84 protein-coding genes, 1 tRNA gene and 1 pseudogene are annotated in these 93,827 nt (G+C 57.0%); 40 read left to right on the top strand and 46 right to left on the bottom strand.

Annotated elements, in window-relative coordinates; genetic code table 11:
- On the top strand, positions 1 to 188 hold a 188-nt coding region (locus tag NB063_RS10115; protein ID WP_250928604.1), incomplete at its 5' end, for a hypothetical protein.
- Between the two features lie 273 nt (positions 189 to 461).
- On the opposite strand, the gene NB063_RS10110 is transcribed toward NB063_RS10115, so the two are convergent.
- Positions 462 to 767 (bottom strand): hypothetical protein, encoded by a 306-nt coding sequence (locus NB063_RS10110; RefSeq protein WP_250928603.1) that lies wholly within the window; start codon positions 765 to 767, stop codon positions 462 to 464.
- A 251-nt stretch (positions 768 to 1,018) separates the two neighbouring features.
- On the opposite strand from NB063_RS10110, the gene NB063_RS10105 reads away from it, so the two are divergent.
- The 9 genes and pseudogenes from NB063_RS10105 (at position 1,019) to NB063_RS10070 (ending at position 7,755) form a co-directional block, all read left to right on the top strand.
- Positions 1,019 to 1,438, top strand: coding sequence for a TadE family protein (locus NB063_RS10105; RefSeq protein ID WP_250928602.1), 420 nt, complete (start codon positions 1,019 to 1,021; stop codon positions 1,436 to 1,438).
- Positions 1,439 to 1,442: 4 nt separating this feature from the next.
- Positions 1,443 to 1,634 (top strand): annotated as a pseudogene (locus NB063_RS32575) (Tad domain-containing protein); the annotation flags it as partial.
- 24 nt (positions 1,635 to 1,658) lie between these two features.
- Complete coding sequence (locus NB063_RS10100) at positions 1,659 to 2,597, top strand: vWA domain-containing protein (RefSeq protein ID WP_250928601.1); 939 nt, start codon at positions 1,659 to 1,661, stop codon at positions 2,595 to 2,597.
- Between the two features lie 69 nt (positions 2,598 to 2,666).
- Entirely contained in the window at positions 2,667 to 3,110 is a 444-nt protein-coding gene (locus NB063_RS10095; protein ID WP_250928600.1) for a TadE/TadG family type IV pilus assembly protein, read from the top strand.
- A gap of 1,018 nt (positions 3,111 to 4,128) precedes the next feature.
- Positions 4,129 to 5,328: a DUF1559 domain-containing protein gene (locus tag NB063_RS10090; RefSeq protein ID WP_250928599.1), complete on the top strand. Its 1,200-nt coding sequence runs from the start codon at positions 4,129 to 4,131 to the stop codon at positions 5,326 to 5,328.
- Between the two features lie 121 nt (positions 5,329 to 5,449).
- Complete coding sequence (locus NB063_RS10085) at positions 5,450 to 5,641, top strand: hypothetical protein (RefSeq protein ID WP_250928598.1); 192 nt, start codon at positions 5,450 to 5,452, stop codon at positions 5,639 to 5,641.
- Between the two features lie 863 nt (positions 5,642 to 6,504).
- Positions 6,505 to 6,990: a hypothetical protein gene (locus tag NB063_RS10080; protein ID WP_250928597.1), complete on the top strand. Its 486-nt coding sequence runs from the start codon at positions 6,505 to 6,507 to the stop codon at positions 6,988 to 6,990.
- Between the two features lie 173 nt (positions 6,991 to 7,163).
- Complete coding sequence (locus NB063_RS10075) at positions 7,164 to 7,385, top strand: prominin family protein (protein ID WP_250928596.1); 222 nt, start codon at positions 7,164 to 7,166, stop codon at positions 7,383 to 7,385.
- Positions 7,386 to 7,413: 28 nt separating this feature from the next.
- Positions 7,414 to 7,755, top strand: a complete 342-nt coding sequence (locus NB063_RS10070) for a YajG family lipoprotein (protein ID WP_250928595.1) — start codon at positions 7,414 to 7,416, stop codon at positions 7,753 to 7,755.
- 423 nt (positions 7,756 to 8,178) lie between these two features.
- Here NB063_RS10070 and NB063_RS10065 read toward each other — a convergent pair whose 3' ends face one another.
- The 9 genes from NB063_RS10065 to NB063_RS10025 form a co-directional block, all read right to left on the bottom strand.
- Positions 8,179 to 10,251 carry a terminase gpA endonuclease subunit gene (locus tag NB063_RS10065; RefSeq protein ID WP_250928594.1) on the bottom strand — a complete coding sequence of 691 codons (2,073 nt, stop codon included), beginning with the start codon at positions 10,249 to 10,251 and terminating at the stop codon, positions 8,179 to 8,181.
- Positions 10,248 to 10,673, bottom strand: coding sequence for a hypothetical protein (locus NB063_RS10060; protein WP_250928593.1), 426 nt, complete (start codon positions 10,671 to 10,673; stop codon positions 10,248 to 10,250). Before NB063_RS10060 ends, NB063_RS10065 begins: the two co-directional genes overlap by 4 nt.
- A gap of 125 nt (positions 10,674 to 10,798) precedes the next feature.
- Complete coding sequence (locus NB063_RS10055; RefSeq protein WP_250928592.1) at positions 10,799 to 11,608, bottom strand: hypothetical protein; 810 nt, start codon at positions 11,606 to 11,608, stop codon at positions 10,799 to 10,801.
- A gap of 276 nt (positions 11,609 to 11,884) precedes the next feature.
- Positions 11,885 to 12,292 (bottom strand): hypothetical protein, encoded by a 408-nt coding sequence (locus NB063_RS10050; protein ID WP_250928591.1) that lies wholly within the window; start codon positions 12,290 to 12,292, stop codon positions 11,885 to 11,887.
- A gap of 8 nt (positions 12,293 to 12,300) precedes the next feature.
- The gene (locus tag NB063_RS10045; RefSeq protein ID WP_250928590.1) at positions 12,301 to 14,964 is read right to left on the bottom strand and encodes a LamG domain-containing protein; all 2,664 of its coding nucleotides are present in this window, start codon (positions 14,962 to 14,964) and stop codon (positions 12,301 to 12,303) included.
- Between the two features lie 251 nt (positions 14,965 to 15,215).
- Positions 15,216 to 15,482, bottom strand: a complete 267-nt coding sequence (locus NB063_RS10040) for a hypothetical protein (protein WP_250928589.1) — start codon at positions 15,480 to 15,482, stop codon at positions 15,216 to 15,218.
- A 2-nt stretch (positions 15,483 to 15,484) separates the two neighbouring features.
- Entirely contained in the window at positions 15,485 to 16,561 is a 1,077-nt protein-coding gene (locus NB063_RS10035; RefSeq protein WP_250928588.1) for a hypothetical protein, read from the bottom strand.
- Positions 16,558 to 17,172: a hypothetical protein gene (locus NB063_RS10030; RefSeq protein ID WP_250928587.1), complete on the bottom strand. Its 615-nt coding sequence runs from the start codon at positions 17,170 to 17,172 to the stop codon at positions 16,558 to 16,560. The genes NB063_RS10035 and NB063_RS10030 overlap by 4 nt, the downstream gene beginning before the upstream one ends.
- A gap of 116 nt (positions 17,173 to 17,288) precedes the next feature.
- Positions 17,289 to 17,552, bottom strand: a complete 264-nt coding sequence (locus NB063_RS10025) for a helix-turn-helix transcriptional regulator (protein ID WP_250928586.1) — start codon at positions 17,550 to 17,552, stop codon at positions 17,289 to 17,291.
- A 300-nt stretch (positions 17,553 to 17,852) separates the two neighbouring features.
- On the opposite strand from NB063_RS10025, the gene NB063_RS10020 reads away from it, so the two are divergent.
- A complete protein-coding gene (locus tag NB063_RS10020) occupies positions 17,853 to 18,134 on the top strand; it encodes a hypothetical protein (protein WP_250928585.1) in 282 nt (93 codons plus the stop codon).
- A gap of 44 nt (positions 18,135 to 18,178) precedes the next feature.
- Positions 18,179 to 18,982 carry an FMN-dependent NADH-azoreductase gene (locus tag NB063_RS10015; protein ID WP_250928584.1) on the top strand — a complete coding sequence of 268 codons (804 nt, stop codon included), beginning with the start codon at positions 18,179 to 18,181 and terminating at the stop codon, positions 18,980 to 18,982.
- Between the two features lie 267 nt (positions 18,983 to 19,249).
- On the opposite strand, the gene NB063_RS10010 is transcribed toward NB063_RS10015, so the two are convergent.
- Positions 19,250 to 20,152, bottom strand: a complete 903-nt coding sequence (locus NB063_RS10010; RefSeq protein ID WP_250928583.1) for a hypothetical protein — start codon at positions 20,150 to 20,152, stop codon at positions 19,250 to 19,252.
- A gap of 407 nt (positions 20,153 to 20,559) precedes the next feature.
- Between NB063_RS10010 and NB063_RS10005 the strand changes: the two genes are divergently transcribed.
- Positions 20,560 to 20,994: a hypothetical protein gene (locus NB063_RS10005; protein ID WP_250928582.1), complete on the top strand. Its 435-nt coding sequence runs from the start codon at positions 20,560 to 20,562 to the stop codon at positions 20,992 to 20,994.
- Positions 20,995 to 21,127: 133 nt separating this feature from the next.
- Here the strand turns inward: NB063_RS10005 and NB063_RS10000 are convergent, their stop codons facing one another.
- The 10 genes from NB063_RS10000 to NB063_RS09955 all read right to left on the bottom strand — a co-directional run bounded on the left by NB063_RS10000 (position 21,128) and on the right by NB063_RS09955 (position 28,545).
- Entirely contained in the window at positions 21,128 to 23,863 is a 2,736-nt protein-coding gene (locus NB063_RS10000) for a secretin N-terminal domain-containing protein (RefSeq protein WP_250928581.1), read from the bottom strand.
- A gap of 625 nt (positions 23,864 to 24,488) precedes the next feature.
- A complete protein-coding gene (locus NB063_RS09995) occupies positions 24,489 to 25,130 on the bottom strand; it encodes a GNAT family N-acetyltransferase (RefSeq protein ID WP_322975103.1) in 642 nt (213 codons plus the stop codon).
- A 159-nt stretch (positions 25,131 to 25,289) separates the two neighbouring features.
- Positions 25,290 to 26,366 carry a hypothetical protein gene (locus tag NB063_RS09990; RefSeq protein ID WP_250928579.1) on the bottom strand — a complete coding sequence of 359 codons (1,077 nt, stop codon included), beginning with the start codon at positions 26,364 to 26,366 and terminating at the stop codon, positions 25,290 to 25,292.
- A complete protein-coding gene (locus NB063_RS09985; RefSeq protein ID WP_009102800.1) occupies positions 26,366 to 26,659 on the bottom strand; it encodes a hypothetical protein in 294 nt (97 codons plus the stop codon). Before NB063_RS09985 ends, NB063_RS09990 begins: the two co-directional genes overlap by 1 nt.
- A 64-nt stretch (positions 26,660 to 26,723) precedes the next feature.
- A complete protein-coding gene (locus NB063_RS09980; protein ID WP_250928578.1) occupies positions 26,724 to 26,987 on the bottom strand; it encodes a hypothetical protein in 264 nt (87 codons plus the stop codon).
- Positions 26,984 to 27,418, bottom strand: a complete 435-nt coding sequence (locus NB063_RS09975; RefSeq protein ID WP_250928577.1) for a hypothetical protein — start codon at positions 27,416 to 27,418, stop codon at positions 26,984 to 26,986. The genes NB063_RS09980 and NB063_RS09975 overlap by 4 nt, the downstream gene beginning before the upstream one ends.
- A complete protein-coding gene (locus NB063_RS09970; RefSeq protein ID WP_250928576.1) occupies positions 27,415 to 27,621 on the bottom strand; it encodes a hypothetical protein in 207 nt (68 codons plus the stop codon). Before NB063_RS09970 ends, NB063_RS09975 begins: the two co-directional genes overlap by 4 nt.
- The gene (locus NB063_RS09965) at positions 27,618 to 27,893 is read right to left on the bottom strand and encodes a carbon storage regulator (RefSeq protein WP_250928575.1); all 276 of its coding nucleotides are present in this window, start codon (positions 27,891 to 27,893) and stop codon (positions 27,618 to 27,620) included. The genes NB063_RS09970 and NB063_RS09965 overlap by 4 nt, the downstream gene beginning before the upstream one ends.
- A gap of 35 nt (positions 27,894 to 27,928) precedes the next feature.
- Complete coding sequence (locus NB063_RS09960) at positions 27,929 to 28,279, bottom strand: DUF1580 domain-containing protein (protein ID WP_250928574.1); 351 nt, start codon at positions 28,277 to 28,279, stop codon at positions 27,929 to 27,931.
- On the bottom strand, positions 28,276 to 28,545 hold the full coding sequence (locus NB063_RS09955; protein WP_044256597.1) for a hypothetical protein: 270 nt from the start codon (positions 28,543 to 28,545) through the stop codon (positions 28,276 to 28,278). The genes NB063_RS09960 and NB063_RS09955 overlap by 4 nt, the downstream gene beginning before the upstream one ends.
- 200 nt (positions 28,546 to 28,745) lie before the next feature.
- On the opposite strand from NB063_RS09955, the gene NB063_RS09950 reads away from it, so the two are divergent.
- Genes NB063_RS09950 through NB063_RS09940 form a run of 3 tightly spaced genes read left to right on the top strand, consistent with a single transcriptional unit; the run spans position 28,746 to position 30,240 of the window.
- Positions 28,746 to 29,123 carry a hypothetical protein gene (locus NB063_RS09950; RefSeq protein ID WP_250928573.1) on the top strand — a complete coding sequence of 126 codons (378 nt, stop codon included), beginning with the start codon at positions 28,746 to 28,748 and terminating at the stop codon, positions 29,121 to 29,123.
- Positions 29,120 to 29,710, top strand: coding sequence for a hypothetical protein (locus NB063_RS09945; RefSeq protein ID WP_250928572.1), 591 nt, complete (start codon positions 29,120 to 29,122; stop codon positions 29,708 to 29,710). The genes NB063_RS09950 and NB063_RS09945 overlap by 4 nt, the downstream gene beginning before the upstream one ends.
- 59 nt (positions 29,711 to 29,769) lie before the next feature.
- Entirely contained in the window at positions 29,770 to 30,240 is a 471-nt protein-coding gene (locus NB063_RS09940; protein ID WP_250928571.1) for a hypothetical protein, read from the top strand.
- Here the strand turns inward: NB063_RS09940 and NB063_RS32445 are convergent.
- The 5 genes from NB063_RS32445 to NB063_RS09915 form a co-directional block, all read right to left on the bottom strand.
- Entirely contained in the window at positions 30,221 to 31,459 is a 1,239-nt protein-coding gene (locus NB063_RS32445; protein WP_250928570.1) for a tyrosine-type recombinase/integrase, read from the bottom strand. The genes NB063_RS09940 and NB063_RS32445 overlap by 20 nt on opposite strands.
- A 130-nt stretch (positions 31,460 to 31,589) precedes the next feature.
- Positions 31,590 to 31,662 (bottom strand) — tRNA-Cys (locus NB063_RS09930).
- 223 nt (positions 31,663 to 31,885) lie between these two features.
- Positions 31,886 to 32,209, bottom strand: coding sequence for a thioredoxin (trxA, locus tag NB063_RS09925; protein WP_250928569.1), 324 nt, complete (start codon positions 32,207 to 32,209; stop codon positions 31,886 to 31,888).
- A 93-nt stretch (positions 32,210 to 32,302) separates the two neighbouring features.
- The gene (locus NB063_RS09920; protein WP_250928568.1) at positions 32,303 to 33,160 is read right to left on the bottom strand and encodes an NUDIX hydrolase; all 858 of its coding nucleotides are present in this window, start codon (positions 33,158 to 33,160) and stop codon (positions 32,303 to 32,305) included.
- A 6-nt stretch (positions 33,161 to 33,166) separates the two neighbouring features.
- Entirely contained in the window at positions 33,167 to 33,946 is a 780-nt protein-coding gene (locus tag NB063_RS09915) for a sugar phosphate isomerase/epimerase family protein (protein WP_250928567.1), read from the bottom strand.
- A 253-nt stretch (positions 33,947 to 34,199) separates the two neighbouring features.
- Here NB063_RS09915 and NB063_RS09910 point away from each other — a divergent pair, with 253 nt between their 5' ends.
- The 5 genes from NB063_RS09910 to NB063_RS09890 all read left to right on the top strand — a co-directional run bounded on the left by NB063_RS09910 (position 34,200) and on the right by NB063_RS09890 (position 41,772).
- Positions 34,200 to 35,792, top strand: coding sequence for a glycoside hydrolase family protein (locus NB063_RS09910; protein ID WP_250928566.1), 1,593 nt, complete (start codon positions 34,200 to 34,202; stop codon positions 35,790 to 35,792).
- 955 nt (positions 35,793 to 36,747) lie between these two features.
- Positions 36,748 to 37,476: a 3-keto-disaccharide hydrolase gene (locus NB063_RS09905; RefSeq protein ID WP_250928565.1), complete on the top strand. Its 729-nt coding sequence runs from the start codon at positions 36,748 to 36,750 to the stop codon at positions 37,474 to 37,476.
- 81 nt (positions 37,477 to 37,557) lie between these two features.
- On the top strand, positions 37,558 to 39,390 hold the full coding sequence (locus NB063_RS09900; protein ID WP_250928564.1) for a UbiD family decarboxylase: 1,833 nt from the start codon (positions 37,558 to 37,560) through the stop codon (positions 39,388 to 39,390).
- A gap of 453 nt (positions 39,391 to 39,843) precedes the next feature.
- The gene (locus NB063_RS09895; RefSeq protein ID WP_250928609.1) at positions 39,844 to 40,737 is read left to right on the top strand and encodes a phosphatidylserine decarboxylase; all 894 of its coding nucleotides are present in this window, start codon (positions 39,844 to 39,846) and stop codon (positions 40,735 to 40,737) included.
- 306 nt (positions 40,738 to 41,043) lie between these two features.
- Positions 41,044 to 41,772, top strand: coding sequence for an esterase/lipase family protein (locus NB063_RS09890; protein ID WP_250928563.1), 729 nt, complete (start codon positions 41,044 to 41,046; stop codon positions 41,770 to 41,772).
- On the opposite strand, the gene NB063_RS09885 is transcribed toward NB063_RS09890, so the two are convergent.
- The 3 genes from NB063_RS09885 to gcvT form a co-directional block, all read right to left on the bottom strand.
- A complete protein-coding gene (locus tag NB063_RS09885) occupies positions 41,739 to 42,554 on the bottom strand; it encodes a lipoate--protein ligase family protein (RefSeq protein ID WP_250928562.1) in 816 nt (271 codons plus the stop codon). The genes NB063_RS09890 and NB063_RS09885 overlap by 34 nt on opposite strands.
- Before the next feature lie 190 nt (positions 42,555 to 42,744).
- Positions 42,745 to 43,143 (bottom strand): glycine cleavage system protein GcvH, encoded by a 399-nt coding sequence (gcvH, locus tag NB063_RS09880; protein ID WP_250928561.1) that lies wholly within the window; start codon positions 43,141 to 43,143, stop codon positions 42,745 to 42,747.
- Between the two features lie 101 nt (positions 43,144 to 43,244).
- Entirely contained in the window at positions 43,245 to 44,453 is a 1,209-nt protein-coding gene (gene gcvT / locus NB063_RS09875) for a glycine cleavage system aminomethyltransferase GcvT (RefSeq protein ID WP_250928560.1), read from the bottom strand.
- A 71-nt stretch (positions 44,454 to 44,524) separates the two neighbouring features.
- Between gcvT and NB063_RS09870 the strand changes: the two genes are divergently transcribed.
- The 3 genes from NB063_RS09870 (at position 44,525) to NB063_RS09860 (ending at position 47,628) form a co-directional block, all read left to right on the top strand.
- Complete coding sequence (locus NB063_RS09870) at positions 44,525 to 44,677, top strand: hypothetical protein (RefSeq protein ID WP_250928559.1); 153 nt, start codon at positions 44,525 to 44,527, stop codon at positions 44,675 to 44,677.
- Positions 44,678 to 44,913: 236 nt separating this feature from the next.
- Positions 44,914 to 45,456, top strand: a complete 543-nt coding sequence (locus NB063_RS09865; protein WP_250928558.1) for an ATP-dependent metallopeptidase FtsH/Yme1/Tma family protein — start codon at positions 44,914 to 44,916, stop codon at positions 45,454 to 45,456.
- Between the two features lie 42 nt (positions 45,457 to 45,498).
- Positions 45,499 to 47,628: a Tex family protein gene (locus tag NB063_RS09860; protein ID WP_322975105.1), complete on the top strand. Its 2,130-nt coding sequence runs from the start codon at positions 45,499 to 45,501 to the stop codon at positions 47,626 to 47,628.
- Positions 47,629 to 47,638: 10 nt separating this feature from the next.
- Here the strand turns inward: NB063_RS09860 and NB063_RS09855 are convergent, their stop codons facing one another.
- The 6 genes from NB063_RS09855 to NB063_RS09830 form a co-directional block, all read right to left on the bottom strand.
- Entirely contained in the window at positions 47,639 to 48,379 is a 741-nt protein-coding gene (locus NB063_RS09855; protein WP_250928556.1) for a DUF2293 domain-containing protein, read from the bottom strand.
- A 744-nt stretch (positions 48,380 to 49,123) separates the two neighbouring features.
- A complete protein-coding gene (locus tag NB063_RS09850) occupies positions 49,124 to 50,227 on the bottom strand; it encodes a Gfo/Idh/MocA family protein (protein WP_250928555.1) in 1,104 nt (367 codons plus the stop codon).
- A complete protein-coding gene (gene lpxA / locus NB063_RS09845) occupies positions 50,224 to 51,033 on the bottom strand; it encodes an acyl-ACP--UDP-N-acetylglucosamine O-acyltransferase (protein ID WP_008680048.1) in 810 nt (269 codons plus the stop codon). Before lpxA ends, NB063_RS09850 begins: the two co-directional genes overlap by 4 nt.
- Before the next feature lie 126 nt (positions 51,034 to 51,159).
- The gene (lpxC, locus tag NB063_RS09840) at positions 51,160 to 52,074 is read right to left on the bottom strand and encodes a UDP-3-O-acyl-N-acetylglucosamine deacetylase (protein WP_250928554.1); all 915 of its coding nucleotides are present in this window, start codon (positions 52,072 to 52,074) and stop codon (positions 51,160 to 51,162) included.
- A gap of 196 nt (positions 52,075 to 52,270) precedes the next feature.
- Positions 52,271 to 52,918: an OmpH family outer membrane protein gene (locus tag NB063_RS09835; protein WP_250928553.1), complete on the bottom strand. Its 648-nt coding sequence runs from the start codon at positions 52,916 to 52,918 to the stop codon at positions 52,271 to 52,273.
- Positions 52,919 to 53,134: 216 nt separating this feature from the next.
- Positions 53,135 to 55,255 (bottom strand): M28 family peptidase, encoded by a 2,121-nt coding sequence (locus tag NB063_RS09830; RefSeq protein ID WP_250928552.1) that lies wholly within the window; start codon positions 55,253 to 55,255, stop codon positions 53,135 to 53,137.
- Positions 55,256 to 55,781: 526 nt separating this feature from the next.
- On the opposite strand from NB063_RS09830, the gene rnc reads away from it, so the two are divergent.
- A complete protein-coding gene (gene rnc / locus NB063_RS09825) occupies positions 55,782 to 56,564 on the top strand; it encodes a ribonuclease III (RefSeq protein WP_250928608.1) in 783 nt (260 codons plus the stop codon).
- A 391-nt stretch (positions 56,565 to 56,955) separates the two neighbouring features.
- Here rnc and NB063_RS09820 read toward each other — a convergent pair whose 3' ends face one another.
- Together NB063_RS09820 and NB063_RS09815 are read right to left on the bottom strand one after the other, a co-directional pair.
- Positions 56,956 to 57,603: a toprim domain-containing protein gene (locus NB063_RS09820; RefSeq protein WP_250928551.1), complete on the bottom strand. Its 648-nt coding sequence runs from the start codon at positions 57,601 to 57,603 to the stop codon at positions 56,956 to 56,958.
- Positions 57,604 to 57,704: 101 nt separating this feature from the next.
- On the bottom strand, positions 57,705 to 58,670 hold the full coding sequence (locus tag NB063_RS09815; protein ID WP_250928550.1) for a serine/threonine-protein kinase: 966 nt from the start codon (positions 58,668 to 58,670) through the stop codon (positions 57,705 to 57,707).
- An 85-nt stretch (positions 58,671 to 58,755) separates the two neighbouring features.
- On the opposite strand from NB063_RS09815, the gene NB063_RS09810 reads away from it, so the two are divergent.
- From NB063_RS09810 to NB063_RS09795, 4 genes are read left to right on the top strand one after another with little or no spacing between them, the layout of a single operon-like run.
- Positions 58,756 to 59,013, top strand: coding sequence for a putative signal transducing protein (locus tag NB063_RS09810; RefSeq protein WP_250928549.1), 258 nt, complete (start codon positions 58,756 to 58,758; stop codon positions 59,011 to 59,013).
- On the top strand, positions 59,006 to 60,043 hold the full coding sequence (gene pdxA, locus NB063_RS09805) for a 4-hydroxythreonine-4-phosphate dehydrogenase PdxA (RefSeq protein WP_250928548.1): 1,038 nt from the start codon (positions 59,006 to 59,008) through the stop codon (positions 60,041 to 60,043). The genes NB063_RS09810 and pdxA overlap by 8 nt, the downstream gene beginning before the upstream one ends.
- On the top strand, positions 60,043 to 61,722 hold the full coding sequence (locus tag NB063_RS09800) for a DUF6798 domain-containing protein (RefSeq protein ID WP_250928547.1): 1,680 nt from the start codon (positions 60,043 to 60,045) through the stop codon (positions 61,720 to 61,722). The genes pdxA and NB063_RS09800 overlap by 1 nt, the downstream gene beginning before the upstream one ends.
- A 28-nt stretch (positions 61,723 to 61,750) precedes the next feature.
- Positions 61,751 to 62,731: a hypothetical protein gene (locus tag NB063_RS09795; RefSeq protein WP_250928546.1), complete on the top strand. Its 981-nt coding sequence runs from the start codon at positions 61,751 to 61,753 to the stop codon at positions 62,729 to 62,731.
- Positions 62,732 to 62,738: 7 nt separating this feature from the next.
- Here NB063_RS09795 and lpxK read toward each other — a convergent pair whose 3' ends face one another.
- From lpxK to NB063_RS09775, 4 genes are all read right to left on the bottom strand, one after another.
- The gene (lpxK, locus tag NB063_RS09790) at positions 62,739 to 63,803 is read right to left on the bottom strand and encodes a tetraacyldisaccharide 4'-kinase (RefSeq protein WP_250928545.1); all 1,065 of its coding nucleotides are present in this window, start codon (positions 63,801 to 63,803) and stop codon (positions 62,739 to 62,741) included.
- Positions 63,804 to 63,970: 167 nt separating this feature from the next.
- Positions 63,971 to 65,473: a glutamate synthase subunit beta gene (locus NB063_RS09785; RefSeq protein WP_250928544.1), complete on the bottom strand. Its 1,503-nt coding sequence runs from the start codon at positions 65,471 to 65,473 to the stop codon at positions 63,971 to 63,973.
- Between the two features lie 117 nt (positions 65,474 to 65,590).
- Positions 65,591 to 70,165 (bottom strand): glutamate synthase large subunit, encoded by a 4,575-nt coding sequence (gene gltB / locus NB063_RS09780; protein WP_250928543.1) that lies wholly within the window; start codon positions 70,163 to 70,165, stop codon positions 65,591 to 65,593.
- A gap of 65 nt (positions 70,166 to 70,230) precedes the next feature.
- Positions 70,231 to 71,202, bottom strand: a complete 972-nt coding sequence (locus tag NB063_RS09775) for a LysR family transcriptional regulator (protein ID WP_250928542.1) — start codon at positions 71,200 to 71,202, stop codon at positions 70,231 to 70,233.
- Between the two features lie 1,222 nt (positions 71,203 to 72,424).
- Here NB063_RS09775 and NB063_RS09770 point away from each other — a divergent pair.
- The 4 genes from NB063_RS09770 to NB063_RS09755 all read left to right on the top strand — a co-directional run bounded on the left by NB063_RS09770 (position 72,425) and on the right by NB063_RS09755 (position 80,830).
- Positions 72,425 to 73,744 (top strand): DUF1501 domain-containing protein, encoded by a 1,320-nt coding sequence (locus NB063_RS09770; protein WP_250928541.1) that lies wholly within the window; start codon positions 72,425 to 72,427, stop codon positions 73,742 to 73,744.
- Positions 73,745 to 73,759: 15 nt separating this feature from the next.
- Positions 73,760 to 76,246, top strand: a complete 2,487-nt coding sequence (locus tag NB063_RS09765) for a PPC domain-containing protein (RefSeq protein WP_250928540.1) — start codon at positions 73,760 to 73,762, stop codon at positions 76,244 to 76,246.
- Positions 76,247 to 76,377: 131 nt separating this feature from the next.
- Entirely contained in the window at positions 76,378 to 78,810 is a 2,433-nt protein-coding gene (locus NB063_RS09760; RefSeq protein WP_250928607.1) for a DUF1549 and DUF1553 domain-containing protein, read from the top strand.
- A gap of 10 nt (positions 78,811 to 78,820) precedes the next feature.
- Complete coding sequence (locus NB063_RS09755) at positions 78,821 to 80,830, top strand: c-type cytochrome domain-containing protein (RefSeq protein ID WP_250928539.1); 2,010 nt, start codon at positions 78,821 to 78,823, stop codon at positions 80,828 to 80,830.
- A gap of 253 nt (positions 80,831 to 81,083) precedes the next feature.
- On the opposite strand, the gene NB063_RS09750 is transcribed toward NB063_RS09755, so the two are convergent.
- From NB063_RS09750 to NB063_RS09740, 3 genes are all read right to left on the bottom strand, one after another.
- Positions 81,084 to 81,329 carry a BON domain-containing protein gene (locus NB063_RS09750; RefSeq protein WP_250928538.1) on the bottom strand — a complete coding sequence of 82 codons (246 nt, stop codon included), beginning with the start codon at positions 81,327 to 81,329 and terminating at the stop codon, positions 81,084 to 81,086.
- 243 nt (positions 81,330 to 81,572) lie between these two features.
- Positions 81,573 to 83,234, bottom strand: coding sequence for a DUF1559 domain-containing protein (locus NB063_RS09745; protein ID WP_250928537.1), 1,662 nt, complete (start codon positions 83,232 to 83,234; stop codon positions 81,573 to 81,575).
- Between the two features lie 402 nt (positions 83,235 to 83,636).
- Positions 83,637 to 85,325, bottom strand: coding sequence for a ferredoxin (locus NB063_RS09740; RefSeq protein ID WP_250928606.1), 1,689 nt, complete (start codon positions 85,323 to 85,325; stop codon positions 83,637 to 83,639).
- Between NB063_RS09740 and NB063_RS09735 the strand changes: the two genes are divergently transcribed.
- Together NB063_RS09735 and NB063_RS09730 are read left to right on the top strand one after the other, a co-directional pair.
- On the top strand, positions 85,324 to 85,581 hold the full coding sequence (locus tag NB063_RS09735) for a hypothetical protein (RefSeq protein ID WP_250928536.1): 258 nt from the start codon (positions 85,324 to 85,326) through the stop codon (positions 85,579 to 85,581). The genes NB063_RS09740 and NB063_RS09735 overlap by 2 nt on opposite strands.
- A 168-nt stretch (positions 85,582 to 85,749) precedes the next feature.
- Positions 85,750 to 87,165: a tetratricopeptide repeat protein gene (locus NB063_RS09730; RefSeq protein ID WP_250928535.1), complete on the top strand. Its 1,416-nt coding sequence runs from the start codon at positions 85,750 to 85,752 to the stop codon at positions 87,163 to 87,165.
- A gap of 98 nt (positions 87,166 to 87,263) precedes the next feature.
- On the opposite strand, the gene NB063_RS09725 is transcribed toward NB063_RS09730, so the two are convergent.
- On the bottom strand, positions 87,264 to 87,824 hold the full coding sequence (locus NB063_RS09725; RefSeq protein WP_250928534.1) for a GrpB family protein: 561 nt from the start codon (positions 87,822 to 87,824) through the stop codon (positions 87,264 to 87,266).
- Positions 87,825 to 88,042: 218 nt separating this feature from the next.
- On the opposite strand from NB063_RS09725, the gene purE reads away from it, so the two are divergent.
- The 3 genes from purE to rph all read left to right on the top strand — a co-directional run bounded on the left by purE (position 88,043) and on the right by rph (position 90,611).
- Positions 88,043 to 88,510, top strand: a complete 468-nt coding sequence (purE, locus tag NB063_RS09720; RefSeq protein WP_250928605.1) for a 5-(carboxyamino)imidazole ribonucleotide mutase — start codon at positions 88,043 to 88,045, stop codon at positions 88,508 to 88,510.
- A gap of 83 nt (positions 88,511 to 88,593) precedes the next feature.
- Positions 88,594 to 89,751, top strand: a complete 1,158-nt coding sequence (locus NB063_RS09715; protein WP_250928533.1) for a 5-(carboxyamino)imidazole ribonucleotide synthase — start codon at positions 88,594 to 88,596, stop codon at positions 89,749 to 89,751.
- Positions 89,752 to 89,858: 107 nt separating this feature from the next.
- A complete protein-coding gene (rph, locus tag NB063_RS09710; protein ID WP_250928532.1) occupies positions 89,859 to 90,611 on the top strand; it encodes a ribonuclease PH in 753 nt (250 codons plus the stop codon).
- A 79-nt stretch (positions 90,612 to 90,690) separates the two neighbouring features.
- On the opposite strand, the gene ruvB is transcribed toward rph, so the two are convergent.
- Positions 90,691 to 91,806, bottom strand: coding sequence for a Holliday junction branch migration DNA helicase RuvB (gene ruvB / locus NB063_RS09705; RefSeq protein WP_250928531.1), 1,116 nt, complete (start codon positions 91,804 to 91,806; stop codon positions 90,691 to 90,693).
- Between the two features lie 232 nt (positions 91,807 to 92,038).
- Here ruvB and NB063_RS09700 point away from each other — a divergent pair, with 232 nt between their 5' ends.
- A complete protein-coding gene (locus tag NB063_RS09700) occupies positions 92,039 to 92,617 on the top strand; it encodes a sigma-70 family RNA polymerase sigma factor (protein ID WP_322975104.1) in 579 nt (192 codons plus the stop codon).
- A complete protein-coding gene (locus tag NB063_RS09695) occupies positions 92,614 to 93,669 on the top strand; it encodes an SMC-Scp complex subunit ScpB (RefSeq protein WP_250928529.1) in 1,056 nt (351 codons plus the stop codon). The genes NB063_RS09700 and NB063_RS09695 overlap by 4 nt, the downstream gene beginning before the upstream one ends.
- Positions 93,670 to 93,827: the final 158 nt, after the last annotated feature.

Here is a 93,827-nt window from a genome sequence, read left to right as displayed (position 1 = left end):
GCGTGGGGGTCAGACTCGCGGCAAACGCTTCGCGTGGGGGTCAGACTCGCGTTTCGGGGTTGAACATCGTTCAGCGGACAGACACAATGATGGCGTGTGATCGTGTGTGCCTTTGTCGTGAGAACTCCTATGCCTCGTTTACCCCGTTTGGCGAAGAAAAGGGGTCAGGACTCTTTTACCGGCACTAGTGCCCGTCTACCCAACAATTAGCAACCTGGATTTAGTCAGCTAGGACCATCTATCGGTGTCACCGAGCGGACCGTAGGTTCATTTGCCCGGAGTGCCGCACCTTGGCTCGGAGGCGTCAGTCCGTCTACTCACGAAATCCGTGAGTCGCAAGCCAGCGCGGTTAAGCTCGCACTCCTTGACGTAGCGATAGCGGCGTAGGGCTACCGATTCGGGAACGTCATGGCGTATCGAGCGAAGAAAAGGGGTCAGGACTGAATGGCACGGGCATAGGCCTAAGCTGCTGTGGCGTAACGGTTTCGGTTCGGGTTGCGCGGGCAAGTCATGAGCCGGTAGTTCTTCGGGCGACGCTTGATTTCTCTTTTTTCTTGTCGGCCGGGCCGGTTACCTACTATCAACTCGGAAATGATTTCCAGCAGACTATCCCACCGTTGATCTCGACGATCTGCCCCCACTCGAAGTGACGAGGCGAATTCTTCGATAGCTTGCAGCGCACCGGTAAAACTCAGCTGGCTTGGATTCATCTTGAACTTCAACGCCGAAGCCAGCATGGCAGCTCGAACCAAGTTGTATCCGATCATGTGACAGTGAATCTCTTTGCGAACCATCTGTGGGCTTTTCAAGTCCGAAACCTATAATCGCAACGACAGATACAACTGCGTCATACCTTACATTGTGTTTTCTTTAAGCGGTGTCGACTACGTTGCGGAACCACATCGACATCACATGCTACGAAAGTGAGCTAAGAGTTGAACACGGGGGCGAATTTTCATCGCTCGAGTCCTTGGCGATCAACCGAACAATCCTCCTAGCCATTCCTATCCTACCAGACATGTCATCAAGCACCTGCAAAAAGCGGCAACGAAAGCGTCAGTCTCGTCGAACTGGTATCGCGGTCGTTGAGCTCGCAATTTGCCTTCCCTTAATCGTACTGATTTTCTTTGGCACGCTGGAAACCTGCCGTGCGATTTACTTGCGGCAGAATCTAGCCATCGTAGCTTACGAGGGGGCTCGCGTTGGAGTCCTGCCAGGCTCCAGTAGCGCAGTTGTGCAGCAGCAGTGTGAAATGCTCCTCGAGGATCGAGGCATCGACGGCTATGATGTGGTCACCTCACCAACGCCGGAAACGCTGCAGGTAGGAGGCACATTCCAAGTGACAGTCACCGCGCAGTGCGACAAAAACACGATGATTGGAAGCCAATTGTTTGCGGGCAAAGTTCTTTCTGAAACCGTCGTCATGCGAGCCGAATAACCTGATGCACACGCCCCCATTAAATGTCCGAAATTGGCATTCCCCCGTCTGCTTCTCTTCACGTCAACGAAAGGGAAGCATCTTAGTCGTTGTCTCGATGCTGCTTTCGGTTTTGCTTGTGATCAGCGCGTTTGCGATCAATATTGCATACGTCGAATCAGTTCGAACTCGGACGCAGATTGTGACCGATGCGGCAACACGAGCAGCGAGCGCAACGTTCATGGAAACTCAAGACCAAGCCGCATCTGTAGCGGCAGCCCAGCAAATGTCCTCTTTCAATCCAATTGACGGCGTCGTCGTGCCGATCGCTGCCACCGATTTAGAATTCGGACTAAGTGAGCGTCAATCGAAGGGCAAAGCGTACAGTTTCACTGCTGCCGCAAACGGCAACGCCGTTCGGCTTACAACGGATTCTTTCGCCTCTGGTGCTGGAAAGCCAATCCCACCGCTATTTCCTATCCAGGGATTGATTCGAGAGATTCGTCCACAATGTACTGCGACACACACCTTCACAACACTCGACGTCAGTGTCGTTGTCGACCGAAGCGGTTCAATGAGATACGCGGCAGACGAATCTAGTCAAACCCGTTCCCCACCCGTAGCCGAACCGGCAGGCTGGCAAACGGGCGACCCAGTCGCTCCAAATAGCCGTTGGCTAGACCTTGTTGCCTCGGTAAATAGCTTCTGCAATGAGTTGTCACAGACAGCCAAGATCGAGAAAGTTTCTCTGTGTGGATATGCGCACGCCTCTGCCTGCCATCAAACGCTGACCGATGACTATCAACTTATATCCGATGAACTCGACACACTATCAGCTAACTTTTATGGCGGAAGCACGAATGTTGGTGACGGAATTCTCGAGGGACTCGCTTCTGTATCGGACCCTAAATACTGTCGTCCTTGGGCCAGCAATGCTTTGGTTGTGATGAGTGATGGAAACCACAATACGGGGACGGACCCAATTTATGCGGCAGGTGAAGCAATCAAGAAATCAGTTCCGATATACACGGTCAGTTTTAGCTTCGAAGCTAATCAGGGGCTGATGCAAAGAATTGCTGACATGACCGGTGGCACCCATTATCACGCCGAAGACGCGCAGCAACTGAACGAGGCGTTCAAGCAAATTGCGCGCCGTCTACCATCCATGCTTACGGAATAGAATATGAAGACACGCGTGAGGCATCGCGTACGACCGACGCGCAAGCGTGCTCCCACGAAGTGCAATCGCTTGAGAGAAAACGTAGACATTTCCAAGCCTCGGCAAGGAGCGGTCGTTGTTGAGTTTGCGATCACGATGACTGTACTGCTGATGCTGGTGTTCGGAGCCATTGAAATGGTTCGGCTGTCCATGCTACGGCAATCGGTGGAGTACTCTTCCTACCTCGCAGCGCGAAAGGGAATGATCATCGGTGCCAACTCCAGTGATGTTGAAAACGAGGCGATTAATTATCTTGATGCGATTGGCATCCAAAACGCCACCGTAAGCGTGACCCCGTCCAAAATCACAGACGACACTGAAATAGTGGAAGTGAACGTGACGGTTCCAGTTCAAGGCAACAGCTGGGTGTCACCGGTCTACTTTAGTGGCGATCTGACGGGACGAACTCGGATGTTTGCAGAGCGTGCGGCTGCCAAGATGACTCAGGCCGTCGCTCCTCCCGCAACGCCTTGAGGGCAAGAAAAGGTGTCATTCAGTCCTGACACCTTTCTTCTGTCCAAAACAGCGAACCGCTGCCAAGGCTCCTGTCGCCATGGCCGATTCCGCGCTCGCCCAATTGGCTCCCGCGAGTCAACGAACCACTCGACGAAAAGGAACTCGATCAAATCCGATGGTCGATTCGCCGAGGCAACCCCCTTGGACAGTCAACTTGGGTAGAATCGATCGCACGTCGCCTCGACCTCGAATCCATCCTCCGCCCACGTGGAAGGCCCAAGAAAAAAGAATCGAGACAGAGAAAAGAGTCCTGACACCTTTTCTTCGTGACACCTTTTCTTCGGCGAAAATGATCGGTTCGGTGAGCGTATCCCGCGGCAAGAAGCAGGGACAAACGCACACCTAGCGAGCCAAGATTGACTTGAACCCAGTCCCCGCCATGGTCGAGATCACCAAATCGAAAGAGTGTCCAATCACACACTCACTGGAGTCCCTCCGCGAGCGTACCTGATTGCGGATCGACACGTTTCCTGGCAAGCGACGTACAGTGGTATGTCCACCATTTAAACATCGAAATTTACTAAACCTCACAGCAATGCTCAGCAGACATGGCGTTTGACAACACCACCCCTCTCACGGGGCTTGCTGTGAAAGATCGGCTCGCGCTTTCATCGAACGAAGGACTGCGATGCGGCTCGGCTCGAGCACGATCATCTGGTGAAATGGCCCTCCTGGTCTCTCCCGCATTGACCTGGAAAACCGAAATTCTCGCCGACGATCAAATCTAAACTCATGCCAATTGCAAACCGCTAGCGGAACTCAAAAGTTTTTTCTAGGCATTTTCTTCGTTGTTGCACTCAATAGCGGTCGATATAATACCCCTTAAAAACCGTTTTTCATCCTTGACAAAGGAAATGCAAAATCACGCATTCTAGAGTGGGAAGATTAGCCTTCCAGTCATGCTGGGTATCTACAGTAGCGGGCAGTCACTGAACTTAAATCGAATTTCGTAAACAATAATAAAAAGAGGTGCGTGATGAAGACGGACTCAGAGAACAAGATTCATTTCAAACGCGGTTTCACATTGGTGGAACTGCTGGTCGTGATCGCGATCATTGGCGTCCTCGTAGGCCTGCTTTTGCCAGCGGTTCAAGCAGCGCGAGAAGCAGCTCGCCGGATGAGCTGCAGCAACAATTTCAAGCAAATTGGCTTGGCTCTTCACAATTACCATGCCGCGTACAATCAGCTTCCGATACACAGCGGTGGGACCGATCGGAAGTCGACCGGGCTGAACAATTTTGGGTCGCTAAGCATGCTAGTTCCCATTACTCCATTCATGGAGCAGCAAGCAGTTTGGGAACAAGTTAGTAATCCTAGCGTCGAAAGAGTTGACGGCACGGCTCAGTCCCCGCCTTGGCCCGCGATGGGTCCTCAGCCGTGGCAGTCGCAGTACATTCCATGGAACACCGAGCTACCAGGGCTTCGTTGCCCCAGCGATCCTGGGAAGGGGCTCCCCGGTTTGGGGCGGACAAACTATGCGGCTTGTGTCGGTGACGCCATCTATCTCGTGCATTCCGGCGGGAAGAATCGGGCTGCCAATTGGGACTGTGATTGTGGGGCAAGCCCCTCTGCAAAGGAGCAATCCGATAGCGCCCGCGCAGTGGGTACTGCTAATAACGCCGCAGCCACGCAGGCTCGAGGAACCAATCGTGGGTTCTTCTGGATGCGCAACAAAACGGGGTTTCGTGACGTCCTTGATGGGCTTGCCAATACAATCGCCATGGGGGAAGCGGCGACCAGTCTTGGCACTAACGAGGTGGTCGGCGATGCGGTCACTGTTGGGGCTATCGCGATGATGACTAATCCGAAAGCCTGTGATGCAGCGATTGACCCGAGTCGTCCCCAATTTGTTACAGGAACGATTATTGAACGTGGGCACCGTTGGGCACACTCAACGCTCAGCTTTACAGCGGTCCAAACAATTCGCCCGCCCAATAGCGTTTCTTGTTTCTGGAACACCGCAGACGCCTCGCATGGGTACGGGACCGTCTCAAGTCGGCATCAAGGTGGCGCGCATATCTTGATGGGTGATGGCGCTGTACGGTTTATTACCGACAGTATCGAGGCGGGGACCCAGACCGCCGCTCCGGCAGGGGCTGGTCAGCAGAGTACGTATGGCCTCTGGGGGGCTTTGGGGACTCGCGCGTCAAAAGAGGTTATCGATAGCGAGTTCTAGTGCATTGACACGCTCGTCTGCCTCATGATCCACGCACCAGTTGGGTGCGTGGAGATTGTGCGGGAGTTTGTGTTGCTCGTCTTCCCACTAACTTAAATACCTTTTTACTTTGCTGGTAATCATGATTGTTCTGCGATGGAAGTTGCCTCTCTGTGCCTTTTTTGCGGTTGCTTTAGCGGCCAATACTCTTACTTTGGTGGGCTGTGGTACGAGCTCAGAACCAACGGTGATTGAGCGGCCGTCTGAGTTGTCTGATTACGAAAAGAAATTGCTGGCCGAAGAATCCCAGGCGGAAGAGCAGCCGTCACCCTGATACTCACTGTTTGTCTCTGGCCTTATAGTTCGCACGGAATGAGGAAGAAAAGGTGTCCGGTACCAAATAGCTGCAACGGTACCGGCCACCTCTTCTTCGTCACGGGTCCGAGTCGCCAGTTTTTTAACGATTGACTCCCACCCATCAAAGCTCGGACTTACATGGATTCATTCTGCTATCGATGGACTTGAGATCGACAACCCATATTCACCGCCGACCGAACAAGAACGCGAAGACCGCGACGATGGTGCGCTGTCGCGTCCAATGCCATGGACCAAAGCGATCGCACTTGCTTGCTTTAAGATCGCACTTGCTTGCGTGAAGTGGGTGATCCTAGTCGTTGGATTCTTCTGGGTTTTTGATATTGGGATGACATGGTGCGAAGCGCGCGGCTACATGCCAACCGTCGTGACCATGACGGAACGGGTAGAGAGATCGGCGTTCGCTCTCGTCATCTTGGTGATCATGATTGCAACGGTGGATCGGTGGTGGAGGACTCAGCGGTAAGAAAAGGTGGGCAAAAAAAGGTGGCCGGTACCAAATAACTGCAACGGTACCGGCCACCTTTTCTTCGCCGGCCACCTTTTCTTCGCCACCTTTTCTTCGCTCAAAGAGCTCGAACAAATCCGATGATCGATTCGTCGAGGCAGTCCCCTCGGACAATCCACTTGGGTAGAATCGATCGCACGTCGTCGCGAACTCGAATCCACCCTCCGCCCCCGCGGAAGGCCCAAGAAAAAACAACCGGTTCCGAGCGAAGAGCCCTGAAACCTTTATTCGCCCGCTGCTGATCCTTGCTTTGCCGCTGCACGGCAGCGTGCGACCGTCTTTTATAATGGAAACGTCGACGAAGAGACTGCATCATGCGACTATTCTCCATCTGCCCACGTATTAAAAAACGCGGATGTTGCATTGTCGCCAAGACGGCTTGGCGGCTGCGGATCTTGCTCCTAGGTCTGGCCATACGAGAGGTCGAGGTTGACCCTCAATCAGAAAAAATTCATCTTAACTCGCGATACTTTTGGGTTCTTAAGCGACATCACGCCTTTCCGTATGGCGACATCGAGGCGATTACGTATGGTTATCAGGACAATGCTTTGGGCGGATCGTGGAGCGCTCACGACAGTTCCGATTGGTTCAGCGTAGGCTTGAGACTCATTGGCGGAAAGCAGGTTCACCTGTTTCACTTCATTGGCGATGGGACGTTCACGAACAACAGCATGTTCCCCGATTGGATGCACCGGGGGGAACGCCTCTTCGACCTAGAAGGAAGCCAAGAGCGAGAGTCGAAAGCCTTCGTCGAACTACTTTCGACAATGGTCCGAGTCGAAGTCATTCCGTCAAACTGAGCGACGCGACCCGATTTGGGAACGAAAAGGACAGCGTGGCCTCATGTCGATCGCTGAGTGTGGAACCGCTTGCGGGTGAACGCAGGTTCGATGGGCTTTCATTGGATGGTGGGCAACAAGGTGTCAGACAACTTGCTTTGCTCATACCCCTGTTTTCCGTAGAGTCAAACTTGATGTCTAACTCTTTTTGGTACATACCGCCGAAGGCATGCAAACCGCTGCGTTTTATTTCGGCGATCTTTTTGTTTCTGGGCGTCATGACTCTGATCACGGGCGAGTTTTCCTACCGGGGCGGCATCCCCGCGACCGGGGCTGAAGCGGTTGGCATCGGCGTTGCGTTCTTGATCTGCAGTTTCGCGATCGGTAGCATCACCTTCTTCATCCGGACAAGGTAACATCCTTCAGACCGATCAGCTAATCCGAATGCTTTACAGTCCAATTCTGCTAATTTGTTTTCTCATCGTATCCCTTGGCCTTGTAGGTTGCGGTTCGTCGCCCACCTCTGCCGATTTAGCTGCCGAGCAATATCTCGACGTCGTGGTGGAGTCGCGGAAGCGGATGGACGAATTCAATGCACAGCGTACCAACGTGGATGGCGAACTCAGCGAGGCCGAACAGGCAAGGATCCCGGAGATTGTGTCACCGATTCGGTCTGCCTATTCCAAGTTTTCCACCGAGGTCGCCAAATTATCAGCTGCCGAACGCGAGGCCTTCAAGAAGAAGTGGCAACCCCGATTCGACGCGGTCGAGGTCTCGATGCGATGAACCGTAGATGAAGAAAAAGTGCCAGGACGAAGTAAAGGTGGCACGAGTCTTCTACGGTCACAGCAGCTTTTTCAATGTGACACCGGACGGCTCGCGCCGTTCCGATAGCAAAGCAGGGCCATTTGCTCCACCAACCACACGAAACAAATCCACCCACCACTTTCGTGTCCTTCGTGTATTTCGTGGTCAAACACCGCACCCACCATCACTCCCGCGTCGTCACCCGGCGGCTCTCCCACGACTCTACCATCCCTTTTCTCACTGGGGCGTTGGTGATGGGTACGATTCTCTTGAAGCGGTGGCGGCAGATCGTGCAGACGCAGTACTGGGTTCGGGTGCCGATCTTTTCTTGCACGCGGGTGGTTTCGACTCGCATCGTGCCTTCGTGACATTTTGGGCACGCGGTTGACGGGGTTTCTTGGCTCACAACGATTTCCTCCGGACGAACCGCTTGCTGGATGTCGACGACGGACGCCGAACGAATCTTTTCTTCGATTGATTTGGCTTGCCGCCCGATTCGCGGTTTCGGTTGAGCTGCTCGGCTGTTCGACGTTGGCGTTGATGTCGATCCGCCTCTGACTCAGGCAGCTGTCGCGGACGGTGCTTCGGTATCCGTGCCCAGTTGCCATTGGTGAGGACTTCCGCGGCACAACGGCCGTATCGGAACACGTCTCGCATGTCGTTGGGCACGAGCGTGTCGATGTGCTCCCAAATGCCCTTCTCTTTGTTGAGCTTCTCGTTGAGCAACTGATCGAACAAATCTTGATCTTCGATCAGGCATTGAGGCAGCATCATCGACATGTCGTCACCGGGGACACGATTGACCATCACGTTGTCCATCCACTCTTGGAACACGGTCGTGTTGATCATGATGAGGTGGATGCCGGGGACGATGTTCCGCTTCGCTTTCTTGCCGATCTCGTTGTCGGCATCGATCGCGAGTTTGCGGAAGAACCGCAGGTTCATGCTGCCGTGGTTTCCACCCATCGACGGGTACACGTGAGGGCCGGCCTCGTCGTTGACCGAGCGGCAGAAGTTGATGATCTCATCTTTCCGGTTACCGTCCCGGCTGTCGATCAACGTCATGCGTGCTCGCATGTCCGAACCACCATCGAGCGCCTCGTACGGCCGCTGGATCCACTCCCGGACCTGGTCCCACGTGTCGACGGTGCCGTGGCGGATCAAACAACCGCGTTGACGGTTGTCCCATCCGAACGTTGCGCAGACAAAGTGATCGACTTGCACGTCCACCGCACACGTTAGGAAGTAGCAACCCTCGGGGACCTGGCCGAGCTCCCAATCGCCGACGCACAACCGTTTGGCGAGTTGCTCCCACTCCATCTCGACTTTCAACGGCACCCACGCCTCGCCCTCCCAGTCGTTGGCGAACGATTGCCCGGACAGGCTGAGTGATTCGATATACGCACGAGCGTAATCGGCGAACGTGAACGTCCACCCGTACATTCGCGACAAGTTGAACGATCGCTCCCGGATCCCATTGGCCGGCTTGCCGACGAGTTCTCCGTTCTTGTCGACGCGTTGCCCAGTACCGCACCACACGCCCTTTTGAATCATCGATCGACGCTGCGTCTCGTCGATGTTCTTGTGGCATGATTCGCAAACGTAGTGAGCGGTCTGGTACGCCTTCTCCGGACTAATGGCCTCCTCGGGGCCTCCGTCCCACATCAACCCGCCATCCTTACGCTCGCCGGTTGTGTTCCGCCGCAAACGTTGGTGATGATTGCAGTGCGGGCACGGCACATGAAAATACTCGTTGGACGCACGCTCCACGAACTTCGTGATCCGGCATGCCCCTTTGATCGTCGGTGTCGATTCACCGAGAAACTTGCGGTCGGGGATTTCGCTACCGCGGGCGAGAGCGAGCTCGATCGAGTCGGATTCGCTCTTCTGCTCGCGCACCCATTTGGACACCTCGAGGAGGTTGACGTACTTGGGGTCGATGTCGCCGAGCGTGGTGGGCGATCCGGACCACGCGCCGTAGGTGATGAAGGTTCGCGTCGAGACCTTGTGCGAATTCTGCCGGTGTTTGGGTGGGCACAGGTCCGCGAGTGCCGGCGTCTTCGCCATCATGCCGTAGAACCGGTCTCCGATCGTCTTCTCGAGTAGTCGCTGCGTCGAGGCACCAATCATGCCCGTATTGGGATCGTGCCTCTGGGCGCAAGCGTGGCAGCCGAGAGAGACTTCGGTCTTTCCGAGCCGGGATCCCATCTTGACCCAAATGTTCCGAGTCCGGGGATCGTCCCATGCTTCGCAGATGCCTTTCGTCCACGGGAACTGCACGGGATTGAACGGGGCACCCTTGTGCGAGTGCATGTTCTCGCACAACCACTCGAACGTGTTGACCGGCTCGGGAGGCAACCATGCATCGTGCGTGGTCTCGGCGAGCGTGAGCGTGCCACCGATATCAGAAAGGTCGATCGAGTTATTGAACTCGATCGGATCGGACATCGGCGACGGGAGTAGGTTGGCGCTCATAGTTCACGGATCCCCGCGAGGTTCTTGCTCTTGGCGTTCATCGACCGCAGCCACATCTCGAGATGCTTGGCGATCAGGTCGCGAACTTCGACGCGTTGGTCTTCGGGGAACCCGGCCGCGATCTCTTCGGGGATCCGCAGCAGTTGACGACGGCCGCCCGCGATCAATTGGGTGAAGAACTGATCCACCGCATCGAGGTCTACGAGGTTCGCGGCTTGTTTGCGGAGTTCGAGTTCGATTTTTTTGGCCTTCCATTCCGCCTCTTCGGCGAGGGCTTCTTCCTTCCGCAATCGCGCCATCGCCATGCGGACGGAGAATTCGGATTCGTCTTTCGGCTGAGTCTTGACGTTTTCGATTCGCCACTGCTGGATCGCGGTGACGTTGTATCCCTTGGTCGTCTTCTTCGGTGCGCCCTTGGCCAAGTACTCTTTGATCGTGCGTTGATTCAGGCCGAGCGCATTGGCGACGTCCTGAACCGTGGCGACATAAACCGGATCGGTGGTTTCGCTCTCGGATGTTTTGTCTTGGCTGGCAATCCGTGATACCTCTACTCCGCAGTCACGTCGGTGATGTCATCCGGATCGGTATCCGAGGCAACGACTCGGAACGTGGCGTCACGTTTGATCGTCCAGTATTTGTTCGCGGCGTACTCGATTCGGTACAACAAATTGAACGTGCCGGCGGCCCACGTTTCCGTGAGCGAGGCCGGCGGAGCGAACATCGCGTATTGCGATCCGGGATCACCTACGATGTCGGCCGCGATCGCAAACAAGGCTTCCGTTTCGCTCGAGTAGACCGACAACACCAACCGGAATGCCGACAAGTCTTCGTTTGGATCCTCGAGACCGCTGGTGTCGAGGTTGACGCGGACGGGATGGGCGATGTAGTCGTCACCACGCACGAACTCGAGATCATCGCCCGTGATCTGAACGCTCTGTTGCACGTCGATGCGCAGCGACGACAGCAGTTCAGCGACACGCGTGGCAATCGTCTCACCGCTCGGCACTTCATCGCGTGACACCTGCATCGCCGTCAACCAGTCATAGCGATACTTGGTTTGCGACGGTGCCTTGATTCGGATTCGCGTGACGCTGCCGTGATTGATGCCGGCGTCCGGAAACCCGAGTTCGTAGAAACCGTCGCCGCCGGTGTCTTCGACCCATCCACCCTCGGTGTGCTCGCCGATCGTCCCCGCCTCCAATTCGATCAACGTCCAAGAGTCCTCTCCGACCATCTTGTATTCGACCACCAACCCCGCACTCTCGTCTGTGAGACCAAGGACAGGCGCGTTGGCATCGTTGAGAACACGAACGGGCAAGATGACTGACGAAGCACCTTGGGTGACGGGTAAGGGCATTTGGGAGATGGGGAGTGGGGGAGTGTGGGAGTGGGGGAGTATGGGAGTGGGGGAGTGTGGGAGTCAGGGAGTGGGGGAGTCAGGGAGTCAGGGAGTCAGGGAGTCAGGGAGTGGGGGAGTATGGGAGACGGGGAGTACGTCATCACTTCACCCTCCCTCTGGGAGGGTCGAGCGGAGCGAGGGGAGGGCCGGGACCTGGGCCGGTGTGGAATCCAACGCTGAACCCTCCCCGGCCCGAAGCGGGCCGACCCTCCCGGAGGGAGGGTGAAGTTTCTCCTACGCGTTCCCCGCTGTCAGAGTGAAGGCGGTGACGTTGAATTCCTGCCCCGACGCGAGCACGGTGTTGTCGAGCTCCATGTCGCCGCCGCCTCCGGTCGCCGTGATGGTTCCTTGGCCCTTTTGCGTTGTTCCGTCAGAGGCGTAGATCCGGAAGTGACCTGCGGTGCCCGCCGCATCGGCGGACAGATCCTGCCATGTTCCCGCGAGTGCCTTGGATCCGCCCGAGGCGTCGGCGAGCCAGTCTGCGGGAAGCGTGAGGGTCGCGAGCACGGTGCCCGAATCGCTGTCGGTGATGTTGGTCGGCGCGGCACCGCTGCGGATCTTGAGTACCGCATCGGTTCCGATCGAGGTCTCGATCGCGTCGAGCAATGCGTTACGGACGGCAACGGCCAGTTTGAATGTCATGTTTGCTCCTAGACAAAGATTTCGGTTGTAAAAAGTTCACCGGGGAAAAGGTCGTTTGGAAACAGCACGTCGTCACCGGTCAGCGATGACACCGCCGCGACGATCGTGGCCGAGATGTCATCGAGAACGATGGTTGCATCGGCACCCACAATGTTGGCTCCACTCGAGTCCATCGTCACATCGTCGAGAACGACCGAGATGCGATTGTTCGATGGCACATCGATCGACAACGCAATGTCATCGAGAACAATCGTGGACGTCGCACTGACGCTTGTTTGAGATCCACTCGAGAGCGTGACGTCGTCGAGAACGATGGTTGACTCAGCGATCAATATTGATTCGCCGGCCGTCGCCAGGCTCACGTCATCGAGCGTGATCGAGGCAACGCTGGCGACGCTCGAGTCACCGCTGCCGACCATCGACACATCATCAAGGGCGATCGTTGACGCGGCACCCACAATCAATTCGGCATCGACGCTCATCGACACGTCATCGAGAATGATCGTCGAGGTGGAGTGCACAACCAAATCGGCGACGGCGGTCATCGTCACGTCATCGAGGGTGATGAACGACGACGCACGCGCAACGGACAATTGAGTGCCCTGGGAATCCATGGCCACGTCGTCGAGCACGATCGTGGATTCACTCGAGACGCGTGACGCTCCCGATGCGGCCATCGATACGTCATCGAGCACGATCCCGACGTCCCCCGAGACAACCGACACCGCATCTGCGGACATCGTGACGTCATCGAGCGTGATCGTCGCGACGACGGACTCGACGATCACGCCGTCCCAACCAGGCGGGTTGTCTGCGATTTCGGCGATCACCGAGTCGTCGAGTTCGACTCTGAAAATCATCAGGTCTTCTACCGCCCCGTAGATGCGGTAGGTCGACGATCCGCCGCTTCCGCTGTACGCGCCCATCACCGGGGCAGCCCCATCACTGACGTCAATCGAACCGATGCTGCCATTGGTGCCGCTCGATTCATAAGTACCGTTGATAAAGACTCGGGTTTCATTCGCAGAACCATCCCACGTGAATGCGATGTGATACCACGTGTCAGCCGAAATCGTTGTCGCACTGTCGACTTGAACAATGTTCAAGGATGAATCACTCATGTGGATCCGGATCTTGCCGGAGTAAGTGAAAACACCAATCGAGTTGTTTCCGGACCGATTCGAATAGATCCATTGGGTGCCCGCCCCCGCTGTGTCCGATCGGAACCAGCAGGAGAACGAGAAGTCTTTTGTTCCGGGGGAGTAGTGCTCCGAAGCGAACGAGACATAGTCGTTGGAGTCGTTGAATGCGTACGCCTTCGTTCCGCCGTGCGTCACGTCCGCTTCGGTGCCCATGCCTCCTTGGAAGGAACCATGGGAAATCCCAAAGGAATCGGTGATGTTGTCAGTGAGGGTTGCACAGTATCGGTGGGTGAGGCCGTGCAGTCCCCATGTGTGGTCATAGTTTCGGCGTGACGCCAGGGCCTGGATGTCCCACTTATCGAGCACCCGGTCGAACTGACAGCAGTCGTCCATCCGGTTCGGGGCATACCGAAGGAACGTGCCAACTTGTTGACTCGTATGTTCGAAACCGCCAAAGGAGATCATGTCTCCGTCCGTGTTGGGGACGAAGTATGCGGTGTGAACCGATGCCCCGTTCACGTAGGCGGTCATGTCGTTGCCCGATCGAGTCAGCGCGATGTGGTGCCAGCCATCGTTGGCGAACGTGTAGCTCGAAACCGACCACGCTTTGCTCGAGTTCAGCAACAGCAGCTTTCTGCCTGCCGTTTCGTAGTCGGTGGATCCGATCCCAATTGAGAAACCGCTAATCTCGTCGTTCGCCTCTTGCGAATTGTTCTTGATCCAAGAGCCTTTCTGGTTGCCGGAATTGATTTTGACCCATGCGGCAAGGGTCCAGTTCGAATCCTGGTCGATCGTGTACGCTTTGATCCGATCGTCCACGCCGTCCATGTCGAACGCACTCACCCCGTTTTCACCCGTGTCGGCCGCGACCGTCAAACCTCCCTGGTAGGTGCCGTCGTGCGCGTGGGTGCTTAAGTCATCGTTGCCCGTTGGGCCGCGGAACAAGCAGACCTCGTCGCCGAGTCCAAAGGGGCTAGGCTCCGGCGGTGTGCCGGTGGTGAGGGTCAACGTCGGTGCAACGTTGTTGTCTTTGAGGTAGTCATACCCGTACCAATCGGGATGGTTGTCCCAGATAATATTGATGCCGCCGCTGTCAATCTTTCCTTCTTCGATCGCGATCTTGATCGCGTCGGTCAGATCGACGTTGACGACTGCCGTGGATCCTTGGGTGACGGTGTAGTCGCGGCCGAATCCCATGTAATCGTCTTCGATTCCTTTCGGGAGAAGGAGATCGAAATTGCCAGACGGGGTCAGGTCGATGGAGTTGAACGCCGTGGTTCCGTCATGCGGACCGATAATGGTGTCGGCCCCGTACCCTTGATTGTCTGCGTTGACCGTCAGGGCGAGAATGACGCTGAGGATGTACTCTTCTTCATACCCGGCGGGCAAGATAAAGCGGTACGCGCAGCGAACGACGTCGTAGTTGTAGAGGTCTTCATAGCCTGCCCACATCTCTCCCGTCGTCTTGTACGACGACGAGTTCGGGTCATACCAACGTTTCGAATCGAGCGTCAGAACGGTTGTGGTCATCGTCGTGCGTCCTTAGGTTGAGCGACTAGCTGTGAGCCTCGGGTGGACGGTTACCGCTAGAAACGAAGGTCGAGGACGTAGCGAAAGTCGCCGAGACTTTCGGTGATCCGCAGTGCCCCACACTTCACCCTCCCTCTGGGAGGGTCGAGCGAAGCGAGGGGAGGGCCGCGCATCGATTCAGCACTCGCCCTCCCCGGCCCGAAACGGACCGACCCTCCCAGAGGGAGGGTGAAGCAACTAGCAACTAGCTTCTAGCCGCTAGCTTCTTCCCCTTCCTCATCCCACAACAACTCAACCGCCTTCGCGGTCACCTCCGCCATCCAAACCTCATTCGCACGACGTTCGTATTCCATCGCGATCGCTGTCGATTCTTCTTCAATTTGCTGGCGTCGATGGCTCACCGATCGCATCGGCACAGCCATCGAATTCACGTCGACAACGCGTTTCGGTTTTGGCGGGATCAACAACACCACGACAAACACGACCACCGCGACCGCGGCTACAGATAACAACAACATGTTCACGCTCCTCGGCGAATCAGAACAACGATCAACCCGACGACCGCGATCGCGATCACAACGCCGGCGACGAGCCGGAGCATCAACTCGTCGAGCACTGGTTTGGCCGCATCCACCGCACCATCGAACAACCGATCTCGGATGCGATCCCCCGGCCGCCAAGCGTCCGCCGGCGGTTCATTGGGGCAATAGCCATCGGGGCAGTCCTCCGCCTCGAGCTGCATGACCGGCGTGATGGCGTCGTCCCACGAATAGCCACTCGTTTTCACCAGCCCCGTCCGCACCGCCGACTTCGCTTGCTGGTACAACCCGAACGCCGCCTTCATGTCCGCGAACAACTCCGCCGGAGAGTTCGGAATCATGTTCCGACCCGCCGCGTGCACGTGACCTCCGGTCGAGTCTTGGAACAGCACTACCGGGAACTGCTCCGGGGGCACGATCGACGCGAATCGCGATTTGTAGAGCGGGTTGGTTTGCGTGTAAGTTTGAAACTCACACCGCTGTCTTAGCGTTCGCAATCCAGGATCCGTATCGAACCAATGGACCAATTGACGACTCCGCGAATCGTTCGTCACGAACAACGCGATCTCAAATCCCTTGCGAGGCTGGGGCGGTGCCGCGTTGGTCAGAATCGACGCCGGCTGAGGATGAACCATTGGCCTGACAACCGTCGGTGCCGGCACGGCCGCAGGCTGCACCGGATGCACGACACGCGGAGGTGTCACGTTGTTGGGAACGACACGATTGGGAACAATACGACTCGGCCCAACCACCACGCTCGGCCCGACCCAACGCCGGGTGACAGTGCCTGTGTCACACGGACCGCAATTCGAAACGAACTGTTGCTTGAGTTCGCCTTGAGCTTGGTAGTTCACCGCCGGCGGTTCGGCTAATCTTTCGATCGTATTGCCGCGTTGCGGGGAGTGCGACGGATCGGGAACCTGCCACGACGGCGTTTCGGCGGGGCCCGTGGTGCGTTCACGCACGACCGTTTGCGTGGCGACAAGTGCCGCGACATGCAGGATCGCGATCAAGAACAATCCGACACTCAGCCGGACGCGTACTTCGGGTGTGGTCATAGGATCGGCTCGTAACTGCGATAGGTGAGTGAGGACGCTGGAGGGTGCAGCACGGTCAGGGCGAACCCGCCGTAGCCTGCCCACAAGCGGATGAATTGTTGACGCGGAGTCAGCTCGAAACGGCCCGGGTAGTTGTTATCCAGGATCGCCGCGTACTGGCGTCCATCCCGTTCGACCCATCCCATGAACGTGCAGCAATGTGACGGTTTCCACCACAAGATCGCGCCACGCCGGGTCATCGAGGCCCAATCCAGGAACCGCGGATCCGCCTTCAACGTGAAGCTGTAGTCGACACCGGCGGCATCAAGCCGATCCCGCAACCTCGAGTCCCACTCCCCGTCGCTGTAGGTCGCCCGCCACCGGCGGGCGAGAACATCCTGGTTCAACCAACGCAGGTGATTGACGATCGAAGCGTGCACGCAGCTGCCTTGCCGCTTCGGCCCCGTCCAATTGCGTTGATGCAATGACGGAGGCAAGTTCGCGGGCGGCAACTCCGCCGCCGGCGCGGGCAACGCTCGCACACGAACCGGTGCCGGTTCGCAGCCGATCGAGAACACGAACAGCAACGCGAGCGAGACACCCAACAACGGGGCCACACATCTTTGACGCACGACGCGAAATCGGCTTTGCGAATGGATCACACGACACCCGCCACGGATGGAGAGAAGAGACTCAAATCAACTGATGATTGAATCGTTGGCGAGCGAACCGGGTGCGTCAATTCAAACTAAGGGCGTCTGTGCGAAGGTTGCGAAAGTACCGTTTCGTCCGCAAGGTTTTTGGCCGCGTCGCCTTCATCGGCCGCATCATCGCAAGGTGGAACAAAGTCTTCGAACGAATCGAGATACCGCTCTATCTCCTCTTCGCGCACCACGAGACGCCCGCTATCCGGATCCACCTTCGCCTTCAGCGACCCGCGCAGAATCATCTTCCGCACCGTCGTCCGCGACTTCCCAATCCGCACCCCCGCATCCGTCAAATTCAAAACCAAAGCATTCTCCCATAGTCGCCCAATTGCTCCGCAATTTGATCCCCACCTCTCCCCACCTCTCCCTATCTCCCATCATCCCCAACACCCACAAAAAAACCTCCCCCACCGCCACGCCCCCATGACCAAACGTGTCCCACGATTTGCGATCCTCCCCCGTGGCCGTTCCACAGTCGCCCATTTGCTCCGCAAATGGCTTCCCACCCCAACTCCATTTGCATAGTCGCCCATTTGCTCCGCAAATGGCTTCCCCCCCAAATCCATTTGCGGAGCAAATGGCCGACAAACCCCAAGCTCCCACCCATGAACCGAGGAAGAGGATCCCGCCGCCGACTCACCTCCGACGACATCACCGCGTTGATGGAAGAGACACGGCAACAAATCGCCAGGAACCTCAACATTTCCCCCGACCGAATCCGCTACGGCCCGCTAGAGAACAACCGCCCCGGCCGCCTCAACACGCAAGGCGACCACTGGCAAATCCACTACCGCGGCGAATGGAAAGAACTCCCTTGGCACCACGACGGCCCCCTGCAAGTAACCCGGGAACACGTAAGAAAGTGGCACAGCAGCACCCAGGGGTAAACCGACCCACCCCCATGTTGCAAACGCCACCAAAAACACTCAGAATGAGCACCGCCAGCCGAGTTGCTTTAGTGGATACACAGTCGGTTGAGCGGCCTACTGATTCTCACCGGTGCACCGGGGCAAACACCCCAAGGCCACTTATTCTCACCGGTGCGAACGGTGAAAAACAAGTTATCCGACAAGAATCCATGACGACAATCCTCAAAATCGACGCTAGCGCCCGTGGTGAGCGTTCGCTTACGCGGCGCCTCTCTTCGCATTTCGTGCGAAACTGGTTGAAACACCGTCCGGAAGACGTGGTCGTCGAACGCGACGTTGGCAGAGACGCGCCTCCTCCCGTGACCGAAGAATGGATTGCCTGCGCTTTCACACCTCCTTCCGACCGATCAGAAGAGCAGGCAAAAGTGCTTACGCTTTCGGATGTCCTGATTGCAGAGCTTGCGGCTGCTGACATCATTTTGCTTGGTACGCCGATGTATAATTATGGCATGCCTTCTTCGCTGAAAGCCTGGTTCGACCAAGTCATTCGCATCAACAAGACCTTCTCGTTCGATCTTGATCGCGGAGACTTTCCGCTCAAGCCGATTCTATCCGACAAGACGCTCGTCATCCTTACTTCATCGGGTGAATTCGGATTCGACAGTGGAGGAGTACGGGAACACATGAATCACTTGGTGCCTCACATAAAGACTTGTTCTTTCTATCTTGGCGTTAATGGGGACGACTACATTCACCACATCGGGATTGAATATCAAGAGTTTGGCGATGACCGCCATCGTAGATCCATTGACGAAGCACAAGATGGCGTCGCTACTCTCATCGAAAAGCTAGTCACAGCCATGTAGCGGTTCGATACTCCAAAATGTCGGATAACAACGAAATGCACGCGAGTTGCGGATCGCGCATTTTCTGATGGTGAAGTCACTTGGCCGCAACCGCGTGATTTCAAACGTTATTCGACGGAGTCGTGAATTGCCTAACGTTGCTCTGCTGGCTTCACAATGTCATCTCGATATCTGCTTCGGAACACAAAAAGGTGTCGGACACCTTTCCCCTTCCCAACAACAACTCCCTGGTTGCCACGTGGTGTCTCAGTTTCTCAATTGAACTACCTACGCTTGGGCTCCGACAACTGTTGTTTGGCGGACGCTGCAATCCAAGCCATGGGAGCCCGCAAGTGTTCGCAACTCACCTAGACTGTGCCTCGCCTCTTCAAGGGAGTGACCCGTAATATCAACCTGCATGCGACGGAGATCGAAAATGTGGCTGTTCTCAACTCCGTTAATATCAACTACCGCAGCCATGAACTCTACCACTGCAGCGTCAGGCAGCTTTTGCATATCGATAGTACATTCGAACCATTTTGCGTTTTCCGCTGGCACTACGCTGTGCCCATGGAATATTGCTCTGCCGAGTTGAACCACTATATCGTTTTTCCTATTTGAACTATTCGAGCCAAGGCGTCTTACGAGTTCCAACAGTTCGTCTATTTTGTCTTGTTCCGTGCGTTCTGGAGGGCTCTCTTCCTCTTCTGGTTTTGGTGGCACCTCGCTTAGTTTAGTTTCAAGTTTGCTCCACCAAATTTCAAATGCGTCTCGTAACCGATCTGCTCCAAGCCTACTTGCTTCTGGTAATTCGGCGTTGATGGTTTGGACTAATGCAAACGTCTCTTTCTTCGTGGACCTCGTGTGTTGAAATTGGCCCAAGGGCGGTGCGATGTCTGAAGGTTCTAAATCGTAGAGGTACGTGCAGACATATGCTGACGTGAGCTTAGAGAGAGCCCCCGCCTCAAAGAGGATCCAAGGTGCCGTCAAGTTTTCATTCGTGAGACAGATTACCCCGACCACCGCCTCTTCGAGTTCTTTGGTGATTTGGACGTTTCCGCGTGCACCTTTCAGGATGTCTTGCGACGAGATAAATGGTCGCACAGGTTGGAGTACGTTCGGCAGCCAATCCCGTAGGGCGGTCGCAATATGATGACTTCGTTTACCTGACCAACTAACAAATACTTTCACTGCTATTTCTCTCCGCTGAACAAATTATTGCTATTGCTCGAATTCATGACACTGATTCTAGTTGACGGAAGCGTCAACGTCGCCGTGTCGTTCCGTCCTCAGCACCGGTTCTAAATTCCCCAGGGACATCGGAGGCGTGTCACCGACGCCTAGCCGCCTGGAACCCGAAAAGGTGTCGAACCCGAAAAGGTGTCGGACACCTTTTCCCGGACACCTTTTCCCTCGCCCAGCACATCTTCCATGTTTGGCAACGCGGGCTCGCTTTGGTACACTTTCCGTAGCTCAAGCATCGTCCGCTTCGTTTTGGGCGGTGTTTTTAAAACCTTCCGTTGTCCGCTCGAATTTTCCCAAGATCACCACCCATATCCCGAATTGCACGTGAACAACCTGTCAACGAAGCTTTCTTGATGCGTATGTTACTCGCGATCCATGCTGCATTAATCCTGCTTGCTTCAACTGCTTTCACCGCTTTCACGGCACTGCTCGGGGGCCACTCTCTACAGTGGTCATTCTACAGCTACTCGTTTCGTTCCGGTTTTGGACCGCCCTATGTTTCGGACTACTCGACAGCAGTAGTACTAACCTACCTCGTTGCGTTTGCATTCGGCGCTATCGGTTTTACGCTGGCATATCGCAACGGTCGTGTTCGCACCGGCATACTCGGCGTCATCCTTTCCGTGATCGGCTTGCTGTCATTTGCCGTGGAATTGTCACACGTGTTCGTGGATCACCACCGATCATGGATCGTCATTGCCCCGATGGCCATGCTGGCATTGGCATTGATCGCTTGCCTGCCTCAACGTGATGCAATCCCTCACGACTTCAATGCCGTTTCAACATAAGACCGGCGGACAATATGGTTTTTACGCTGAGGCTGTTCGGGCACACCTTGGCTCTTTGGCAACGGGCCATGGCCTTGGTACAATCTCCAGTAATTAAGGTATCGAACCCGAAAAGGGTCGGTCACCTTTCCCCTTAATCCCGACCAGGCCTCGTGTTTCTAGAACGTCCCCGTTGTCGTTGCCGTTCCGATTCATTCGTCGTTCGAACCTGCGGTTGGTCCTGCAACAACATGTTTTGCAAATACGGAGCTATCGCTGGAGAGACCGAGATGACGCTAGTGACAGGCTCGTTTTCTTTTGCTGCTTGATCGCGAGCTGCCACGACAGATTTAATCTGTTCAAAGATTTGGTCGTTGCAGGCGACTAGCAATGCATTGGCATTCTCATCGACCGCGACCGTCAATTGGATCCCGGACGGACGTAGGCCTGGGGCATTGACCGGTGTCGCCGAAACGACACTAACCTCGTCATTATCATCGCGGTCATCATCACGATCTCGGTCCCGACTAGATCTTCGCACCGCATTGGGGTCAACCAACAAGTCCTTGAACAGTTCGCGAACTAGGCCCGCGATTGTGGTCGCATCGGCGTATTGCAATTCGATTGTGCGAGGTAGGCGATCGCGAAGCGAAGCAGGCAGGTCAGTGGTGTCGAGGAAGCGAATCAGTTCCGCAGCACGATCAACTTGATCCGATGGACCGCTGATAAAAAGTGCATTCGTTCGTGCGTCTGGAACGATTCGCATTGTAGTAGGAATGCCTGAATCGAGTTCGTACTCCGGCCCAACCCCTAAATAGGTTTCGGTGAAATTGTTGGCTCGCAGGAGGTCGACCAACGTTTGAGCGGTCACATCGGCGGGCGCGGCCCGGAGGTAGAAAACGTTCCATTGTTTTCGGGAAGGCAGTTGCTTGATCAGGTCACGAATGATGGACTCAATTTCATCCAACGCCGTCTCATCGTCTGAATACATCAGAATGTCGTCGCCCTCGATTTCAATCGTGATTGGGTTTCTCGAGTACTGGTCCGACACAAAACGTTGCGACTGCATGGGCGATTCCGCGACTTGAAAGCGTGTGAACGACGTCGGCAGAATGTTTGCGTCTGTCTGAATGTCGGCGATCACCGACGCCAAGTCGCTTTCGCTCGAACGACTCTTCGCTTCCATTCGGTGGTCCGATGGCGCAAAGGCTTCGCGGTTGTTGAATCGAGGACGATGGTGCATCGTATCGGAATTGCGTTGATCTGATCGATCTCTACGGATGATGCTGGGTTGCTGATCACCGTCGATGGTTGCGTCGGGCGTGATTACACGAACGCTGTCGCCATACTGAGAGTCATCCTGGAGCAACTCCTTTACAAAGCTCGCGATGCGTTTCGCTCTATTTTTGTCACCAACTCGAAGGCGCCGGACCGGACCACCGCCGGTCATTGAGTGCTTGACGGCGTCGGGACCTTCGCCGAGCGACGCCAGTGCCTTGCGGATTTCGCCGAGCTGTGCCGATGTGCCGCGGACGACGATCGATCGAGTCCGCAATCCTGGCGAGATAGACGGTCGGTCGTCGCGGTCTTCGTTCGAAAACAACTGTTCTAGCATCCCTGTAATTTCAGCGGGATTGGAACGAGTAAGCGAGATGACCTCGACACCATCGCCAATGCCACCGGAATCAATTGTGTTGATCAGTGTTTCGACTTCGCGGTGCTCTTCCTCTGTGGCAAAAATATGGATGGAGTTGTTGCGTCCGTCCTCGTTGATCACGACGCCGGGGATGACGGACTCAATGGTTTCGGCGACGTCGTCTTCATCCGCATTGTCCACGGTGTAAACGCGAAGCACCGGCCCCCCCATGGCGAAGAGGGTGTCGGGCGACTTCACCGAGGGCACATCGATCGACTCGAGCATCTGTTCGATCAGTTCGACTCCCGCGGGGGTCGCGGTGACCAAGAGGCTGTTGGTGTGCCGCAATGAAGACACCTTCATGTTCATTGCCAAGTTTGCAACCAGAGGATTCGGCGAACTGTCTTCTCGTTCCTCGTTGTCGTCCCGCCCACGCGATCGGCGATCATACTCGCGTTGTCTGCGCATCATGGACGCTTGAAAGGGGTTCTGTCCGAGACCGATGAGAGATTGGATCTGACGCTCAGCTTCTCCGACTGCGATGTGCCGAAGTGGGAATGAACGGAAAGTAAGTTTCTCGTCGGACGGTGGGGCTACGGAACGACGTATCAACTCGACGGCCGTTCGAAGACTGTTACCGAAACCTTGCAGAACGATCGAATCCGATGAGTCGACAGGTAACGCGACCCCCTTCGCACCAAGGATGCCTCGCAATTGCTCGGCTACCGGCCCCAATTCGAATCCGGAAAGCGGAACGGCAATTCGCAGTAGTTCGTTTTCGCCACGCTCGGCCAGCTCTTCCAAACTGATCGTAGGGACCATGTTTGCGAGGTTGGGGTCATCCGTCGCGATCGAAACCAGGAATTGGTCACGTCGCAAGAGAACAACCCCGCGTGGAAGCAGATACCCGTTGAGAATATCGATCGCCTCTCGGACCGTGTGAGATTCATTGTCGACATAGTTAAATGTGCCATCGGGAACATTTGTCATGTCCAATGCCAGTCCAGCCTCATCGGCAAACCAGCGCAACACGTCTGGCCATGCCGCTTCACTGAATTGGAACTTCAAACTGCCCGATTCTGAACTGCTGGCCGTCGCGATAGGAGCGTTTGTCTGCTCAACTTCACTAACTGTCTGCTGCGCAGCAACGTCGTGGCATAGCACGACGAGGAGAAGAATCGACAAAAATGACGTCATCCACTGCTCAGTACGGATGAAATGTTGTTCTCCACGCTCGAGTGCGTCGTTATTCATCAGGAAAATTCTATTGGTGCTCAGGTAACACACTGCACAAATCAACAGTCGCGCAATTACTTTGATATGACAATTGTGAGCGGTCGATGAACTCTGTGCCGCTGCACTGACCATTGTATAGAGGGTTCAAGGCGACGCACGACCTTAAAAGAATTCCGTCGCTTTTTTTCACTACGACGCGACGACTGCAGCCATAAAAGGTGACACACAGTTCTTTGCTGCATAAGCGAGAAAGGCGTTCTGGCCCGTGTGCCTTAAAAGCGTCGGTCTCAATAGAAAACCAAACACCCTTTTAGTCACAACGGGCGCAGAAATCGCCAAAACAGTTGGCAGTGTTCGCTTCCGAAATGCCCCACGTTTGCAGCAAACGTTTCTCAAAAGCACTGCCAAATGCTTGCCCTAAAGGTATTATCGCACACAGATGACGTGGAGCTTGATCGCACGCTCAAGAAGCAACCTGATCGATCTCCAAATATTTGCAACTAGTGCCCATACAGGGAAAATTGCGAAGATTGAGCAATGCAACACATGCATCTCGCGCAAAATGGAATGATGACCTAGAAATTGCAGAGAAAGAGTCCGGCTTGTTTCCACTCCAAGGCTATGGAGTACTGATACTACTCGGCTAGCTATCCACTCCTTCCGGCATCAACACGTCACTCGCATCACGCTTTTCTGCTGTGATGATTTGATCGAAGGTGAATTTGCGGGGTTCGCCTCGGCCGCAGCAGGTTGCTAGGACGGTGCCGGCGGGTTCGAAGCGGATGGGGCTGATGGTGCGTGTGGTGAGGACGTGCTGCTTGGATCGGTAGGTGATCGTGACGGCCTTGTGATCGGGGTCGGCCATGGCTTCGACGAGGAGGTGTCGAAGTTGTGAGCGGTCCATTCGCTCGGGTTCTTGGTAGCGGAGGATCGGGGCGGTGCCCACGTCGAGCGGACAAGGTTCGAAACCGAGACGTTGGTACCAAGCGGTGAGTTGATTGGTGTCCATGGGCTCGCCGTTGAAGGGAGCGGGGTGCAGGTAGATGGGACGGTCGCCGTGTTCGGTGAGGATGCATCGCATGATCTCGGTGCCGACTCGCTGGCGTCGATGTTCGATCTTGACTTGCAACCGACACACGAACACTCCGTCTCGCCATGGAACCACGTGGGCGAACCCGAGCAGGTCGCCATCGCGGATCGCGTCGACCACGACGACGTTGGATCGGGATTCAATCTTGCATCGATTCATGATGGTCTCCTGGGGACTTGGTTGCTGAAATGACATTGGTGATTGGGGGCGAATGGGGTCGTGCGGTTTGCTTCACCCTCCCTTCGGGAGGGTCGGCCCGCTTCGGGCCGGGGAGGGTGAGTGTTGGGTTTGTGCCCGGCCCTCCCCTCGCTTCGCTCGACCCTCCCGGGGGGAGGGTGAAGTTTTTGGAGAGTTTCATACTGCGGACTTGCTCTCTTTTAATTCCAATCGGTGGAGTGCCTGACGTTCGTCGGGGGTGACGAACTCGTCGAGATTGCGCTCGATCAATCGTCTGGCGGTGACGGCGGCGATGTACCAATCGGGGATCGCTTTGCCGGATCGAGCCGCGTCGGCCGCGACGGACTTGCGGATCGCATGGCTCCGTGTCGCTCGCTCGTTGCGGATATGCTCGGCCGATCGCACTCCGGAGACCGGCCATCCGCCGCTGCGGACGTAGTCGAAGATCGCGCCGCCGGTGAGGCCGGGGGTGTACGCGGCGACGTAGGCGGCGTCGGCGAGCTCGTCGGGTGAGACGCCACACCGCTTGGATTCGTTGATCAACGCTCGAACCCGTTCGACGCCGGCGTCCTTCAATGGTTTGAAAACGGAATCAAAAACTTCCGTCGTCGTCGTCTCGGTTTTCGTTTGGGGTTTCGCGTCGGGTTTGGCTTCGGGTTTGGTTTCGGAGGGTGACGGGGAAACGGGTTCTTGGGCATCTAAGGGAAGGTATAAAGAGAGAACGGTGGGTTGTCCGCCGCGTTGTCCGTCGGTTGTCCGCTCCGCTGTCTCTTGCGTTGTCCGGGTTTTGTCCGCCTGAGTGTCCGCCGCGTTGTCCGCATCTCGGCTCCAGTTCTCGAGCGATTCCTTCCCTTCGATTCCCGCTCGGTTGAGCTCGATCCACAAGTTGGATTCGCGTCGGGTGCGACGTCGCTTGGCTCCATCGGTGATTTCGAATCGGATCAGTCCGTAGGACGCGAGCTCGTGAAGGGCGCGACGGACGATGCGTTTGCGTGACGTGAGGCAGTTGGTTGTCGTGGCGATCGCCTTGTCGCTGGCCAAGTCATCGAGTGACCGCTGCAGTGGTTCCCAGTCGCTGCTGATGCGGGTGATTAACATGGCAACGGACCAGTACGAGGTCCCTTTGGCGAACCCGGTTTCAACGAGCGCACGTTCCATCGCTTCGCAGCGACGGGCGCAGGCGCGACGACGCAGCGCATCGAGGCGGTTGCGTTCGTCGATCTCATCGAGCAGGGGATGGGTGGACTCGTTCATCACAGCCGGCTGGCCCTCCGACTGAGCAAGACACAGAGGATTCGGACGGCGGCTTCTCGCGTCGGTCCGTCGCCGCGGCTGCCGGGAAACGAATCGGGACCGTCGACGTGCCAGGCGATGCCGTCGTGGCACCGGCTGATCGTGGCCCCCACAAACCCGTCGGATGTTTCGATCCGATCGGTCGTCTTGGTGCTGACAAACCGGAACAGGTCACCTCCATACTTGGCGATGATCTGCGCGAGTTCACGGCGTGACTTGTCACTGATGCGACGTGAGCTGGTGATCACTCCCATGGGGGCAGCCTTCGTACGGTTTGGGTGCGGTTGATTAGTTTCGGGGCGGTGGACAGCCAGCGTGTTAAACGCGTTTGAATTTGACCTCGTCGGGATCGGGGAACGTGTTCCAGGGCTGGCGGTCACGGGGGCGGTCGACGGGAACAAGGATCCACTCGTCGTTTTCGTAGTCGTGCTGGGCGATGACGTTCTCGGTCTTGGCGCGGCCCCGACGGGAGAACAAATACATTGCACCGGGGACGAGGCACCGACCGTTGGTGTCGCGTGGTGAGTCGGTGTTGTTGAGTGCGTCGGGCATGTCGTCGGTCTTTTGCAGTTGCATGGTCATTGGGAATTCCTGGTGATTTGGTCGTACATTTCGATGGGCCACCATGTCGCGCATGGCGATCCTTTTTCGTGGCAGTCGCGTTTCTTGCCTCTGAAAATCTCGGGTGCCGCCTTGTCGGCAAGCTCCGAAAGTCGGCGACTGATTCGCCGGTCTGTCTTGTCGCGAACGTTGCCGCTGTTGGCTTCGTCGATCGCGTCGAGTTCGTATGCGGTTCGACCGGGGTTTTGTCGAACGAGCGCTAAGGCATCGAGCAGGTTGCTGCGATGGGCTCCCGATCGAACCAATCGTTCTGCCGCCGCTTCGCTGGTCGCCGGATCCGTGGCACGAACGAGTTGCCCGGATCGCGGTGGCGCGATCGGGTGCGTGGGTGCGGATTCCATCAACGCGAACAACGTGGCTTGCTCGCGGTGGCAACGGTCGCGCCGCGTCATCGCAGTCCTCCAGAGATTCCGGTTGGGACGCCGAAGGCGATTCCGAAGTGAGCCAGTTCCAGGCGTGCGATGACGACATCGTCGGACGTGGTGAAACGACGGGCGCGGAGATACCGCCGATGAATCAGCCACCGGACCTTGGCGGGTGAAACCTTTAACACAACGCTGGCCTGCTCGGCCGAGTAGGTGACGTCCTGCTTCATGACCGCTGCTCCCGCCCCGAGTTGTTCGCGGCCGCATCGATCGCCAACGACGTGCGGGCAGCCTCGGTGTTCGCATCGACTTCCATTTGGGAGTCTTGCTCGTGCCTTGCTCGGCTTTGCAATTCCTCGTGGACTTCTTCGCGATGCACGGGGATGGACCGTGCCGCTTGGATCCCGAGCCGCACTTTGTCGCCGCGGATTTCAATCACGCTCACCACGATCTCGCCGCCGATGACCACTCGCTGGCCACTCTTTCGACTCAACACCAACATTCCAAAACCTCATCCGTAAAGACTGAAATCAACATTCACAAAACTCCGCGTGCCTCTAACTGCTGTCGCGCCGTCATCGCCCGCGGCTTGGCGACTTCCCCGATTGGCCGACGCGGTTGTCCGGCGTGCGTTGGATTGCGCCGGGACCGTCGTGTCTGCTTCGCTTCGCTGGAGGCGGCAAAGAATTCGGCCAACCATGTCCGCGTGGTGCGGTAGGTCCCCCCGAAGTACTCGCACCGCAGTCGCACGCCGGCGACACCGTTGGACCGCCACCGCTTGACCGTGTTGATGTGGGGCCGAAACCCCGTCATGTCTTCGACGGCGGCGGGGATCTCTTTGGAGACGATCCAATCGGTCACGGCCACGTCGACATCCGAACCGCTCACGAGCCCGCCCTCCGATAGGGTTTGCACGTGCTGCGTTTGGGCGGCGCGAAGAACTCGACGATCAAGTCTTCGCCGTCGCTGATCGTGCGTACTTTCTTGCCCCGTGCCTTTGCTTCGCGATGAGCGACGACAACGAGGCTGCGTCGGGGACCGGTAAAGTCGTCACCTTTGACGAGTCGCCATGTCCCGCCTTTGACCAACGTGTCCCAGTCCACGTTGATCGCGTTGGACCGAAACTGAACGGCCTTGGTTACTGATTGCGGCATCTCTTCCTCACATTGCAGGTTTGCCAAAACACCAGGCGATTGCCTGACGGGCCGAATGCTAGGCGAGACTATTTACCGAATCAATGAATAAATTCTTTAGGCAAAGCAAATCCACTTGCAAGTTCTTTACTGGCAAGCAGTTAAATTTCCTGTTATGCTATTTATGCATTGATTTTCTATTCGTTCATTGGTTGATTCGCATGGCCCGCAAACCAAAAACGCCTGAACCGGTCAGTCGAGAAGCCATCGCTGCGGCGGCGGTCCGGCTGGAAATGATCCTGCGCACGTTCAAAGAGTGCACCGAGGAACTCGATGCGGGCGAATCCCTGCAGGTGAACTACAGCCAGTCGCTGGGCAGAGGACTCGATGCACTCGAATCGTTCGAGCCGGAATTGAGGATCTCGCTGGCGATGCACCGGGCGGGCACCCCGGTCCAACCGGTGGAGCCGTCGCCGGATGAACAAACGATCCTGGACGGACACGATGACATCACCGACGCGGTCGCTTCGCGGAGACGCAAGAAAGCGGCTCAACCGAAGGCGACGCGAAAGGGAACGAAGAAGCGAGACGCGAAGTGAGTGAATCGACGAATAATCTCAACTCAGAAAAGCTTCGTTGCCCTGAGTGCGAGAAGTCTTTCAGCACCAAAAAAACGATGGGCATCGGTGATGACCGGTCGATCCCCTGCCCGAACTGCCGGAAAGAGAACAAGCTGGGCTTGTGGCGGGTGGCGGACGAACCTGAGGAGGAGGTTGCGTTCATGCCGGTGGAGAGCCCGCCTGTACCACCGGATACGGGGGTTGCGGCGACTCCAGTGCCAGAACCAATCGTGGAACCACAGCCGGGCAAGGGCGAGCACCCTAGTCCCGCATCCATGGCTGCTTCGATGGTGAGTGAGTTTGCCTGGATGCTGTTTTTGGTTCCGACCGCCCTTGCATTTATCGTTTCGTGTCTGCTGATGCTGGGGAATATGGCCTCGGTGCTAGGACACCGCGATCGCTTTGCAACTGACAATGCTTATGGTGCGGCCGCCAATGCTCTGGAACAGATCGAAGCGATGTTCGCGACGCTGTTGTGTTTGATCGTGACGGTCATTTTATTCCAAGTCCTGCGTTGGGCGCTCAAAGCGTCGAACCGGACCAAGCGACCAAACGTGTCATGCTAGCAAATCACCCTGAACGGTTAACCCAACCGTAATAGAACGCCATTTAGGGTGTCATCGCTATGCTCGAACCAGGATCAAAGATTGACCTGACGTATCCAGAAAAGACTCTTGTCGATCAACTCGAGCACTGCCGCCGCCGGAGGATCCGTGTGATCAAGGTGCGTGACCTGATGGCCGAGCCGCTGACCGTGGCCGAGTTTCTCCGCCGGCCGTTGCTGAACCGGTCGCGGTGGCTGATCACGGGATTCGATGAGGACATCGGCAAACCGCGGCAGTTCTATTTGGGCAGCAGCGTCGAATTTCGTGCCCCGCAAATGCTGAAGGTCGCCCTGTATGAACCCGAATCGCCGCGGCCGGCCTACGCGATCAGCCGCCCGTTCGGACCGTCCAAACGTGACCGGATGCTGATGGCCAAAGCCCTCGCGTCGTGGTCACTGCGCGACATCGAGGACATGCAGCTGGGTATCTACGCGGATGACCTCTCGGTCGTGGTTCCGACGCCGCCGCGGATCATCCTATCTGGCGGCTAACTTCGATCGCTTTGTCCCGATCGCGTTCGGCATAAATCTGGGTCACGTCCGCTTTGCTGTGCCCGAGGATGACTTGGGCAGCCTCCAAACCGAACCGCTTGCGGACTTCTGTCCCCCGGGTGTGACGAAGCTGGTTGGGTGCCCAACGATGCGAGTCCTCCCATGCTTTGGAAACGACTTCGTCATGTTTGATCTCGTCGGGAACCGGCCAAGCCCGCTTGCACGCTCTGCCGATCGCTTGGCCGTAGCTCGCCGTAGTGAAGAACTCTCGCGGATGCCGTTGGTTCTTACTCGGGGATCGCGAATCCCGTTTGCGGCCCCGGGCGTTCCCGCAAGAGGCAGGTGTGACACGGTTGGCAGCAGCCTGCTCTCGATGCCATTCGCGGGATTCCGCGGCCGAGAAACAGTGGGAGTCGCTTGCTCGCAAAAGATAAGGAGTCATGACGGCCTGGGCCTCCGGTCCGATGTAGACGGTTCGAGCACGCCCGTGGTGCTCTGTTTTGTGCCCGCCGACGCGGTATTCCCAAACGTCTTCCGATCGGTCGATATCACGGGGGCGCATCTTGCAAACTTCACCGGGACGCATTCCGGTCAGTAGTTGCATCGAGATCATTGCCCGAACGACGGGCGACAAAAACTCGAGAATCGCCTCCACTCGCTCGATTTCCACCGGTGGAACGTCCCGCATGTCGGGTGCCTCGCACCGTCCTTTGTGCAACGTCTCCACCGCGGTGAGCGATTTCCAGATTTCCTGCGGCACAATTTCCTGAGCCACACCCCATTTGAAGATCCGAACCAGACGCCCTTGGTTCTTATTGACGGTCTCCCGAGTGACGCCCGATTGGATCCACTGCAGCCGACAGGCTTTCAGGGCCAACGGTCCAAAATCCACCACCAGCTCATCACCATAGAAGGAGCAGACGGTATGGATCACCCGCCGAAACGATCCGACCTCGGTTGTCTGGACACCATCTTTGACGTAGTAGGTCTCGGCGTGATTCAGAAACCGCAGACAGAGGTCACAGATCGTGACGGAGCCAGGCATCGGCACCTGACGACCACCTGCCAGATACTCGGCGACACGCCGATCATATTCCTGAATCGACGTTTTCGATCCGTGGGGGCCGAGGTAGAAATCACGGCCGCCGAGGGTCACCACGGCTTGGCCAGAAGACCGGTGTTTCCGGTACTTTGGGACAGCTTGAGAGAGTTTGGGCACGATTACGCTTTCGGTAAAAACCCAAAACGGTATTTACCGTTTTGCGCTTCGAAGAAAACGCCGCGCTGCCAGAACTCGGCAGGTCACCCAAAGGTGTTTCGGCTATAAAGAAAATCCGCCTTTTTGAAAGAGGCGACGGTGGGATTCGAACCCACGAATAAAGGATTTGCAATCCTTCGCCTTAGCCACTTGGCCACGTCGCCTTCCTGATCCATTGGCCCCAAACCCCCGCTTGAGAAATTTCTCGTGGGAGTTAAACGTTTCCGAAGAGAACGTTTGGGCCGATGACAAACTTTGCAGAAATTGGTCCGTTTAGGAAGACCGGGTTGCCCCGTTTTTTTCCTTCATGGTCTCAATCTCGGTGATAACCGTCTATTCGACATTTTCGTCGCAGAGCTTGAACTCCCGCGGACGAATTTTTTCAAATCAGACCGACGAGATCGCTTCTTGAAGGGCAGCCTTGGGACGAATCCCGACAAAACTCTCGGAGACTTCGCCGTTCTTGAACAGCAACAACGTGGGAATGCTGTTGATCCCGAACTTTTGAGCGACACCTGGGTTTTCGTCGATGTTCACTTTGCCGATCGACACGCCTGGGTTCTCTTCGGCCAGTTCGTCGATCATCGGAGCGATCTGACGGCAAGGGCCGCACCATGGAGCCCAGAAGTCGACGAGAACAGCCGAATCGCTTTTGAGGACTTCGGAATCGAAATTTGCATCGGTGAATTCTTTGACGGCGTCAGAGGCCATGATTGGATCCTGTTGATGTTGTTTGTGAAGAGGATTTGGATGTTCTATGCGACCGCAGGAGATTTTCCGAGCCGAGGTCTGAGTAGATACAATTTATCGTCTCAATGTTCGCACACCAGAGGCTTCCGCCGCCTGGTGTTGGAAGTCCGGCCAAGTTGGCAGAGATTGCCGCTCTTGAAGGCGAGGTCGATGAGGCAGCAAACACTGGGCCAACTGGTCCAGGATCACCGCGGTTGCCCCCCAAATTCGCAGCGACTGATGCACGAACGCGGGGGCACTGAAGCGAAACTGGGCGACTTCGATGGCCGGGTCAGCAGCCGCCTGTACCGCCCGTCGATGCCAGATAGGCTGCACTCGAGCTTGCTCGAAAACCGCAGCCAGGGGCAACAAAATGACTTCGTCGACTTCACCCGGATCGGGCTTCCACGGCATTTCTGGCTTCCGCATCACGCAAACGACTGGGGTCACCTCGTTGTCGCTGGCGTAGACGTACTGCGTCGGCAAATTGCCGCAAATCCGGTAGACGTCCGCGGGAATCCCCAGCTCTTCTTCGAATTCACGCAAGGCCGCTTCGGGCGGCGTTTCATCATGTTCGATGCGGCCGCCGGGGAAACAGATCTGGCCCCCGTGATGTTTGAGCGCGTGGGGACGCCGGGTAAGCGGAAAAACCCAGCCGCAATCGGGATCAAAATACATTCCGACCGCGACGGCAGCCCGCCGTGAATTCATGCGGGCGGGACCACGGTGGCGACCGTAGGCGAGTTGCGGCGTCATGTTCCAATCGAGCGAGTCCGCCAGCGAGGCGTTTTGAAGCCGCTCGAGCCGCTCGGACAGCCCCGCGGCCATCTGTTTAAGCGGCAATGCATTCCAATCGTGGAGCGCTCCCAATGCTCCGCCTGGGCTGATGCTGCCGGGCGTGTCGTGGTTCGATCGTGACGTGTTGAGGTTCACCGTTGTCTAGATCAAGGATTCGAGCAACCGACGCAGTTTTCGTAGTTCGACGCGATGGTCGTGATCGTCCATCGGAGCCATGTCGACGGTCAGGGCGCGGTTGTATTTCTCGCGTTCGAGCTGGGTGACGATTTTCCCGTAATCGATTTCACCTTGCCCGACACTGACTTGGAATTTGTCTTTGCTGGTGTCACGGAGCTGGACGTTGGTGACGTATTTCAGCAACTGGTCAAAGCCCTTGCCGACCGCCATCGCTTTGGCGACCGCCGGATTTTCGGCCGACGCGATTAACGCCACGCTGGGGTCGAGGGCGATCCCTAGCCCATCGATATTATTACAGAGGACAAGCAGCGTATCAGGATCTTCGCTGAGACAACCGAGCATACACCGCACACTCAGCCGCACACCTTCGCCTTCAGCGATCGCGACGAGTTTTTTGAGGTGTTCGACTTCTTCGTTGAATGGTGTCCCCTTTTCAGCCGAGGGGACGGAAATATTGACAACCTTGGTGGCTTTCGCGATCCGGCACATGGTGTGGAATTGAGCGTAATGCTCTTCCCCGGTGCTGGCCAATTCGAGGCGATATCCGCTGATATCCATCCGGTGGGTATACCGCAGGAGCTGGATGGCGCGGTCCTCGTCGGCAAGCAATTCACTAGGTTTGGCTGGGCCGATCGATTCCTGGACGGCGATTTCGACGGCGGTAAAGTCGAGATCCTGAAGCAGCTCGATCGCAGCCTGAAGTTCCAGATCGGGCCAACATAGAGTCGAGGCGGCAACAAACACGCGGTGCGTCCTTTCGAGTGAGCAAGCATAAAAATCGGTGACTCTCGGCTCGACCTAAATTGCCTAGCCCAGAGGCTTTCACTCTAACCTTCCCGTACCTCGCAAGTCCAGCCGAGTCGGGGGAATCTCAGTGGGGCGAAATCGGGGACCGCTCACAGTTCGCGTGGGGGCTCGTATGACGGTCCGGTTTCTTTCTATTAGACTCGCACCCATCCTTCTCCATAAATTCTCCCAATATGCGTTTGAGTGAAACATGTTTTCGGAAACCGCTGGCAGCCGGAAAGCGATCGGCGATGTCGATGTCATCTTTCACGACGGGTTGTATCACCTCTTTCACCTGGTCCTGCCCAACCATGATTTCATCGCTCACGCGGTGAGCACGGACGCGCTCAATTGGCGGCGAGTCAACAACGCGTTGTTTGTCGGTGATCCCGGCAGTTGGGACGATTTGATGTTGTGGACGATGCACATTTCGCCAGATCCGCACCACCCAGGGAGCTGGCGGATGTTTTACACGGGGTTGTCTCGCCGCGACCACGGGGATTACCAACGGATCGGGATGGCGGTGAGCGACGACCTGTTTCACTGGAAAAAATCGCCGGTCCATTGGGCGGACCACCGCGGCCCGAACGATCCGCAGCGGGTCAAGGAAGCGGTGAAGTTCAGTCGACAAAAAGCGATACCGTGCTGCGATGCCCCGTACGACGAGCACAGTTGTTTTCCGCTCGAGCCTGATCCAGCGTTTTATGAGTCTTCCCTCGACGAAGGACGACACTGGATCAGTTTTCGAGACCCGTACTATTTTCACGATGGCCAAGACGGATGGCTGATGGCATCGGCTCGCGTCAATCATGGACCGATCGTTCGGCGGGGGTGCGTAGCATTGATGAAAGAGGTCGAGCCCAACCATTTCAAAGCGATGCCGCCGCTGCACCACCCCCGGTTATACGACGACATCGAGGTCCCCAATCTGATCTGCATTGACGACGACCACTACCTGATCGGCAGCATCCGCGAAGACGCCAAAATCCGTTACTGGCATTCTGATGATTTGCGTGACCGTTGGCAGAGTTATCACGACAACGTGCTGTTGGCGCAAGGCAACTACGCGGGCCGCGTCTGTCGGGACGATCAGGGTTGGTTGTTATGGAATTTCTATTCCATGACGACGCAAGATCGGCTGTCCAATAACATCATGCCGCCGCCGAAGCGTTTGCGTCAAAACGATGAGGGGCTGTTACGAGCGGTGACGTTTGAGGGCATCGACAATTACGTTCGGGAAACCATCGCCGCCCAATGCGTGCATGGGTTGATCGAGGATGCGGAGCCGTCGGAACAGAGTTGCGTTTTCGACAACGGTCAACTCGAGATTGCGTGTGAGAGCGGCTTTCAAGCGTTCGTCTTCGACGGTGAACTGGAACACTTTCGCTTCGCCTCGAAATTGAGCCTGGATGGTCTCGGCAAATGCGGCCTTGTGTTTCGAATCGATCCTGAAACCCGCGATGGCTACTACATTTCGTTGGACCTGTATAAGGGTGTGGCTCAGCTGCGTGCCTGGGGTACCGATGAACTCAGTCTCGGCGAGCATATGATGCAGTTCGCATCGCTGCAGTCGGGATTCTGGCACGGGGAAATCCGTGGCTCGGCAGACGTGAAATTGATCGCCTTTGGCAGCTACATTGAACTTTCCATCGACGGACGCGTTGTCCTGTCGCTTGCCGATCACCGGTTCTCGCGCGGCCATTTGGGGATTTACCTCGAGACCGCCGTGGCCCGTTTGTCCGATATCGAGATCGTCCGCCTGGCGTCACCGCGGCAAACCGACGAACACCTGACCAGTGGCTAGGATCCCGTCCCGCTGTCGGATTCGTGTTATCGCGAAGCTCGGTAGGCGGTTCACCACCGCGGCAGTCCATTGCATCAGTGTTTTGTCTATCTTTGTGGATCGGATGCCCTTGATAGATGGATGATTGCGTGCCCACCTGCGGGCAAGTAACCTGGGCGGCGAGAAAGAGTGCTTTGTCGGCATTCCAACTTCGCATGAGACCGGACGGCTCGCGCCGTTCCGCTAAGATTTTTAGCGGTAAGGCGCGAGCCCTCCGGTAGAAGCAACACTCAAGTTGAAGTTAGACAAATCATTGGCTGGACGGCGATATTTTTTGGTAGACGTATTGGGTTTTTCGCCTCTTACGTAGCTGAGTCTCTTTGAGACTCCGAAAGCGGGTAACCCCCGCAATTATTGGTCTCAGGGGACATTGATTGTTTTAGTGATGTTTTTAGCGGAACGGCGCGAGCCGTCCGGTGACGCGGGACCGGACGGCGCGCGCCGTTCCGCTACTTTTGAAATTCCTCAGTAATACAACCGACGTCCCGAGAGACCGAGCTACGTGAAAAGTATCGCTGTCCAGCGAGTGCGTTGTCAGTATAGAAACTTGGGTGAGACCGGACGGCTCGCGCCGTTCCGCTATGATTTTTAGAGGCAGGGCGCGAGCCCTCCGGTTGAAGCAACACTCAAGTTGAAGTTAGACAAATCATTGGTTGGACGGCGAAAGTTTTTGGTAGACGTTTTGGGGTTTTCGCCTCTTACGTAGCTAAGTCGCTCTGAGACTCTGAAAGCGGGTAACGCCCGTGAGCATCGGTCTCGGAGAGACCGAGCTACGTGAAAAGTATCGCTGTCCAGCGAGTGCGTTGTCGGTATAGAAACTTGGGCGAGACCGGACGGCTCGCGCCGTTCCGCTATGATTATTAGTGCCACCTCCCACCCCATTTCCCACCACCTTAACCGTTCGCTGGAGTCGTTGATGATTCGTGAAGTTTCGTTTGCCGCCTTGTTCGTTGCCTGTATCGCTGTTCCCGCCATGGCTGATTCGCCAACTGCGGCCACCGACACCGAAATGAAATCGCTTTTTAACGGTACCGACCTGGAAGGATGGAGCGGCGATCCAAGGCTTTGGTCGGTTCGCGATGGAGTCATTCATGGTGAAACGACCGAAGAGAACAAAGCCAATCGCAACACGTTTTTGATTTGGCAAGACGGCAACACCGCTGACTTCGAACTCGAACTGTCGTTCCGATGCAACGCGACAAACAACTCGGGCATCCAGTACCGATCGGAGCACAACACGAGCCCGAAAGCTCCCAACAAATGGTCGCTCAAGGGTTATCAACACGAAGTCCGCAACGAAGTCGACTTCCCTAACATTTCGGGGTTCATCTACGGCGAAGGTCTTAACCGGGGTCGCATCTGCTTGGTCGGAGAGAAGGCGGTTCAAAAAGGTGACAAGAAGGAAGTCCTGGAGACTTTGATCACCCCTGCAGAATTCAAAGAGCTGTTCCGTTTGGACGACTGGAACGATGTCAGAATCGTTGCCAAGGGCCGTCACATCCAGCACTATCTCAACGGCCGCTTGATTCTTGACTTCACGGATTCAGAAGAACTCGCCCTCCTCGATGGCGTGCTCGGTCTCCAACTCCACGCGGGCAAACCGATGTGGGCGGAATTTAAGAATATTCGCTTTCGCTCGCTGTAGCCGCGTCCGACGCGACGGCTTCGTTGACAACCGGTTATCATCTCGTAGATCGAGTCGCTCCCGTCACCAAAAGCCGGTTCGTTGAAGCATCGCAGTACCCGAGACGTTGTTGAAGACCTTCGTCGTGGCCAACGTTTGATCGAGGTCACTGACGAAGTCGATCCACATTTGGAAATGGCGGAGATTCAACGTCGTGTCTATGCCAACGGCGGTCCGGGCGTGCTGTTTTCTAACGTCCGCGGTTGCCGTTTTCCGATGGCATCGAATCTGTTCGCGTCGCTTGAACAAGCACGCTACCTGTTCCGCGACACGTTGGAATCGGTGCGACGTTTGATCGAAGTTAAAGTCGATCCTTCGGCGTTGCCCAAACGACCGATGCGATATGCCGGCGTGCCGCTGACCGCGATGACCATGCTCCCCCGCGGCGTGCGGCGTGGTTCCGTGATGGAAAACTCATGCGGCCTCTCCGAATTGCCGCAACTGAAGTGCTGGCCCGATGACGGCGGTGCGTTTGTTACACTGCCTCAAGTCCTGAGTGCCGATCCGTCGGCGCCGGACAATTTGATGCGGGTCAACCTGGGCATGTACCGGGTGCAGTTGTCGGGCAATGAATACGACCCGCAGTCACAGGTGGGATTGCATTATCAGATCCATCGCGGCATCGGCGTTCATCACCGAGCGGCGATGGACCGAGGCGAGGAACTGCGGGTTGCGATTACGGTCGGTGGATCGCCCGCGATGAGCTTGGCCGCCGTGATGCCACTGCCCGAAGGGTTGACGGAATTAACATTCGCGGGCGCGCTGGCGGGGCGAAGGACTCGAATGATCCGCGGCGATCACGCTCCCGTTTACGCCGATGCCGACTTTGCGATCGTGGGACGCATCGACCCTACCGCGACGATGCCCGAAGGCCCGTTTGGCGACCATCTCGGCTACTACTCCCTCGAGCACCCCTTCCCGTTCATGCGGGTCGACAAAGTCTGGCACCGCGACGGTGCGGTGTGGCCCTTCACGGTGGTCGGCAGACCGCCCCAAGAAGACACGACCTTCGGGCAATTGATTCATGAATTAACCGATCCGATCATCCCGAGCGTGATCCCAGGCGTGAAAGCGGTGCATGCGGTTGACGCCTCAGGGGTACACCCATTGTTATTGGCGATCGGCAGTGAACGTTACATGTCATACCTGAACGCGGCCGAACCCCAGGAATTGTTGACACAGGCCAACGCGATTTTGGGTAACGGGCAACTGTCTCTGGCCAAATATCTTTGGATCACCGACGATCCACGTGATGAACTCAAGATTCACGAAATCGGCGCGTTCCTCCAACACATTCTGCGTCGCATCGACTGGCGTCGTGACTTGCATTTCCACACCCGCACCACCATCGACACGCTCGACTACTCCGGCACCGGGCTCAATCAAGGTTCCAAAGTCGTGATCGCCGCTCGTGGCGAGGCACTTCGAGAACTTCCCCATACGTTACCCTCGGACCTGTCGCTCCCGGAAGGTTTTCGAGACGCGCGTGTGGTGATGCCGGGCGTGCTCGCGATTTCTGCGCCGAAACATGAAACGGAAACCGGCCGCCAACAGGTGTCTGAGCTCGCCGATGCGCTTGCGAACCAAGACACCGTGAAGTCATATCCACTGATCACGGTGTGCGACGATGCCGAATTTGCAGCCGCCAATTTGAACAATTGGTTGTGGTTAACATTCACGCGCAGCAATCCGGCAATCGATATCGCTGGGGTGGACGAATTTGTGCTCGATAAACACTGGGGATGTCGCGGCCCGCTGCTGATCGACGCGAGAGTCAAACCACACCACGCGCCGCCACTGATCGAAGACCGAGAGACACTCGCCAAGGTGGACGCACGAGCCGCACGCGGCGGCCCGTTGGCACGGTATCTGTAACGGTTGCAATGAACCCCGGGACAGATTTCTAGCCAGAGCATTCTAGAGAAAGATTAGGCGTTTTATCGGTAGCTACCTTTGCCGAACCTGATCCACCGTCTGGCGACGGTAGCTACGGCAAGAAATCAATGCCGCGGTCTCGGCGGACGTCGAGTGATATGGTCCTCTTCCTAGTGGAACGGCGCGAGCCGTCCGGTCCCGTGCCACCGGACGGCTTGCGCCGTGCCGCTACTTTTGAAATTCCGCAGCAATTGAATCGACGTCCCGAGAGACTGAGCTACGCTCGCCAAGGTGGACGCGCGAGCGGCACGCGGCGGCCCGTTGGCACGGTATCTGTAACGGTTGCAATGAACCCCAACCGCGCGACTAAAACGCTGGTGGTGTTGTCTGCCTCGGTGGTCTGTCACAATGTCGCGTTTGACAAATGCCATCGATTGCCGACTTGCGTGTGCCATGGATCAGATTGTTTATTACGACCGATACCTCGATCAAACTTGCGCTGAGAAGGTTTACGGGGACAAGGCATTGCGATGGACATACGGGTCACTGGCAGGACGGCTCTCGTTGAACCTGCTCGTGAAGCGGGCGTTGTTCTCACGCTGGTACGGCTGGAGGATGGATCGCCCCGTTACGCGAGAGAAGATTTCGGCATTCATCCAAGATTACGAACTCGATGCGTCTGAGTTTGTTTGTAGCGTCGATGACTTTGCAAACTTCAATGAGTTCTTCTATCGACGTCTGAAGCCGGAGGCTCGACCGATCGATCCGGATCCGACGTCGGTCGTCTTCCCCGCCGACGGACGGCACCTCTGCGTTCCAGACCTTTCGCGGTGCGACGGGCTGTTCGTGAAAGGTGAAATGTTCGATCTGGAAACGCTGCTCGACGATAAATCGCTCGCGGATCGATACGCCGGTGGTAGCCTCTTGTTGTCGCGGTTATGTCCAGTGGACTACCACCGATTTCACTTCCCTGCGGCGGGGGTCCCGGGTCCAACGAGGCTGATCAACGGACCGTTGTACTCGGTCAATCCGATCGCGCTTTGCCAAAACATCCACATCCTCGCAACCAATAAGCGATGTGTGACCGAACTCGATTCGCCCGAGTTTGGCAAGGTTTTGTTGCTTGAAATCGGTGCGACTTGCGTGGGCAGCATTTGCCAAACGTATCAGGAGGGTGCCGCGGTCTCAAAAGGTGACGAGAAAGGCTACTTCCGGTTTGGGGGTTCGTCGACGATCACGATTTTCGAAGCTGGTCGAATTCGGTTTGATACCGACCTGATTGAGAACTCACAGCAACACCGCGAGCTGTACGCTCAGATCGGTGATCATATGGGCACGTCGGTTTAGCTGGAGAGCGGCACGTTGTGGTGGAGGTATTGGAGGTTTGGCCCCTTGCGTGGCTGAGGCTCTGGAGGCGGGTATTGCGTACGATTCTCGGTCTCGGGGGACGTTGATTGTTTTAGTGCGTTTTAGCGTAACAGCGCAGGCCGTCCGGTGACTCGGGAACGGACGGCTCGCGCCGTTCCGCTACATTTAAAATCCCGCCGGTAGTGGCCCACGTTCTAGCGAACGTAGCTACTGTTCAGGTGCTAACAGGCTTGGCAGCGACTGGTTTCGTCAAAGTTTCCCTTTGTCGTTGTCGATAACGAACACATGGCTGCGTATGAGTCTTCCGTCAGCGTGGTGTCTCACGCGCCGAAAATCGCCTCCGATGAGATGGTTTTGACCATCCCCGGATTCTTGGCTGGCCGCTGCAGCATGCGGCGTATCGATGACGCTTTGTGCGAAATGGGCTACCAAACGCGACACTGGAACTACGCGAGCCTGCGTGGTTCCATAGTGGATCATGCGGCCCGCTTGAGTCGTGATCTGTGCGAATTGGCCGAATCGACCAAGATCCGCCGCATCCATTTTGTCACGCACAGTATGGGCAGCGTGATCGCGCGGGCGGCGATTCACGACTCCCGACTTGAGACTCGCTTTCATCACAAATGCGGCCGGATCGTGATGTTGGCCCCTCCCAATGCGGGCTCAAGGCTGACTCGCATTCCACTGGGTCCGTTCGCACCATTTTTCCCACAGCTGATCGAGTTGTCCGAGACACCCGCCAGCTATGTCCGCTGCCTGCCACCGTTCCAACACATTTCGGTCGGCGTGATTGCTGCCGAGCGTGACTTCGTCGTTAACCCCGACGCCACACACTTGTCCGGTGAGCGTGACCACGTGACGCTGCCGACAACGCATCAAGGACTGCTCGCGGATCCAGATGCGATCGAAATGGCGATCCGATTTTTGAAATCAGAACGTCTCGAATCGGCTCCGACGACAATCCCGTTTCCACGTGTCGCTCAGCGTCGCTCGGTCCATTCGGCCGCGGCGTAACGCTGGCGTTGGATCCGCCGACTGGCATCTTGTTCGTCGGCGGTAAGTTCACCCAACTGCCAATCGATTGACATGGCTCGGCCGATCCGCTCAGCGATCGAATTGGCGATCGCAGCTGGCTCGAAAAAAACGGCCGTGAGCTCGGCAACCCCCGGCAACTCCGCGGCGAACTTGGAAACCTGCAGCAGTAAACTGCCGTGCTGCAAGACACCGCCGCGTACCCGACGCTGGGCACTGCCTAGAATCTTATAGCCGCTACAGATCAAATCCTCGTCGGTGCGACGTTGGAAACAGAGAAACGGTTCGTCACGCTTTGATCGCAGTCCAGATGCAATTGCCCGCGTTGCATCTTGCGTTTTTGCTTCGGCAGCGGGCGCTGTGTCTCGGTAGGGCACCGCGGTGACACCGATCGATCGCAGCGTATCGATGACGCACTGATGCACAGTTTGGTAGACGCCTTCACGAGCCCCAGGCCCCGCATCAGTCAAGGGCAACGATAGCGAATAGGTCAGTTCCAGGTCGTGAAGGATCGCACCGCCTCCGGTTGAGCGGCGAACGATATCAACCGGCAAGTTCGCCCATGGCGAAGCGTCCGCGATCGCTTGAAAATACCCCAACGACAACGTTGGCCGTGACCATCCGTAGAACCGCAAGGTCGGGGCAACGCATTGCGTCGCCACCGCCTCGGCAATGGCTTCATCGATGGCCATGTTGGCGGCCGCGTCGCAACGTTCAAACGGCAATAGTCGACCATGCGTGGTCGATGATTCCTCAGTGGTCACGCGGCGGCTCCGCGATCATCGTGACTCGCAATGTCGGTGCCGCACCCGGTCAACAAAGAGCAAGGTGATTGGTGCCTGCGCATCACGTGCCGGACACCACTGATAACGTCGATCGGATAAAGCAGCATCGACGCGGGGCGGTTGCCACGCGTCGATCGTCGTGGGAATGAAACAGAGTCACCAATTTGCATTAGCCTGCTTGGGAACACTGTTTTTCGTAGGCAGCGTGGTCCATCAACGTGTCCGGCAAATCGCCATCCAGTTTGACTTTGATGATCCAACCGAAATCGTAAGGATCGTCGTTGAGCGCTTCGAGGTTATCAGGCAAGTCCGAGTGAACTTCAACGACTTCGCCGGCCACGGGGCTGTACAGCGGACTGACCGCTTTGACCGATTCGACTTCGCCGAATTCTTCACCAACCGTCAGAGTTCGGCCAACTTCGGGGAGGTCCATGTAGACCAGATCGTTGAGTGCTTCGATCGCGAATTTTGAAATGCCGATTGTCGCCATCGCCACTCCATCTTCTTGGGTGACATCTACCCATTCATGAGATTCGGCGTATCGCAGTTTTGTGGTGTCGCGTGACATGGATTCTCTCTCGAGGAAAACAGAACAAACAAAGAAAACTCGACGCGTTTAATAGTCTACCCAAGAAGAGCGGACGCGATCAGCGGTCGAGACTGGCCGACTTAGGAAACGGCTCGACGATAGAACGGCAACTTTGTCGACCGAGCGGTTGTCGTTTTTCCGCGGATGTCGATTTGGTATTGAGCATCGGCGGCGTGCTTGGCATCGACCATCGCCATCGCGATCGGCACACCAAGAGTCGGCGATGGGCCGCCGCTGGTGATCGCACCGATCTTTTGGCCGTCTTGATCGAGCACGTCGCAACCGTCGCGTGCAGGCCGCTTGCCTTCGGGCAGCAGTCCGATGCGAACTCGCGAAGGTCCTTTTTGCTTGATTTCTCGCAATGCTTCATCACCGATGAAGGTGCGGTTGGGCAGATTGACGGCGAAATTCAAACCGGCCGAAAACGGGTCAACCGTTTCATCGAGTTCATGGCCATAGAGCGGCATCCCGGCTTCCATCCGCAACGTGTCTCGGGCACCGAGTCCCGCAGCGGTGAATCCGGCTTCGCGACCGGCCAGCATGATGTTTTCCCAGACGCGGGTCGCTTCTTCCGCACGCACGATCAATTCCAAACCGTCTTCGCCCGTGTATCCGGTGCGGCTGACGATGACGGGTTTGGCAAATTGATCCGTGATCCGTGCTTCGTAGTTTTTGAGTCGCGACGGATCGAACGAAAACAGTTTCTTGCAAACTTCAATCGCCATGGGTCCTTGCACGGCGATCATCGCGGTCAGCTCGGTCCGGTCGGACATCGTGACGGTGGGAAAGTCCGCGAGGTGGGGCTCGATCCACTTCAGAATTTTGGCCCGGTTGGATGCGTTGACGACTAACAGATGAAACCGGCGTTCGGAGGGCGTTTCCAAATGGGAAACGAGCACATCGTCGAGCACGCCGCCTTCGGCATTGCAGACCATGCTGTAGCGAACGCCGCCGACGGGCAGATCGGTAACCCGGCGAGTCAAAACATGGTCAAGAAACTCAGCCGCTCCCTCGCCGTCGAATCGCAACCGTCCCATGTGGGATACATCGAACAGGGCGGCTTTGGTCCGGCACGCGTGATGCTCGGCAACGATCCCACTGGCGGGTTTGGGGCCGCTCGATTCTCCGGTCGCGGTTGGTTCGGGTGCCGCGTATTGGATTGGCATCTCATAGCCCGCGAAGGGGACCATTTTTGCGCCCATGTTGCGGTGCCACTGGTCGAGCGGAGTCTTGGCGAGACTGTCATTTGCCGCTGGCTCGTGCGATGCGGATGCAGAAGAATTCGTCATGGGCGGATTCGTTGGCGCACACCTCGACCGTTTATGTGCTAACGGATCAAGGCAGCGAAGGGACGTTCGAGATGAAAAAGATCAATGCCGCTCCCCGGAAGAACGACGAATCAAAAATCCTCGTTCGTCCAGGTTGCGATCAGGAGTTTACCAAGTCGAAACAGCGGAACTACCCCTCGTACGAAAAGTTGAATCGCGAAAACGACGTGCATCCTCATAGTTGACCGCGTCCTCCGGCGGTCGATTTTCGTTCCGGGACGAAACCAAACCGTCGCAATCGCAGGAGTGGAAAATGAAAGCCGCAATCCGTCACCGCGGCAATCGCGGGGTGAGTGCACAAAGGTGATTTTTATTTATTGGGTTGCATCTTTTTGCGAAGTTGAGCGGTGAACGCATGACGTCCCCGACTCGGATGCATCCGTAGCGGAAACGGGTCGGATCGGGTTCAATGATCGATATCATGCGTGCTAACTCCGACAACGATTCCCCCGCCGACAACGATCCGCTGCCGGCGGAACATACTCCCGAGCAGATCGCGACTGCCCACCATGAAGCGGGGCATGCCGTGATGGCGGTCTCGTTGGGACGGACGATTCACAAAGTCACGATTGCGCCGGGAAAACCACAGTTCGGCGCCGCACGACTCGGGCATTGCGAAGTCAAGAAGGGACGGTTCAAAGGCTCGCACGATCCGCTCGAAGATGACGTGTTGATCCTGATGGCTGGGATGGTTGCCGAAGCCCGGTTTACCGGACAATATTGCCACCGCGGCGCCGCACGTGACTTGAAAGACGTTGCCAATCTATTGTGCACACGTGCGGCCTCCCCGCGACAACACGAAACGCTGCAGCGACGAATGCTGGCCAAAACGGAGCACATCCTCAGGGACGCGGCCCACGTCGAGGCAATCGAATGCATTGCAAAGGAACTGCTCAATAAAACGACGATCAGCGGACGATCCGTTCGACATCATTTCCAACAAGCTCAACAACGAAACCATTAGTCCATGGCCACCTCCACTGCTAACGCCACCGATTCGAAGATGATTGAGTCCATCGCACGCGAACTGAACTTGCCCGTCAAGCAAGTCACGGCGGTGGTGGAATTGCTGGGTGAAGGTAACACAATTCCGTTCATCGCCCGCTATCGAAAAGAAGTCACCGGGGGCCTCGATGAGATCGCGCTGCGTGCGATCGAAGACGCTCTTGAAAAAGCAACCGCATTGGCGGCTCGAAAGGTGACCGTTTTAAAAACGATCGAGGAACAGGATTTACTGACAGATCAACTGCGCCGCGAAATCGAATCATGCGCAGATCTTCGCACACTCGAAGCGATCTACCTGCCGTTCAAACCGAAACGTCGCACGCGGGCGACGATCGCTCGAGAACGGGGCCTCCAACCGCTCGCCGATTTGCTGCTGCAGCAATCCAAACTCAACCGTTCCAAAAAAGAAATTCTCGACGCATTCGTCAATCCGGATCTTGAGGTTCCTGACACCGACACCGCGGTCGCGGGCGCAATCGACATCATCGCGGAACAGTGGAGTGAAGACGCCCAGGTGCGTCAGTGGATGGTCGAGAAGGGATCGAAGTTCGGTCAAATCACTTCCCAGGTCAAACGTGGCAAGAAGGAGGAAGCAGCCAAATTCGAACAGTACATCGATCGACAAGAACCCGCTTCGCGAATTCCCGGTCACCGTTTGCTCGCGATGCTGCGTGGCGAAGCCGAAGGCGTGCTCAAGGTGGGGCTCGCGATGGAAGACGACCGAGCGATTTCGCATATCAAGTCCACATTCATCAAAAACCCTTCGTTCGAGTTCAATCGCGAACTGCAAACCGCCGCGGAAGAATGTTTCAACCGGCTGCTTCAACCCGCGACCCAATCGACGGTGTTGCAGATGTTGAAGGAACGTGCCGATGAAGAAGCGATCAACGTGTTCGGCAAGAACCTACACGAACTGTTGATGGCGGCGCCCGCGGGACCGCGCGTCACGATCGGGATCGACCCCGGTTTTCGAACCGGGTGCAAGGTCGCCGTCGTTGACGGCACGGGCAAATTCCTCGCCAACACAACGATCTATCCGACGCCACCGAAGAGCGATGTCGCCGGAGCCGGCAAGAACCTGCTCGCCCTGATCCAAAAGTACAATGTCGAACTCATCGCGATCGGCAACGGCACCGCATCCCGCGAAACCGACTCCTTCGTTGCCGACTTGATTGCCCAACACAAACTCGATGTCACCAAAGTGATGGTCAGCGAATCGGGTGCGTCGATTTACTCGGCCAGCGAACTGGCAGGCAAGGAGTTCCCGGATCTCGACATCACGGTTCGTGGTGCGATCAGTATCGCCCGCCGCTTGCAAGACCCACTCGCGGAGTTGGTCAAAACCGACCCCAAATCGATCGGTGTCGGTCAATACCAACACGACGTCAACCAAACACAACTCCGTAAATGCCTCGACCGCACCGTCGAATCATGCGTTAACCGTGTCGGCGTGGACTTGAACATGGCGAGCGTCCCGCTACTCGCCCACGTCGCCGGCATCGGTCCCAAACTCGCCGAGAACATCGTGCTCTACCGCGATGCAAACGGACGGTTTGAGAGCCGCATGGAATTGATGAAGGTTCCCAAGCTCGGAAAGAAAGCGTTCGAGCAAGCGGCGGGCTTTTTACGGATCCGCGGCGGAAAAGAACCGCTCGACAACTCTGCCGTTCACCCCGAAAGCTACCCCGTCGTCGGAAAGATGGCGAAGGAACTACAAGCGGACACCACAACACTCGTCGGCAATGCAACGTTGAGCCAAAAACTCAAGCCAGAACGCTTTGTCGACTCCCGCTTCGGCCTCCCAACGATTCAAGACATCATCGCGGAACTCGCCAAACCGGGACGGGACCCGCGGAGCGAATTTAAAGTGGCGAAGTTTGATTCGTCGGTGAACTCGATGGAGGACCTCGCCGTCGGGATGGTTCTCGAAGGGGTGATCACCAACGTCACTCACTTCGGTGCGTTCATCGACCTTGGGGTGCACCAAGACGGGTTGATCCACGTTTCTCAATTAGCCAACCGTTTCGTCAGCGACCCGAGTGAAATCGTTTCGGTCGGCGATGTCGTGAAAGTCAAAGTGCTCGAAGTCGACATGGATCGCAAACGGATTGCGGTGACACGCAAGTTTTAGTGGCCGCGGGTTACGCCTGAGAACGCAGAGCCTTGGCGAGCGGGCAGTACTGCATCGCATCGTCCGCACCGCTGCGGTATTTTTCGAGCAGACGCCGCGACTGCGCCGCGAGTTGTCGCCGGACTTCGCGCCGTTCGCCTTTGACACGGGCGATCGTCATGTTGTCGTAGGCGGTCGTCTGATGTCGCATCCAAGCGATCACGGCCGACTCGGCCCGTCGCTCGATTGGGATGCGCTGAGTTCGTGCGACCGTGCCGCTGCCGACAGGCGTGGCGTGCTGCGTCACGGCAGCTGCGAATCGATCGGCGATGGACGCGTACACCGGATTGAAGTTTAAGAACGCAACCACGGCGGTGTGGAAGTCTTCGACGTACTCTTCCTGCTTTTCTTCCCGGCGAACCTTCGCGGCAACCTTGGCTTTGGCGTATTGCGGCGTGTTGCGGGTGGCCTCCATCGAAGCCTTTGCGGTTTCGATCTGAGCGGTATCCGCCCACAAACCTTGAGAGAACTCGCGACGCCCCTTCCGCTCTTTCATCGTCCATGTCGGACCGGCGGCTTTGACTCGCCGTGTCACGCCCGCGTCACCCGGCGGAAGGAGCGACCAAGAATCAGGAACCGGCACGACGTCACCTGACGGCAGGACCACGGCACGATCGCCTGGTGCTGGAGCCACAATGAGCGTTTGCTGGTCGAGTGGCAGATTGGGATCCGGGTCGGGATGCTTGGGTTTGGCAGATTTTCTTTTTGGCATCGAGTCCCTGTGTCAACCAGATAATTAGCCTCGCTCGCGAACGCGGCTTTTGTTCGTAGTGAAAATTGAGATGGGATGGAGGGTCGGTTCCTACAGCCAAATCGAGTCCGTCCTGCGGGAACCGGACCTGCGTGATTTTACAAACGCCAAAGCCGAAATGTTTTAAGAGGCTCAGGCTGGAGAAACCGGCACGAGCTGGATAGCGTCAATTTCTGGCAGACGTATTCAAGCTTTCGCCTCTCACGTTGCTGGGCCACGCCGAAAGCGGGTAGCGTTTGCAATTCACGGCCTGGGACAGGCTGTGAAGTTATTAGTGTGGCCGTTCGCTAGGGACGTCGATCGTATTACGGATGGATTTCAAAAGTAGCAGAACGGCGCGAGCCGTCTGGTGACTCGGGACCGGACGGCTTGCGCCGTTCCGCTAAAAAAGACACTAAAACAAATAACTTCCCCCGCGGACGAGCGTTTCCGTAAGCTTCGTTTGCGGGTGACGTCGATTGGATTACTGAAGGATTTCAAAAGTAGCGGAACGGCGCGAACCGTCCGGTGACTCGGGACCGGACGGCTTGCGCCGTTCCGCTAAGAAGAACACTAAATCACTCGATGTCCCGAGCAAACGGCCACCTTGCTTCGCCTCCGGCGAATAGATTCAGGAGTTATCGCCGAGCGGTGCCGGTTGGTCTTGGTCTCGGAGAGACCAAGCTACGTGGGAGCCCGAGCTACGTGGAGAGCGATGCGATTGAACTAAGCTGCGCGGCGAGTGACGCGGTCTTGTTCGATCCGACGACGTGGGATGGCATTGGCGCCCACCTCGCTTTGGCTCGGGAACGCGTACCACGAACGCTGGTCGATCGCTTGCAGGATCGATTCGGCAACCGCGACGGCGCGAGCACCGGCGGAACCGTCGACGACGGGAACACCGCCGCACTGGACGCTGATGACAAAATCATGCAGTTCGTCGAGGATCGCGTTTCGTGGCTCGAGCTCACGCACTTCGCATTGCAGATGCTCTTGAAACAGCGTATCGGCATATTTCAATGGGTTGTCCGCTTCGGTGCCGAGGTCAAAATCCCGTTTGGACAACGACTCGCTGGCGCGAACGGTTGCGAGAGCGGGTTTGCCGAAATCGATTTGGGCAAATCCGGCGGGGCTGTACAGGACCATGTCCCGGGCAGGCAACGGGCTCACGCGTGAGGCTTTTAAGTTGGCAACCAAACCACACTCGAACTCCAAACGTGCTTCGGCAATGTCTTCGTGATCGGAGACGACCGAGATGCCGCTGGCGGCGATCGATCGAACCGGTGCACTCGTCAGCGAGAGCACCAAGTCAAGATCATGAATCATCAAATCCATAACAACGCCGACATCGAGACAACGTCCCGGGAACCGCGATGCCCGTGTGGCTTCGACATATTTCACGTCGACGCCGAATTCTTCGAGAGCAGTGAACGCCGGGTTAAAACGCTCGACGTGACCGACTTGCAGCACGAGCCCGCGGGTCGACGCCAACATCGCGAGGCGACGGGCGTCGTCAGCTTCGTGGGTAAGCGGTTTTTCGACAAAGAGATGCTTGCCGGCTTTGAGCAGGGTCGTCGCGATTTCCGCGTGACACTGCGTCGGCGCCGCGATCACCGCAGCGTCAAAAGAGCCCATCGCATCGCGGTAATTGGCGTATGCGGTGACGGGCGACTCATCGCAGTGATGGGTTGCCGCGATCGCTTCCGCCGCCTGCAGATCGGGATCGCAAACGGCGGTCAAGCTCGCGCCATCAACTTGGGTGAGTAATTTTGCGTGAATTCGTCCGAGATGTCCGCCACCGATAACGGCGACGCGTAGTTCGCGGCTCATGCTGCTTTCTTTCGGCGGTCCCGGCCTCTTCCGGCCCGACCACCACATGTGGTTTCTAAACAATCAAATAGGTGTCGAAGAACGGGCCGAATCGGTCCAGTCTTGAACATCTCAACGCGAGAGGGTTCGATACCGATCCGTTGGCGATACAGCAGACGGAACGCCTGAGTCAATACCGCAATGTCATCTTCGGTGTAGTCGTGCCGTTTGAGGCCGACGGTGTTGATACAACGCGGCTTCGCGTCGTAGCCTTCGATGATCACGTAGGGTGGAACGTCTTGCAGAATCCGGCTCATCGCACCGACGAAGGCGAGCGTGCCCACGGAAACGAATTGATGGATTCCGGCGCCACCGGCGATCGTGACATCGTCATGGATGTGCGCATGACCTGCGATCATGCAGTTGTTCGCCATCACGATGCGGTTGCCGATATTGCAGTCGTGTGCGATGTGGGTGCCGGTCATCAGGTAGTTCTGATTGCCAACACGGGTCACGCCGTCTTCTTTTTCGCTGGCGCGGTTGATCGTGACTTGCTCGCGGAAGACATTTCCGTCGCCGATTTCAACGCGAGTCGGAGTGGCGCGATAGCTCACATCTTGCGGGTGCGATCCGATCGAACAGTGTGAGAAAACCTGATTGTCGTTACCCAACCGGGTGACGCCGGTGATGGTCACATGGTCTTCGATACGGCAACGGTCACCAATGGTGACATCGGGTCCGATCACGCAAAAATGCCCGACGCGAACGTCTTTGCCCAACTTGGCTTTTGGGTCGACCACGGCGGTAGGAGCGATCACGACACTCATCGGGGAGTCCTTAATGAAAGAGCAATCATTCGAAGCGGGATTATCTATGTGAGCTTAAACGGCTTGGCGTTTCGTCTAAGTTTGCTTTCAGGTAGCGACACCCAAAGAACAAACTAAGACAAAAAATTAGGCGACTCGGCGAATCTTATTAACAGACTCAGAATCATCTTTGACTTGGTGTGGTGTGGCCGCGTGGGCCACCATCTGAGCGAGTTTCTGGGCAAGCATTCCGTTAATCCGGTGCCCGCCACGTTCGGACACAAACTGTCCTATCAAATCGACGCCGACAAGTGATAGATCACCAATCAGGTCAAGTGTCTTGTGTCGGGCACATTCGTTGCGAAATCGGAATTCATTTTCGACAGGCCCATCGGGACCGATCACCAACAATTCCTGGTTCGAAACGTGTTGAGCGACACCACTGCTTCGCAGCTGTTGTGCTTGCTCGAGAGTGACAAATGTTCGCGCTGCGGCAACTTGCCTCGTGAATTGCCGAGGTGTCAAATCAATCATGAACGACTGATTGGGGATAACACTTTCGGTTCCGTAATCGAGGCGATAGCCGAAGTGCGAGCGACTGCCTTCACATGGCATGACTTCGATACAGGCGTCACCTTGGCGGACGCGCAGCGGGTGTTCGATCACCAATTGCGGCTTGAGGGCCGCTTGCACGACCAGACCTGCGGATTGCAGCGCGATGACGAACTCTTTGCTACTGCCGTCGAGCCCTGGCATTTCTTCCGCATCAACTTCGACGACGCAGTTGTCAATTTCGAGTCCCGCGAGGGCGGCCATGAGGTGTTCGACCATGGCAAAACTGGCATCGCCGTTTTGCAAGTTGGTACGGAACTGGATCGAGTCTGCAAACTCGATCCGCGCTGGACATTGAGGATGCCCGGCAAGATCAGTGCGTACAAAGACAACGCCTGTGCCGACCGAAGCCGGCTGAAAACGGATACGGACGGATTGACCGCTCCAATAACCGCGACCGGTGACCTCACAGGTCGATGCGATGGTATGTTCGTTTCGATATCCGATCACGGCGTGGGCCTCCTTGCCGCGCCAGGGACCACCACGCCTTGTGGCACCCCGCTTCACTATTTACTCGGCTCGACAATGTGTCGAACCGATTCAACCAATCAACGTGTCCGTGAACACGTCAACGACAACGGCCTCATGCCGTTGCCGTTTCTGATCCATGTCCAATTCGCTCCCGAGAGCGACGTTGGCTAGAAAACTATTGACGGCCTGCGGCTTGTTTGCCAGCAACCAAAACCTTGTCGAGGTACTGCATCACGCCTGGGGTCATGTCGAGAGCTTCGTCGTGATAGACGATGTTCTTCATCACGCCACGGATGACCGATTCACCTTGTTCGAGGTTCATGTCTTCGCTGTTGTAACGCAAGACCAAGTTGATCTTGTAGTGCTGAGCGAGAACTTTGACGCCTGCAGCGATGTGCTGGTAGTTGTCGTAGTAGATCTTCGCTTCGCGATCAGCGAGTTCTTTGCGTTTGCGAGCCATGTCGAGGCGGAGTTTGGACTCCATCGACGCGACACGTTCTTCTTGAGCGGTGTACTCGGGCGAGCCGGCTTGGAATGTTTTGAGCTTTTCAGCGGCGGACTTGAGTTCGCTTCGCTTACCTTGCAATTCGGTGTCAAACGCCTTGAGGTTTTCCTCGACCTGTTTGACTTGGGACTTGATCCCTTCGTTGTTCTTGAAGATGTATGCAACATCCACCACGGCAATCCGGTGTCCACTCTCTTGAGCAGATACGGCGGTCGGGGCGAGAACGGTGAGGGTGGTGGTGGCCAGGGCTAAGGCCGAAAGAACAAATAGTCGCACGTCCGCTACTCCTTGCGTGGTGAATGCGAATTTCAAAACCATGTAGACGTTCGGTTGATAAACAGCGTCCTACGCCGAAAATCAAACGTCTCCGAATTGACTTGACAGAGTTTACGCCAGTGAAACTCGAATCATGCCAACGAGGTCTCGAATTGTGTCACTCGAGGGCGAATCGGGCAAGACTGATCTGTGCCGTTTTCCGCCCTCTCCAAAAATATTTCCAAAGTCGTCCCATGCCGTTTTCTTAGGAAAACGCACTTATCGACGACGTAACTTGATGTCAAATCTCAGCTCCGCGTCCCCTCGCCGAATCAACAAGGGTAAAAGGTCTCCTGGAGACCTCTGACGCAATTGATCCATGAATTGCTCGATTGTGGTAATCGAAGTTTTGCCAACCTTGACCACTTGATCTCCCGCAAGCAAACCACTTTCTTGAGCAGGGCCGGATGCGACGACTGACGAGAGCACCACGCCGGACGGTTTTTGCGACAAGGTTACCCCGATGACTACCGTCAATTGACGACGGATTTTCACGCTTGAATCTGTCTTGACGTAAACCGGACGTTCGGGCGACGTTGCCAATCGTTCGCTGACCTGAGAGATCATATCGGTTATTCGGTCCATACCGTCCAGGTTTAGTTTGTCAAAATCATCGCTCGGACGGTGATAGTCCGAATGCAATCCGGTAAAGAAAAACAACACCGGAATGCCGGCCTCGTAAAACGAGGCGTGATCGCTCGGCCCGTAACCGCTGGGAACTTCGACCAACCGAAAACGCGTCAATTCGTTGCTTTGCTTCAGCAACGACTGAAAATTCGATGCCGAACCGGTGCCGTAAACCGTTAGCTCGTTGTCATTGAGCCGCCCCACCATGTCCATGTTGATCATCGCCACGGTGGAGGAAAGCGGAAAACGAGGATGCTGGACGTAGTACTTGCTGCCCAACAGACCGCGTTCCTCACCCGTAAAGGCAATGAACACAACCCGCCGATGGTGGGCAGGTCGGTTCGGACCGGAGAAAAGCTGGGCGATCTCGCCGGCGACCCGTAATAACGTCGCCGTGCCACTGGCGTTATCGTCGGCACCGTTGTGAATCTCGATCGTGTCAGGGGCGAGCGATCCGAACTCGCCCATCCCGACGTGATCAAAGTGCGCCCCGATGACGAGCGTCTCATCCGCCAGATTGCCGCGCCCGGGCAACACGCCGACCACGTTGGGGCTCTGTACCGTTGATGGTGAAATTTCCACGCCGAGTTGAACTTTCACGTTCGCAATGGGAAAGCTGCGAGGTTGCCAATTCGAATCGATGGCAGCCTCGATCGCTTCGAGCGGTTTGGGCATCAGACGATTGGCGAGTTCGCGGGAAATGCTGAGCACGGGGATCGGCGGTCGTGTCGCAGAATCCCCGGTCGCCACGCCAGCGGTCTTCTCAGCACCCCTTCGGGGGCTCAGACCAGCCCCACCGACCCCCAACAAACCTCGCTCGGCGGCTTCGACTTGGCTGCTCATGTCCGCGAGCATGTTTTCGATTCTCGCGATTTGGCTTTGCAGCTTTTCACGCGAATTCACCGCGTCCTCGGGCAGCGTCCTCAATCGCTGGCGGGTCTTTGCCAATCGATCTCGTTCCGCATCTCGCCGTTTCTGAACGTCTCGCACCATCCGCTCGATACTGGCGGGATCGTTGACGATCAACACGGCAGCGGCACCTTGGTCGATCGCGGTGCTGACCTTGGTATCGAAGAACGCATGCCGGGAGTTATCGACACCATCAAACGGGCTGGTGGGATCATTGGCCCCGGGTTCCTTACGCAGCATCATGACGACCTTGCCTTGAACGTCGACTCCGGCATAGTCGTCGTACCGGTGCTCGGGGGCACGGATCCCGTACCCCACCCAAACCAAACCCGCCTGGGACGTCCCCGAATTGGTCCCGATCGCCAGCGGAACGAAATCTCGCTCCAAGGCCAGCGATTCGGTACCCGAGGCGTCATCGGTCGCGTTCGAATCGGCAATCACGACCGGTTTTCCAGCGATCGTGATGGTCAAGAAATTCTGCTCCTCGGAGGCCAGTTTGGGACCGACCGAGATATCGACGATTTGAAGTGGAGAATCGCCAAAAACATTCGTTTCCAGGCCGATGCTGCGAAATCGCCGGCCGACGTACTCGGCCGCTTCAAAGATGGTGGAATCGATGCTGCTACGTCCTTTCAGCTTCTCGCTGGTCAGGAACTTCAGATCGTCGATCATCGCGGCCCGCAGATCGATGCCCAAACTCGCATCCGCAGACGGCAGCGACATTTCATTGGGTTCGACCGCATGAGTAGGGCGGATGGCTGCGAGGCAACCTAGCACTCCCCACCCCAATACCAATACTGCCACGAACGCCCCCCGCCATCGCTCAGCGGAAGCCGGTTGGTGCGAGGCAGTAATTTTCGCATAGCGCGACGGTAAGAACGACGTGCAAAACAGTCGATGGAATCGAAACGATGCAAACATTCACAGCTCAACGGGAAAGGCATGAGAGGCCGGAGAAAACGGCCCCGGGAGGGAACCGTGTTATTGAACCCTGCCGACCCATGCGGCGTCCAGACTGAGTCCTCTTCCTGCACCGATGACGCTCTGGCGAGTCTTTGCGGACTCGACTATTCTGAACGCGTTGACACAGTCACTCACCGGTGGCCGAAAGCGATGATTCGGCCACCGGCGCGGGACTGAAGCCTGACGAAGCTACCGTCGTCTCTTCAATCTACCCAACGGTTTTCCATTGCCCGCTGCAGAATCCGACCCGGCATCTGAGGATGCCCCGAACACCCGCGCCGTCTCTCCTGCTCCGCCCCCGTCTGACTCAGACCTTGCGGGGCCTGGGCAATTCGTTGCCGATCAACGCACCAATCACCCAGGCGCGATTCACTTGATCGACACCGCCGCGGCGGACCAACCCTACGCGGACTCAGACGCCAAGATTCAGCGATGCCAGGAAATCCTGGACTACCAATTCAAAGACCCCTCGCTGTTAAAAGCCGCGTTGACTCACGCCTCCGGCGCCGCCAATCGGTTGTCGAGTAATGAACGGCTCGAATTTCTCGGCGACGCCATCTTGGGGATGACCGTTTGCCAATGGCTGTTTGAGGAATACCCCGAGTACAGCGAGGGCGATCTGACGAAGATCAAGTCCGCCGTCGTCAGCAGGCGGGCATGCGGACGGACCGCAACCCAACTCGGACTCGATGAATGTTTGATCGTCGGACGAGGCGTGACTCGCAACCGGAGTTACCCCCGGTCGCTGGTCAGCGATGTATTCGAATCCGTGATCGCGGCACTTTACCTCGATGGTGGTGCCGACGTTGTGCGAGATCGACTGAAGCAGTGGCTCGCTGAAGAAGTGCGGCTCGCGGTCGACACCCAAGGTTCGGGCAATCATAAGTCTGTGTTGCAACAATACGCACAGCGTGAACTCGCCTCCACGCCGGTCTACAAATTGATCCGAGAAAGCGGCCCGGATCACCGCAAGACGTTTTTGATCGGCGCTGTCATCGACCAACGCGCCTTCGCACCTGCCTGGGGTAACAACAAGAAGGACGCCGAGCAGCGTGCCGCAGCGAATGCTTTGGCGGAACTGCACCAACAGCCGATTCCGCACCGCAGCGACGATGTCGATGACGCGGCCACGAACGACAAACGAAAATAGTCGCGTCATCCTTCCATGAAACGGCATCTGTTGGATGTGGTGATTCGGTCCGTTTGCGGCGTTAACGAATGTTCGCGTTAATCAGGGTTGCCATTGCCACCGGTTACGAACGAGCGAAGGTTATGGCGTTTCGCGTAGCCTAATCGCAAGGGTTGCTGGAACCGGAGGGCTCCGCACCCTGCCGCTAGGAAGTACTTGATAGCGGAGCGTCGCAAGCCGCTGGGTGTCACGCCTCGAACACAGGCCTATTGTGGCGGTGCCGGATGAGTCGCATGGTTGTTTATTGGGTACCAGTGCACACACCGGAGGGCTCGCGTCCTGCCGCTAAAAAGATTTTGCGGAACGGCGTGCGCCGTCCGGTCTCGCTCGATGTTTCAATGCTGACGAAACATTAGCCGCCGAACAGGGTGATCGCGCTGTCGACTTCTTTGATCGTCAAAGACGACTGACGTCGCGAAACCGGATCGACACAGCTGTACCCCAACAATGGGATATCGAGGCTACCCAAACCGCGATGACGAATTTTTTCAAAACGGTCCACCCCGTGTTGACGCAATGTTCGCTCGATCGCGTCGGCATGTTCGGGGCTCGAAGCGACGGGCCACTGTGACGGATCCAAGCGAGCATGGCCGGGCAGTCGGAATACAAACATCGGCGGACGAACCACGTGTAGCCGTCCCGCACGGATGAGATCAGCCGCAAATTTCCGAAAGAACGCCATCATTAAAACGCCGCAGTGGATGCCGTCGGCGTCGGGGTCCATCAATAGGACAATCGACTCATACACACAGTGCTGCGACGACGCCAATCGGACGAGAGGGTCGTTCACGCCGCTGGTGTCCGATGATCGATAACCCAGCAGTGTTTCGAAGACTCGCAAAAAGACTTCGTTCTTCCTCACCGCGGCGCGTCCCGCTTTGATGGCATTGAGCGGTTTCCCTTGCAGTGCCAAGATCGCTTGATGCCGAGCGTCGCGAACTTGATCGACCGACTTCGCCGCGCTGTCGCCTTCGACGATCAAGCATTCGGTTCCCGGCACGGTACTGTGAACTGACAGGGACGGAACCGACTGGGGCGGAACCGAACCGACCGGCCCAACGACCTCGCAAGGGTAGTGGGTCGGCTGTTTTCCGTATGCGATCAAACGAGGTCCCGGAGATCGGCAATCAAATCCCGCATCATCTGATAACGTTTCTCAGGACGTTTTTGAAGTGCTCGTTCGACAATGGCGTCAATCGCTTTCGGAATGTTGTACTGCGGCGACCGTTCGCTTGGCGGCTCGACCTCGCGATGCCGAATATTCTCGAACGTTTCGTCAATCGTTTTGCCTCGGAACGGCTCCCGAATCGCCATGACTTCGTACAGCACGACTCCGGTACTGAAGACGTCGCTGCGTTCGTCGATCGTTCGGTTCCCGACGATTTGTTCGGGCGACATGTAGAGCGGCGTTCCCGGACGTTGGCCGCCGCCGGTCAGGGTTTGCAATTGCGGCGTATCAATCTCTGGACCGAGCGCGAGCGTGCTTTGCTGGATCGGTTCGTTGTCGTCGGCATGCCCCCAAACTTTGGCAACACCCCAATCGAGCAAAATGACTTCGCCAAAGTTTCCAACCCAAATGTTTTCTGGTTTGACGTCGCGGTGAATCACCCCGCGGGCGTGTGCGTAAGCGAGGGCCTGGCACGCCGCCATGACAATTTCGATCCGGCGTGGGATCGGATACGCCTCAATTGCTTGCTCGTCGCCCCGGGCGATCCGCTTGAGAATCTCGAAAAGATTCTCACCGGAAATCCGTTTCATGACGAAGTACACGCCTTCGACGTCATCCTCCCCGATATCGTATACTGGGACCGTGTTGGGGTGCTGCAACTGCGCCGTCACGCGAGCTTCACGCAAGAGCCGACGCCGTTCGCGACGATCAAAGCGAGTCTCAGGCAGCAATTTTTTGATCGCCACCGTCCGACCGGTCACCGGGTCGAAGGCGGATTGCAAGACGGCGGTGCCTCCCCGCGCCATTTCTCGCTTGCCTGTGTATCGTTTTAGCCCGGGAGGTACATCCTTCGGCAGATCGGGATCGGTTCCCGAGAGAATGATGGTGGGTTCGTTCATGGTGTGGGTATTGTATCGTGTTGCCTGCTGAATGTGCGAGCACCATGATAACGGTTTAAAAGATTCAATTTAAAAGAACAAAACGATGAACATGCCCTCCGATGAGAACGACGACCTGCTCGACGAGGCTAATTTAGTGACCGTTGCGGAGCGTGCCAACGAGCTGACGGCAGGTGTCCTCGTGAATGTTTTGGCCGATGAAGGAATTCGAGCCATTGCGGTGGGTGGATTCACCGCTGGTTTCCGTGCCGAAGCCCCTGGATTGGTGCAGATAAAAGTATTTGAAAAAGATGCTGAGCGGGCGACGAAAATCCTCAACGAGATCAAACGCGAGAATGAGTGAAACACGCCCCAAGCTAGCAATCACGATGGGCGATGGCGGTGGTATCGGCCCCGAATTAGCCCTGCGTGTGTGGCAACGAGACGTGGTCCTTCAATCGGGCATCCCGCTGCTCTTGGGGGACGCCAAATTATTCGCGCGTGTTGCGAAATCGATGAACCTCGCCTTGCCCGAAACGATCTCTCTCGACCAAGTCGTCAATCTTCCTGCCGATTCCAGCGGTTGCATCATCGACTGCGGACAACTGAACGCCGATGCAGTGACACCGGGAACGTATTCGGCGGAAACGGGAAGAGCCTCTTATGAAACGATGTGCGTCGCGATTGATGCCGCGGTTGCGGGAATTGTCGATGCGGTTGTCACCGGTCCGATTCAGAAAGAAGCATGGATGCAAGCCGGGATCGAATTCCCAGGGCATACCGAACTGCTCGCGCACCGGGTCGGCATGTCGATCGATGGGCAGCCTGTTGATGTGCGGATGATGCTTGCCAGCGACACGATCGCCTGTGTTTTAGAAACGATTCATGTCCCCTTGGCCGATGTACCGGGCTTGCTCGACGCCGATTCACTCGCCCGAACGATTGCCATGGCAGGCCGGGCGATGCAGCGACGCAACCGCCGGCGTGGGAGCCTTTTGCCGCCGCGAATCGGTGTGTGCGGGTTGAACCCACACGCCGGGGAACATGGCATGTTCAGCCACGGCGAAGAAGAACGCATCGTTACCCCAGCGATCGAAACCGCACGCCGGGAAGGCTGGGACGTGCATGGCCCACTGCCGCCGGACACCGCCTTCACACCCGCCATGCGGGAACGGGTCGACGTCTACGTGTGCCTGTATCATGACCAAGGCCTCATTCCGCTCAAAGCACTCTCGTTTGATGACGCGGTCAACGTCACGCTCGGACTGCCAATCGTGCGGACGAGCGTCGACCATGGCACCGCGATGGACCTCGCTTGGAAAGGAACGGCTTCGCCGCACAGCATGATCGCGGCGATCCGTTTGGCGTCGGAATTAGTCGAGTCGGTAGCGTGATGCGGCATACGGAACGATGGCTGGGCTGGGCGGCGATCGTGGGATTGTTTTTCGTTTATGCGGGCGACGCACCGCCGGGAGTGAACGAAGCCCACTATCTCGCGAAGGCTAAAAACTTCTGGGACCCGGCGTGGTGTCGCAACGATCTGTTTGTCGCCTCCGGGAAAGCTCACGCGGTTTATTACTGGCTGTTCGGTTGGCCGACGCTTTTCTGGTCGCTCTCAACGACGGCGTGGATTGGTCGATTTATCGGCTGGGGGTTACTCGCCGGCGGGTTGATGCGTTTATGCCGACAACTGCGATTGCCACCCTTTCTCGCTCCCGTCGTCGCCGTCGTTTGGATCGCAGGGATTCAAGAAGGCAACCTCGCCGGCGAATGGGTAATCGGTGGAATCGAGGCCAAAGTCCCCGCTTATGGGCTCGTCTTGTTTGGCGTGTCTGAATTGCTGCGGCGTAACTGGAGTGCGACGTGGCTGCTCTTCGGCAGCGCCGCGGCGCTGCATGTTTTGACCGGCGGATGGTCGGTGGTCGCGGGGACGGTTGCGTTCATTTACCTCGAACGGTTCCGACGACACGGTAAATCCCCGCCACGTCGATTCTTCACCCCCGCGTTATTCGCCGGAGGTGCCATTTCACTCCTCGGTCTGCTGCCCGCGTTCGCCATGTCGGCGGGTGCTTCGCCCGCGGAAGCGACGTCAGCAGCACGTGTGTACGCCTATTTTCGCATCTCGCATCACTTGCTGCCGTCCGCTTTCCATTTCGATTGGTACGTGCGGCACGCGATCATCACGATGATGATGTTTGCGTTGATGTGGCTTGATTACCGGACAGCCACTCCGCCGCGGCGACGGCGAATCATCGCGATGGGCGCCTTTGCCGCCGGCGCGATCACGATCAGCCTCGTCGGACTCGGCGTGGGGATGTTACCAGCGGTTGCACCGAACCTGGCGGCTAAACTGTTGCGGTTCTATTGGTTCCGGTTGGCCGATGCGATCACTCCACTCGCGCTGGCGTGCAGTACCGCGGGACTGATTTCGCAACTGATCACGCGTCAGTCGTCGTCGGACCAATCGTCGCTCTGGCTGCGACTGCGTGACACCGCTCGATGGGATCAACTCGCCGCGGGCAGCGTCGCCAGCGTGCTGGTATTTGCCACCGCGATCTGGCACGTGGGGCTGTCGACGTGGCAACGCGTCACCGATGGGGTCCCGATCTCACATAGCAATCGTTTGCTGGGACTGCACAGTGATGCGGACTACTGGGAACAACGAAAAACGATGGCGGACTGGATCAACGTTTGCCGGTTTGTCCGGGCCAACACGGGGCCGGATGCCGTCCTGCTGACCCCACGCCACCAGCAATCGTTCAAGTGGTACGCACATCGAGCCGAAGTCGTTAATTGGAAAGACATCCCTCAAGATGTCGCGAGCCTGCGATTGTGGGCACAACGATTTGTGGAAATTTTCCCCACAGAACTCTCCACGATGCGGGTAACGATTCGGTACGACCGGCTCCGAACGTTCCGCGAGAAATATGGCGTGGATTGGATGGTGGTTGACCGCCGCGTCGTTGGACCGCAACTGCCGCTCGTGAAGGTGTACCCGCTGGGCGACGAACGCAACGACACCTACGCGGTTTATCGACTGCCTGGGGATCCGAAATCTCGCGAAGGAAAGTAATGGACATTCTCGCTCAGGATTCGAATCGATGAGGAATCCGCGTACCCGCACGGCCTGTCCTCAATGCCTTGCCGTACTGGATATCGATACGACGACGTCCTGTTCGCAAGCGACCTGTGGTGCGTGCGAGGCGATCTTTGATTTCAACGGTGGCTCCAAGCACAAAGACAACACGCTCAATCAAGCGGCCCCGCATCTCACCGCGATGCGTTCGGTCGAGGTCGATTCGTCGCTAGATTCGATCTTCTTGACCGCGATCGTGCGACTACGCGATCACTGGCCGGTTCTGCTGCTAACATCCCTGACCGCAAACCTGCTTTGGATCGCACTGATCGGCTTGCCCGCGGATGCGTTGGCGGGGCTTTGGAAGCAACTTACCAGCGGAGCGACAAACGGCGACGCAACGACGCTCGCGATCACCGTGGGCGGAACCGGATTGGTCGGCCTCTTGCTCGCCCCCGTTTCCGCCTACTGCATGATCGTGCTCGTGCGACTCACGCTCACCCTCACGCGATACCACTCTTCGGCTCAATCAGTTGGCTTGATCAAGGGCGTGCTGAACGCGCTCGCGGTCGCCCCCTGGCCCGTGCTACGACTCGGCGGACTGTTTCTCATCGCCGGATCACTCATCGCGGTGATGTTCGGCGTGGGAGTGATCGCGATCGTGGTACTCTCGTTCTTGATGGATCCCAAGTCGGCGGTTTGGGTCGGCACGCTTAGCATCGGTACGATGGCGATCGGCGTCGTTTTCTTGCTGCAGTGGTTGCTATGGCCGGCGGTGTTTCTGATCGCAGATGGACGCGCCGACTTGATGACGAGCCTCTCGTGGGGAGCACGCTTGGCGCTGCGTCACCGCAAACTCACGCTTTCGCTGGTGACGGTGTATTTCATTCTCGCCACCGCCGGATCGATGCTTTTCTATGTTGGGCAAATCATCACAACGCCGCTCGCTATGTTGCCCATGGCCATCGGATATCTCCGCATCACCGGCGGTGAAGTTTTGAATTAACAACGACTCAGTCTCGGGCGGTCGTGATGCTTGAAACGAGACGCTGCAACTCGTCTTCCCCGTCGTGGTACGCGAGGTCAATGCGAAGATAGCCGAGTGGCACACCCGCGATTTGATCCGTTTCGAGCTTGACTGCGTCTTTGTGTGTGCAAAGGAGCAACTCGGGTGCGTTTGATCTTTTAAGCTCCTCGACCCAGGCCAGTAGCTCGTCACGGGTTTCGCGTTCGTAGGGATCGTGATCCGCCAATCGCTGATGGGCTACCACAGTGCCGCCGCAATCACGAATGGTCTGCTCAAACGCATCTGGATTTCCGATCGCCGACACGAGTGCCACGCGCCGACCTTCGAGCGATTCGATCGGCTCGGTTCGACCTCGGTCCAGCACGATGTTCGCGGGCCGATGCGTGGTTTCGATCAGCGGTCGACTGCCGACGTATTTTTGGATCTGTGTGCGGATGCGATCGCGTACCGCCGAATCCACTTGATCGGTTCGCGTCAGGATGACCGCACCAGCACGTCGGAGGCTGCTGATGGGCTCACGCAAGTAACCACGGGGCAGCATGTAACCGAAACCAAAGGGACAGGTCGCGTCGACGACCACGATGTCTAGATCACGAAACAGTCTGCGGTGCTGGAAGCCGTCGTCCATCACAAGGACTTCTGCCTCAAGCTCATCGACCGCGATCCGGGCCGCTTCGACTCGATCAGGATGCTGCACGTGCGGGACGTCAGGTAATCGTTCCGCCAACTCGAGAGCTTCATCGTTCATGCCGCTTTCGCCGGCGCCATACCCGCGACTGATGATCGAGACGCGAAGCCCGAGACGACGCAGCCGAGCACAGATATCACAAACGACGGGCGTTTTCCCGGTACCGCCGGTCGTCAGGTTACCGACGCTGATAACGGGCACGTCGGCGTGGTGAATCGGCTTGCGTTGAGTGTCGTACTGAAACCGACGAACCCGGGCAGCAACACCATAGAAGAGACTCGCCGCTCGCAGGGAGAGACGTGCCGAAGCAGCCACAGGGCCCTTCGTTTGCCCGCTGAGCAAGGAGCGGTGGTCGAAGTTCATGGGGGCAACACGAAAAGCAAACGGAACAGTGCTGCAGGTGATCCACAGTACCGCGCAAGGAAACAACGGATCGATTAAACGCTCATTTCAGAAGCGGCATGGACGCGTCCCTGATTTCCAGGACTCGAGGGAACAACGCCCAAACCACTTGCTTAGAATCTTCCAGACTAGACGCTTGCGAGCGACGTCCCGAGGGTCAACCCGGGAGCAGGAAGACAGCTCGAACCTTCGAGGTAAGTATCGATCGCTCGAGCGGCACCGCGGCCCTCGTTAATCGCCCACACCACGAGACTCTGGCCACGACGGCAGTCACCCGCCGCGAAGACTCCGTCGAGGTTGGTCACGAACTTGCCATGCTCGGCTTCGAAGTTACTGCGTCCGTCGGTCTTCAATCCCAACGACTCGGCGACATATTGCTCGGGGCCCAAGAAGCCCATGGCGAGCAAGATCAATTGCGCCGGCCATTCCTTCTCGCTGCCTTCGACCTCTGACATTTGCCATCCGCCTTCGTCATTCTTGGTCCACTCGACGTTTACGGTTTGAATGCCTTTGAGTTTGCCCGCATCATCGACCAAGTACTTCTTGCTCAAGATTTGGTACTCGCGTGGATCGCGGCCGAACTTCGCTTCCGCTTCTTCGTGTCCATAATCGACACGGAAGATGCGTGGCCACTCCGGCCATGGGTTGTCGGCACCGCGAGACTCCGGCGGCTTGGGTAGCAACTCGAAATTAACGATTGAACGGCAACCGTGACGCAAGCTCGTTCCGATGCAGTCGGTTCCGGTATCGCCACCACCGATCACGATGACGTCTTTACCTTCGGCGCTGATGAATCGGCCATTCAAGCTGTCGCCATGCACGCTTTGCTGAGTGTTGGCAGTCAAGAATTCCATTGCGAAATGGACACCCTTGGCTTCGCGACCTTCGATCGGCAAATCACGAGGTTTGGTCGCACCGCAGGCCAGCAAAACGGCGTCATATTGTTCACGCAGTTCTTTCGGTGAAATGTCTTTTCCGACATTCACACCGGTGCGAAACTCGATGCCTTCGGCGGTCATTTTATCGACGCGTCGCTGAACGGCTTTCTTGGACAGCTTCATGTTCGGAATGCCGTACTGCAGCAAACCACCGATCCGGTCGGCACGTTCGAAAACGGTGACCAAATGGCCGGCTTTGTTGAGCTGGTCAGCGGCAGACAATCCAGCCGGTCCGCTGCCCACGATCGCGACCTTCTTACCGGTACGCGATTTCGGAGGCTCGGGCTTGATCCAACCTTCCTGCCACGCGCGATCAACGATCGCGTTCTCGATGTTTTTGATCGTCACCGGTGGACTGGTGATCCCCAAAACACACGCCCCCTCACACGGAGCGGGACAGGTCCGGCCGGTGAATTCGGGGAAGTTGTTGGTTTTGTGGAGTCGCTCGATCGCCTCTTTCCAACGGTTGTTGTAAACGAGGTCATTCCACTCGGGGATCAGGTTGTCGATCGGGCATCCGCTCGCCGATTGGCAGAAAGGGACGCCACAGTCCATGCACCGGGCACCCTGAGTCTTGAGCTGGTCGGTTTTATGTTCGGTATAGATCTCGTCGTAATCGTTGATCCGAACAACTGGCAAACGCCATGGCACTTTCTCGCGATCGAACTCTTTGAATCCGGTGGGCTTTCCCATAGTAATGGTCCTGAATAAAAACGGGTGATGGCTGGATGGTGAGTGGGGCGAGCGATTGACCGCCCCACCCCTCGGCCCCCGCGACGAATGCCGCGGGTGTGATGATTGAGATGAAACCTAAGCGTTGACGGCGACTTCGGCGGCCGCACTTTTCGCGTTCTCGAGCAGAACGCGTTTGTAGTCCGTCGGCATGACTTTGACACACTGACTCAGGAAGGTATCCCAGTCCGCGAGCGCTTCGGCCGCCACGTCACTCGACGTGTATTCCTGATGGCGACGAATCATCTCTTTGACCATCGCTTCTTCTTCGCCAGCTTCGATCTTTTCGAGCTCGACGGTTGCGAGGTTACAGTTCAGGTTGAAGTCGCCTCCGCGATCCCAAACGTACGCGATCCCTCCGGACATTCCGGCGGCAAAGTTTCGACCGGTTGCACCGAGAACAACGACACGACCACCGGTCATGTATTCACAACCATGATCACCGACACCTTCGACGACCGCGTTGGCACCACTGTTTCGAACGCAGAATCGCTCTGCGGCACGGCCGCTGAAGAAGACTTCACCGCTCGTGGCACCATACAGGCAGACGTTGCCGACGATGATGTTTTCAGATGCGGAGAACGTTTTTTCACGTGGCGGATAGACGATGATCCGTCCACCCGAGAGGCCTTTACCGACGTAATCGTTTGCGTCGCCTTCGAGCTCGATCGTCACGCCGTGAGCCAGGAATGCTCCCAAACTCTGGCCCGCCGAACCGGTCAGGTCGATGTGCACGGTGTCGTCGGGAAGCCCCTTCTGACCGTGTACTTTGGCGATTTCGTGGGACAAGATCGTGCCCACGGTGCGGTTGATATTGATGATCGGCGACGCGATGCGAACCGGCTCTCCGGTGTCGATCGCCGACCGGGCTTCGCCGAGCAGCTTGGTCATGTCGAGCGACTTTTCCAAACCGTGATCTTGAGCACGCGAGCAGATCACACCGACATCTTCGTGCGGTTTACTCGCCGGCTGCAACAATTTTGTCAGATCCAATCCGTCACTCTTCCAATGTTTGATCGCATCATCGGTCATCAACACATCGCTGCGTCCGACCATTTCATCGATCGTTCGGAAGCCGAGTTTCGCCATCAAGCGGCGGGCATCTTCGGCAACCATGAAGAGATAGTTGACGACGTGTTCCGGTTTACCGGTAAACATCTTGCGAAGGTCAGGATCTTGCGTCGCGATCCCAACGGGACATGTGTTGAGGTGACACTTCCGCATCATGATGCAACCGAGCGTGATCAACGGCGCGGTTGAGAAACCGAACTCTTCGGCACCCAGCAATGCCGCGATCACGACATCACGCCCCGTCTTCAGTCCGCCGTCGGTTTGCAACACGACGCGGCTACGCAGATCATTAAGGACGAGCACTTGGTGGGTCTCGGCGATGCCGAGTTCCCACGGCAGTCCCGCGTGCTTGATACTCGTCAGCGGAGACGCCCCGGTACCACCGGTATCGCCAGCGATCAGGATGTGATCGGCGTGAGCTTTCGCAACACCCGACGCGATCACACCGACGCCAACTTCACTGACCAGTTTGACGCTGATGCGAGCCGACGGGTTGCTGTTCTTCAAGTCGTGAATCAGCTGAGCCAAATCCTCGATCGAATAAATATCGTGGTGCGGCGGCGGACTAATCAAGCCCACGCCCGGCGTGCTGTACCGAATGCCCGCGATGTATTTATCGACCTTCTTACCAGGCAGTTCGCCGCCTTCACCCGGCTTGGCACCTTGCGAGACTTTGATTTGCAATTCATCAGCGTTGGCCAAGTATTCGATCGTGACGCCAAAACGACCCGACGCGACTTGCTTGATCGACGAACGCTTGGAATCACCGTTCTCGAGCGGCTTGAATCGCACGGGATCCTCACCACCTTCACCGGTATTACTCTTGCCGCCTAAACGGTTCATCGCGATCGCGAGTGTCTCGTGTGATTCGGCACTGATGCTGCCGAGGCTCATCGCACCGGTGCAGAAACGTTTGACGATTTCCTTGGCACTTTGGACTTCATCTAGCGGCAACGACGGCCCCGCCACCCCTTCTTTGAATCCGAACAAACCACGCAACGAACAACGGGTGCGGTTGTCCTCGTTGATCGCGTGAGCGAACTTCCAGTAGGCGTCCTCGTTGTTGTTCCGCGCGGCGACCTGCAAGTTGGAGATCGCCTGAGGGCTCCACGCGTGCTTCTCGCCTTCGGCACGCCAGTGGAACTCGCCGAGGTTGGGCAACGAAGGCAGCTTGTCGTCGACCTTCTCGGGGTATCCGAGACTATGACGTCGAAGCGTTTCTTCCGCGAGGATGTCGAACGACACGCCTTGAATGCGACTGGCGGTACCAACGAAGCATCGTTCGATGATCTCGTCACGCAGTCCCAAGGCCTCAAAGATTTGAGCACCCTTGTAACTCTGCAGAGTACTGATGCCCATCTTGGCCATCACCTTGAGCATGCCTTTGCCAACGGCTTTGCGATATGCCAGGACGACCTTGTCATCGTCCATCGAAGCGGGCAGCAAACCGTCGCGATGTGCTTGCCAGAGAGCTTCGAAAGCGAGGTACGGGTTGATCGCGTCGGCACCGTAACCGATCAGCAAACAGTGATGATGAACTTCGCGAGCTTCGCCGGTCTCGAGCACCAACCCGACGCGGGTCCGCTTGGCACGAGCGACCAAGTGATGGTGAACGGCACCGGTAGCGAGCAGGATGCTGACGGGGACGCGATCATGCGATACGCCACGGTCACTCAAGACGATCAGTTCAATCCCTTCGTCGCACGCCGCTTCCGCCTCGGCACAAATTCGGTCGAGCGTCTTTTGAATGCCCGATTTGCCTTTGCTACGATCAAACGTGATATCGATCGTACGGCTTTCCCAACCCTTGTGGTTGATGTGCTTCAGGGCCGCAATCTCTTCGTTGGTCAAAATTGGATGATCAACGAGCAAGCGATGGCAGTGCTCCGCGGTCGCACCGAGCAAGTTTTGCTCTGGGCCGATATAGCACTCCAACGACATGATCACCTCTTCGCGGATCGAATCGATCGCGGGGTTGGTCACCTGTGCGAAGAGCTGTTTGAAGTAGTCATAGATCATCCGCGGCTTGTCGGACAAACACGCCAGTGCGGAGTCGTTACCCATCGACCCGACCGGGTCACGCAACTGCTCGACGAGCGGGCGGAGCATGAAGTTCATCGTTTCGGCGGTATAGCCGAACGCCTGCATCCGTGCCAGCAATGTTTCGCTGTCAAAACCATGAGGCTCTTTTTCGGGGTGCAAGTCTGAAAGGCGGATACGTTGCTCCTTCAGCCACTTGCCGTATGGCTTGCGGCTCGCAAAGGTGCGTTTGAGTTCCTCGTCTGGAATCAAACGGCCTTCTTCGAAATCGACCAGGAACATTTTGCCCGGTTGCAAGCGACCCTTCTCGCGAACGATCGATGGATCCACCGGCAACACGCCGACTTCACTCGCCATGATCACGCGGTCGTCATGAGTGATGTAATAACGACTCGGACGCAGACCGTTGCGGTCCAGAGTCGCGCCGATGTATTTGCCGTCGGTAAACACGATCGATGCGGGCCCGTCCCACGGTTCCATCATGCAACTGAAGTACTCGTAGAAGGCTCGCTTTTCCTCGGGCATGGTCTGATGCTTTTGCCATGCTTCGGGAACCATCATCATGATCGCTTCTTGCAACGTACGACCGTTCATGAGCAAGAACTCGAGCACGTTGTCAAACGTTCCCGAATCGCTCAAGTGCGGTTCGATCACGGGAAACAACTTCTTCAAATCGTCGCCGTAGATTTCGCTTTCCGCCATGCCTTCGCGAGCTCGCATCCAGTTGCGGTTACCACGCAACGTGTTGATTTCGCCGTTGTGGCTCATGAAACGCAACGGCTGAGCACGGTCCCAACTTGGGAACGTGTTGGTCGAGAATCGACTGTGCACCATCGCCAAGTGCGTCTCGAAGTCTTCATCGCGAAGGTCAGGGTAATACGGCATCACCTGAGCCGGCGTGAGCATCCCCTTGTAGATAATGACTTTGGTCGACAACGAGCAGACGTAGAACACGAGAGCTTGCTTAAGCGTTTCGCTGCCGCGCAGTTCATGCGAAGCTTGCTTGCGAATGAGATACAAGCAACGCTCGAATTCCTCTTCGGAAATTCCGTCGGCAGCACCGACGAAGAGTTGCTCGACAACCGGTTCGCTACGACGCGCCGTGGGACCGACGTCGGCGGCATCGGTTTCCTGAGGCACTTCACGCCATCCGATCAATGCTTGACCCGATTCGGCAACCAATCGCTCCACCGTGTCTTTGCAGATCTTTCGCTCGGCATCGTCGGGCGGCAGGAAAATCAGACCAGCTGCGAACTTGCCTGCTTCCGGCAAATCCACACCCAAATCCGCTTTGGCGACCTTGCGCAGAAACTTATGCGGCAATCCACACATGATCCCCGAACCGTCTCCGGTATTCGGTTCACATCCGCATGCACCGCGGTGATCCATGTTCTGCAAAATCGTATCGGCATCGATCACGATTTGATGGCTAGGCACACCCTTGATATGAGCGACGAACCCGACTCCACAGGCGTCTTTTTCCATTTCTGGATCATAAAGGCCCTGGGCTGGTGGCAAATGAAAGCGGTTGAGTTTGGTCATCGTCGTTTTGAATGCAGTAAGTAGTGAAAACGATTAGTCAATAAGAGTGCTGCTGATGCCCCGTCCTAAATCAGCACGGAAACGGCCCGATCCTTGGACTCGCCTTTCTGGCGGTCGGCCTTGGCCGCCTCTGTTTTACTGAGCATGTCATGCTCCATTTCGCGACCCAACAAAAGGGAACCGAATTCGATCGCCGCGCGGCAAAGCTTCCCACGCTTGCGAAAAATGATTCCCAATGGTCGCGTCATCTGAATTTCACGACAGGCAACGACCCGCACGGTACCGTTGGCTGTTTCTCGACGGACGGCAGCCTCGGGGACGATCCCGATTCCCCGGTTGGCCTGAATCGCCCGCACGATGGAATCGCAATTATCGAACTCCATCGAGATCGAAACGGTAATTCCAGCCGATTTCAAACATTGGTCGATCGCCTGGCGGAGGACCACACCCTTCTCGAAACTGATCATGTCAATTCCTTCGAGACGTGAGGCGGCAATCTCGGTCTCACTGGCGAACGGGTGCTCCGAAGAACATACCAGACGCATCGGCTCGGATTGCCAGGGGATCGCACCGAGAGTTTTAGTCGCTCGCGGGAAGCTCACCAACCCGAAATCGACCTCATTGCTCGTCACCATCTCCACCACCCGCTGACTCGAACCGAATTCGGTCCGAATGCGGACATCAGGATGGTTTTGCTCGAACGCCTGTTTCGCCTCGGGCATGTAACTCAACCCGACCGAATAAACCGCGCCGACAGTCACCGTGTCGCTGAGCCGTCGCCCATGATGCTGGACGCGGTCCTCGAGTTCCTTGTACTGACGCACAATCTCTCGCACGCCGTTGAGGTAGACCCGGCCAGCCTCTGTCAACGTCAACGGGCGTTTCGAACGATCGATCAGCGTGGTTTCCAACGACTCTTCGAGATGCCCGATCGATTGACTGACCGCGCTCTGGGTAACGCCAGCCGCCACGGCAGCTTTGGAGAAGCTCCGCTGGTCGGCAACGTGACAGAAAAGTTCGAGGGTTCGTAGCTGCAAATCACACCGTATTAAATTGCCTGATAGTGCGGGCCGCAATCGTTAGATCGGCTAATGCGAAGAGAGTAGCCCGGCTTCACCGCAACGTCAAGACTTACACGAGTTATCGCACGACTACGGCACCGCATCCGCCAATCGGACATCCCTGATGAGCCGATACCCCCGCTGCGGGGGACGTCGATTGTATGACTGAAGGATTTCAAACGTAGCGGAACGGCGCGAGCCGTCCGGTGACTCGGGACCGGACGGCTCGCGGGCTGTTGTTTTAGTGAGCCGACGGCGCTAGCCGCGGGCCTAACGGCTAGAACGTGCCCATCGGAGGCCCGCAGCTAGCGCTGTCGGCTCACTAATTTTTGCGAAACGCCTAAAACAACAGCCCGCTCGCGCCGTTCCGCTAAAAAAGGCACTAAAACAATCAACGTCCCGAGCAGTGGCTCCACCGCACCTCAAAACGGGGGCGACCGCCACAGCTCGCAAACGCCCCAACCCACAGAAAACCACGGGCCGCGAAAACGAACGCGGACCGGCGACCAACGCACCGAAAAATCAGCCATCGGAGTGAAAGGTCAGCCGCCTAAAACTCCCACATTCCCGCGTGATACCAGGATCACCTGGCCCAGCCTACGGAAGACGCGACGCGCTTCTCGGGAGGCGAAATCCGCTCACCGTCGCGAAAGCCCGGTCGATGAGATCGCGAAGACGGTGAGAGCGACAACTAGTCAATGACGCTGTCTTCTCTGCGAAACGCGTCTGCAATGAAGCAAAGCCGAAACGGTGCCTCGTCACCTTCAATCGCGACGCTTCCAAGGTGAAAGATCGCAGAACAAACGGTGAATATGCCATCAAGCTTGATGTGTCTCGCGATTCTTTCGCAAATAACGCGATTCCTGACCCCCTGCTCAGGTGCGACAGGATTTGACAGCTGGGTTGAGTTTGATACCATTAGACAACATTGAAGGGTCCACAGACTTTGTAATGCCTGCGACTCCTCAACATCCCACCTTCTGCTCGATCGTTTCCAGCGTTCATTTACGCCTTGCTTTCGAGCTCCCGCCTCCACAATTTGTTAGTCACGACTGCGAAAAGCCTCGCGATCACGCGCTGCGATAGCTTTAACAAATTCCCACCACGCGTCTCGATCGTCACTTAACTTGCGGATCCGATCCGGCATGCATGGGTGCAGATGGAGACTTCCCTTCGCTCTTGTTAGGAGCCGACAACGATGATGTGTCAAGGAAATCCATTGACCCAATCGGGTCTTTTTGGACGTCGCGGTTTTTTAATGGCTGGTGCCGCTGGCGGGCTCGGTCTTTCACTCCCCGATTTTTTAATGAGGCGAGCAGCCGCTGAACTCAAACAGTACGAGTTCATCAAAGCCCGAGCGAAAAGTGTCATCCATATTTACCTTCCGGGCGGTATGGCGCAGCAGGAGTCGTGGGACCCCAAACCTTACAGCCCCTTGGAGTATCGAGGCGAACTCGGCACGACCAAAACGAACACGGGTGAGGTGATCTGCAACTCGATGCCAAAACTGGCGAAACAGGCAGATAAGTATTGTGTGATCCGATCGATGTCGCACGGCGAAGCGGCTCATGAACGAGGGACACACAACATGTTCACGGGTTACAAGCCAAGCCCGGCGTTGCAGTACCCGAGTTTCGGTGCCGTCGTCAGTCACGAATACGGGCCTCGCAACAATCTGCCTGCATACATCTGCATTCCCAACGTGCCCAATGAGTATGCCGGCACCGGATACCTGCCGAGCAGCTACGGCGGATTCGCATTGGGAGCGGATCCGGCACGCGACGATTTTAAAGTCCGCGACTTGAACCTCGCAGGCGGCGTCGGCCCCGACCGATTCGTTCGGCGCAAAACCGTACTGGATAAGATCAACCAACGGTTCGTTTCGGCGACCGCGGCGGACAACGTTTCCGCGATGAACACGTTCTACGAGCGTGCCTACGATTTGCTGGACACTCCCGCGGCAAAAGAGGCGTTCGACCTGTCCAAGGAAGACGCCAAGATGCGAGACCGCTACGGCCGCAACCAGGCCGGGGCGAGAATGCTGATGGCCCGCAGGTTGGTCGAAGCCGGTGCTCGATTGGTGACGCTGACTTACGGCAGTTGGGACATGCACACCAACATCACCAACGGAATCAACGGCCAGATGCCCGCATTGGACCAAGGGCTCTCGGTATTGCTGCAAGACTTGAGCGAACGCGGGATGCTCGATGAAACGTTGGTGATGGTCAGTAGCGAATTCGGCCGCACCCCCAAAGTCAACAACGACGCCGGTCGCGATCACTGGCCGAAGGTTTTCAGCGTGATGTTGGCCGGGGGCGGTATCAAGGGCGGCGTGATCCATGGTGCGTCCGATTCGACCGCGACCGAACCGGATTCCGATCCGGTTTCGCCAGCAGATTTGGCGACCACGATGTATCACCTGCTGGGGATCGTCGCGGACAAAGAACTGATGGCACCCGGTGCCCGACCCATTGAAATTGTCGACGGCGGCAAGGTTATTCAGAACATCATCAGCTAAGCAGGAGTTTCTCAGATGCGATCGATCTCCCACAGCCTGATGTTTCGGCGATACATTGCGACCGCCGTCCTGTCGATCTGTTTTGGACAGGCGGCGATGGCGGCGTTCCCGGTCGTCACCCATCACCAACCTCTCGGCGTGACACGTGGCGGTGAAGCCACTGTCGTCTTACATGGAAACCAACTCTCTGACGCTCGGGAAGTTCTCTTTGATCAGCCCGGTGTCGAGGTCATCGAGTGCAAACCGATCGACAACAAATCGATCGAACTCAAAGTCAAAACCGAAGCGACTTTGCAACCGGGGATGTATTCGTTTCGTGTGGTGACCGCGAGCGGAATCACGAACCTGCGTTTTCTAAGCGTGGGAACGATGCCGATTGTCGAAGAAGTCGAACCGAACAACGACTTTGCTACACCACAAGAAATCCCGATGGACTGTACCGTCGAAGGGAATGTCGACCGTGAGGATGTCGATCACTTTCGCGTCTCACTTAAAGCGGGACAGAAACTGACGGTTGAAATCGAAGGGATGCGTCACCGATGGAGCCTCTCCAATCGTGACATCCTCGATCCATACATCGCCATCCTTGATGACAAACGTTTTGAGGTCGCGGTGAGCGACGACTCGCTCCTGTTTCAACAAGACGGCATCTGTTCGTTTACTCCCGAAGAGGATGGCCAGTACACGGTTTTGGTTCGAGACAGTTCCTTCCTCGGCCAAAGAAACATCTGCCGATATCGGCTGCACGTCGGTTCGTTTCCGCGACCCACGACCATCATTCCCTCCGGCGGTGTTCAGGGTGAATTGCTGAAAGCAAAACTCATCGATATCGACGGCACGATCACCGACGCATCGGTCCAACTACCAACAGATTTCATCAACCCTGAAAACAGCCGCGGAACACCGACGCAACCTTACCCGGTGATCACGGAAGACAAATCTGGGATCTCACCATCGCCAAATTGGATTCGCGTTGGCAACCTGCCGATCGTGAACGAAGTGGAACCCAACAACGATCACCGCAAAGCGCCCGAATGTTCGGTGCCCGCTTTATTGTCCGGGGTGATCGGGGAACCAGGTGATTTCGATTGTTTCACGTTCGAATGCAAAAAGAACGAGAAATTCCGGGTCCAACTGTATGCACGCGAAACACTTCGCTCGCCCCTTGATGGTGTGATGAACGTTTTCGATGCCAGCGGCAAGACGCTCAAAAGCAGCGACGACATCGGCGGCAAACTTGACGGATCTTTCGACTTCACCGCCGCGAGCGACTCGAAACATACGATCCGCATCTACGATCACTTGCGTGGCGGTAGCCCGCTGCACAACTACTTGATCGAAGTCAGCCGTCTCGAGCCGAGCTTTAGCCTCGATTTGAAGGAACTTCGTCGCGACGAAGCGATGGTGGTTCCCGTCCCGATCGGAGGTCATGGCGCGATGATGGTGCAAGCCAAACGGGATCAATACAACGGCGAGATCGCCTTGGAACTAGACGGCGTGCCTGAAGGCGTCACGGTTCAAACGTTCCCGATTCCTCCTGGACGAATCGAAATCCCGGTCGTGCTCACCGCTTCCGCCGACGCATCGCTGGCGGGAACATTCTTTGACGTCATCGGCCGAGGCCAACAAGGCGATCAAGTGCTCACCGCCGATTTGCAACAACACCACAAGATTGTCCTCGGCCAAAACCGCCGTGCCATGCTTGAACACTCGACCCCCAAAGCGGTGATGGCCGTTTGCGAGGCGATGCCGTTTTCAATCGAGTTGGTTCAACCCAAAACTCCGGTGCTCCGCCGTGGCAGCAAAGAACTGTTGGTACGAATTAAACGCAACGAGGGATTTGAGAACGCGGTGTATCTCAAGACGCTCTACAACCCTCCGGGTGTCGGGGTCAACAACAGTCGCAAGATCGACAAAGGTCAAAACGAAGTGACCATTCCGATCACCGCCAACGCGAACGCGGCGATGGGAACGTGGCCGTTGGTGATGCAGGTCAGCTACGGCACCAAACTCGGCACGCAAACCGTTGCATCAGCACCGATCATGCTCGACGTCGAAAACGCCGTCTTTAACTACAAGTTCCCCCGCGCCGCAGCCGAAACGGGAGGTGAAACACAATTGATGGTCACGATGGAAAAGATTCGTGACATCGAAGGCGAAATGGAAGTTCAACTGGTCGGCCTCCCCAACGGCGTGACCTGTGAGGCTCCCGTGCAGAAGGTAACGCTCGAAAGCACCTCGGTAACGTTTCCCCTCAAGATCGCTGCCGATGCCAAGACGGGTGTCCACAAGACGCTCAATGTCCAAACTCGGATTAGCCGCGACGGAGAAACGATGGTTCAAACCGATGGCACCGGAGAGATCCGAGTGGACAAGCCGGTCGTCAAGAAAGACCCCGCAGCGGCACCCGAGAAGAAACCGAAACCCAAACCCAAAACCGACGCTCCGCCCAAACCGCTCAGCCGACTCGAACAGCTTCGCCAAGAAAAGGAATCCTCATGATCCGATCTAGCCGTGTCGTTGCCGGACATCGACCTGTCCCGAGTCCGATCGCCCATCCCAGATTGGCTAGCCACACAACCCGCCAAACTGTGTTTTGGGTGCTGATCTACGTATCCGCATTGGTGGCGTGTATGGTCCTCTCGCGATCCGCAATAGCGGCGTCGCCCGATGCCAGCGTTTCTCAACCGGATCCTCGCAAGAAGATCCAATTGGACGTCTACCCCGAAACCATTTCGCTCAATTCCGGGTCCGATTTCCAATCCTTCGTTGCGGTGCTGCGACGAGACGACGGCGTCACGTTGGACGTCACTGATCGCGTCCGCTGGACGGTCGAGAACGAATCGCTCGCGAAAATTGACGGTCACATCCTACGCCCGCTTGCCGACGGCGAAACCGTGCTGGCGGCCCGATACGACGGCGGCCTGGTGCGGGTTCCCGTCAAAGTCGAAAAGGCGGCCACGATCCCGCCAATCAGTTTCATCAAAGACGTGATGCCGGTACTCACGCGATCAGGCTGCAACACGGGTTCGTGTCACGGCGCCGCACGAGGCAAAGACGGTTTCCGCCTAAGCCTGTTCGGCTTTGACCCTCAAGGTGATTACCAGCGCATCACTCGTGAGATCGGAGTTCGTCGCATCAACCTCGCGTTACCCGCCGAAAGCCTGTTTTTGAAGAAGGCGATTGGCGCGGTCCCTCACACCGGCGGAAAACTGTTTGACGTCGACAGCGACTACTACGCGACGCTGCATCGTTGGTTGCAGGCGGGCGCAAAAAACGATCCTGCCGATGCCATGCCGCCCGCGGTTGAGTCGGTAGCGATCTATCCTGAGCAAGCAGTTCTCGAAGGTGAGGGGGCGCTACAGCGAATGGTTACGGTCGCAACGTACGCTGACGGTACCACGCGAGACCTCAGTCGCCTCGCGGCGTTCTCAACCAATAACTCCTCCGTCGCTGCGATCGAACAGGACGGTGTCGTGACGGCGGACTCACGTGGCGAAGCATTCGTGATGGCTCGCTTTGACACGCACACCGTCGGCAGCCAAATCCTCACGCTTCCCGCGGGTTTGAAATACACGCCGCCCAAGTCGCAGCCGAGCAACTACGTCGATGAACTCGTTGATAAGAAACTGCAACAATTGCGGATTTTGCCGAGCCCTCCGTGCACCGATGAAGAGTTCATTCGTCGTCTGACCATCGACGTGACAGGCCTGCTGCCGACCGAAGAGGAAGTCCTCCGATTTATCGCGGACCCCGCGGCGGACAAACGGGAAGCGTTGGTGGATCAGTTACTCGCTAAAAAAGAATTCAGCGAGATTTGGGCGATGAAATTCGCGCAATTGCTGATGATCAAAAGCAGCAACACGGTCAGCAAGAAATCGGCACTTCTGTACGCAAACTGGTTGATCGACCAATTCGCACGAAACGTCCCGATCAACGAGATGGTGCACGATCTCCTGACGAGCACCGGTGGAACGTTTGGGGAACCCGCCACCAATTTCTATCAAATCGAGCGGGACACGCTAAAGACCTCCGAAAACGTCGCTCAAGTTTTCATGGGGATCCGTACGCAGTGTGCTCAATGCCACAACCATCCCTTCGATCGCTGGACCATGGACGACTACTATGGCTTCGCCGCATTCTTTGCCCAAGTCGGACGAAAACAAGCCGAAGACTATCGTGAACAGATCGTGTACAACCGGTTCAGCGGTGAGACCAAGCACCCGGTGACCGGTCAAAACGTGGCTCCGAAGCTGCTCGGTGGTCCCGCACCCGAAACACGTGGCAAGGACCGACGCGTCCTGTTGGCGGATTGGTTGGTCTCGCCGGAGAATCCGTTCTTCGCAACCAGTATCGCAAACCGAGTTTGGGCACACTACATGGGTGTGGGCATCGTCGATCAAGTCGATGATTTCCGCGTCAGCAATCCGGCCACCAACCCGGAACTGCTCGATAAACTCGGCGAAAAGCTGATCGAATACAACTACGACTTCCGCAAATTAGTGCGAGACATCTGCGTCAGCCGTGCCTACGAGCGTAGTTGTCAGACCAACGAAACGAACGCGCACGACACACGCAATTACGCCCACGCGGTGATTCGACGAATCCCTGCTGAAAGCCTTCTCGATTGCATCTGCCAGGTAACCGAGTCGAACGAAAAGTTCAGCGGATTGCCTCTAGGAAGTCGCGCCGTGCAGATCGCCGACGGTGCGGTTTCGAATTACTTCCTGAACACGTTCGGACGATCACCACGGACAACCGTTTGTGATTGTGAAGCGACAACGGATCCCTCGCTGTCCCAAGCATTGCATTTGCTCAACGGGGATACCGTTTCGAATAAGATCAGTTCTGGAAACGTGATCAAGAAATGGCTCACTCAGGAAAAATTGACTCATGACCAGATTCTCGATCGGATCTATCTCCGTTCGCTGAGCCGAATGCCTGACCAAGCCGAACGAGACGAAGTCTTGGCGATGTTGGCGGAAGAAAACGCCGACGCCCAACAGATTTTCGAGGACGTGTTTTGGGCCGTGCTCAACGGTCGCGAATTTGTATTCAATCACTGAGCCATACTCCATGAATTCCATTCGATTGATTGCGGCCGCTTCACTCGGCCTGTCCTTCCTCGGCGCATCGACAACGCTCGCGACCGCCGCCGAAGGCAGCCCCGCGAAGGTGACCTATGAAGACGACGTCAAGCCGATTTTTAGACAACACTGCATGACCTGTCACAACCAAAGTGACAAACGTGGTGGATTGGCGATTGATTCCTACGGCGCGCTGATGGAAGGCGGCGGTAGTGGTGAAGTCGTTTATGACGATGGCGATGTGGACGCCAGTCGGTTGTGGCAACTCGTCAACCACGATGACACGCCGGTCATGCCGCCTGAACAGCCCAAGATCCCTGCCGAACAGTTGGCGATCTTGAAAGCATGGATCGAAGGTGGCATCCTCGAAAATTCAGGCAGCCAAGCCAAAGCAAAGAAGAAAAACGCCTTGGCGTTTGCGGCCCCTTCGACGGGCAAGCCGGAAGGGCCACCGCCGATGCCTAAAACCCTTCCTCAAAAAGTTCCGGTCGTCACCGAGCGAGCCTCCGCAGTCACTGCGATCGGTGCCAGCCCCTGGGCTCCGCTGATTGCCGTAGCCGGTCAAAAACAGATCGTGCTGTACCACGCCGATACCGCCGAACTGCTAGGCATTCTTCCGTTTGAAGAAGGAATCCCCCAATCGCTGCGATTCAGCCGTGATGGCCGCTACCTGATCGCGGGCGGCGGTGAACACAGTGTGCGTGGAATCGCGGCGGTGTATGAGATTGAAACCGGATCGCGGGTCGCGACGGTCGGCGATGAATACGACGTCGTCTTTGATGCCGACTGTAACGATACGATGTCGCGAATCGCGCTCGGTGGCCCGCAAAAGATGCTGCGAATCTTTGACGCCACCGATGGCGCTCTGTTGTTCGACCTGAAGAAGCACACCGACTGGATTTACGCGGTCGCGTTCAGCCCCGATGGCGTCTTGGTGGCATCGGGAGATCGCAGCGGCGGGTTAGTCGTCTGGGAGGCCGCTACGGGACGACAATTCCTCGATCTGACGGATCACAAAGGTGCCATCAACTCAATCTCGTGGCGTGACGACTCCAACGTGCTCGCCAGCGCAAGTGATGACGGAACTGTAAAATTGTGGGACATGATCGCCGGCAAAGCAATCAAGTCGATCAACGTCGGAGGCGGCGCCGTGATGGCAGTCCGCTTCGATCACAAAGGCCAACTCGTCACCGCCTCGAAGGATCGGAAGGTTCGACTTTGGGACGCGTCGGGTAACAAGATCAAAGAGTTCCCACCGACGCCCGAAGCGGCACTCGAAGCTGCGATCACGCACGATTCAACCCGCGTCGCGTATGGCGATTGGACCGGAACGGTTCAGATCACGACCATCGCCGACCCACCGGTGACAACACCACTGGCCGCCAATCCTCCACCCGCGGCCGAACGATTGAAAGCCGTCGAACAAACACTCGCGTCCATCCGCACGCAGCTCGAACCGTTGTCCAAATCCCAACAGGAGATGAAAACAAAACTCGACGCGGCGGTGAAAGCACTCAACGACGCGGAGGCGGCGCACAAAGCCAGCATCGCGGCGGTTGAGCAAAGCAAAGCGACCGAGGTTTCGCTGCGTGAGCAATCAAAACAGTTGTCTGAAAAACTACCAGCCTTGATCACCAGCTCGCGAGATCAGCACGACAGAGTGATCGCCGCGAGGTTGTCGCTGGGTGATGCCCCTGACGCGGCCAAGATCGAGATCGTCGCCGCGGTGGAATCGAACCTAGCCAATCTGTTGTCACAAATCGCACAAACCCGACGCGACTCAGTCAGCCGATTAGCAGAGGCCGACAAAGAGAAAAACCGGACGGCGGAACTAGCGGCTAAGATCAAACCAGCCGAGGCAATCGTCGTTCAAAAGAAAGCTGGCGTCGATGCCGCACAGAAAGCGTGGGAGCAAGCCAAGCAGGCCCACGACGCGGTCGCCGCTCAGATGAGCGAACAAGAGCGTAAGAAGCAGCAACTCGTTGCCGCGATTCAATAAGCAACCGCACTTCGTTCGTACGGATTGCTTCAAGATCGAAGTTCTTCGAGCGACCTATTGTCGCTCGCTGGTGCCGATTCAGCCGGTTCGCATAATGATCGGTCAGAACTTCTAAGTCCACGATTGATGGGGGTGGCTCGTTGGAGTCGATTCACATCAACCGAGAGGGCAGAACAATTGTTTCGACTTCTCCGCTGGCAAAGCACCCCAGGGGAACAAACAATTGTTCTGCGTTGCGATTCAAAGTGTCGACTTACGACGCGGCGACGTCGACTCGGTTTTTCACTTGCCAAAGCACCCCGGCACGACGGATCGTCGGCACCAGTTCGCTTCGCAGTTCTTGATTGGGCAACGTACCGCTAAGAATGACCGCCGTGTTTTCAACCTTGATTTGCAGACGTGCTGCATAAGCCCCGAGTCGCTCGTGAACGCGGAGCATCGATTGAATTCGTTTTAAAGTACGGCCTGCGCGGCTGCTATTTTCGTTCGAAGTATCCATCGTAAAACTCGTTGTGGGCTGAAGGTGGATGGTTCCGTCTATATGTGAATAGCGGAAAACGGGCGTGATTTGTGACACAAAAAACCTCACAAATTGCGAGGTTCATCTGCCAAGATCAAACTGATCTCACCTGTCGATAACGAAGTTAAAGATGCATATGCCGTGCCGACTCTTTACCAGCCGTTGTAGAAAACTGACAAAAAGGCGACACGGCGAGAACTCTCGGGAACATTCTTTCGGGAATCACCACTGGTCGTGGTCGATCGTTTCTTTTCCAGCACGGGTCAGGAGACGCAGGAAGAATTCAGGGCCGGTACTGTTTGTGAAAAACCTTACCGCGCCGTCCGCCATACCGATATGGAATCCGCCTTCCCTCAATTTGCCCAGATGTTGCAGGGGATTCGCTTTGTCGATCTCAATGTCCTCAGGCTTCGACCAGATCACCGCGGCTTCGGCATTCACTTCGAGGATTAAGGCCGAATTACTCAAACCATCGAGGAAATCGCGGAACGCCGTTTTCTCAAGGGGCCGCATGCCCATGTCTTCGCCGACCACCGCCTGCATGACGGTCATCCCAGGTCCGAGCGTAACGCCCGGTGACTGGTAAACCGCGGGCAGCTCTTTGGCCAGCGGAAGGTTGTGCTCGCTATCCCAAGGTTCGTCGAGATGAAACTTCTGATAAAGCGCTTGCTCTTCGATAAATGGCAAAATCGCAACCCGCCAACTCAGCAGAGGTTTGCCATCGTCATCCGTGATCGCTGATTTGGGCAATTGTCTGTAGGCCGAGTGGTAATTATGCATCGCCAGCATGATCTGTTTGATGTTGTTGGAACTACTCATGCGTCGAGCCGCTTGACGTGCTGCTTGAACAGCCGGCAACAACAATCCGACCAAGACACCGGTCGTCGCCACGCTCACGCTCGATTCGACCTCAATCGCCACCTCATCGCCGCGCAACGTCGGCTTCAGATTCTTGGTGATCATGTCGGCCATGCGGTTGGCGTAGCGATCCGTGGCTTCGCGCATCGCCTGGGATTGATCCGAGTTCGCCAGACTGCGGTTGATTTCTGCAATTGCCAACACGCGGGCTGCGACGATCGAATCAATTAGGATCGACTCGATTCGCTGGGCGGCGACCTCGTCGGTGCCCACCAACGCGAGCCGCAAGGCGCCTGACCCCTCACCAAAATCGACATGGACCTTGATCGCATCGGTGAGACCGGGGATTTGCGCGAGCGGTTGAAGATCGGGCGCGAGATTCCCGGCACCCTGCATCGCAACGCCGCTCAGAATCGGGCGGACCTGCTCGGTCACCATCGCGATGGTGAGCCCTGACTGGTGCGTCATCGTCTGCAACAAAGATGGCAATTCACCGGTGCCGTTTTCGGCATTCAACATCGGTCGCATGTAATTCGCGGTACCGACGAAGAGCGTCTGCTCGTCGATCTGCGATATCACGCTTCCTGGCGGCCCATCGATGACATAAGCCTCATGCCCATCGATCTGCACCGGATCCGCGGCGGCATCAATCGCCTCACGCAGAAGTGCATAGTCAGGCGCCGCAGAGAGCGAGATGACGACGCCCACGAGCGGCTGCATGGTTTGGGGATCGAGCGCAACCACCATCTTCACTTCATCGATGTCAAACGGATCGATGCCGAACTGTTCACTCATTTGCACCCGCAGGATTTCGATGGGGAACATCTCAATCATCGGGTTCTCAAACCAGGATGACGGCGACAAAATCATCGTCGCCAATGCGTCGTCGGGAACGTATCGGGTGATGGGGGTCGTTACCGTGGCAGGCTCTTGAGCGGCAGCACGGTGCGATAACGGAAACGCGATCAGAGTCGTCAGCGCGAGCGTCAGTGCACCTACCGAAATCACAGTTCGAGGTCGGGTCATCATTTCCTCCGGAGGACTGGTCGTGGGAGTAGCCGGAGGGTTTGATCCCCCCGTATCGCCCAGTCTAGTGCATTTGGAAAAGCCGGGGGGCACAGCGGGGCTCGATAGAACTTGTTCCACCGTCTGGCGACGGTGGCTACAAGAAAGAGACAACGCCAACGAAAATCACGCCAATAAAAAACCGCCGCGACCCGAAGGCAACGGCGGTATCGTTTGTTAGCAGTTCAGCATCTGGCGATAGCAAAGATAGATGTAGAGCTAAACTTGACGGCTTGGCCGAGAAGTCCGAGCGAGCGACAGAGCGGAGTCTGCCGCCAGGAGAAGATTCAATCGGTCAAGTTTCAATCGTCTCAGTTGTCATCATCTCAAAACGAGGACGACTTGAAGCACCGTGACCGCGTGCTAGCAACCATGGCAGGGCGAGGCACTCACGGGAGCACCACATCCGCCACAACCACTGTTGAGCACGGGCGTCGACATCACTGGAGCCGAGTACACGGGTGAACCGCAGCCGCCTTGCATGACCGAAGGGCCGGTGCTGATGACACCACCGCTGATGATGCCGGTCGACGAACCGCTGCAGCAAGGATTGATGGTCTCTTCCACCAACGTCGGAACCATTTTGCAAACTTGGACGGTTTGCTCTTTGATCACCGTGTGAGGGACGTTGACCACGTACTCTTCGATTTGCTCTTCCGCGACTCGCTCGTAGCGGGTCGTTTGGTAAGGCTCGACGGTGTACTCAGGCACGTTGTACGTGTAGCTGATTTCCTTCGTGCGTTCTTCGGTGGAGTAGGTGACGTAAGGAATCGTTTCGGTCTTGGTGATCGTGTTGTACGTCAAAGTCTTACGCATGCGGGTGCGAGTTTCTTCGTTGTACTGAACGACTTTGCGAGTGCGGGTGCGTGGCTCGTCGACATATTCGACGACCTGTTTGCTGCCCGTACGGGTTTCCGGACGGTAAGCGATCGTGGTGCACTCATACGGAATCTGAGTCGATTCTTGTTCGTACACGGTATAGCTCACGACTTGCGATTCTTTGGTGTTGGTCGTCACGGCAACCGTTTCGGTCGTCACGTTGGGAACCCAGACGCGTTTGGTCGTCGTGGTGGGGGCACAGTTGGTTGCTGCAGGAGCCGAGTAGCTGACGCTGCCGCCGCATCCGCCGTAGCTACCGCCGCCGCAACCGCCACATGCCGAAACGGTGACACAACCGCCGCAGGCCGATCGGCAACCACCGCAACGACATCCGCTGCTATGACTGGTGCCACAACCGCTGGCGTAAACGACATTGGTCGCCACAGGAGCGGCGGGCACTTCAACGATTTGCTCTTCCCAGTGGCCGTAATCCTTCGTGACCGTTTTCATTTCGGTTTTCGGAACGTCGACTTGGATCGTCCGGGTTTTGGTGACAGGAACGGCGTTGACAACCGTCCGGGTCTTTTGGGTCGTTACGGGATAAGGAACGTTCACGGTGTAGGTGAAGGTTTCGTCGCGAAGGCGTGGCACCTTGACGGTGTACTCTTCGGGGACATCGACGAGGGTGGGTACGCGAACCGTGTACTCTTCAGGAACTTCCGACCATTGAGGAACCGTTTCGGTCACGTTGACGGTCTTCTCGCTCTTTGTCGGAACAAGCACGGTGTAGGTGATCGTTTTGGTATCGGTCTTCGATACGTTGGTCACTTTGGTGCGATAGTTTTCCTCGGTAACCGGGACCGTGGTGTAAACGGTCTTGGTGCGGTATTGCGTTTCGGGACGCATTTCCTGCACCGCCACGGGGCGTGTTTCGGTGACGTAGGTCGGCTTCATCACCACGCGATACGCGGTCGTCGGCTCGCACAACGTTTGCGTCGTGGGCACGCTACTGACCGAAACGGACGATCCGTAACTGACGCTCGAACCGTAGCTGTAGCCCGACGGCACGACGTAGCCTTGACCGCAACCAACCGCTCCGCCGCATCCTGTGCTGACAACGGTTGGCGAACTGCCACATGGGTCGGAACAACCACCACATGGTTGACAACGGGCCGCCGCGGTTGTCGCGTAAGAAGCGAGCATCGCGGTCGCGATACCCAGGAAATAGGACATGGATTTCACTGGAGTGTTCCTCAAAGAAAATTTAGTAACAGCCGAAATGGCAACCGCGGGAAAAAGGACCGATATTCCGGGCGATGGCATCCCCCCCAACCACCAGGAAACAAGACTAAACGGAACCACCGCCCGTTCAATCTTCAATCGTCACTTTTTGCGCAAAACAACCAACCGTCAAAAGTGTCGCGGTTTGCCCATACTAACGCAATCGTCAGAGCCCGAACAATCTGCAGGATGCGGAAAAATGACCTAGAACCCGCAGATCGCCCTCGGGTGTTGGTCAGCTGCCTGGGATGCGCCGAAGGTTAAAAAACGTTTCGATTCCCGCTCCAACGGACTTCAAAAGCCCTCTGTAAACGGTTCCAATTCGTCCGGAGTCTCATTTGAAGAACCTTTGTCGATCTCGCCCGAAAGTCACCGGATGTTAAGCAGCCTCTTCCTATCGAACTCAAACCCGCCCCTCGGGGACAAACACATTTGTCCACCTGTCGCTTTCGGGTGCCGACTCGCCGCGCTGGCGATCACGTTTTTCAGCTCGGGTTTGGCTCTGGCAGCCAGCCCGGGGCAGCCCGTCGTCGCCCGGGTTGAGATGAAATTCGCCACCGGCGACGAAGTGGTGGACGTGATCGCGAAAGGAGATTTACTGACCGTGGTGGAGGACCGTGGTGACGACTACGTCATCGTCACGCACGATGGGACGCGCGGAGCCGTCGACAAAGTCAACGCGGTGGAGCTGGCGGAATCGACATCAATTTATACCGAACTGATCGAGGAATTCCCTGACGAAGGACGCTACTACACCCTCCGTGCCTCCGCTTGGTGGGCACTCGGCAAACAGGACGAGGCGCTTGCCGATTTCAATACCGCGATCGAAAAAGGTTACACAGCGGCACACGCCTACAGCAGCCGCGGACTGTTTCTGGCCGCGCGAGGCGAACACCAAGCCGCGATCTCCGACTACGACAAAGCACTCGAAATCGATCCCGACGACGTCACACCGCTGATCAACCGCGCGGCCGTTCACATGGGGCAGGGCGAGTACGAAAAAGCGATTCGCGACTACACCGCCGCGCTCGACGTTCGCAAAAACAACGCCGCGTTATTGCGGCAACGTGCGATCGCCTACAAGGCGGCCGGCCAGCTGGAAAAAGCGATCGCCGACTTCGACAAAATCGTCGACGCCAATGCCGAAGACGTCGCCGCGATCATGGGACGCGGTTACATCCGATTCCAACAACGCGAATTCGCCGCCGCCGCTGCCGACTTTTCAGCCGCTTTGGAAATGAACGACGAGGATCCGGTCGCTTGGAACAACCGAGGCTACAACCGTTACCAACTCGGCAAAACCGCGGCCGCGTTGGAAGACTATGACCGCGCGATCGAATTGGCTCCCAACTACGCGCTCGCTCACCAGAACCGGGCTTGGCTGCTCGCCACGACGGACGACAAATCGTTGCGTGACCCGAAGGCGGCCATCGAATCGGCTGAGAAAGCGTGCGAGATCAACGCATACGGGAACATCGGGGATCTCTCAGCCCTGGCGGCCGCCCACGCTGCTGCGGGCAATTTCAAAGACGCCGTCGGTTGGCAAGAAAAGGTGGTTGAGATCGCACCGGCGGATGTCAAAGAGTTTGCCGAAAAAATGCTGACTCGATACCGAAACGAGAAACCGTACATCGCCGACCCCGTCGCCGCGGAACAAGTTGAAGAAGAAGCCGCCGAGGCAGCCGCTGCCGCTGAGGCAGAAAAGAAGAACGAGGCCGCCATCCGCGACGCAGTCGAGAAGCTCGAGCAAGAGGCTAAAAGGAATGCCAAAGCCGACGCGGAATCGGAGTGAATCGGTAAGCAGGCACATAGAAGTGATTCGGTATAACGACAATNNTTCGCGGCAGTTTCGCCAGATGACTCCTGCAGACCTGCTTAGATCGCCCGCGTTCAGGCGGGCGGATACAGATCCGCAAACACGACCGCCATCGCGTCGGCATACGCGTCGGGATCTCCTTCGCAATCCCGCCAAGCCTCGACTTTGGCTTCCTCAAAACTGATCGCCACGTCGGGATTCGATCGCAGATAATCACGCAGCCGGGTGGTCTGTCGCAATAATGGTGACCCCTGAGTGACGGCATAAATCCGATGCGTGATCTCGCCGTGGCGAGGTTTTTGCAAGGCAACCTGACCGCCGCCACCGAGTTTTGCCCATTCGGGCATTTCGACGCGAAGGAAGTTCAACCCTTCGATCAACTCGGCCGATTCCGATAAATCGACCGGATCGGCGACGACCGCGATGGCATCGACGATCGGCCTGGCGATGATCCCGCTGATCGCGGTGGAGCCGATATGTTCGACGGCAACGACACGGCCCTCACAGCATTGCAGGATACTACTGCGAGTCTGCTCGAACTCTTGCCGCCATCTCGCATCGTGGTGCATCAGGCGAACGCGGCCGGGCTCGCCGTCGTCGTTGAAATCCGTGCCCCGCCAATGAGGTTGTGTCAAAGCGTGCCGACCTCCGCGAACCGATTGAAAATTGAACTCTAGGGGCTGATTTCGATGATCGCCCGTCTCGGTTATAACCCCAGGGCACCGGTGAACGCGACCGAGTCGCCGACGCCTGTCATTTCCCCTCCTTTCAACCAACACCATCGCCAGTGACTTCGACCGAAACCACCACGTCCTCAGCCTTCCCCCAAAGTGACGCCTTGGTCGGTGTGATCATGGGCAGCCGTAACGATTGGGAAACGATGTCGGCGGCGTGCGAGATCCTCGCTCAGTTTGAAATCCCGTTTGAAAAATCGGTGGTTTCCGCCCACCGGACGCCGGAGCGGATGTTTCAGTACGCTCAAACGGCGCGTGATCGCGGGTTGCGGATCATCATCGCGGGAGCCGGCGGCGCCGCCCATTTGCCGGGCATGGTGGCCTCCGAAACGATCCTTCCGGTGATTGGGGTGCCGATCCAAAGCCGTGCTCTGCAGGGACTCGATTCGCTCCTGTCGATTGTTCAGATGCCCGGTGGCATCCCAGTTGCAACGATGGCGATCGGAAAAGCGGGCGCCAAAAACGCCGGGATTCTCGCCGCCCGCATGCTCGCCATGACCGACGATGCGTTGGCGAAACGCGTCGAAGCGTTCGTCCGGCAACAGCACGACGACGTGATCGCCAGTGCTGACCTGAGCGATATCTGACTTTTTGCGTTCACATCAACTCGTTGATCAACGTTTCACTCTGACGTTTCTGTTTAGCGTTCTCGACGGAAGGCCCGCGTTTTATGAATTCGACTATCAGCCCCATCATGCCGGGTTCCACAATCGGAATGGTCGGCGGCGGCCAACTCGGCCGAATGTTCGCCATCGCCGCCGCCAAACTCGGATATCGGGTCGGGGTGTTTTGCGGCAGCAGCGACGAACCGGCCGCCGACGTCGCATCCTTCACAGTTTGCGGCCCCCTCGAAGATCATTCGGCGATCGAAATTTTCGCCCGCCGCTGCGACGTGATCACGCTCGAGTTTGAAAACATCCCGGCCGAAACCATTGCCGCCTGCGGTCGTCACGCCCCCACTTTTCCCGATGCCTCCGTGCTCGCGACGGCTCAAGATCGACTGCGGGAAAAATCAACGCTCCGCGACGCCGGATTGCCCGTCACGCCGTTCGCACCGGTCACCAATGCGGAACAGGCCTGTCAGGCAGCGGAACAGTTTGGTTGGCCTGTGATCGTCAAAACCCAGCGAAGCGGCTACGACGGCAAAGGCCAACACCGCTTGAACAACGCCGCTGACGCCGAGGCGGTCGATTGGCAGGCCGGCGGGGAATGGATCGCCGAAGCGATGATTGATTTTGAACGTGAGGTTTCCGTCGTGGTGTCGCGCCGCGCCGATGGCGTCTCGACGACGTTCCCGGTCTTTGAAAATGGCCATCGCAATCACATTCTCGACCTGACGACGCTGCCAGCGGCGATCACATCGCAAACGCAGGCCAGGGCTCGCGAGATCGCGATGGAAGCGACCCGTTGTTTGGATGTCGTCGGTCTGCTGTGCGTCGAGATGTTTATCCAAAACGTCGATGGTGAGCAGCAAATCTACATCAACGAAGTCGCGCCACGGCCTCACAACTCGGGTCACGTTACGATCGAAGCGTGCCGCACGAGCCAATTCGAACAGCACGTCCGCGCGATCTGCGGCCTGCCTCTCGGGGACACGGCAATGATCACACCCGCCGCCGCGATGATCAATCTGCTCGGCGATTGGTGGGGTGCTAACGGAGAACAACCGAACTGGCCCGCCGCGTTGTCCGTTGATGGTGTTTCGCTGCACCTGTACGGCAAACACGCCGCGCGGCCGGGACGAAAGATGGGGCACATGACAGCGGTCGGCTCGTCACTTGATGAGATCACCGAACGCTTGCACCGGGCCCGCAACGCACTCGCGTAGTTCCATCGCCCGAACAATCCAAACTGAGTGATTGGTTGTCGCGACCATCGTTGCGACAACCAGCAATTCGATAATCATTGTCCCTTTTCAATAGAACGACCGTCTGAATGAGTATCCCCATCTCCGCCGACGCATCTTCCCGTCCTCACGACACGCTGCGGGAAGTGCAAATCCAACGCGGCTATCTGGAATCCAATCCGGCGAGCGTGCTGTATCGCAGCGGCAAGACGATTGTGTTGTGCACGGCATCGGTCGAACACAGCGTCCCACCGTGGATGGCTGGCCGCGGCAAAGGCTGGGTCACCGCCGAGTACAACATGCTACCCGGCAGCACGAGCCCTCGGAAACGCCGTGACCGGGGCGGGAAAGTCGACGGCCGCACGACCGAAATCCAGCGATTGATTGGGCGCAGTTTGCGAGCGGTTACCAACTTGGAAGCACTCGGCGAACGATCGATCACGGTCGATTGCGACGTCTTGCAGGCCGACGGCGGAACACGCACCGCATCCATCACGGGCGGATTCATTGCACTTTCGCTCGCCGTGGCCGACCTCGCCGCCAACCCAGACCCTGATCCCGAAGCCAAACCGGTGGTCGTCGCCGACGTCTTGCCACGCAGTGTCGCGGCGGTCAGTGTCGGCGTGGTCAACGGCGACGTCGTCTTGGATCTCGACTACGTGCTCGACTCCGCCGCTGACGTCGACATGAATGTCGTGATGACTGGAGACGGTCGCTTCATCGAAATTCAAGGCACTGGCGAAGAGGCAACGTTCGACGACGAACAGCTCGCTCGCATGCTCAGCCTCGCCAAGAAAGGCATCCGCGAACTGACCGAATTACAAAAAGAAGCGGTCCGTTAAGCGGCTCATGACGCAACATCCATCGCGGCAATCATCCGCGATTTCCCATAAGGAGCAGAGGATGTTATTGCACACTCACTCAGTCCGGCATCGGTCGCCGCATATGCTCGTAGGCACCGGGCGTCGCTAACCGTCCCCGGCGAGTCCGCACCAACAGTTCGCTGCGTAGCAGGAACGGCTCGACTTCGTCCTCGAGCGTGTCGCCACTGACGTTCATCGTGTGAGCGATCGCATCGAGCCCCGCGGGGCCACCCAAGAACACTCGCATTAACGTGTCGAGATAGTTGCGGTCCTGCTTGTCGAGCCCGAGGGCGTCGATCCCGATCATGTCGAGCGCGGCCCGAGTGATCTCCTGGTTAACTTTTCCGTTCGCTTTGCTCTGCGCGTAATCACGCACCCACAGCAGACGATTGTTGGCCAGTCGTGGCGTGCTACGAGAGCGGTCCGCGATGACTCCGGCGGACAGATCGTCGACTTTGATCGACAGTTTCTTCGAGTTGCGGTGAACGATCTCCGAAAGCTCTTCACGCGTGTACCAGCCGAGGTGCTCGCGAATTTGAAAACGATCACGCAGCGGAGCACTCAGCATTCCGGCGCGGGTGGTCGCCCCGATGAGCGTGAACGGTTTGAGCTGGAGGTTCAAGGTTCGGGCGTTGACGCCGTCACCCAAGACCACGTCGATGCGGTAGTCTTCCATGGCGGTGTAGAGATACTCCTCGACCGCCTTGGGAACGCGGTGAATTTCGTCGATAAACAGCACCGACCCTTCGGAAACATTCGTCAGGTAGGGCAGCAGATCTTTGGGAGCGCGAAGTCCGGCACCGTTGGCCATTTGGACCGTCGTGTTCATTTCGGCGGGAATGACGGTCGCGAACGTTGTCTTGCCCAGCCCGGGAGGACCATCAAACAGGATGTGCCCGAGCGGCTCGCCCCGTGACTGGGCCGCGTCGATCGCGATCTTCAAACGTTCGATCACGTCGCGTTGCCCGACCATCTCATCCATCCGATGAGGCCGCAATTTGACGTCGGTCTCGCCGCGCGGTGCGGGCTGGTCACTACTCGCTGCGGGAGCGCCCTTTGGCGGTTTCCCCGGCGGCCCTTTTGATTGGGACCCGATGGGTGACGGACCGTGGTTATCGAGCGCATTGCCGCGCCGTTCTGGGTCGGATTGTTGGTAAATTGCTTCACGTGCCATCGTGGATTCCGTCGAGCGATCTCTCAAATCAGTGCGTTCTGCTTCGGTTACTGTAGCGGTCGAGCCGCCATCGTTGGTAGTTCACTTCCCTGGCACGGCTGTATTCTCGCGCGAGAATGCGAGGTAAATTGCCATTATTGTGAGTGATAGGAACATGTCGGAATCCCCATCGGATCAGCCGCTCCCCGTGGACAGTGCTGACGAAACGCAGTCTGAGCGGGCATGTGCGGACATGTCCGATCCGCAGTGGATCGCCCGCTACGAGCCCTACTTGAAGATGCTCGCCCGGACCCACATGCGGGCCGCCTACCGGGCCAAAATCGGCACCTCTGACATCGTCCAGCAAGCCATGCTGCACGCCGTCGGCGCAATCGGGCAATTTCGCGGCGGCACAGAAGCCGAGCTGCGGGCGTGGCTCAGGCAGATCCTCGTTCGTCAAATCTGCCACCTCGACCGCGACCTGCACCGCGATAAACGCGACGTACGACGCGAGCGGTCCATCGAACAGAAACTCGCTCAATCGTCGATGCGGCTCGAAGGACTGCTCGTCGCGGACCAGGCCACGCCGAGCCAAGTCGCGATCGTCGGGGAAAACGTGACGGCCCTAGCCGCCGCCGTCGAACGCCTCCCCGACGGACAGCGTCAAGCAATCGAATTGCACTACCTCGAAGGATTAAAATTAGTCGAAGTCGCCGAAGCATTAGGAAAAACCACCGGTGCAGTCGCCGGTCTGCTGCACCGCGGCATGAAACAACTTCGCGCCGACTGGGAAGCGTCGCAGCACAAACCGATGGGAGGCGGTGCATCGTGACCCAACCGGACAACCAAGACGTTCCCAACGAAAACTCGGATCCGGATTCCGGACATCTCGACGAATCCGAGCGAACCGAGGAGGGCTCCGCACGAACAGACGACTCTGCCCGGCTCGAGGAAACCGAACCCGAAACCTCCGAACTGGCGGAGGAAAACCATCAGGGGGACGACTTCGACGACGAACCCGAGAACGAGTTCGATGACGACGAGGACGCATTCTCACTTGAAGAACTCGGGGCAGCCTACAAGCACATTGTCGCCAGATCCGACTCCGAGGACGGCGGCGACGCGATCGAAATCGGCGAGGTCTTGCAGCGGGAGCACTTGATCGCGGCGCAAGCTAACGAGCCCAACGAGACGGAATCAGACGAAGCCGAAAACGTCGACCAGCAATCGGCCCCGGTCCCGTCCGAAGGCGACGAGGAGCCCGAGAGCACCGCCACCCCCGAAGCGATCATTGAAGCCGCGTTGTTTGTCGGAAACCCCAACAGCAACGGCATCACCGCGGCCCGATTGGCCTCGATCATGAGAGGCATGACACCCGAAGAAGTGGTCGAGATCATCGACTCGCTCAACGCGTCCTACAAAGCTCATCGCCAGGGCATCCGCATCGCGCAAGACGAATCGGGATACCGAATCGTGGTCGCCCCGGAAGTGGAATCGATGCGGCATGTTTTCACAGGCAAAGTCCGCGAAACGCGGCTCAGCCAGGGTGCGATCGAAGTCCTCTCACTGGTCGCGTATCAACCCGGGATCACCGCGCCGCAGTGCACCGACAAACGTGGACGCGACAGCGGTCCGCTACTCAACCAAATGGTCCGTCGCCGCCTGATCGAAATGCGGCGTGAGCCCGAAGTGGCACCGGAGACGTCCAAAACCGCGACGGCAAGTGATGAAGCCGAAACCCCTGAGGCAGCCCCCAAAGCTGGCAAAAAGCCTCCAAAACCCAAATTGGTGTCGAAGTTCTACCCCGCCGAAAGATTGCTCGTCTTGCTCGGCCTGGAATCGCTCGAGGACCTTCCTCAGGTCGAAGAAGTGCACCTGGAGTAACAACCTCTCAGAGCATTATCGGAAACGACACGCTCCTGAGAGGTCGCTAGGTTCGCCAGAACTTGGTCCACCGTCTGGCGACGGTGGCTACTGCAAGAATGTTTATAGCGGAACGGCGCGAGCCGTCCGGTCCCGCGATACCGGACGGCTCGCGCCGT

Origin of the sequence: Aporhodopirellula aestuarii (assembly GCF_023701485.1) — a bacterium.
Lineage (GTDB): Bacteria > Planctomycetota > Planctomycetia > Pirellulales > Pirellulaceae > Rhodopirellula > Rhodopirellula aestuarii.
Note: the sequence above shows the minus strand (reverse complement) of the source record. Positions and strands in the feature narration are given on the sequence as shown.

What these genes read in the sequence shown, in the direction of transcription:
- NB063_RS10110 (WP_250928603.1), bottom strand. Translation starts at nt 767, where the DNA reads ATGATCGGATACAACTTGGTTCGAGCTGCCATGCTGGCTTCGGCGTTG.
- NB063_RS10105 (WP_250928602.1), top strand. Translation starts at nt 1,019, where the DNA reads ATGTCATCAAGCACCTGCAAAAAGCGGCAACGAAAGCGTCAGTCTCGT.
- NB063_RS10100 (WP_250928601.1), top strand. Translation starts at nt 1,659, where the DNA reads ATGGAAACTCAAGACCAAGCCGCATCTGTAGCGGCAGCCCAGCAAATG.
- NB063_RS10090 (WP_250928599.1), top strand. Translation starts at nt 4,129, where the DNA reads ATGAAGACGGACTCAGAGAACAAGATTCATTTCAAACGCGGTTTCACA.
- NB063_RS10085 (WP_250928598.1), top strand. Translation starts at nt 5,450, where the DNA reads ATGATTGTTCTGCGATGGAAGTTGCCTCTCTGTGCCTTTTTTGCGGTT.
- NB063_RS10080 (WP_250928597.1), top strand. Translation starts at nt 6,505, where the DNA reads ATGCGACTATTCTCCATCTGCCCACGTATTAAAAAACGCGGATGTTGC.
- NB063_RS10075 (WP_250928596.1), top strand. Translation starts at nt 7,164, where the DNA reads ATGTCTAACTCTTTTTGGTACATACCGCCGAAGGCATGCAAACCGCTG.
- NB063_RS10070 (WP_250928595.1), top strand. Translation starts at nt 7,414, where the DNA reads ATGCTTTACAGTCCAATTCTGCTAATTTGTTTTCTCATCGTATCCCTT.
- NB063_RS10065 (WP_250928594.1), bottom strand. Translation starts at nt 10,251, where the DNA reads ATGAGCGCCAACCTACTCCCGTCGCCGATGTCCGATCCGATCGAGTTC.
- NB063_RS10055 (WP_250928592.1), bottom strand. Translation starts at nt 11,608, where the DNA reads ATGCCCTTACCCGTCACCCAAGGTGCTTCGTCAGTCATCTTGCCCGTT.
- NB063_RS10050 (WP_250928591.1), bottom strand. Translation starts at nt 12,292, where the DNA reads ATGACATTCAAACTGGCCGTTGCCGTCCGTAACGCATTGCTCGACGCG.
- NB063_RS10045 (WP_250928590.1), bottom strand. Translation starts at nt 14,964, where the DNA reads ATGACCACAACCGTTCTGACGCTCGATTCGAAACGTTGGTATGACCCG.
- NB063_RS10040 (WP_250928589.1), bottom strand. Translation starts at nt 15,482, where the DNA reads ATGTTGTTGTTATCTGTAGCCGCGGTCGCGGTGGTCGTGTTTGTCGTG.
- NB063_RS10035 (WP_250928588.1), bottom strand. Translation starts at nt 16,561, where the DNA reads ATGACCACACCCGAAGTACGCGTCCGGCTGAGTGTCGGATTGTTCTTG.
- NB063_RS10020 (WP_250928585.1), top strand. Translation starts at nt 17,853, where the DNA reads ATGAACCGAGGAAGAGGATCCCGCCGCCGACTCACCTCCGACGACATC.
- NB063_RS10015 (WP_250928584.1), top strand. Translation starts at nt 18,179, where the DNA reads ATGAGCACCGCCAGCCGAGTTGCTTTAGTGGATACACAGTCGGTTGAG.
- NB063_RS10005 (WP_250928582.1), top strand. Translation starts at nt 20,560, where the DNA reads ATGCGTATGTTACTCGCGATCCATGCTGCATTAATCCTGCTTGCTTCA.
- NB063_RS10000 (WP_250928581.1), bottom strand. Translation starts at nt 23,863, where the DNA reads ATGAATAACGACGCACTCGAGCGTGGAGAACAACATTTCATCCGTACT.
- NB063_RS09995 (WP_322975103.1), bottom strand. Translation starts at nt 25,130, where the DNA reads ATGTCATTTCAGCAACCAAGTCCCCAGGAGACCATCATGAATCGATGC.
- NB063_RS09990 (WP_250928579.1), bottom strand. Translation starts at nt 26,366, where the DNA reads ATGAACGAGTCCACCCATCCCCTGCTCGATGAGATCGACGAACGCAAC.
- NB063_RS09985 (WP_009102800.1), bottom strand. Translation starts at nt 26,659, where the DNA reads ATGGGAGTGATCACCAGCTCACGTCGCATCAGTGACAAGTCACGCCGT.
- NB063_RS09980 (WP_250928578.1), bottom strand. Translation starts at nt 26,987, where the DNA reads ATGACCATGCAACTGCAAAAGACCGACGACATGCCCGACGCACTCAAC.
- NB063_RS09975 (WP_250928577.1), bottom strand. Translation starts at nt 27,418, where the DNA reads ATGACGCGGCGCGACCGTTGCCACCGCGAGCAAGCCACGTTGTTCGCG.
- NB063_RS09970 (WP_250928576.1), bottom strand. Translation starts at nt 27,621, where the DNA reads ATGAAGCAGGACGTCACCTACTCGGCCGAGCAGGCCAGCGTTGTGTTA.
- NB063_RS09965 (WP_250928575.1), bottom strand. Translation starts at nt 27,893, where the DNA reads ATGTTGGTGTTGAGTCGAAAGAGTGGCCAGCGAGTGGTCATCGGCGGC.
- NB063_RS09955 (WP_044256597.1), bottom strand. Translation starts at nt 28,545, where the DNA reads ATGCCGCAATCAGTAACCAAGGCCGTTCAGTTTCGGTCCAACGCGATC.
- NB063_RS09950 (WP_250928573.1), top strand. Translation starts at nt 28,746, where the DNA reads ATGGCCCGCAAACCAAAAACGCCTGAACCGGTCAGTCGAGAAGCCATC.
- NB063_RS09940 (WP_250928571.1), top strand. Translation starts at nt 29,770, where the DNA reads ATGCTCGAACCAGGATCAAAGATTGACCTGACGTATCCAGAAAAGACT.
- trxA (WP_250928569.1), bottom strand. Translation starts at nt 32,209, where the DNA reads ATGGCCTCTGACGCCGTCAAAGAATTCACCGATGCAAATTTCGATTCC.
- NB063_RS09910 (WP_250928566.1), top strand. Translation starts at nt 34,200, where the DNA reads ATGTTTTCGGAAACCGCTGGCAGCCGGAAAGCGATCGGCGATGTCGAT.
- NB063_RS09905 (WP_250928565.1), top strand. Translation starts at nt 36,748, where the DNA reads ATGATTCGTGAAGTTTCGTTTGCCGCCTTGTTCGTTGCCTGTATCGCT.
- NB063_RS09895 (WP_250928609.1), top strand. Translation starts at nt 39,844, where the DNA reads ATGGATCAGATTGTTTATTACGACCGATACCTCGATCAAACTTGCGCT.
- NB063_RS09890 (WP_250928563.1), top strand. Translation starts at nt 41,044, where the DNA reads ATGGCTGCGTATGAGTCTTCCGTCAGCGTGGTGTCTCACGCGCCGAAA.
- gcvH (WP_250928561.1), bottom strand. Translation starts at nt 43,143, where the DNA reads ATGTCACGCGACACCACAAAACTGCGATACGCCGAATCTCATGAATGG.
- gcvT (WP_250928560.1), bottom strand. Translation starts at nt 44,453, where the DNA reads ATGACGAATTCTTCTGCATCCGCATCGCACGAGCCAGCGGCAAATGAC.
- NB063_RS09870 (WP_250928559.1), top strand. Translation starts at nt 44,525, where the DNA reads ATGAAAAAGATCAATGCCGCTCCCCGGAAGAACGACGAATCAAAAATC.
- NB063_RS09865 (WP_250928558.1), top strand. Translation starts at nt 44,914, where the DNA reads ATGCGTGCTAACTCCGACAACGATTCCCCCGCCGACAACGATCCGCTG.
- NB063_RS09855 (WP_250928556.1), bottom strand. Translation starts at nt 48,379, where the DNA reads ATGCCAAAAAGAAAATCTGCCAAACCCAAGCATCCCGACCCGGATCCC.
- NB063_RS09850 (WP_250928555.1), bottom strand. Translation starts at nt 50,227, where the DNA reads ATGAGCCGCGAACTACGCGTCGCCGTTATCGGTGGCGGACATCTCGGA.
- lpxA (WP_008680048.1), bottom strand. Translation starts at nt 51,033, where the DNA reads ATGAGTGTCGTGATCGCTCCTACCGCCGTGGTCGACCCAAAAGCCAAG.
- NB063_RS09835 (WP_250928553.1), bottom strand. Translation starts at nt 52,918, where the DNA reads ATGGTTTTGAAATTCGCATTCACCACGCAAGGAGTAGCGGACGTGCGA.
- NB063_RS09815 (WP_250928550.1), bottom strand. Translation starts at nt 58,670, where the DNA reads ATGAACGAACCCACCATCATTCTCTCGGGAACCGATCCCGATCTGCCG.
- NB063_RS09810 (WP_250928549.1), top strand. Translation starts at nt 58,756, where the DNA reads ATGAACATGCCCTCCGATGAGAACGACGACCTGCTCGACGAGGCTAAT.
- pdxA (WP_250928548.1), top strand. Translation starts at nt 59,006, where the DNA reads ATGAGTGAAACACGCCCCAAGCTAGCAATCACGATGGGCGATGGCGGT.
- NB063_RS09800 (WP_250928547.1), top strand. Translation starts at nt 60,043, where the DNA reads ATGCGGCATACGGAACGATGGCTGGGCTGGGCGGCGATCGTGGGATTG.
- NB063_RS09795 (WP_250928546.1), top strand. Translation starts at nt 61,751, where the DNA reads ATGAGGAATCCGCGTACCCGCACGGCCTGTCCTCAATGCCTTGCCGTA.
- lpxK (WP_250928545.1), bottom strand. Translation starts at nt 63,803, where the DNA reads ATGAACTTCGACCACCGCTCCTTGCTCAGCGGGCAAACGAAGGGCCCT.
- NB063_RS09785 (WP_250928544.1), bottom strand. Translation starts at nt 65,473, where the DNA reads ATGGGAAAGCCCACCGGATTCAAAGAGTTCGATCGCGAGAAAGTGCCA.
- gltB (WP_250928543.1), bottom strand. Translation starts at nt 70,165, where the DNA reads ATGACCAAACTCAACCGCTTTCATTTGCCACCAGCCCAGGGCCTTTAT.
- NB063_RS09770 (WP_250928541.1), top strand. Translation starts at nt 72,425, where the DNA reads ATGATGTGTCAAGGAAATCCATTGACCCAATCGGGTCTTTTTGGACGT.
- NB063_RS09765 (WP_250928540.1), top strand. Translation starts at nt 73,760, where the DNA reads ATGCGATCGATCTCCCACAGCCTGATGTTTCGGCGATACATTGCGACC.
- NB063_RS09760 (WP_250928607.1), top strand. Translation starts at nt 76,378, where the DNA reads ATGGTCCTCTCGCGATCCGCAATAGCGGCGTCGCCCGATGCCAGCGTT.
- NB063_RS09755 (WP_250928539.1), top strand. Translation starts at nt 78,821, where the DNA reads ATGAATTCCATTCGATTGATTGCGGCCGCTTCACTCGGCCTGTCCTTC.
- NB063_RS09750 (WP_250928538.1), bottom strand. Translation starts at nt 81,329, where the DNA reads ATGGATACTTCGAACGAAAATAGCAGCCGCGCAGGCCGTACTTTAAAA.
- NB063_RS09745 (WP_250928537.1), bottom strand. Translation starts at nt 83,234, where the DNA reads ATGACCCGACCTCGAACTGTGATTTCGGTAGGTGCACTGACGCTCGCG.
- NB063_RS09735 (WP_250928536.1), top strand. Translation starts at nt 85,324, where the DNA reads ATGGATTTCACTGGAGTGTTCCTCAAAGAAAATTTAGTAACAGCCGAA.
- NB063_RS09740 (WP_250928606.1), bottom strand. Translation starts at nt 85,325, where the DNA reads ATGTCCTATTTCCTGGGTATCGCGACCGCGATGCTCGCTTCTTACGCG.
- NB063_RS09730 (WP_250928535.1), top strand. Translation starts at nt 85,750, where the DNA reads ATGTTAAGCAGCCTCTTCCTATCGAACTCAAACCCGCCCCTCGGGGAC.
- purE (WP_250928605.1), top strand. Translation starts at nt 88,043, where the DNA reads ATGGGCAGCCGTAACGATTGGGAAACGATGTCGGCGGCGTGCGAGATC.
- NB063_RS09715 (WP_250928533.1), top strand. Translation starts at nt 88,594, where the DNA reads ATGAATTCGACTATCAGCCCCATCATGCCGGGTTCCACAATCGGAATG.
- rph (WP_250928532.1), top strand. Translation starts at nt 89,859, where the DNA reads ATGAGTATCCCCATCTCCGCCGACGCATCTTCCCGTCCTCACGACACG.
- ruvB (WP_250928531.1), bottom strand. Translation starts at nt 91,806, where the DNA reads ATGGCACGTGAAGCAATTTACCAACAATCCGACCCAGAACGGCGCGGC.
- NB063_RS09700 (WP_322975104.1), top strand. Translation starts at nt 92,039, where the DNA reads ATGTCCGATCCGCAGTGGATCGCCCGCTACGAGCCCTACTTGAAGATG.